This window comes from Rhizobium sp. SRI_017, assembly GCF_057586295.1.
Map to the genome: position 1 here is coordinate 674982 of NZ_JBYCZP010000001.1, position 108518 is coordinate 783499.

122 protein-coding genes (2 of these 122 cut by a window edge) are annotated in these 108518 nt (G+C 62.6%); 58 read left to right on the forward strand and 64 right to left on the reverse strand.

Translation table 11 applies throughout. The features are described from left to right. From lepA to AC2YI2_RS03340, 6 genes are all read left to right on the forward strand, one after another. Window positions 1-1638, forward strand: partial view of a translation elongation factor 4 gene (lepA, locus tag AC2YI2_RS03315; RefSeq protein WP_487384990.1) — the 3' portion only. Its footprint begins 183 nt before the window's first position; only the last 1638 of its 1821 coding nucleotides appear in the window; its start codon lies beyond the left edge, outside the window; its stop codon occupies window positions 1636-1638. 163 nt (window positions 1639-1801) lie between these two features. Further along, a complete protein-coding gene (locus tag AC2YI2_RS03320; RefSeq protein ID WP_487384991.1) occupies window positions 1802-2296 on the forward strand; it encodes a hypothetical protein in 495 nt (164 codons plus the stop codon). Window positions 2297-2487: 191 nt separating this feature from the next. Next, window positions 2488-3666, forward strand: coding sequence for a GGDEF domain-containing protein (locus tag AC2YI2_RS03325; RefSeq protein WP_487384992.1), 1179 nt, complete (start codon window positions 2488-2490; stop codon window positions 3664-3666). A gap of 97 nt (window positions 3667-3763) precedes the next feature. Beyond that, window positions 3764-4141 carry a YegP family protein gene (locus AC2YI2_RS03330; RefSeq protein ID WP_487384993.1) on the forward strand — a complete coding sequence of 126 codons (378 nt, stop codon included), beginning with the start codon at window positions 3764-3766 and terminating at the stop codon, window positions 4139-4141. A 108-nt stretch (window positions 4142-4249) separates the two neighbouring features. Continuing rightward, complete coding sequence (locus tag AC2YI2_RS03335; protein ID WP_487384994.1) at window positions 4250-4627, forward strand: hypothetical protein; 378 nt, start codon at window positions 4250-4252, stop codon at window positions 4625-4627. 82 nt (window positions 4628-4709) lie between these two features. After that, complete coding sequence (locus AC2YI2_RS03340) at window positions 4710-5084, forward strand: hypothetical protein (RefSeq protein WP_487384995.1); 375 nt, start codon at window positions 4710-4712, stop codon at window positions 5082-5084. A gap of 53 nt (window positions 5085-5137) precedes the next feature. On the opposite strand, the gene AC2YI2_RS03345 is transcribed toward AC2YI2_RS03340, so the two are convergent. Then, window positions 5138-6337 (reverse strand): multidrug effflux MFS transporter, encoded by a 1200-nt coding sequence (locus tag AC2YI2_RS03345; protein WP_487384996.1) that lies wholly within the window; start codon window positions 6335-6337, stop codon window positions 5138-5140. A 237-nt stretch (window positions 6338-6574) separates the two neighbouring features. Between AC2YI2_RS03345 and AC2YI2_RS03350 the strand changes: the two genes are divergently transcribed. Next, a complete protein-coding gene (locus tag AC2YI2_RS03350) occupies window positions 6575-7234 on the forward strand; it encodes a TetR/AcrR family transcriptional regulator (RefSeq protein WP_487384997.1) in 660 nt (219 codons plus the stop codon). Here AC2YI2_RS03350 and AC2YI2_RS03355 read toward each other — a convergent pair. Next, entirely contained in the window at window positions 7226-7714 is a 489-nt protein-coding gene (locus tag AC2YI2_RS03355) for a GFA family protein (protein ID WP_487384998.1), read from the reverse strand. The two genes, AC2YI2_RS03350 and AC2YI2_RS03355, sit on opposite strands and share 9 nt — an antisense overlap. A gap of 167 nt (window positions 7715-7881) precedes the next feature. On the opposite strand from AC2YI2_RS03355, the gene ubiE reads away from it, so the two are divergent. Genes ubiE through AC2YI2_RS03370 form a run of 3 tightly spaced genes read left to right on the forward strand, consistent with a single transcriptional unit; the run spans window position 7882 to window position 10672 of the window. Further along, window positions 7882-8658 carry a bifunctional demethylmenaquinone methyltransferase/2-methoxy-6-polyprenyl-1,4-benzoquinol methylase UbiE gene (ubiE, locus tag AC2YI2_RS03360; protein ID WP_487384999.1) on the forward strand — a complete coding sequence of 259 codons (777 nt, stop codon included), beginning with the start codon at window positions 7882-7884 and terminating at the stop codon, window positions 8656-8658. A 1-nt stretch (window position 8659) separates the two neighbouring features. Continuing rightward, complete coding sequence (gene ubiB, locus AC2YI2_RS03365; protein WP_487385000.1) at window positions 8660-10240, forward strand: 2-polyprenylphenol 6-hydroxylase; 1581 nt, start codon at window positions 8660-8662, stop codon at window positions 10238-10240. A 48-nt stretch (window positions 10241-10288) separates the two neighbouring features. Continuing rightward, on the forward strand, window positions 10289-10672 hold the full coding sequence (locus tag AC2YI2_RS03370; RefSeq protein ID WP_487385001.1) for a DoxX family protein: 384 nt from the start codon (window positions 10289-10291) through the stop codon (window positions 10670-10672). Between the two features lie 4 nt (window positions 10673-10676). On the opposite strand, the gene pcaQ is transcribed toward AC2YI2_RS03370, so the two are convergent. Next, the gene (gene pcaQ / locus AC2YI2_RS03375; RefSeq protein WP_487385285.1) at window positions 10677-11603 is read right to left on the reverse strand and encodes a pca operon transcription factor PcaQ; all 927 of its coding nucleotides are present in this window, start codon (window positions 11601-11603) and stop codon (window positions 10677-10679) included. 89 nt (window positions 11604-11692) lie between these two features. Here pcaQ and pcaD point away from each other — a divergent pair, with 89 nt between their 5' ends. Genes pcaD through AC2YI2_RS03405 form a run of 6 tightly spaced genes read left to right on the forward strand, consistent with a single transcriptional unit; the run spans window position 11693 to window position 16602 of the window. After that, entirely contained in the window at window positions 11693-12481 is a 789-nt protein-coding gene (gene pcaD, locus AC2YI2_RS03380) for a 3-oxoadipate enol-lactonase (RefSeq protein ID WP_487385002.1), read from the forward strand. A 9-nt stretch (window positions 12482-12490) separates the two neighbouring features. Continuing rightward, complete coding sequence (pcaC, locus tag AC2YI2_RS03385; RefSeq protein ID WP_487385003.1) at window positions 12491-12883, forward strand: 4-carboxymuconolactone decarboxylase; 393 nt, start codon at window positions 12491-12493, stop codon at window positions 12881-12883. Between the two features lie 29 nt (window positions 12884-12912). Next, window positions 12913-13653 carry a protocatechuate 3,4-dioxygenase subunit beta gene (gene pcaH / locus AC2YI2_RS03390; RefSeq protein ID WP_487385004.1) on the forward strand — a complete coding sequence of 247 codons (741 nt, stop codon included), beginning with the start codon at window positions 12913-12915 and terminating at the stop codon, window positions 13651-13653. Between the two features lies 1 nt (window position 13654). Further along, window positions 13655-14278: a protocatechuate 3,4-dioxygenase subunit alpha gene (gene pcaG, locus AC2YI2_RS03395; protein ID WP_487385005.1), complete on the forward strand. Its 624-nt coding sequence runs from the start codon at window positions 13655-13657 to the stop codon at window positions 14276-14278. 37 nt (window positions 14279-14315) lie between these two features. Next, a complete protein-coding gene (gene pcaF / locus AC2YI2_RS03400) occupies window positions 14316-15521 on the forward strand; it encodes a 3-oxoadipyl-CoA thiolase (RefSeq protein ID WP_487385006.1) in 1206 nt (401 codons plus the stop codon). Between the two features lie 28 nt (window positions 15522-15549). Continuing rightward, window positions 15550-16602, forward strand: coding sequence for a 3-carboxy-cis,cis-muconate cycloisomerase (locus AC2YI2_RS03405; protein ID WP_487385007.1), 1053 nt, complete (start codon window positions 15550-15552; stop codon window positions 16600-16602). Here AC2YI2_RS03405 and AC2YI2_RS03410 read toward each other — a convergent pair. From AC2YI2_RS03410 to AC2YI2_RS03430, 5 genes are all read right to left on the reverse strand, one after another. Beyond that, window positions 16596-18275, reverse strand: coding sequence for a glycoside hydrolase family 3 protein (locus AC2YI2_RS03410; protein WP_487385008.1), 1680 nt, complete (start codon window positions 18273-18275; stop codon window positions 16596-16598). The two genes, AC2YI2_RS03405 and AC2YI2_RS03410, sit on opposite strands and share 7 nt — an antisense overlap. Before the next feature lie 282 nt (window positions 18276-18557). Next, window positions 18558-19637, reverse strand: coding sequence for a DUF1513 domain-containing protein (locus tag AC2YI2_RS03415; protein WP_487385009.1), 1080 nt, complete (start codon window positions 19635-19637; stop codon window positions 18558-18560). A gap of 1 nt (window position 19638) precedes the next feature. Then, window positions 19639-20718, reverse strand: a complete 1080-nt coding sequence (locus tag AC2YI2_RS03420) for an imelysin family protein (RefSeq protein WP_487385010.1) — start codon at window positions 20716-20718, stop codon at window positions 19639-19641. After that, entirely contained in the window at window positions 20718-22211 is a 1494-nt protein-coding gene (locus tag AC2YI2_RS03425; protein WP_487385011.1) for a di-heme oxidoreductase family protein, read from the reverse strand. Before AC2YI2_RS03425 ends, AC2YI2_RS03420 begins: the two co-directional genes overlap by 1 nt. A 43-nt stretch (window positions 22212-22254) precedes the next feature. After that, entirely contained in the window at window positions 22255-23520 is a 1266-nt protein-coding gene (locus AC2YI2_RS03430; RefSeq protein WP_487385286.1) for an imelysin family protein, read from the reverse strand. A 250-nt stretch (window positions 23521-23770) separates the two neighbouring features. Here AC2YI2_RS03430 and AC2YI2_RS03435 point away from each other — a divergent pair, with 250 nt between their 5' ends. Then, entirely contained in the window at window positions 23771-24298 is a 528-nt protein-coding gene (locus AC2YI2_RS03435) for an HPP family protein (RefSeq protein ID WP_487385012.1), read from the forward strand. Between the two features lie 6 nt (window positions 24299-24304). Here the strand turns inward: AC2YI2_RS03435 and AC2YI2_RS03440 are convergent, their stop codons facing one another. The 5 genes from AC2YI2_RS03440 to AC2YI2_RS03460 all read right to left on the reverse strand — a co-directional run bounded on the left by AC2YI2_RS03440 (window position 24305) and on the right by AC2YI2_RS03460 (window position 29036). Next, window positions 24305-25594, reverse strand: coding sequence for an RsmB/NOP family class I SAM-dependent RNA methyltransferase (locus AC2YI2_RS03440; protein WP_487385013.1), 1290 nt, complete (start codon window positions 25592-25594; stop codon window positions 24305-24307). 75 nt (window positions 25595-25669) lie between these two features. Next, the gene (locus AC2YI2_RS03445; RefSeq protein WP_487385014.1) at window positions 25670-26017 is read right to left on the reverse strand and encodes a septal ring lytic transglycosylase RlpA family protein; all 348 of its coding nucleotides are present in this window, start codon (window positions 26015-26017) and stop codon (window positions 25670-25672) included. 340 nt (window positions 26018-26357) lie between these two features. Next, entirely contained in the window at window positions 26358-27230 is an 873-nt protein-coding gene (locus AC2YI2_RS03450; protein ID WP_487385015.1) for an SDR family oxidoreductase, read from the reverse strand. Continuing rightward, a complete protein-coding gene (gene queG, locus AC2YI2_RS03455; RefSeq protein WP_487385016.1) occupies window positions 27227-28363 on the reverse strand; it encodes a tRNA epoxyqueuosine(34) reductase QueG in 1137 nt (378 codons plus the stop codon). Before queG ends, AC2YI2_RS03450 begins: the two co-directional genes overlap by 4 nt. Then, entirely contained in the window at window positions 28344-29036 is a 693-nt protein-coding gene (locus AC2YI2_RS03460) for a glutathione S-transferase family protein (protein ID WP_487385017.1), read from the reverse strand. The genes queG and AC2YI2_RS03460 overlap by 20 nt, the downstream gene beginning before the upstream one ends. A gap of 176 nt (window positions 29037-29212) precedes the next feature. On the opposite strand from AC2YI2_RS03460, the gene AC2YI2_RS03465 reads away from it, so the two are divergent. Continuing rightward, complete coding sequence (locus tag AC2YI2_RS03465; RefSeq protein WP_487385018.1) at window positions 29213-30016, forward strand: undecaprenyl-diphosphate phosphatase; 804 nt, start codon at window positions 29213-29215, stop codon at window positions 30014-30016. Between the two features lie 69 nt (window positions 30017-30085). Here AC2YI2_RS03465 and AC2YI2_RS03470 read toward each other — a convergent pair whose 3' ends face one another. The 5 genes from AC2YI2_RS03470 to AC2YI2_RS03490 form a co-directional block, all read right to left on the reverse strand. Next, entirely contained in the window at window positions 30086-30235 is a 150-nt protein-coding gene (locus tag AC2YI2_RS03470; RefSeq protein ID WP_487385019.1) for a hypothetical protein, read from the reverse strand. Between the two features lie 188 nt (window positions 30236-30423). Continuing rightward, a complete protein-coding gene (locus tag AC2YI2_RS03475) occupies window positions 30424-31401 on the reverse strand; it encodes a complex I NDUFA9 subunit family protein (RefSeq protein WP_487385020.1) in 978 nt (325 codons plus the stop codon). A 76-nt stretch (window positions 31402-31477) separates the two neighbouring features. Beyond that, window positions 31478-31765, reverse strand: a complete 288-nt coding sequence (locus AC2YI2_RS03480) for a DUF1330 domain-containing protein (protein WP_487385021.1) — start codon at window positions 31763-31765, stop codon at window positions 31478-31480. A 50-nt stretch (window positions 31766-31815) separates the two neighbouring features. Beyond that, a complete protein-coding gene (gene pyrF / locus AC2YI2_RS03485; RefSeq protein ID WP_487385022.1) occupies window positions 31816-32508 on the reverse strand; it encodes an orotidine-5'-phosphate decarboxylase in 693 nt (230 codons plus the stop codon). A gap of 93 nt (window positions 32509-32601) precedes the next feature. Continuing rightward, entirely contained in the window at window positions 32602-33057 is a 456-nt protein-coding gene (locus AC2YI2_RS03490; protein ID WP_487385023.1) for a carboxymuconolactone decarboxylase family protein, read from the reverse strand. A gap of 122 nt (window positions 33058-33179) precedes the next feature. Here AC2YI2_RS03490 and AC2YI2_RS03495 point away from each other — a divergent pair, with 122 nt between their 5' ends. Continuing rightward, window positions 33180-34070: a sigma-70 family RNA polymerase sigma factor gene (locus tag AC2YI2_RS03495; RefSeq protein WP_487385024.1), complete on the forward strand. Its 891-nt coding sequence runs from the start codon at window positions 33180-33182 to the stop codon at window positions 34068-34070. Between the two features lie 50 nt (window positions 34071-34120). Here AC2YI2_RS03495 and AC2YI2_RS03500 read toward each other — a convergent pair whose 3' ends face one another. From AC2YI2_RS03500 to dnaN, 3 genes are all read right to left on the reverse strand, one after another. Then, window positions 34121-34714, reverse strand: a complete 594-nt coding sequence (locus AC2YI2_RS03500; RefSeq protein WP_487385025.1) for a histidine phosphatase family protein — start codon at window positions 34712-34714, stop codon at window positions 34121-34123. Between the two features lie 7 nt (window positions 34715-34721). Next, on the reverse strand, window positions 34722-35315 hold the full coding sequence (pmtA, locus tag AC2YI2_RS03505) for a phospholipid N-methyltransferase PmtA (RefSeq protein ID WP_487385026.1): 594 nt from the start codon (window positions 35313-35315) through the stop codon (window positions 34722-34724). A 144-nt stretch (window positions 35316-35459) separates the two neighbouring features. After that, window positions 35460-36578: a DNA polymerase III subunit beta gene (gene dnaN / locus AC2YI2_RS03510; protein ID WP_487385027.1), complete on the reverse strand. Its 1119-nt coding sequence runs from the start codon at window positions 36576-36578 to the stop codon at window positions 35460-35462. Between the two features lie 142 nt (window positions 36579-36720). On the opposite strand from dnaN, the gene rsmI reads away from it, so the two are divergent. From rsmI to AC2YI2_RS03555, 9 genes are all read left to right on the forward strand, one after another. Next, entirely contained in the window at window positions 36721-37665 is a 945-nt protein-coding gene (rsmI, locus tag AC2YI2_RS03515; protein ID WP_487385028.1) for a 16S rRNA (cytidine(1402)-2'-O)-methyltransferase, read from the forward strand. 4 nt (window positions 37666-37669) lie between these two features. Continuing rightward, complete coding sequence (locus tag AC2YI2_RS03520) at window positions 37670-38050, forward strand: YraN family protein (RefSeq protein ID WP_487385029.1); 381 nt, start codon at window positions 37670-37672, stop codon at window positions 38048-38050. 138 nt (window positions 38051-38188) lie between these two features. After that, entirely contained in the window at window positions 38189-39487 is a 1299-nt protein-coding gene (locus AC2YI2_RS03525) for an extracellular solute-binding protein (protein WP_487385030.1), read from the forward strand. Window positions 39488-39723: 236 nt separating this feature from the next. Continuing rightward, the gene (locus tag AC2YI2_RS03530; RefSeq protein WP_487385031.1) at window positions 39724-40605 is read left to right on the forward strand and encodes an ABC transporter permease subunit; all 882 of its coding nucleotides are present in this window, start codon (window positions 39724-39726) and stop codon (window positions 40603-40605) included. Window positions 40606-40617: 12 nt separating this feature from the next. After that, complete coding sequence (gene ugpE, locus AC2YI2_RS03535) at window positions 40618-41460, forward strand: sn-glycerol-3-phosphate ABC transporter permease UgpE (RefSeq protein WP_487385032.1); 843 nt, start codon at window positions 40618-40620, stop codon at window positions 41458-41460. 11 nt (window positions 41461-41471) lie between these two features. Then, window positions 41472-42536 carry a sn-glycerol-3-phosphate import ATP-binding protein UgpC gene (locus tag AC2YI2_RS03540; protein ID WP_487385033.1) on the forward strand — a complete coding sequence of 355 codons (1065 nt, stop codon included), beginning with the start codon at window positions 41472-41474 and terminating at the stop codon, window positions 42534-42536. Next, the gene (locus AC2YI2_RS03545; protein ID WP_487385034.1) at window positions 42533-43531 is read left to right on the forward strand and encodes an endonuclease/exonuclease/phosphatase family protein; all 999 of its coding nucleotides are present in this window, start codon (window positions 42533-42535) and stop codon (window positions 43529-43531) included. Before AC2YI2_RS03540 ends, AC2YI2_RS03545 begins: the two co-directional genes overlap by 4 nt. A 69-nt stretch (window positions 43532-43600) precedes the next feature. Beyond that, window positions 43601-44548, forward strand: a complete 948-nt coding sequence (gene gshB, locus AC2YI2_RS03550; RefSeq protein ID WP_487385035.1) for a glutathione synthase — start codon at window positions 43601-43603, stop codon at window positions 44546-44548. A gap of 204 nt (window positions 44549-44752) precedes the next feature. Further along, the gene (locus AC2YI2_RS03555) at window positions 44753-46285 is read left to right on the forward strand and encodes a YifB family Mg chelatase-like AAA ATPase (protein WP_487385036.1); all 1533 of its coding nucleotides are present in this window, start codon (window positions 44753-44755) and stop codon (window positions 46283-46285) included. Between the two features lie 29 nt (window positions 46286-46314). On the opposite strand, the gene AC2YI2_RS03560 is transcribed toward AC2YI2_RS03555, so the two are convergent. From AC2YI2_RS03560 to AC2YI2_RS03585, 6 genes are all read right to left on the reverse strand, one after another. Continuing rightward, a complete protein-coding gene (locus tag AC2YI2_RS03560; protein WP_487385037.1) occupies window positions 46315-46641 on the reverse strand; it encodes a hypothetical protein in 327 nt (108 codons plus the stop codon). A 90-nt stretch (window positions 46642-46731) separates the two neighbouring features. Next, window positions 46732-47700, reverse strand: coding sequence for a cysteine synthase A (cysK, locus tag AC2YI2_RS03565; RefSeq protein WP_487385038.1), 969 nt, complete (start codon window positions 47698-47700; stop codon window positions 46732-46734). A 138-nt stretch (window positions 47701-47838) separates the two neighbouring features. Then, window positions 47839-48456, reverse strand: coding sequence for a LysE family translocator (locus tag AC2YI2_RS03570; protein ID WP_487385039.1), 618 nt, complete (start codon window positions 48454-48456; stop codon window positions 47839-47841). Window positions 48457-48581: 125 nt separating this feature from the next. Continuing rightward, window positions 48582-49463 carry a GNAT family N-acetyltransferase gene (locus AC2YI2_RS03575; protein ID WP_487385040.1) on the reverse strand — a complete coding sequence of 294 codons (882 nt, stop codon included), beginning with the start codon at window positions 49461-49463 and terminating at the stop codon, window positions 48582-48584. 1 nt (window position 49464) lies between these two features. After that, on the reverse strand, window positions 49465-49767 hold the full coding sequence (locus tag AC2YI2_RS03580) for an NIPSNAP family protein (RefSeq protein WP_487385041.1): 303 nt from the start codon (window positions 49765-49767) through the stop codon (window positions 49465-49467). A gap of 12 nt (window positions 49768-49779) precedes the next feature. Then, entirely contained in the window at window positions 49780-50679 is a 900-nt protein-coding gene (locus tag AC2YI2_RS03585) for a DMT family transporter (protein ID WP_487385042.1), read from the reverse strand. Between the two features lie 113 nt (window positions 50680-50792). Here AC2YI2_RS03585 and AC2YI2_RS03590 point away from each other — a divergent pair, with 113 nt between their 5' ends. Continuing rightward, window positions 50793-51245 (forward strand): Lrp/AsnC family transcriptional regulator, encoded by a 453-nt coding sequence (locus tag AC2YI2_RS03590; protein ID WP_487385287.1) that lies wholly within the window; start codon window positions 50793-50795, stop codon window positions 51243-51245. Here AC2YI2_RS03590 and AC2YI2_RS03595 read toward each other — a convergent pair. The 6 genes from AC2YI2_RS03595 to AC2YI2_RS03620 are packed head-to-tail and all read right to left on the reverse strand — an operon-like array spanning window position 51235 to window position 54519. Then, on the reverse strand, window positions 51235-51501 hold the full coding sequence (locus AC2YI2_RS03595; protein WP_487385043.1) for a hypothetical protein: 267 nt from the start codon (window positions 51499-51501) through the stop codon (window positions 51235-51237). The genes AC2YI2_RS03590 and AC2YI2_RS03595 overlap by 11 nt on opposite strands. Before the next feature lie 11 nt (window positions 51502-51512). Next, window positions 51513-52211: a hypothetical protein gene (locus AC2YI2_RS03600; RefSeq protein WP_487385044.1), complete on the reverse strand. Its 699-nt coding sequence runs from the start codon at window positions 52209-52211 to the stop codon at window positions 51513-51515. Between the two features lie 19 nt (window positions 52212-52230). Then, window positions 52231-53625, reverse strand: coding sequence for an APC family permease (locus tag AC2YI2_RS03605; protein WP_487385045.1), 1395 nt, complete (start codon window positions 53623-53625; stop codon window positions 52231-52233). 10 nt (window positions 53626-53635) lie between these two features. Further along, on the reverse strand, window positions 53636-53803 hold the full coding sequence (locus tag AC2YI2_RS03610; protein ID WP_487385046.1) for a hypothetical protein: 168 nt from the start codon (window positions 53801-53803) through the stop codon (window positions 53636-53638). A 10-nt stretch (window positions 53804-53813) separates the two neighbouring features. Beyond that, window positions 53814-54194: a hypothetical protein gene (locus tag AC2YI2_RS03615; RefSeq protein WP_487385047.1), complete on the reverse strand. Its 381-nt coding sequence runs from the start codon at window positions 54192-54194 to the stop codon at window positions 53814-53816. 13 nt (window positions 54195-54207) lie between these two features. Then, window positions 54208-54519, reverse strand: a complete 312-nt coding sequence (locus tag AC2YI2_RS03620; protein ID WP_487385048.1) for a hypothetical protein — start codon at window positions 54517-54519, stop codon at window positions 54208-54210. Window positions 54520-54894: 375 nt separating this feature from the next. Here AC2YI2_RS03620 and AC2YI2_RS03625 point away from each other — a divergent pair, with 375 nt between their 5' ends. Further along, window positions 54895-56715 (forward strand): methyl-accepting chemotaxis protein, encoded by a 1821-nt coding sequence (locus tag AC2YI2_RS03625; RefSeq protein ID WP_487385049.1) that lies wholly within the window; start codon window positions 54895-54897, stop codon window positions 56713-56715. A gap of 27 nt (window positions 56716-56742) precedes the next feature. Here the strand turns inward: AC2YI2_RS03625 and dut are convergent, their stop codons facing one another. Beyond that, a complete protein-coding gene (gene dut, locus AC2YI2_RS03630; protein ID WP_487385050.1) occupies window positions 56743-57216 on the reverse strand; it encodes a dUTP diphosphatase in 474 nt (157 codons plus the stop codon). Between the two features lie 90 nt (window positions 57217-57306). On the opposite strand from dut, the gene AC2YI2_RS03635 reads away from it, so the two are divergent. The 3 genes from AC2YI2_RS03635 to AC2YI2_RS03645 all read left to right on the forward strand — a co-directional run bounded on the left by AC2YI2_RS03635 (window position 57307) and on the right by AC2YI2_RS03645 (window position 60291). After that, window positions 57307-58890: a peptide chain release factor 3 gene (locus AC2YI2_RS03635; RefSeq protein WP_487385051.1), complete on the forward strand. Its 1584-nt coding sequence runs from the start codon at window positions 57307-57309 to the stop codon at window positions 58888-58890. A gap of 250 nt (window positions 58891-59140) precedes the next feature. Beyond that, complete coding sequence (locus AC2YI2_RS03640; protein WP_487385052.1) at window positions 59141-59626, forward strand: MarR family winged helix-turn-helix transcriptional regulator; 486 nt, start codon at window positions 59141-59143, stop codon at window positions 59624-59626. Then, entirely contained in the window at window positions 59623-60291 is a 669-nt protein-coding gene (locus AC2YI2_RS03645) for a cysteine hydrolase family protein (RefSeq protein WP_487385053.1), read from the forward strand. Before AC2YI2_RS03640 ends, AC2YI2_RS03645 begins: the two co-directional genes overlap by 4 nt. A 1160-nt stretch (window positions 60292-61451) precedes the next feature. Here the strand turns inward: AC2YI2_RS03645 and AC2YI2_RS03650 are convergent. From AC2YI2_RS03650 to AC2YI2_RS03660, 3 genes are all read right to left on the reverse strand, one after another. Next, a complete protein-coding gene (locus AC2YI2_RS03650; protein WP_487385054.1) occupies window positions 61452-62036 on the reverse strand; it encodes an IMPACT family protein in 585 nt (194 codons plus the stop codon). 93 nt (window positions 62037-62129) lie between these two features. Then, window positions 62130-63065 carry a threonine/serine dehydratase gene (locus tag AC2YI2_RS03655; protein WP_487385055.1) on the reverse strand — a complete coding sequence of 312 codons (936 nt, stop codon included), beginning with the start codon at window positions 63063-63065 and terminating at the stop codon, window positions 62130-62132. Between the two features lie 54 nt (window positions 63066-63119). After that, complete coding sequence (locus tag AC2YI2_RS03660) at window positions 63120-64004, reverse strand: LysR substrate-binding domain-containing protein (protein WP_487385056.1); 885 nt, start codon at window positions 64002-64004, stop codon at window positions 63120-63122. A 114-nt stretch (window positions 64005-64118) separates the two neighbouring features. On the opposite strand from AC2YI2_RS03660, the gene AC2YI2_RS03665 reads away from it, so the two are divergent. Then, window positions 64119-64826, forward strand: a complete 708-nt coding sequence (locus AC2YI2_RS03665) for a glutathione S-transferase family protein (protein WP_487385057.1) — start codon at window positions 64119-64121, stop codon at window positions 64824-64826. A 54-nt stretch (window positions 64827-64880) separates the two neighbouring features. Here AC2YI2_RS03665 and AC2YI2_RS03670 read toward each other — a convergent pair whose 3' ends face one another. Beyond that, window positions 64881-65306 carry a rhodanese-like domain-containing protein gene (locus tag AC2YI2_RS03670; protein ID WP_487385058.1) on the reverse strand — a complete coding sequence of 142 codons (426 nt, stop codon included), beginning with the start codon at window positions 65304-65306 and terminating at the stop codon, window positions 64881-64883. Between the two features lie 90 nt (window positions 65307-65396). Between AC2YI2_RS03670 and ftrA the strand changes: the two genes are divergently transcribed. Next, window positions 65397-66395, forward strand: coding sequence for a transcriptional regulator FtrA (gene ftrA, locus AC2YI2_RS03675; RefSeq protein WP_487385059.1), 999 nt, complete (start codon window positions 65397-65399; stop codon window positions 66393-66395). Window positions 66396-66401: 6 nt separating this feature from the next. On the opposite strand, the gene AC2YI2_RS03680 is transcribed toward ftrA, so the two are convergent. The 3 genes from AC2YI2_RS03680 to AC2YI2_RS03690 all read right to left on the reverse strand — a co-directional run bounded on the left by AC2YI2_RS03680 (window position 66402) and on the right by AC2YI2_RS03690 (window position 67850). Continuing rightward, window positions 66402-66761, reverse strand: coding sequence for a VOC family protein (locus AC2YI2_RS03680; protein ID WP_487385060.1), 360 nt, complete (start codon window positions 66759-66761; stop codon window positions 66402-66404). A 66-nt stretch (window positions 66762-66827) separates the two neighbouring features. Next, window positions 66828-67232 carry a GFA family protein gene (locus tag AC2YI2_RS03685; protein ID WP_487385061.1) on the reverse strand — a complete coding sequence of 135 codons (405 nt, stop codon included), beginning with the start codon at window positions 67230-67232 and terminating at the stop codon, window positions 66828-66830. 12 nt (window positions 67233-67244) lie between these two features. Continuing rightward, on the reverse strand, window positions 67245-67850 hold the full coding sequence (locus AC2YI2_RS03690) for a glutathione S-transferase family protein (RefSeq protein WP_487385062.1): 606 nt from the start codon (window positions 67848-67850) through the stop codon (window positions 67245-67247). Between the two features lie 137 nt (window positions 67851-67987). On the opposite strand from AC2YI2_RS03690, the gene AC2YI2_RS03695 reads away from it, so the two are divergent. Then, complete coding sequence (locus AC2YI2_RS03695; RefSeq protein WP_487385063.1) at window positions 67988-68329, forward strand: ArsR/SmtB family transcription factor; 342 nt, start codon at window positions 67988-67990, stop codon at window positions 68327-68329. A 41-nt stretch (window positions 68330-68370) separates the two neighbouring features. Then, window positions 68371-68832: an SRPBCC domain-containing protein gene (locus AC2YI2_RS03700; protein ID WP_487385064.1), complete on the forward strand. Its 462-nt coding sequence runs from the start codon at window positions 68371-68373 to the stop codon at window positions 68830-68832. A gap of 47 nt (window positions 68833-68879) precedes the next feature. Here the strand turns inward: AC2YI2_RS03700 and AC2YI2_RS03705 are convergent, their stop codons facing one another. Both AC2YI2_RS03705 and AC2YI2_RS03710 read right to left on the reverse strand, forming a co-directional pair. Continuing rightward, on the reverse strand, window positions 68880-69257 hold the full coding sequence (locus AC2YI2_RS03705; protein ID WP_487385065.1) for a hypothetical protein: 378 nt from the start codon (window positions 69255-69257) through the stop codon (window positions 68880-68882). A 268-nt stretch (window positions 69258-69525) separates the two neighbouring features. Next, window positions 69526-70437: a pirin family protein gene (locus AC2YI2_RS03710; protein ID WP_487385066.1), complete on the reverse strand. Its 912-nt coding sequence runs from the start codon at window positions 70435-70437 to the stop codon at window positions 69526-69528. Window positions 70438-70622: 185 nt separating this feature from the next. On the opposite strand from AC2YI2_RS03710, the gene AC2YI2_RS03715 reads away from it, so the two are divergent. Beyond that, window positions 70623-71441 carry a class II glutamine amidotransferase gene (locus AC2YI2_RS03715; RefSeq protein ID WP_487385067.1) on the forward strand — a complete coding sequence of 273 codons (819 nt, stop codon included), beginning with the start codon at window positions 70623-70625 and terminating at the stop codon, window positions 71439-71441. Between the two features lie 7 nt (window positions 71442-71448). Here AC2YI2_RS03715 and AC2YI2_RS03720 read toward each other — a convergent pair whose 3' ends face one another. Then, complete coding sequence (locus AC2YI2_RS03720; protein ID WP_487385068.1) at window positions 71449-72054, reverse strand: nucleotidyltransferase domain-containing protein; 606 nt, start codon at window positions 72052-72054, stop codon at window positions 71449-71451. 4 nt (window positions 72055-72058) lie between these two features. Then, window positions 72059-73270 (reverse strand): bifunctional phosphopantothenoylcysteine decarboxylase/phosphopantothenate--cysteine ligase CoaBC, encoded by a 1212-nt coding sequence (gene coaBC / locus AC2YI2_RS03725; protein WP_487385069.1) that lies wholly within the window; start codon window positions 73268-73270, stop codon window positions 72059-72061. Window positions 73271-73445: 175 nt separating this feature from the next. Here coaBC and AC2YI2_RS03730 point away from each other — a divergent pair, with 175 nt between their 5' ends. Together AC2YI2_RS03730 and AC2YI2_RS03735 are read left to right on the forward strand one after the other, a co-directional pair. Further along, the gene (locus tag AC2YI2_RS03730; protein WP_487385288.1) at window positions 73446-74684 is read left to right on the forward strand and encodes an aminopeptidase; all 1239 of its coding nucleotides are present in this window, start codon (window positions 73446-73448) and stop codon (window positions 74682-74684) included. Window positions 74685-74686: 2 nt separating this feature from the next. Beyond that, window positions 74687-75478: a pyrroline-5-carboxylate reductase family protein gene (locus AC2YI2_RS03735; protein ID WP_487385289.1), complete on the forward strand. Its 792-nt coding sequence runs from the start codon at window positions 74687-74689 to the stop codon at window positions 75476-75478. On the opposite strand, the gene AC2YI2_RS03740 is transcribed toward AC2YI2_RS03735, so the two are convergent. Further along, complete coding sequence (locus tag AC2YI2_RS03740) at window positions 75475-76356, reverse strand: DMT family transporter (RefSeq protein WP_487385070.1); 882 nt, start codon at window positions 76354-76356, stop codon at window positions 75475-75477. The two genes, AC2YI2_RS03735 and AC2YI2_RS03740, sit on opposite strands and share 4 nt — an antisense overlap. 88 nt (window positions 76357-76444) lie before the next feature. Between AC2YI2_RS03740 and AC2YI2_RS03745 the strand changes: the two genes are divergently transcribed. Further along, on the forward strand, window positions 76445-76927 hold the full coding sequence (locus tag AC2YI2_RS03745) for a MarR family winged helix-turn-helix transcriptional regulator (RefSeq protein WP_487385071.1): 483 nt from the start codon (window positions 76445-76447) through the stop codon (window positions 76925-76927). Window position 76928: 1 nt separating this feature from the next. Here AC2YI2_RS03745 and AC2YI2_RS03750 read toward each other — a convergent pair whose 3' ends face one another. Genes AC2YI2_RS03750 through xseA form a run of 3 tightly spaced genes read right to left on the reverse strand, consistent with a single transcriptional unit; the run spans window position 76929 to window position 79904 of the window. After that, the gene (locus tag AC2YI2_RS03750; RefSeq protein WP_487385072.1) at window positions 76929-77519 is read right to left on the reverse strand and encodes an NAD(P)H-dependent oxidoreductase; all 591 of its coding nucleotides are present in this window, start codon (window positions 77517-77519) and stop codon (window positions 76929-76931) included. Continuing rightward, on the reverse strand, window positions 77520-78302 hold the full coding sequence (locus AC2YI2_RS03755) for a hypothetical protein (RefSeq protein WP_487385073.1): 783 nt from the start codon (window positions 78300-78302) through the stop codon (window positions 77520-77522). Between the two features lie 9 nt (window positions 78303-78311). Next, the gene (gene xseA / locus AC2YI2_RS03760; RefSeq protein ID WP_487385074.1) at window positions 78312-79904 is read right to left on the reverse strand and encodes an exodeoxyribonuclease VII large subunit; all 1593 of its coding nucleotides are present in this window, start codon (window positions 79902-79904) and stop codon (window positions 78312-78314) included. A 113-nt stretch (window positions 79905-80017) separates the two neighbouring features. Here xseA and AC2YI2_RS03765 point away from each other — a divergent pair, with 113 nt between their 5' ends. From AC2YI2_RS03765 to AC2YI2_RS03785, 5 genes are all read left to right on the forward strand, one after another. Then, window positions 80018-80353: a PilZ domain-containing protein gene (locus AC2YI2_RS03765; RefSeq protein WP_487385075.1), complete on the forward strand. Its 336-nt coding sequence runs from the start codon at window positions 80018-80020 to the stop codon at window positions 80351-80353. An 86-nt stretch (window positions 80354-80439) separates the two neighbouring features. After that, window positions 80440-81660, forward strand: coding sequence for an alpha/beta fold hydrolase (locus AC2YI2_RS03770; protein ID WP_487385076.1), 1221 nt, complete (start codon window positions 80440-80442; stop codon window positions 81658-81660). Continuing rightward, window positions 81657-83033 carry a cytochrome P450 gene (locus AC2YI2_RS03775; RefSeq protein ID WP_487385077.1) on the forward strand — a complete coding sequence of 459 codons (1377 nt, stop codon included), beginning with the start codon at window positions 81657-81659 and terminating at the stop codon, window positions 83031-83033. Before AC2YI2_RS03770 ends, AC2YI2_RS03775 begins: the two co-directional genes overlap by 4 nt. A 78-nt stretch (window positions 83034-83111) precedes the next feature. Next, complete coding sequence (locus tag AC2YI2_RS03780) at window positions 83112-83375, forward strand: spike base protein, RCAP_Rcc01079 family (protein WP_487385078.1); 264 nt, start codon at window positions 83112-83114, stop codon at window positions 83373-83375. After that, window positions 83375-84757: a phage head spike fiber domain-containing protein gene (locus AC2YI2_RS03785; RefSeq protein ID WP_487385079.1), complete on the forward strand. Its 1383-nt coding sequence runs from the start codon at window positions 83375-83377 to the stop codon at window positions 84755-84757. The genes AC2YI2_RS03780 and AC2YI2_RS03785 overlap by 1 nt, the downstream gene beginning before the upstream one ends. Window positions 84758-84799: 42 nt before the next feature. Here the strand turns inward: AC2YI2_RS03785 and AC2YI2_RS03790 are convergent, their stop codons facing one another. Beyond that, window positions 84800-86671, reverse strand: a complete 1872-nt coding sequence (locus AC2YI2_RS03790; RefSeq protein ID WP_487385080.1) for a hypothetical protein — start codon at window positions 86669-86671, stop codon at window positions 84800-84802. Window positions 86672-86811: 140 nt separating this feature from the next. On the opposite strand from AC2YI2_RS03790, the gene AC2YI2_RS03795 reads away from it, so the two are divergent. The 3 genes from AC2YI2_RS03795 to AC2YI2_RS03805 are packed head-to-tail and all read left to right on the forward strand — an operon-like array spanning window position 86812 to window position 88890. Then, window positions 86812-87813 (forward strand): glycosyltransferase, encoded by a 1002-nt coding sequence (locus AC2YI2_RS03795; RefSeq protein WP_487385081.1) that lies wholly within the window; start codon window positions 86812-86814, stop codon window positions 87811-87813. An 18-nt stretch (window positions 87814-87831) separates the two neighbouring features. Continuing rightward, entirely contained in the window at window positions 87832-88524 is a 693-nt protein-coding gene (locus AC2YI2_RS03800; protein WP_487385082.1) for a class I SAM-dependent methyltransferase, read from the forward strand. 6 nt (window positions 88525-88530) lie between these two features. Beyond that, complete coding sequence (locus AC2YI2_RS03805) at window positions 88531-88890, forward strand: DMT family transporter (RefSeq protein ID WP_487385083.1); 360 nt, start codon at window positions 88531-88533, stop codon at window positions 88888-88890. A 4-nt stretch (window positions 88891-88894) separates the two neighbouring features. Here AC2YI2_RS03805 and AC2YI2_RS03810 read toward each other — a convergent pair whose 3' ends face one another. Continuing rightward, the gene (locus AC2YI2_RS03810; protein ID WP_487385084.1) at window positions 88895-89671 is read right to left on the reverse strand and encodes a helix-turn-helix domain-containing protein; all 777 of its coding nucleotides are present in this window, start codon (window positions 89669-89671) and stop codon (window positions 88895-88897) included. A gap of 126 nt (window positions 89672-89797) precedes the next feature. Between AC2YI2_RS03810 and AC2YI2_RS03815 the strand changes: the two genes are divergently transcribed. After that, window positions 89798-90208: a hypothetical protein gene (locus AC2YI2_RS03815; protein ID WP_487385085.1), complete on the forward strand. Its 411-nt coding sequence runs from the start codon at window positions 89798-89800 to the stop codon at window positions 90206-90208. A gap of 204 nt (window positions 90209-90412) precedes the next feature. Here the strand turns inward: AC2YI2_RS03815 and AC2YI2_RS03820 are convergent, their stop codons facing one another. From AC2YI2_RS03820 to AC2YI2_RS03835, 4 genes are all read right to left on the reverse strand, one after another. Continuing rightward, entirely contained in the window at window positions 90413-91399 is a 987-nt protein-coding gene (locus tag AC2YI2_RS03820) for a Gfo/Idh/MocA family protein (RefSeq protein ID WP_487385086.1), read from the reverse strand. Window positions 91400-91482: 83 nt separating this feature from the next. Continuing rightward, window positions 91483-92247 (reverse strand): DUF899 domain-containing protein, encoded by a 765-nt coding sequence (locus AC2YI2_RS03825; RefSeq protein WP_487385087.1) that lies wholly within the window; start codon window positions 92245-92247, stop codon window positions 91483-91485. A gap of 11 nt (window positions 92248-92258) precedes the next feature. After that, a complete protein-coding gene (locus AC2YI2_RS03830; RefSeq protein ID WP_487385088.1) occupies window positions 92259-92690 on the reverse strand; it encodes an SRPBCC family protein in 432 nt (143 codons plus the stop codon). Then, window positions 92687-93022 (reverse strand): ArsR/SmtB family transcription factor, encoded by a 336-nt coding sequence (locus AC2YI2_RS03835; protein ID WP_487385089.1) that lies wholly within the window; start codon window positions 93020-93022, stop codon window positions 92687-92689. Before AC2YI2_RS03835 ends, AC2YI2_RS03830 begins: the two co-directional genes overlap by 4 nt. Before the next feature lie 115 nt (window positions 93023-93137). Here AC2YI2_RS03835 and AC2YI2_RS03840 point away from each other — a divergent pair, with 115 nt between their 5' ends. The 5 genes from AC2YI2_RS03840 to relB all read left to right on the forward strand — a co-directional run bounded on the left by AC2YI2_RS03840 (window position 93138) and on the right by relB (window position 96516). Continuing rightward, a complete protein-coding gene (locus tag AC2YI2_RS03840) occupies window positions 93138-93590 on the forward strand; it encodes an N-acetyltransferase family protein (protein ID WP_487385090.1) in 453 nt (150 codons plus the stop codon). Window positions 93591-93773: 183 nt separating this feature from the next. Beyond that, the gene (locus AC2YI2_RS03845; protein ID WP_487385091.1) at window positions 93774-94289 is read left to right on the forward strand and encodes a thermonuclease family protein; all 516 of its coding nucleotides are present in this window, start codon (window positions 93774-93776) and stop codon (window positions 94287-94289) included. Between the two features lie 115 nt (window positions 94290-94404). After that, complete coding sequence (locus AC2YI2_RS03850) at window positions 94405-95397, forward strand: aldo/keto reductase (protein ID WP_487385092.1); 993 nt, start codon at window positions 94405-94407, stop codon at window positions 95395-95397. Window positions 95398-95621: 224 nt separating this feature from the next. Continuing rightward, on the forward strand, window positions 95622-96251 hold the full coding sequence (locus AC2YI2_RS03855) for a 3'-5' exonuclease (protein WP_487385093.1): 630 nt from the start codon (window positions 95622-95624) through the stop codon (window positions 96249-96251). 46 nt (window positions 96252-96297) lie between these two features. Continuing rightward, the gene (gene relB / locus AC2YI2_RS03860) at window positions 96298-96516 is read left to right on the forward strand and encodes a type II toxin-antitoxin system RelB family antitoxin (RefSeq protein WP_487385094.1); all 219 of its coding nucleotides are present in this window, start codon (window positions 96298-96300) and stop codon (window positions 96514-96516) included. 230 nt (window positions 96517-96746) lie between these two features. On the opposite strand, the gene pheT is transcribed toward relB, so the two are convergent. From pheT to AC2YI2_RS03890, 6 genes are all read right to left on the reverse strand, one after another. Continuing rightward, on the reverse strand, window positions 96747-99176 hold the full coding sequence (pheT, locus tag AC2YI2_RS03865; protein WP_487385095.1) for a phenylalanine--tRNA ligase subunit beta: 2430 nt from the start codon (window positions 99174-99176) through the stop codon (window positions 96747-96749). A 43-nt stretch (window positions 99177-99219) separates the two neighbouring features. Further along, a complete protein-coding gene (locus AC2YI2_RS03870; protein ID WP_487385096.1) occupies window positions 99220-99849 on the reverse strand; it encodes a 3'-5' exoribonuclease domain-containing protein in 630 nt (209 codons plus the stop codon). Continuing rightward, window positions 99846-100928 (reverse strand): phenylalanine--tRNA ligase subunit alpha, encoded by a 1083-nt coding sequence (gene pheS / locus AC2YI2_RS03875; protein ID WP_487385097.1) that lies wholly within the window; start codon window positions 100926-100928, stop codon window positions 99846-99848. Before pheS ends, AC2YI2_RS03870 begins: the two co-directional genes overlap by 4 nt. Before the next feature lie 115 nt (window positions 100929-101043). Then, window positions 101044-101448 carry a 50S ribosomal protein L20 gene (rplT, locus tag AC2YI2_RS03880; protein WP_487385098.1) on the reverse strand — a complete coding sequence of 135 codons (405 nt, stop codon included), beginning with the start codon at window positions 101446-101448 and terminating at the stop codon, window positions 101044-101046. A 34-nt stretch (window positions 101449-101482) separates the two neighbouring features. After that, entirely contained in the window at window positions 101483-101686 is a 204-nt protein-coding gene (gene rpmI / locus AC2YI2_RS03885; RefSeq protein WP_487385099.1) for a 50S ribosomal protein L35, read from the reverse strand. Window positions 101687-101968: 282 nt separating this feature from the next. Next, complete coding sequence (locus AC2YI2_RS03890; RefSeq protein ID WP_487385100.1) at window positions 101969-102913, reverse strand: lysylphosphatidylglycerol synthase domain-containing protein; 945 nt, start codon at window positions 102911-102913, stop codon at window positions 101969-101971. An 88-nt stretch (window positions 102914-103001) separates the two neighbouring features. On the opposite strand from AC2YI2_RS03890, the gene AC2YI2_RS03895 reads away from it, so the two are divergent. Further along, window positions 103002-104003 carry a glycosyltransferase family 2 protein gene (locus AC2YI2_RS03895; protein ID WP_487385101.1) on the forward strand — a complete coding sequence of 334 codons (1002 nt, stop codon included), beginning with the start codon at window positions 103002-103004 and terminating at the stop codon, window positions 104001-104003. A gap of 1 nt (window position 104004) precedes the next feature. Then, the gene (locus AC2YI2_RS03900; protein ID WP_487385102.1) at window positions 104005-105510 is read left to right on the forward strand and encodes a glycosyltransferase family 39 protein; all 1506 of its coding nucleotides are present in this window, start codon (window positions 104005-104007) and stop codon (window positions 105508-105510) included. Window position 105511: 1 nt separating this feature from the next. Here the strand turns inward: AC2YI2_RS03900 and AC2YI2_RS03905 are convergent, their stop codons facing one another. From AC2YI2_RS03905 to AC2YI2_RS03915, 3 genes are read right to left on the reverse strand one after another with little or no spacing between them, the layout of a single operon-like run. Then, window positions 105512-106861 carry a sensor histidine kinase gene (locus AC2YI2_RS03905; RefSeq protein ID WP_487385103.1) on the reverse strand — a complete coding sequence of 450 codons (1350 nt, stop codon included), beginning with the start codon at window positions 106859-106861 and terminating at the stop codon, window positions 105512-105514. After that, a complete protein-coding gene (locus AC2YI2_RS03910) occupies window positions 106858-107523 on the reverse strand; it encodes a response regulator transcription factor (protein ID WP_487385104.1) in 666 nt (221 codons plus the stop codon). Before AC2YI2_RS03910 ends, AC2YI2_RS03905 begins: the two co-directional genes overlap by 4 nt. A gap of 1 nt (window position 107524) precedes the next feature. Then, entirely contained in the window at window positions 107525-107998 is a 474-nt protein-coding gene (locus tag AC2YI2_RS03915) for a PepSY domain-containing protein (RefSeq protein WP_487385105.1), read from the reverse strand. A 71-nt stretch (window positions 107999-108069) separates the two neighbouring features. On the opposite strand from AC2YI2_RS03915, the gene AC2YI2_RS03920 reads away from it, so the two are divergent. Next, window positions 108070-108518, forward strand: the 5' portion of a protein-coding gene (locus AC2YI2_RS03920) for a hypothetical protein (RefSeq protein WP_487385106.1). Its footprint extends 67 nt past the window's final position; 449 of the gene's 516 nt are visible here — the first part of the coding sequence; it begins with the start codon at window positions 108070-108072; the stop codon falls past the right edge of the window.

Genomic DNA, 108518 nt, shown 5'->3' on the forward strand with positions numbered 1-108518 from the left:
ATCAAGGCGCAGACCGTGCGCCTGCACTATGTCGCCAACAATGGCGAGACCTATGTGCTGAACCTGATGGATACGCCCGGCCATGTCGACTTCGCCTACGAGGTCAGCCGTTCGCTGGCCGCCTGCGAGGGTTCCCTGCTGGTGGTCGATGCCTCGCAGGGCGTCGAGGCCCAGACGCTGGCCAATGTCTATCAGGCACTCGACGCCAACCACGAGATCGTGCCCGTCCTCAACAAGATCGACCTGCCGGCGGCCGAGCCCGAGCGGATCAAGCAACAGATCGAGGATGTGATCGGTCTCGACGCTTCCAACGCCGTGATGATCTCAGCCAAGACTGGCATCGGCATACCCGATGTGCTCGAAGCCATCGTCCATCGCCTGCCGCCGCCCAAGCATGGCGACGAGAATGCGCCGCTCAAGGCCATGCTGGTCGACAGCTGGTACGATACATATCTCGGCGTCATGGTTCTGGTGCGCGTGATCGATGGCGTGATGAAGAAGGGGCAGATCATTCGCATGATGGGCACCGACGCCAAATATGGCATCGAGCGCATCGGCGTGCTGACCCCCAAGATGGTTGCTGTCGAGGAGCTCGGTCCCGGCGAAGTCGGCTTCATCACCGCCTCGATCAAGGAAGTGGCCGATACCCGAGTCGGCGACACGATCACCGACGACCGCAAGCCGACCGCGCAAGCACTGCCAGGCTTCAAGCCCGCCCAGCCGGTGGTCTTCTGCGGCCTGTTCCCCGTCGATGCCGCCGATTTCGAGGACCTGCGCGCCGCGATGGGCAAGCTCCGGCTCAACGATGCGTCCTTCTCGTTCGAAATGGAAAGCTCCGCCGCGCTCGGCTTCGGCTTCCGCTGCGGCTTCCTCGGTCTGCTGCATCTCGAAATCATCCAGGAGCGGCTGGAGCGCGAGTTCAATCTCGACCTGATCGCGACGGCACCGAGCGTCGTCTACAAGCTCTCGATGACCGATGGCACCGAGCGCGAGCTGCACAACCCGGCCGACATGCCCGATGTCGTCAAGATCAAGGAAATCCAGGAGCCCTGGATTCGCGCCACGATCATGACGCCGGACGACTATCTCGGTTCGGTGCTGAAACTCTGCCAGGATCGCCGCGGCATCCAGATCGAACTCACCTATGCCGGCAGCCGCGCGATGGTGACCTATGATCTGCCGCTCAACGAAGTCGTCTTCGACTTCTACGACCGCCTGAAGTCGATCTCCAAGGGCTACGCCTCCTTCGACTATCACCTGACCGACTACCAGGAAGGCAATCTCGTCAAGATGTCGATCCTGGTGAACGGCGAGCCGGTCGACGCGCTGTCGATGCTGGTCCACCGCTCGGCGGCGGAAAAGCGCGGCCGCGACATGTGCGAGAAGCTCAAGGATCTGATCCCGCGCCACATGTTCAAGATCCCGATCCAGGCGGCAATCGGCGGCAACGTCATCGCTCGCGAGACGATCTCCGCCATGCGCAAGGACGTGACGGCCAAGTGCTACGGCGGCGACGCCACCCGCAAGCGCAAGCTGCTCGACAAGCAGAAGGAAGGCAAGAAGCGCATGCGCCAGTTCGGCAAGGTCGACATTCCGCAGGAAGCGTTCATCGCGGCGCTCAGGATGAGCGACGAGTAGTCGCGCTTATTCGACCGGCGGAAGACGCCGGTCGCTCATTGGTGCCCCGGATGGAAATTCTCCAGGCTCCCGGATAGTTTGCAGATACCCCCTTTTGCACCGCCCGATTTGTTGTATCGTCTCGCTTGACGATTGACAATTTTGGCCAGAAGGGGTGTCGCCGATGTATGTCTATGCACTCACAATTTTCCACACACTGATCAGCCTGGTCGCCATCGTGGCCGGCATTCCTGTTGTCTATGGCTTTCTCAAGAACGAGACCTCACGCTGGACGACGACCTATATCGTCACCACAGGTCTCACGCTGGTCACCAGTTTCATGTTTCCCTACAATGGCTTCACGCCGGCAATTGGCGTCGGCATCCTCTGTATTCTCATCTTCCTGCCGACGCTTTATGCGAAATATCGTGCCGGGCTCACAGGCATCTGGCGCCTCGTCTATGTCGTCGGATCGACCGCCCTTCTCTACTTCAACTGTTTCGTGCTGATCGTGCAGTCCTTCCTGAAGGTGCCTCCGTTGCACACGCTGGCGCCAACCGGCAGCGAGCCACCGTTTGCGATCGCGCAGGGCATTCTGCTGGTGGTCGCCATCGCGGTCGGCTTCCTGGCCGTCCGGCGGTTCGGCACGGGCGGGCCGGCGCTGAAGATTGTGCGGTGAATCGTTTCCTCGCCGAGCGGCAAATGCGAGCTTCCTGAAAGAGCAGAAGGCCGCCGGTACCCTCCGGCGACCTTTTTCGTTCGCGTATTTGTCACCGTGCACAAAGCAAGATTCCCTTAGGCAAATCACTCTCAACTTGCTATCGAGAGATTGCATGCTGCAACCGAGGGGTCGGTTGGTCGGGGAAGGCGATGGACGCCGTTACATTGGACGATGTCGATCGTCAGCTTCAGCGTGGCGCGGTTTTCCGATTTCGGGCCGGCATCGAGACACTGTTTGTCGATGAATATGCCCGGAGCCGGGCGCGAATGGTGCCGCTCTGGGCGCTTATCGGGCTGGCCATGTATCTCTTCCAGCTCAATGACGACTACAATCTGACGCCCGACATGTTCCGCGAGCACCTGGTCGCGCGGCTTGCCGTCTTCACGCCCGGCTGCCTGATCGGCCTCTGGCTGGTCATGCGCAAGGCCTCGGCGATCCGGTATGATCTGCTCACGCTGTGGGTTGGCGTCGTGGGTTCGCTGCTGCCGATGGCGATTGCCAGTCAGACGTCGAGCGGGCGTCTCTTCGCCTATCAGAACGGCAATGTCGCGGCCTTGATGTTCTTCGTCATCGTGCTCCGGCCGCGATTTCCCGTCGCACTGACCGGGTTGGTGCTGATGACGCTGATCCATGCCGTGACCATGGCAGTATCAGGCGCCTTCGACGAACTCACCTATACCAGCATCATGTCCTTCGTGCTGACGGCGGCGGTCTTCATGGCGGCCGGTGCCTATTTCCTCGAACATGTTGACCGGAAGAACTTCCTGCACCGGCTGCGCGGCACCTTACTCCATGCGCAACTGCTCGAAAAGTCGGAGCATGACGAACTGACCGGCCTGCTCAACCGGCATTCGCTGGCCCGCATCCGCGAGAACCTCTGGAACGGCGGCAGCCGGATGCGCACCGTGGCGGCGGTCCTGCTCGACGTCGATCACTTCAAGCTCTTCAACGACGTGCACGGCCATATCGAAGGCGACGGCTGCCTTCGCGCCGTCGCGAAATGCATTTCGGAGCAGGTGGGACAGACAGCCTACGTCTTCCGATTTGGCGGCGAGGAATTCCTCATTCTCGCCAAGGATGCGGAGGCGTTGGGCGCTCTCGCCTTGGCGGAACGAGTCCGTTCGGCGATCGAGGCGCTGGACATCCGCCATCGCGGATTGCCGGACGGCCGTGTCACCGTCAGCATCGGCCTCGCGATCGGGCGCCCCTCCCAGCAAACGCTGGAGGAGCTGCTGAGCCAGGCGGACACTGCGCTTTACGAAGCCAAGCATATGGGTCGCAATACCGTCGCCATGTCGCCGGAAACCGCCGAGGCGCATGTTGCCTGAAGTGGCCGGACGCCTGCTTGCGAAGCACGGCCTGCTGTACTACTCCTGTGTCGGGACAAACCATTCAACAGGTTGACCTTTCGAGGAGGGACGAGGAATGCACAAGTTCAAGATCGTGGGTGCCGCGAACGACCAGTTCCGGGTCCAGTTCGTCTACAATGCCGAAGTCATGGTGTGGTCCGAGAACTACGCCTCGAAGGCCAGTGCCAAGAACTGCATCGAATCGATCAAGAAGAACGCGCCCGGTGCAGCCGTCGTCGACCTCACCAAGGAAGAGACCGGCAAGGGCTACCGCTTCGAGATCGCAGAGGCCAAGAACGGCGAAACCTTTGTCCGCTTCGTCGCCGCCAATGGCGAACCGATGGTGATCTCCGAGACCTACAAGTCGAAATCCTCGGCCAAGAACTGCATCGAGTCGGTGAAGAAGAACGCACCCGATGCCGAAACTGTCGACGAGACAATCAAGAACGCCTGATCCGCGCAAATCTCCTCCGAATCCGGCAGCAGGCGCGAATATTGTTGGCGTGCCTGCCGTCTAGCCCGCGACGCAGATTGCATTGACGGACGGATTTGGGCGCGAGACATGGCCAGCAGACATTCGCAATACATCACCGGCAAACCGATCTCGCGGAAGGGCCGCTGGATCCTAACCGGCTGCCTGATGCTCGCGGCCGTCGTGCTCGGTTTTGCGGCCAGCGTTGCGCTCTATCAGACCAATCGCGAAATCCTGCGTGAGTCGCGCGTTATCGGCTACATCCTCTGCGGTGAAGGCCAGCGTATTGATGACGTGCCCGCCGGCAATCGCTCCCGGCGGATGATCTGCCGCGATGCCGCTGGCGTCGAGGTCAGCGCACGCAACAACTTCATCGCCGTCAACATGGCGCTGCCCTTCATCGTCCTGTTCGCCATCCCCGGCCTGATGCTGGCCTGGATGGTCGACTGGCGCGAATCGCGGCGCTGAAGGCGAAAAAGCCTGCATTGCTGAACGAATAGAACTGCCATCCCGATCGTTGGGTCTGCAAAGTGGCGACCCGGAACCTGACATGATCGGTGAATACTTGGATGACATTATCGGAGAGCCGGGCTCGTTGACGAGGCAGTTGTTCGAAACGGGCTATGTGCTGCTTCGGTCTGCGATCATTGGCATCACCCTCAGCATACTCATATGTCAGATTTTTGCCCCCCAGATTCGTCAGTCGGACTGGCTCGGCTCGATCTTCTGCGGGAAGGGCCAGCACCTCGATCTCAGCGGAGAGACCAGAAAGTCACGACGGATCATCTGCCGTGATCGGCATGGCGCAGCGGTCAATCAGAGCAAACAGTTGACGGGCGCGGTGGCGTTGCCCTTCATCATTGTCCTGTCCGGCCTTGGCATCGCGGCCGTGTGGTTTCCAGGATCCCGCCGGAAAACGCCGTAACGAAAAGGCCCGCGCATCCCGTGCGCGGGCTCTCGACAGCGGTCAACTCCTACCTATTCTGCGGCGCTCATCGCTGCCCGGCGGCCGATCGTCGCCTGGGTCAGCACGAAGGCGAGAGCCGCCGCCACCGCGATGCCGATGACCATCGGAGTAGGCGTGCCGTCGAACACCAGGCTGACCAGAACCATCGCTGCGCCCGAGATCACGAAATGCAGCGTGCCCATCAGCGACGACGCCGTGCCGGCGATCTCGCCATGGTCTTCCAAAGCCAGCACCGCCGAGGTCGGGATGACGAGGCCAAGGAAGCCGTAGCCGACGAAGAGGAAGGCGGCCAGGGTGTAGAGCCCGCCCATGCCGGAATTCATCGCCAGCGCCATGGCCACCATGGTGATCGCAAAGCCGGTGACTGCAAGCCGCATGACCCGCTTCAGACCGAAGCGCGCGCCGAGCAGACCGGTGAATTGCGAGACCGTGAAGAAGGACACGGCGTTGATCGAAAACGCGATCGAATATTGCGACGGCGTCAGGCCGTAATGCTCGATCAGCACGAAGGGCGAGTTCGCGAGAAAGATCATGAAGCTGGTGATGCCCAGGCCGCCGATGAAGGTCAGCGTCAGGAAGTTCTTGTCACGCAGCAGGAGCCCATAGGCGCTGAGCGCTGCGCCAACGCTGCTCTCGCGGCGAAGATGTTCCGGGCGCGTCTCTTCGAGTTGGGTCGAGAGGAGCAACAGCCCGACAAAGGCTGCCGACATCACGGCCCAGAACACGCCGCGCCAGCCATAGAATTCGATGACCGCGCTACCCGTGAGCGGGGCCAGGATCGGCGAGATCGAGAAGACCAGCATGAGAAGCGACATCAGCCGCGCCGCCTGGACGCCGGTATGCATGTCGCGGACGACCGCCCGCGGAATGACCATGCCGGCCGCACCGCCGATGCCCTGCAGGAACCGGAAGGCGATCAGCGTTTCGATATCGGGCGCGAGCGCGCAGCCGATCGAGGCGAAAGCGAAGATGGTGATGCCGAGATAAAGCGGGATCTTGCGGCCCCACATGTCGGACAGCGGGCCGTAGATGAGCTGGGCCAGCGCGAAGGAGATGAAGAAGGCGAGCAGGCTGAGCTGCGTGACACTGGTGGACGAACCCAGATCCCTGCCAATTTCCGGCAGGGCGGGCAGATACATATCGATGGCGAACGGGCCGATGGCCGATAGAAGACCGAGCACGATCGCCGGCCTGTAAAAGGAAGCCGTCATGATGCCGAACTTTCGGATGAGGCAGCACTCACCTGAAGCGGCGCCGCCGGATTGATCAATGAAACGGATCCGGGCGGTCTTGGGAGGATGTCGCGCGGAACGAATAGCATGTCCACTAAATTGGACACAGATGTAAAATTAGACACTCTTGTCTAAATCGTCAAGTCGCATTACCTTCCCCATATGAAAAAAAATTTGGGCTTGGCGACTCAATCTGGACACTTGACCGAACCACCTTTGGCACGCGGACAAGCGGCCAAGCGTGACCTGATCATAGGTGCAGCGGCGGACGCGATCTGCCGATATGGCTTCAGCGGCGCCTGCATCGATGACATCGCTGAACGCGCCCAGGTCTCTCGACAGACGGTCTACAACCACTATCGCGACCGGAATGCTCTGTTCAGCGCGGTCATAGAAGAAGTGATGGCGCGGGCCAATGGTGCGGTCTTCGACCTGCTCGGCAGCTTCCCCGAGACCGGCGAGAATCTCGAAGCCGAACTCATCGACTTTCTCGTGCTTCTCAGCCGCAATTGCGTGCTCAACAAGGACGGTCGATTCCTGCGCAAGCTGGTGCAGACCGAGGGCGCTTCGCATCCCGAGCTCTTCGAGTCCTGGCGCAGGCATGGCCCCCTTAAGCTGGTTAGCGCACTCGGTGCCTGCCTTGCCAAGCTGGCCGCCAAAGGCGTGCTCGAGATCGACGATTTCGACGTTGCGGCCCGGCAGCTTCTGGCGCTCGGCCATGCCGATATCCAGATGCAGGTGCTGCTCGGCGAGATGCCCTCAAACGCCGACCTCGAAAGCGCGGCGCGCAACGCGACGCGGACCTTCCTGCGCGCCTATGCGCCGTCGAAGGCCGCCATACGACCGCCTGCAGAGCGGGCGCTTGCCTCAGCCTGAGGCAGCGGCCTTGTCTTTTGCAGCCTTGTAGCGCGACTGGCTTTCGGCCGGCCACTCTTTCCTGACGTCATAGTATTCCTCGAAAGCTTTGGCGCCATCGGGCAATACGACCCATGGCAGCTTCGAACGCGTATAGATGTGGACATCCGGCACGAAGGCGCCGGGCTCGTCGAGCGTTACCAGCCGCAGGAATCGCAGCCATGTCCTGCCGCCATAGTCGCTCCACAGGGCGGACTGGCAGGACGGGCAGCGATAGATGTCGTGCGGATAGCCGCTCTCGGTCGCCATGCGGATCGGCTGAGGCTCGCCCTGCAGGACCTCCACACGGTCGGCCTCGATCAGGCCGTTGACCGCGAACGCGCCGCCCGTCTGCTTCTGGCAGTCACGGCAGTGGCAGCAATGGATGAACATCGGCATACCATGCATCCGAAATCGCACCGCACCGCAGAAGCATTGCCCTGATCGGATCTCGTCGCTCATCGTTGCCCTCCTGGTCTGCAGCGAACATCCAGCGAGAAACACGACCGGTCAACCGGAAACCATAAAGCCAACAAGCCCGACCCGCGACCATTTCGCCGGCAATCGGATATGGCATCGCACAAACGCATCGGCTATGGTCCGGCCGAATTTGAGCCGGGAGTTTGGCTATGACGAGCGCGCGCACAAGTGCCGATGGCGGCATGGAAACATCCTACGGATTCCAGAATGTTGGAGCCGGGGAAAAGCAGAGCCGCGTCAATGATGTGTTCCACAAGGTCGCCAAGCGCTACGACATCATGAACGACTTGATGTCGGCCGGGCTTCACCGTGTCTGGAAGAGCGCGATGATCGCGGCGCTCAATCCGCGCAAGGATCCATCGTGGCGGCTGCTCGACGTGGCCGGCGGCACGGGTGATATCGCCTTCCGCGCAGTCGAGGCCTCCAATCGCCTCGGCCAGGCCGTTGTGCTCGACATCAATGGCTCGATGCTCGCGGTTGGCGCCGACCGCGCGGAAAAGAACGGTCTTGCCGGCAATGTCACCTTCGTCGAGGCCAATGCCGAGGAACTGCCCTTCGAAAACAATAGCTTCGACGCCTATACGGTCGCATTCGGCATTCGCAACGTGCCGCGCATCGATGTGGCGCTCTCGGAAGCCTATCGCGTGCTGAAGCGCGGCGGCCGATTGTTGGTGCTAGAATTCTCGGAAGTCGAGCTGCCGCTGCTCGACCGGGTCTATGACGCCTGGTCCTTCAATGCGATCCCTGTCATTGGCAAGGCGGTCACCGGCGACGGCGAGCCCTATCAGTATCTCGTCGAGTCGATCCGCAAATTCCCCAACCAGTCCGACTTCGCCGAAATGATCCGCCGCGCCGGTTTCTCGCGGGTGACCTGGACCAATTACTCGGGCGGCATCGCAGCGCTTCATTCCGGCTGGAAGCTCTGATTTGAGTACGATCGGAGCCTATTTTCGACTGATCAATCTCGGCTGGGTGCTCGCGCGCGAAGGCGTGATCTCGGCGCTGCCGTCGGAGGGACTTCCATTCCCAGCCCGCTTCGGCCAGTCCGTCGCCGGCCTGTTTGCGCGCCGGCGTGCGCTCCATTCTGCGCAATCGGACAACCTCGCTCGCGCCGTCGAGCGGCTCGGCCCATCCTATGTGAAGATCGGCCAGTTCCTGGCGACGCGGCCCGATGTGGTCGGCGATGTCTTCGCCCGCGATCTCGCGCAGCTTCAGGACCGGATGCCGACCTTTCCACATTCGCTGGCCGTCGCCCAGATCGAGGCTTCGCTCGGCCGACCGGTGGATAGCCTGTTCAAGACTTTCGGCGAGCCGATCGCAGCGGCCTCCATCGCCCAGGTCCATCCTGCCGAGATCGAAGTCGAGGGGGTGACCCGCAAGGTTGCTGTCAAGGTCATCCGCCCAGGCGTCCGCGAACGATTCGCCAGGGATCTCGAGACCAATTACGCGCTGGCTCGTTTGCAGGAGCGCTTCTATCCCCCGGCCCGACGCCTGCGGCCTGTCGAGATAACGAAGATGCTCGAGCAAACAACAAAGGTCGAGATGGACCTTCGGCTCGAAGCTGCCGCGCTCTCCGAACTCGGCGAGAATTCCGCCGACGATCCCGGCTTCCGCGTGCCCAAGGTCGACTGGGAGCGTACCGGCCGCGATGTCGTGACCATGGAATGGGTCGACGGCATCAAGATGTCCGATGTCGCGGGCCTGAAGGCTGCCGGCTTCGACCTCAACCATCTCGCTGAAATGCTGATGCAGTCCTTCCTGCGGCACACGCTGCGCGACGGTTTCTTCCATGCCGACATGCATCAGGGCAATCTCTTCGTCGACCCGCAAGGCACCGTCGTCGCGGTCGACATGGGGATTGTCGGGCGCCTCGGCCGCAAGGAGCGACGGTTTCTCGCCGAGATTCTCTTCGGCTTCATCACCCGCGACTACCAGCGGGTGGCGGATGTGCATTTCGAGGCCGGCTACGTGCCAGCCCATCACGACCATGCTTCCTTCGCCCAGGCGATCCGGGCGATCGGCGAGCCGATCCATGGCCAGCCGGCCGACACGATCTCGATGGCGAAGCTGCTGACGCTGCTCTTCGAAGTCACCGAACTCTTCGACATGGAGACCCGGCCGGAGCTGCTCATGCTGCAGAAGACCATGGTCGTGGTCGAAGGCGTGGCGCGCTCGCTCAATCCCAAGTTCAACATGTGGAAGGCATCGGAGCCCGTCGTCGGCAAATGGATCCGCGACAATTTGGGACCGAAGCGCATCGCGAACGATCTCAAGGACGGTCTCAAGGCTGCGATGCGCTTGGCCGAAGCAGCACCTGTCATCGCCGAGAAAGCAGAGAACCTCGCCCAGAACTTGACCGACATGAGCGAAAAGGGACTACGCTTCGATCCCGAGACCGCCGAGGCGATTGGCCGGTCGGAAGCGCGTCATTCCAGATCTGGGCGCATTGCCCTCTGGATCATTGCCGCAGCCCTGGTCTATATCGCGTGGAAGCTGTCCGCCTTCTGAATTCGGCGCGACGGCAGAAGAAAGAGCGAAAGGGTTTAGGGGGAAGCCATGTCCAGTATCGCCATGCTCATCGGCCGCGTCCTGCTGTCTGTCATCTTCATCCAGGCTGGCATTTCCAAGCTGATGGATGTCTCCGGCACGATCGATTATTTCGAAGCCATCGGCCTGCCGCTGGCCTCGCTGGTGATCTGGCCTGTCATCGTGATCGAGATTGTCGGCGGTGTGCTCGTCCTCACCGGTTTCTACACCCGTATCGCCGCTTCGGTGCTCGCTGTCTTCACCATCGTCGCAGCCTTCACCGGGCATTCGAACTGGGCCAATGTCATGGAGTTCCAGGCCTTCATGAAGGACATCGCCATATCCGGCGGCCTCATCTATGTCGCCGCAGCCGGCGCAGGGATCATTTCGCTCGACACACGTCGCGGGGTCTGAGGCATCAAAGACCGAGATTGGCGGTCGCCACGCGGTCACGGATCGTCGCCATCATGATCGATAGTGCCAGGCCCGGCGCCTCGCCAGCGCGAGTCGTCAGCCCGACGGCGCCACGCGTTTCCGTCGTATCAATATCGAGCGTCGCGAGCCTTCCCGCCTGGATTTCCGACAAGACGACGCCGCGCGAGATCAGCCAGATCGCATCGTACCGTTCGACGAAAGCGCGGCCGAAACTGTCCGAAACTGTCTCGACGACATTGGAGAGCTCACCGATGCCATTGGTCAGCAACAGCCGGTCGACGAAGGGGCGGATCACCGAGCCGGGCGGTGGTGTCAGCACCGTGTAATTGGCGATCTCACTGAGCGAGAAATTGCGGCGCTGAATCAGCGGATGGCCGGGGCGGACGACGAACATCACCTCTTCGACGTAGAGCGGCTCGAAATGCAGGCCCGTCATCCGCTCGGGTGCCGCAAGACGGCCGACGACGAGATCCAGTTCCCCGATGCGAAGCGCATCGAGCAGCCAGCGATTCTCGCCGGTGACGATGGTCACACGGCTGCCGGTGCCGGCTTTGAGAAACTCCGCCACCGCTTCCGGCATGAGACTCGCAGACGCCGTCGGCAGCGCACCGATCCTGAGCGGCGGACCCATCGAGCGCTTCGCCTGCGCAATCGAATCCACGCCGCGCTGGACTGCGGCGATGCTCTCGCCGGCATGTTTCAGAAAAACCTCGCCAAATGGGCTGATCCTGATGCCGCGGCCTTCCTTTTCGAACAGCGTCGCGCCAAGATAGTCCTCAAGCTCCCGGATCGTCCGGGTCACCGCCGGCTGGGTGATGGTGAGCACGTCTGCTGCCTTGCCGACGCTTTTCTGGCGAGCGACTTCGATGAAGGTCTGGAGATGACGGAACTTGATCCTGCTATCCATGATTCATAATAGTAAGGTTATGCTTTCAGCCGAAAATATCATTATACCGAACATTATTCATCCGATATTTCTCTAGCCAACGGGAGGTTGCCATGGCTTTCGCCAATATCAACGGCACGGTTCTGCACCACGAGTTCCTGACCGAGGATGACGACGCGCCTGTGGTCGTCTTCATCAATTCGCTCGGCACCGATTTCCGCATCTGGCTGCCATTGATCGACGAGCTGACCGCAAACTGGTCGATCCTGCTCTATGACAAACGCGGCCACGGGCTCTCCGACCGCGGCAAGACGCCCTATACGATCGAAGAGCACGCCGACGACCTGATCGGCCTCTGCCGCCATGTCGGCATCAAGAAGGCGGTATTTGTGGGGTTGTCCGTCGGCGGCCTGATCGTGCAGGCGCTCTATGCCAGGAAGCCGGAACTGGTGCGCAAGATCGTGCTCTCCAACACCGCCCACAAGATCGGCACAGCGGAGATGTGGGCGACGCGCATCGCAGCGGTCGAGAAGGACGGTATCGAGGCGCTGGCCGATGGCGTGCTCGAACGCTGGTTCACGCCTGATTTCCGCGCGCGCCGCAAGACCGACCTCGCCGGATACCGCAACATGCTGGTCCGGCAGGATGCCATCGGCTATGCCGCGACCTGTGGCGCGATCCGGGACGCAGATTTCACCGAGACTGTCTCCGGCATCAAGGTGCCGGTTCTCTGCATCGGCGGCGACAAGGATGGTGCCACCCCGCCTGATCTGATCAAGACCACTGCCAGCATGATTCCCGGCGCCCGCATCGAGATCATCGACTCCTGCGGCCACATTCCCTGCGTCGAACAGCCGGAAGAGCTGGCCGAACTTCTGACCAACTTCGTCCACGGCAATTGAGGGCCATCGATGGCATCCAGATCCGCATCCGATCGCTACCATCAAGGCATGGCCACGCGGCGCGCGGTGCTGGGCGATCGCCATGTCGATAATGCCGAGAGGAATAAGACTGCGTTCGACGATCCTTTCCAGGACCTGATCACGGAAGCCGCCTGGGGCCATGTCTGGTCGCGGCCGGAATGGAGCAAGCGGGAGCGCTCGATGGTAACCATCGCGCTGCTCGCCGCCCTCGGCCATGACGAAGAGGTCGCCATGCATGTCCGCGCCACGGCCAATACCGGTGCGACGCCCGAGGACCTGCGCGAAGCCATGCTGCATGTGGCGATCTATGCGGGCGTGCCGGCCGCCAACCATGCGATCAAGATCATCAAGAACACGCTCGCCGACATGAACAAGGCTTGAGGAGGCCCCATTTTGCAGGAGGACAAGACGTGAAGAACACCCCGCCCGAGACCGGCGCCTTCTTCGCCAGGGACCGCGAATGGCATCCAGCGGCCTATGTGCCGATCTACAAGACTTCCGTTGCGCGCTCGCCGCAGCGGGCGCTACTCTCCTTCGACAGCACCAAGACCGAGATCACCGGCCCGGCCTTCGGCCATAACATGCTGGGCCAGCTCGATAACGACCTGATCCTCAACTATGCCAGGCCGGGCGAGATGGCGATCGGCCAGCGCATTCTCGTCCATGGCCGGGTGTTGGACGAGCGCGGCAAGGGTGTCGGCAACACGCTGGTCGAGTTCTGGCAGGCCAATGCCGGCGGGCGCTATCGCCACAAGAAAGAGGGCTATATGGCACCCCTCGACCCGAATTTCGGCGGCGTCGGCCGGACGATAACAGATGATGACGGCTTCTACTGGTTCAAGACCATCAAGCCCGGCCCCTATCCCTGGCCGAACGGCCCGAATGACTGGCGCCCGGCGCATATCCATTTCTCGGTGTTCGGCAGCGGCTTCGGCCAGCGGCTGATCACCCAGATGTATTTCGAAGGTGATCCGCTGATTCCGCTCTGTCCAATCGTGCGGACGATTTCCGACAAGGCTGCGATCGACCAGCTGATCGCGCCGCTCGACATGAATGCGACGATCCCGATGGACATGCGCGCCTACAAGTTCGACATCGTGCTGCGCGGCCGCCGTTCGACGCTGTTCGAAAACCGGATGGAGGGAAACTGAGATGGCACAATCGCTTCCCTATCTCAAGGAAACACCGTCCCAGACCGCCGGCCCCTATGTGCATATCGGCTGCACGCCGAATTTCGCCGAGATAACAGGCGTGTTCGAGAAGGATCTCGGCTCGGGTCCGCTGGTCAACGACAAAACGCGCGGCGAGCGCATCACCATCCGCGGCCGGGTGATCGACGGCACCGGCACGCCGCTGCGCGACGCCATGGTCGAGATCTGGCAAGCCGATACCGACGGCCTCTACAACAGCCCCGCCGAGACGCGCGGTGAAGCCGATCTCAATTTCGCCGGCTGGGGACGCTGCCCCTGCGACATGGTGACGGGCGAATTCGTCTTCCATACGGTCAAGCCCGGGCGCGTACCCTTCCGCGAGAACGATCCGCGGCCGATGGCGCCGCATGTGCTGTTCTGGATCGTCGCCCGCGGCATCAATATCGGCCTGCAGACGCGGATGTATTTTTCCGACGAGGACGCTGCCAATGCCGAGGATCCCATGCTATCGCGCATCGAGCACCGCATTCGCATCCCCACCCTCATCGGCAAGCGCGACGGCGATACGGTGACCTTCGACATCCATCTCCAGGGCGAGAAGGAAACGATCTTCTTCGATATGTAGGCAGTGCGTACGCATCTGCATCAAAGGAATTACTCCCATGGCTGACGCCTTCATCTGCGCCTATCTGCGCACCCCGATCGGTCGCTTCGGCGGCTCGCTGGCCACCGTCCGCACGGATGATCTCGGCGCCATCCCGCTCAAGGCGCTGATGGCGGCCAACAGCTCCGTGGATTTCGAGGCCGTGGACGAAGTGATCTTCGGCTGCGCCAACCAGGCCGGCGAGGACAACCGCAATGTCGCCCGCATGTCGGCGCTCCTGGCCGGCCTGCCGGTCGGCGTGCCCGGCACGACGATGAACCGGCTCTGTGGCTCGGGCATGGATGCCGTCATCACTGCGGCGCGTGCAATCAAGGCCGGCGAAGCGGAACTGCTTATTGCCGGTGGCGTCGAGAGCATGAGTCGCGCGCCCTTCGTCATGCCGAAGGCCGACACCGCCTTCTCGCGCCATGCCGAGATCCATGACACGACCATCGGCTGGCGCTTCATCAACCCGCTCATGAAGAAGCAGTATGGCGTCGACTCGATGCCGGAGACCGGCGACAATGTCGCGATCGACTATCATGTTGCCCGCGAGGACCAGGACGCCTTTGCCGTCCGCTCGCAGGCCAAGGCCGCGGCGGCACAGGCCAATGGGCGGCTCGCCAAGGAAATCACGGCGGTTACTATACCCCAGCGCAAGGGCGACCCAATCGTGGTCGACAAGGACGAGCATCCCCGCGCCACCAGCATCGAGGCGCTTGCCAAGCTCAATGTGATCAACAGAATCGAAGGCGCGACCGTCACAGCCGGCAATGCCTCGGGCGTCAATGACGGCGCAGCCGCCCTGATCATCGCCTCGGAAGCGGCAGCGAAGAAGCATGGCCTGACGCCGATCGCCCGTATCCTCGGCGGCGCCACCGCTGGTGTTCCGCCACGCATCATGGGCATCGGCCCGGCGCCGGCGACGCAGAAGCTGCTCGACCGCCTGGGCCTCAAGCAGGAACAACTCGACGTCATCGAACTCAACGAAGCCTTTGCCAGCCAGGGTCTTGCCACGCTGCGCCTCCTCGGCATTGCCGACGACGATAGCAGAGTGAACCGCAATGGCGGCGCCATCGCGCTCGGCCATCCGCTCGGCATGTCCGGTGCGCGCATTGCCGGCACGGCGGCGCTGGAGCTTCGCGAGACCGGCGGGCGCTATGCGGTGGCCACCATGTGCATCGGCGTCGGCCAGGGTATTGCCGTCGCCCTCGAGCGCGTGTGATAGTCGCACTATCTTTGCGGCGGAGCCCATGGCCGGTTTTCTCGATCGTCTGATTGCTGATCCCGATCTCGACGCCTTTCTGGGCGCCGGGGCCGATCTCAAGGCAATGCTGCAGGTCGAAGTCGCACTGGCGCGCGCCTGCGGCGAATGCGGCCTCATTCCTGCCGACTCCGCCCAGGTCATCGAACTTGCCGCTGCCGATTTCCGGCCGGATATCGACCAGCTCGCGAAGGATACGCTGCGTGATGGCATCGTTGTCGCCGGGCTGGTCAAGCAGCTTCGCGCCCATGTCGGCGAGCCGCATGGCCAGCACGTCCATTTCGGCGCGACCAGCCAGGACATTATCGACACTGCGCTGGCCATACGCCTGGGCGCGGTTCTCGGCCTCTTCGACGCCAGGCTCACGATGCTGGCCGGCACTTTGCGGGAACTCGAAGCCCGGTTCGGCGCCAATCGCCTAATGGGCCGTACGCGGATGCAGGCGGCAATGTCGATCACCGCGGGCGACCGGCTCGCCGTCTGGCGCGGCCTCGTCGAACGCGCGCATGTGTCCCTTGCACCGGCGCGCGCCGCCAACGGGGTCCTCTCGCTTGCCGGGCCGGCCGGGACCTCGGACAAGTTCGGGGACAGGGTCGACACTGTTCGCGCGCTCATGGCCGGGCAGTTGCAACTGACCGTTCCGGATTACGTACCCCATGCCGCGCGCGACCGCATCGCCGCGCTCGGCAGCTGGCTCTCACAAGTCACCGGCGCACTCGGCAAGATCGGCCAGGACGTGGCGCTGATGGCGCAGAACGAGATCGGCGAGGTCGCGCTCTCGGGCGCCGGCGGCTCGTCGGCCATGGCCCACAAGCAGAATCCTGTGCTGGCCGAGGTCCTAGTCACGCTTGCCCGCTACAATGCCGTGCAGGTCTCGGGCCTGCATCAGGCGCTAGTCCACGAGCAGGAGCGCTCCGGCGCCGCCTGGACGCTCGAATGGATGATCCTGCCACAGATGCTGAACGCGACCGGCACGGCGCTGCTCCACGCCCAATCCATGCTGGACGCGGTCGAACGCATCGGCCAGCCGGCCGATCAGTAGCGCGCGTCTTCGAGCCCGCAGAATGGATCCACGGGGTTCGTACCAGCGAAGGGCTTGCGGCCCAGCATGCAGTCCACCACCGCCGCCTGCACGCTGTCCATGGTTGAATAGGCGTTGATGTAGGCCGGCACACGCGGCGCGTCGTAGAGATGATAGGGGTGTCCGAAGGAGACCATCACCGCCGGAAGGTTCGTCCACGGCCGGTACATCGCCTTGAACAGCCCACCACCGCCCATCTTGTGCCAGTCGACGAAGCACCGACCGCGGACAAGCAGCGACTCGTCGCCCAGCGCATAGAGCACCAGATCGAAATCATCGGGGTTGGGGACGATGTCCGGCCGGTCGACCGTGACCTCGAAGCCTTCCTTCCGCAGGAGTTCAGGCAGCACGAATTGCAGCGGCCGCGGGATCAACGGATGATTGATGCCGCCATCGACGAAGAGGATGCGTTTCGTCTGGGCCGGATCGAGCGGGAAGATGCCGTCGACATCCTTCACCAGCGTCGGCGAACGGGCGATGTAGTCCTTCGATGTCGCGACGCTGTCGGGATGGGCCAGCACGCGGCGCGCCTCCTCGGCATCGGACAGCACGTCCGATGGCTGGAAGAGCTTGAGATAGGCCTTGAGCGCCAGGATTCGCAGCACCGATTCCTCGAGCCGCTCCTCGCTGATCCGTCCTGCCTCGATGGCGGCCTTGACCGCCGCCATGTCATCCTCCGGCGCATCGCTGAACAGGATCATGTCGCAGCCATTGGCGATGATATCAGGCATGGTGTCGATATGGTGACCCCAGGCCGACAGCCCGCCCATCGGCGTGGCGTCCGAGACGATGATGCCGTTGAAGCCGAGCTCGCCGCGCAACAGGTCGATGTTCAAGAGCTTGGACACCGACGCCGGCCGGAACGCTTCGAGCCCGGCATCCGGCATCTTGGATCGGACATAGGCCGGCAGCGCGATATGTGCGCTCATGACCGACACGACGCCTTCCGATATCAGCTTCTTGTAGAGCCGGCCGAAGGTCGCCATCCATTCGTCCATCGAGAGCGGATTGGTGGTGGTCACCAGATGCTGGTCGCGGTCATCATAGCCTTCGCCGGGCCAATGCTTGGCCGTGGCGGCAATGCCGTTCTGCTGCAGGCCGCGGACATGGGCGACCGCATGGCGTTCGATCCTGTCGACATCGGAACCATAGGAGCGCGTCCCGACGATCGGCGAACGGAAAGCCGCGTTGATGTCGATGACGGGCGTGAAGGACCAGCGCACGCCCATGGCCCGTCCCTCGCGCGCTAGGATCTCGGACGACTTCTCCGTCGCCTCGACATCGTCGACGGCGGCGAGGCCGAGCTGGCCGAGCACCGGCGTACCGAAGGCGAAGGAATGACGGCTACCTTCGAGGTCGGCACTGATGACCGGCGCGACCTTGCTCTTGGCGACGAGGTTGGCGATCGTGCGCCGCTCGAATTCCAGATCCGGCGTGAAGAAGCGCGTGACGCCGCCAGGCCGGAGAGAGGCGATCCGGTCGAATTCTGCCTCGTTGGTCCCCATCATGATCAGCGTGAAAAGCTGGCCGACCTTGTCGTCGAGGTCGAGCGAGGCATAGGTCTCGCGCACCCATGACATCGCGGCATCGTCGAGGTTGAATGGCGGCTGGCGAAGCTGGTCGTAGATGGTCATTGGGTTCTCCTCGAATGTATGAAACGGGGCAAGACAGAGCTGCACGCGCCGACCTCCGCTTCTCCCCTTGGGGAGAAGGTGGCCCGCAGGGCCGGATGAGGGGTTGCGCGAAGCGCCGGGATCGCCGCTGGGAACCCCTCATCGCCTCGCTTGCGCTCGGCACTTCTCCCCAAGGGGAGAAGCGGGAGACCGCTGCGACCGCCGCGTCTCAATCCGCTTCGTCGTTTGTCGACAGGAGCAATCCCATGCCGCCACCGCCAGAGTCAACCGCTGGGCAGCGTTTCACCCGAGCCGTGTAATATGGTTATCCCAGGCGATCTCCGACTTGGCCGCGCCGAACTCACCATGCTCCGTCGAGCGAAGGAAGCCCGGCTGCTCGACGGCCAGCCCGCAGACACCAGCGATCTTTTCCTCATAGGCAAGCTTGCCTGTCTCGACATCGAAAGCCGCCCATTGGCCGCCCTTGGGCGAGGAGATCGCCACCAGCCCCGTGGCGCGGTTGACGGCGACCGAGCCGACATAATTGTCGAAACCGACCAGCAGCGGTTCGGGCATCTCCAGGAACCTGACTTCCTCGCCGCGTCGAAAACTGCCGAGCAGCTGCGGATGGCGGTTGCGGGCGCCCTCGAACTGGCAGCCGAACCAGACACGGCCATGCGCGTCGATATCCATGTGGCGGGTCGAGAGCTGCCTGATATCGTCGGGCATGGCGTGCTTCTCGACCATGCGCCCATCCTTGAGGTCGACGATGACCAGCGACGGTTCCATGTGGTCGATATTGAGCTTGGCGCGACCGGAATCGGGATGCTGTTTGATGCCGCCATTGGCGATGGCGAGATAGCGGCCGCCTTCCATCAGCTGAAGATCATGTGTGTCCATGCCATGCGCCGGGAACTCGCCGACCTTCGCATAGCCAAATCGCACATCGTAGAGGCCGATCATGCCGGCATAGTTGTCGAAGTCGTTCTCGGCGATATAGAGCAGCCTGCCATCGGGCGAGAAAACGCCGTGGCCGAAGAAGTGCCGGTCCTCGGCGGACTCGACCAGCTTCACGGGCTTGCCCGTCACCCGGTCGAAGACCAGCGCAAAGGTGCCCGGCCGGCGGGCGAAGGCCGCGGCATGGGTCGAGTTCGGGTCGTGGGTAACGTCATGGCCGCGATCGGGCAGCGACATGCGGCTGATCTCGGCGCCATTCTCCGCCAGCAGCGCCACGCCATAGGTCTCTGCCTCAGTCATGTAGGCTGCGGCGAAGATGGCATCGCTCCTCGCCAGAGCCTCGGCTCCGCGCGGGGCGAGGGCTGCGGCAAATCCGAGACCCGCTGCCTTGAGGAAACTGCGCCGGTCGATCGGAGCCGTGATCATCTCAGTCGCCATCCGCGAAGGAGAAGCCGGCGCCGAGGCCGATGGCGCCACCGACATCGCTGTCGATTCGGGTCATCGCGTCCTTGAGATTGAAGGTGATGAAGTCGAGCTTGCCGAGATATTTGGAGTCCGCCAGACGCTCCGCCGTCGGCTGGTCGAGCTTGCCGAGTGCCGACGACGCATTCTCGAGGTCGAAGCTCGCCGATTCCGCGAGCGAATGAACGTCGGGATCGAGCAGCGAGGTAATGTCCGTCACCACCCAGAATTTCGCGAGACCATCGACATTGGCGTTGAGCGCCTTCATCGTCAGGCCCGAGCGCCAGTAGACCGCGAGCTTCGGCGAGACCTTCAGGCCCTTGCCCTTATAGAAATGGGCGATGCGCTGGTCGCGCACCATTTCGAGCCCGTGGACGGCGATGCCGATCAGCGCGGCGACGGCTTCCTTGTCGTCGCGATAGACCGGATTGTCGACGCCCGGAACCTTCCAGTCGCGCGAAACGCCGTCAGGCGCATCCCAGGCGGATTGTAGTTCGGCAGCGATGCTCTCGACATTCTTCGCGACTGCCAGGCCGTAGCGGCAGCGGAAGCCGTTCTTCTCGCTGACGATCGCTTCCGGATAGGCGCCGAAGAACAGAAATTCGAAGGCGCCGAGGCCCTGGATGGCGACGCTGCGGGTCTTGAGCGCCGGGGCATCCGTCACATGCTCGTCGGGTTTGGCGAGCAGCGCCTGGACTTGCCTGAGGCCGGTCGACTTGCGGTCGGGGTAGAAGAGGATGCGCTCAAGGCGGTTCTGCTCCATCACGGGTCCGAGCCGCAGGAACTCGATCTTGCCCCAGCTCTCGACCGTATCGGCGAAGCGCGCCTGCACCGCCTTTAGACCGTCATCCGACCTCGCGGCACAGAAGGTCCCGGTCGTCTTCGCCAGTGCCGAAGCCTTGGCATGGAAATCGGCATAAGCGGGCCGGATATAGCCGTCGACGGCATTGGCCATGACATCAGATGCCTGGGCCTTGTCGAAGGCAGCGGCGGGTCCGCCGACCAGCAACGAAGCGAGAATCGTGAGGCCGAGTATCAATCGCATCAGAGCGACTCCAGGAACTTGATCAGGTTTTCGCGATCGGCCCGCGTCATGGTCGCGTAATTGTCCCGGGCCTTTTCGGCCTCGCCACCATGCCAGAGGATGGCTTCCTCCAGCGTCCGGGCCCGGCCGTCGTGCAGGTAGAACGCCTTTTTCGTCACGGTGCTGGTCAGCCCAATACCCCAGAGCGGTGGCGTTCGCCACTCCCTTCCTGTCGCAGCCCCCACCAACTGGCCGTCGGCGAGGCCAGCGCCCATGTCATGCAGCAGGAAGTCGGAATAGGGCCAGATCAGCTGGGCGCGGAATTCATTCGCGGCGTCGTTGGCGGTGACGAATTTCGGCCTGTGACAGGAGATGCAGCCGGCTTCGTAAAACAGCTTCTTGCCGGCGAGCACATCGGGAAAACCCGACTTGCGCCGGGCCGGCACGGCAAGATGCCGGGAATAATGCGTCACCAGTTCGAGGATCGGATCGGGCGCCTCGGTTCTGCCGAGCGTCGTCTGCTCGCCGGTCGCGAGCTTGAGACAGTCCGCTTGCGCCGCGGTGCAATCCCCATGCGGCTTGTCGACGAGAGGCGTCGAAATGCCGAGATCGCCGGCAAAGGCATGCGCCGTTTGGTCGCGGATATCTGCATTCTCCGCCTTCCAGCCGAAAAGGCCGAGACGGCTCTTCCCCGCCATGTCTCTGACGATCTGCAGCCTGCCCGATATGCCGTCCTTGTCGGCATCGTCAGGATCGGCCAATGCGCGGATCTGGTCTTCCGGTATCGCCTCGATCAGGCCAAGGCCGATCATCTGCGGCGCGACGCGTGGCGAGAACGTCGTGCGTCTGTCGAGCGCACCATAGCGCAGGTCCGCGACGTCATAGGTCGGCTTGCGGAGCGTGACGATCAACCCGTCGGGAAAAGTGAAGGGAAGCGCCGAATAGGAGATGTTCACCTGCGCCTCGGCGAGCAGGCCGGGAATGGCCCTGTCCTGCAACTGGCTGCCATAGACCGGATCGGGGAAGTTCCGGACAAAGCCGTCAGCAACCGCCGCCTTTTCGGCATCGGTATCGGCAGCACGGGCGAGCCTCAGAAACAGCGTGCCCCTATCCTTGCCGTCGGGCGGCATGCCGCGGCCATCGTCCTTGTGGCACTGCTCGCAGGAGCGCGCATTGTAGAACGGCCCAAGCCCGTCCGACGCCCGCGTCGAGGACGGCGCGGCTACCCAGAGCTTGCGGAAAAGCGCGTTGCCGAGCCGGAAATCCATATGCCGCTCATGCGGCAGGTTGGTGGAAAAGTGCGAGAAGGCGAGCCGATCCGGCTCCTCGATCGAGGTCGTCGCCCCGGCCTGAAGCGCCTCTGACGGTTCGGCCTTCGAGAAATCCGCCGTCGGCTCGACAAGGGCCGCTATCTCGGCCGGTGTCTTCGCCGCCTGAGGGGTGACCGCCCAGGCGGCGAGAGTGCCCGCCGACAGCAAAGCAAGCAGCGGCAAGGCTATCCAGTGTCGTTTCATCGCCGTCCGGCGGGCCGGCTGAAACCGACCCCTCCGCCTGTTGTTATTTTCCTACGGCGCTAGGATTGTCGAGGCTGTCGGAACCTTCAAGCTCAATCTTGCCGAGGTTGAGTGCAGCAATGGCACGCTCGATCGATTTGGTCTGGCCGACGAGGCCGTCGATGGCAGCCTGCACCACCGCATTGCCCTCGGCATTGCCGTCGCCGATCATCTGATCGTAGGCCTCGACCGTCTCGCCGCGCTTGGCCATTACGTTCATCGCCGCGATGGTCGTGTCGAGCTTGCCCGTCAGTTCCTTGTCGACAGCCGCATCCTTCTCCGCCACCAACGCTTGGAGCGACGGACCTTCCATCTTGGTCCCGTCGACGCGGGTGTATTTGCCAGTATAGACGCCCTGGATGCCGATCGCGTCGTTGAGATGCGAGTTGAAGGTGTTGTCGGAGAAGCAATCGTGCTCCTCTTCCGGGTCGTGCAGCAGCAGGCCGAGCTTCATGCGCTCGCCGGCCAGTTCGCCATAGGAAAGCGAGCCCATGCCGGTCAGCATGGCCGAGAGGCCCTTGGCAGGATCGGCGGTCACGGCCTTGGCGGCATCGCCCTCCGGCGCCCATTGCTTGACCATGTATTCAAGGTCGGTCACCAGCAGCGACGAGGCGGCCTTGAGATAGGCGGCGCGGCGGTCGCAATTGCCATTGGTGCAATTCTTGAGATCGTAATCGGTGTAGGACCGCTTGCCGGCGCCCGGGCCGGTACCGTTCAAGTCCTGACCCCAGAGCAGGAATTCGATGGCATGATAGCCGGTCGCGACGTTGGACTCGGTCTCGCCCGCTTCCTGCAGCGTGCTTTCGAGCAGTTCCGGCGTGATCTTGCTCGCATCGACCTCCTTGCCGCCGATGGCGAATTTTGGATTGGCGATGACGTTGAGCACATATTGCTCATTTTCGTCGCTCTCGGTGCCATAAGCCTTGTCGACATAGTCGATCAGGCCCTCGTCGAGCGGCCAGGCATTCACCTTGCCTTCCCAATCATCGACGATCGAGTTGCCGAAACGGTAGGCTTCGGTCTGCTGGTAGGGAACGCGCGCCTTGATCCAGGCGTCCTTGGCAGCCTTCTGGGTCGCCACGGAGGGCGCCGCCAGGAAGGCATCGATCGCCGCATCAAGCGCCTTGGCCGTGGTCAGTGCGTCTTCGTATTTCGCGTGGCCCAGTTCGGCATAGTGCTTGACGACTGCAGCGGGGTCGGTTGCGGCATGGGCCATGCTTGCGACCAGCGAAATGCCGCCGGCCAGCATGATCGCTGCGGCGTTGATCATGGTTCTCGGCATAATGTCTCCCTCGGCTTTTCAATTGCTGAGGCGTCATCGCGCAAATGAATACTGGTGTCAAATTGTATAGTTTATAAGGATTCCAAGCTGCTTCCCCGCCCCTCCATCACCGCCGACTAATACGTCTGTATGGCGTCACGCAATTTTGTCCTACGCCGGGCATCAAGATTGAAAAATGAGCATCTTGCAGAACAAAAAATGTGCGATATGAGTAAATTATCGGCAATGGCGGACATTCATGCAGCGTCACATCCATCATTTCACCCATCGGCACGTGATCCATTACCTTCACAGGCACGAGCCGAAGGGGCACACGCTTGCGCATCTCAAGTCGGGAATTGGCGCGGTTCTGGCAATTTCGCTTGTCGGCTTGATGGCAGTGCTGACCAGCCTGCCGATGCTGATCGCACCCTTTGGCGCCACGGCGGTGCTGCTGTTCGGCCAGCCGAAGAGCCCGCTGGCGCAGCCGGCCAACATCGTCGGCGGCTATTTGATCGCTGCCATCGTTTCGTCGGCGGCGCTATGGCTGTTTCCTGGTTCGTGGGCCGCAGCGGCTGCGGCTGTCGGCATTTCGATCGCCGCTATGGCGATGCTCCGCGTCACGCATCCGCCGGCCGGTGCCATCCCGCTCGTCGCCTTTGCCTCGCATTTCGACCTGCCGGTTCTGACCGCCGTGGTGCTGGCTGGCAGCGTGCTGATGATCGCCATCGGCGTGCTGCATCACCGCATTCCGCCGCAACAGCAATATCCGCTCAGGGCGCCGTGAAGGCTTTTAGCCCTTCCGCTTCAGCATCGCAAAGAAGAAGCCGTCCGTGTCGGTCGACGCCGGTGATAAGGTAACCGTCACGCCATCCTTCGAGACCGGCTGCACACCGGATGCGCCGAAAAGCGATTGCCAGCCATCGAGCGCGGAGACGAGCTCGAACTCGTCATTGCCAGCGACGAACTGCCGCGCCTGGTCCTGGTTCTCCTGGGGTAGCACCGAGCAGGTGACGTAACAGAGCATGCCGCCAGGACGGACATAGCGCGCGGCAGACGACAGCACCTGCCGCTGCTGCTCGATCCTCTCGCCGAGATTCTTCGGGGTCAGCCGCCACTTCGTATCCGGCCGCCGGCGCCAGGTGCCGGTACCGGTGCAGGGCGCGTCGACCAGAACCCGATCGCATTTGCCGAGGAGATGGGCGATGTCCTTCTCCCGCTCATGAACCTGCACATTGCGCGTTCCGGCACGGCGAAGGCGCTCGATGATCGGCGCCAGCCGCTTGCGGTCGGCATCGAAGGCGTGGATCTGACCCTTGTTGTGCATCGTTGCGGAAAGCGCCAGCGTCTTGCCGCCGCCACCGGCGCAATAGTCGAGGATCTGCTCGCTATCCCCGGCCATGACCAGATCGGCGACGATCTGCGAGCCTTCGTCCTGCACCTCGAACCAACCCTTGGCGAAAGAGAGCTCGGCCGTAACGTTCGGCAGCCGCGACGGCCCCTCCCCCGGCGCTATTCGCACGCCCTGTCGGGCAATGCGGGATGGCACCGCATGGTCTTCCTCCAGAGCGTCCACGACCTTGTCGCGGCTGGTGCGCAGCGTGTTGGTGCGTAGATCGAGCGAAGGCCGCTCGGCGAGCGCCTGGGCCTCGACCAGCCACTGATCGCCGAAATTCTCCTGGAGCAGCGGCACGACCCATTCGGGGATGTCACCCTTCACATGGTCGGGCGCATCATCGAGATTGCGGCTGCGGAAAGCACCAAGTAGCGCGGCCGGTAGCGGCTCGGGCGCGAATTTGTCGCCGTCGAGGTCCGCAGCCAGTTGTTCGGGAGAGATCCGCCACTGTCTGTATATCACGGCATGGGCGAGAGCGGCGGGACCTGCATCGTCCATCAGCCAGGCATGCGACAGCTTCTTGCGGAGAGCGTCATAGACGATATTGCCGACCGCGGCCCGGTCGCCCGATCCCGCGAAGCGGCGGGAAAGGCCCCAGTCCTTGAGCGCGTCGGCCACGGGCCGACGACGGTTCTCTATGTCGGCGAGGACTTCGATGGCCCCCGCCAGGCGGCCGCCCAAACGCATGTTCTTCTCCGAAATTATCTCCGGGTCGTAACCGCGATTGCAGTGAAGGGCAAGCGTTTGGAAGGCGAGTAAGCCTCAGCGGCTCACGATCTCGTAGCAGACCTTGGTGTGGCCGGAGCGGATCATGCCGATCTGGTTGGCGGCTGCCTTGGAGAGATCAAGGACACGGCCGCGAATGAAAGGACCCCGATCATTGATGCGGACAATCACGCTCTTGCCGTTGCGGCTGTTGGTGACCCTGAGTTTGGTGCCGAAGCGAAGGGAGCGATGCGCGGCGGTGAGCCGGGACGGATTCATGCGCTCGCCGGATGCGGTCTTGGAGTGAAGGGCGTACCAGGAGGCGCCGCCGCAACCATTTTTAGCAGATGCAGAGCCGGCTGCGATGGCCGAGCTCATAACGACAGTGGCAGCGACGACTGCCATGCGGATTTTTTTTGCCAATGTGGAACCTTTTCCGTCCGTTTCATTCTGTGAGACGGGCATTCATAGGTCAAAAATGGCAAAAAAGTGCCTAAATTGATCACGCAATATTAATGTCTGAAACATTTACGGAACGATTCAGATCAAACATGCGTAATTGCTAACGCAACTACTGGTTATTTATCCCCTGAAAACAGGCATTAAGCAGAGACGGATCGGGCGTATGTGGTATTCGAGTCACATTCACAAAAAACGCGAGAAAAAGTGCCGCTAACCATCAGTTAATCGATCGAATCCGCAAATTTCGCGCTTGGCCGAACTGCGGGCCGAGCGATTCCCAAGATCAAAATGCTCGCCAGGCCTGATCGTTCCACAGTTGCTGCAGGGAAATCCGGTAGTCCGGATAGAGATATTCGAAACCGATTTCACGCGACCGGGCATTGGAGACGCGCTTGCTCTCACCATAAAAGGATCGTGCCATGGGGCTCAGTTCGGCCGTCTCGAAGGGGATATCAGGCGGCACCGGCACGCCCATCAGCCGCGCGGCATATTCCACCACATCCTGTGCCGGCGCCGGCTCGGCATCGGTCACATTATAGACGCCACCCTTGCCCGCCTCGATCAGGAAGGCGGTGAAGCGGCCGATATCCTCGACCCGGATGCGATTGAAGATCTGGCCTTCCTTGATCAGCCGCCGGGCCGTGCCATTGTCGAGATTGACGAAGGCGTTGCGGCCGGGACCATAGATGCCGGACAGCCGGAACACGGCGACCGGGATGCCGAGCGCCGCACCCGCATCCAGCCACTGCTGCTCGGCGATCACGCGCTCGCGGGACCGGTCGGATACCGGCTCGAGACTCGCACTCTCATCGACCCAGTTGCCGTCGCGATTGCCATAGACGCCGATCGTCGAGAGATAACCAGCCCATTTCAGGTTTGGCGCCAGGGCGCGCAAATCCTTGAAGCGGTTGAGGAAGCGATCGCCGTCCTCATCCGGCGAGATTGACTGCAGGATATGCGTCGCCCCGTTCAGCGCCTCGGCGAGCGCAGGCGAAATCGTATCGCCATCGAAAGCGATCGGCGTGGCGCCCGTCTTCTCGATCCCGGCAAAATTCTTTTCCGAGCGCGTCGTGCCGTAGACTGTTTCGAAAGTCGGAGCGCAAACGCGTGCAATTGCCTTGCCCGAAAAGCCGGCGCCGAGGATCAGAAGCTTCATCGCATGGTCTCCGCTCGATCGAATTCCCTAAGGACGGAATCATCCGTCTCTTCGGACAGTATCTGGCGCGCATTTTCAAGCCGTCCGAGACGCGACAATGCCCACACCGCCATTGCCCTGACATCGGCCGATGGGTCGGCAAGCAATCGGCGACACTGGTCGGCCAGATTCGCATCGCCGGAATTGCCCGCGGCAATCAGACAGTTGCGGACGAAACGATCGCGGCCGATGCGCTTGACGGGCGACCCGGAGAAAAAGGCGCGGAAGGCGGTGTCATCGAGCGCGAGAAAGTCCGCCAGCGGCGGCTCCGTGAGGTCGGTGCGCGGCTGGAGCTTCATCTCGCGCGCGGCGCTCGCGAACTTGTTCCACGGACAGGCGGCGAGACAGTCGTCGCAGCCATAGATGCGATTGCCCATCAGCGCGCGAAACTCTTCCGGGATCGATCCTTTGTGCTCGATGGTGAGATAGGAGATGCAGCGCCGCGCATCGATCTGGTAGGGCGCGGGAAAGGCATTGGTCGGGCAGGCGTCGAGGCAGGCGCGGCACGAACCGCAATGATCGACCTCGGCGTCGTCGGCCACCAGTTCGGCATCGGTAAAGATCGAGCCGAGAAACAGCCAGGAGCCGAATTCGCGGCTGACGAGATTGGTGTGCTTGCCCTGCCAGCCCAGCCCAGCCTTGGCCGCGAGCGGCTTCTCCATGACCGGCGCAGTGTCGACAAAGACTTTCACCTCGGCGCCGCTGCGCGCGGCGAACTTACCCGCCATCTCCTTGAGCTTGCCCTTGATGACGTCGTGATAGTCGCGATTGCGGGCATAGACCGAAATGTTGCCTGTATCGGTCTTGTCGAGGAGCACCCGCGGATCGTGCTCCGGACCATAGTTCATGCCGAGCATGATAACGGACTTGGCCTCAGCCCAGAGCGTCGTCGGCGCAGCGCGGCGCTCGCGCGTCTCTTCCATCCAGGCCATCGTGCCGTGATGGCCCGCGGCGACATAGGCCGCGAGATCCTCGCCGAGCCGCTCGTCGGTTTCGGTTCCGGTCACTCGACAGACATCGAAACCGGCCTGCCGGGCTACGTCCTTGATATAGGCAGTGAGCTTTGCCGGATCCCTAGAAGTCGAGGTCGGCATAGTGGGATACCGGGGTGACGCCGCGCACCCGGTCGTTGAGCAGTGCGCGGAAGCTGGGGCGCGACTTGATCCGCTGGTACCATTCCTTCACCTGCGGCCATTCGTTCCAATCGATCTCGCCGAGATAGTCGAGGACGGAGATGGCCGCAGCACCTGCAAGGTCGGCGTAGGACAACCGCTCACTGGCGAGCCATGTCCGGGAGCCCGCGAGCCAGGCGAGGTAGCGCATATGCTGGCGAATATTGCCGCGTGCGATCCGCAACATCTTCGAATCCGGTGCGCCGCCACCCTGTTCCGGCGCCATCTGCAGCTTGAAGACGCGTTCGCGGGTTAGCGGCTTGGTGACGTCCTGCTCGGTCTTGTTGAGAAACCATTCGGTCAGCCGGCGAATTTCGGCGCGCTGGAAAGGATCTTCGGCCAGGAGCCGGCGGTCGCGCTTCAGGACGCCTGATGTCTCGTCCATGAATTCCGAGATGATGGTCGCGCCGCACAGCGTGCGCATATTGTCGTCGACATAAACAGGAAGCGTGCCCGCCGGGTTGAGCGCGATGAAGTCCTTGCGCTTCTCCCAGAGCTGCTCCTCGACCAGCTCCGCCTGGAAGCCATATTCGGCAAAGATCAGCCGCACGAAGCGCGACGCGGTGGACATCGGATGGTAGTAGAGGACGGGCATGGTGGATCCGTGGTGCGTCAATTTGGATTCAATGGCGTCTGGCCAGACGAACTGTCAAGCCTGTATAGACCTTTTCGGCATTGGGCTGGCCGGACGAAGCAGGACCGGCAGCCGAAAGCCCGTCACAAGTTATCTCTTCTAAAACCCTGCATCATTCTTAATCCCACGAGGTTTTCATGAGCGAGCCGAACATTTTCAGCGCCCTCATCCTGGGCCTGATCGAAGGGCTGACCGAATTCATCCCGGTATCGTCGACTGCGCATGTCCAGCTCGCGAGCCACTTCCTGAAATTCGAGTCGCCGAGCAATGCTTTTACCATTCTTGTGCAGCTTGGCGCGATCCTCGCGATCTTGCTCGTCTACTTCAAGCGGCTGCTCGACGTGGCTCTGACATTGCACTCGAGCGAACGATCGCGCTGGTTCGTGATGTCGATCCTTGTCGCCTTCCTGCCGGCCGTCGTCGTCGGCGTCTTCGCGGAGAGCTACATCAACGCGCTGCTCGAGCGGCCGGTCATCATGTGCTACGTGCTGATCATCGGCGGCGTCGTCCTGCTTGTCGTCGACAGGCTCCGGCTGAAGCCGCGTTATTTCGACGCCATGGCCTATCCGCTGCCGCTGGCGCTCAAGATCGGCATCTGCCAGTGCGTGGCGATGATTCCCGGCACCTCTCGCTCCGGCGCAACCATCGTGGGCGCTCTGCTGATGGGGGCCGACAAGCGGTCCGCTGCCGAATTCTCCTTCTTCCTCGCCATGCCCACCATGGTCGGCGCCTTCGTCTACAAGCTCTACAAGGTACGCAACGATCTCACCATCGACGACACCACGGCGATCGTTGTCGGCTTTCTCGCCGCCTTCGTCTCGGGCCTCTTCGTGGTCCGTTCGCTGCTCGCCTTCGTCTCGCGCCGCGGCTATGCGCCCTTCGCATGGTGGCGAATCGCCGTCGGCGCGCTTGGTCTGGTCGGGCTCTATTACATGCCCTGACGGGCTGGCCCCGGAATAGCAAAGGGCCGCTCCGGGAGCGGCCCTTTTCATTTCGCCATCAGCGAAAAATCAGTTCTTATCTGGCGTCTCACAAGGGTTCACGCCATAGGCCGAAGAGCACGATGCCTGGTTGGCCGCGACGCTGCGCGGAGAAACGAAGGAACCGGCCAGAATGACAAGTGCCGCAGACGCAAAAAACAGTGCGATCGATTTGCCCATATTTATCCCCTGGAGTGACCAAAAGCCGAGCCAGATGCCTATCACCGAGGCATCGTTCTTGACCGGCTTCTAATCAGTGAACTCGGGACAATCAATAAATCACGCATGCTGAATACGCCGTTAACAGGGATAGAGATTCTGCATGCGTCTTTTGTGCAACTTTAGGACCGGAGGCTTGAGCGGGCCCGTCAGACAGTACCCGACTGGGTGAACTGGCCCTCGGGGCGATAGCGCACGAGATAGCTCGGCAGGATCGCTTCGGCGAGTGTCGGCTTGATGCCCAGGCCTTCCAGCGTCCGGCCTTCTCTTTTCGCTGCGTCGGAGACGACATTGTCGACTTTCAGCAGCGTCACCTGATCAGCGGTGATCATCGGCGTGACGAAGGGGATCAGCGAATTGATCGTGCCGAGGATCGAGGCGACGAAGAAGGGAATCGGCACCAGCGACTTCTCGCGACAGGTGATGCGCAGGATATCACCGAGGATATCGCGGAAGCTCTTTGCCTCGGCGCCGCCGAGCTCATAGATCTTGCCGCCTTCGACGGTGCCATCCACGGAACGCGCCACAGCTTCGGCAACGTCGTCGACGAAGACGGGCTGGAACCTGGTGTTGCCGCCGCCGACCAGCGGCAGGGCCGGTGCGATCCGCGCCATCTCGGCGAACTTGTTGTAGAAGCCGTCTTCCGGGCCGAACATGACAGACGGACGGTAGATCACCGCATCGGGTAGCAGCGAGAGAATGGCCTTCTCGGCCTTTGCCTTGGTCTGTGCGTAGGACGAGGCCGAATCGATATCGGCACCAAGCGCAGAGATATGGGTGAGCTTTACACCGGCATTGCGACAGGCTTCCGCGATGGCGCGGGCGCCAAAATCCTGAACCGCATCGAAGGTGTTGCGGCCGGTCTCATGCAGGATGCCGACGCAATTGATCACATGGTCGGAGCCGCGAACGGCGGCATCGACGGAACTGCGATAGCGCAGATTGGCCTGGACGAAAGCGATCTGGCCGACATTGCCGAGCGGCTGGAGATGGAAGGCGAGGTCAGGCCGACGGACCGCGACCCGGATGCGATAACCGCGCTTGGCGAGAACCCGGACGATATGCCGGCCGAGAAAGCCGGACCCTCCGAACACGGTCACGAGCTTGGGCATGTTCGACAGCGTCATCGGGGTCTCCTGGATCGCGGTATTGGCAGGCTGTTGAAAGCATGCTGTAGCGCAATCGACCACGGAAATGAAGCGGTCAAATACCTTCCACGATCACCATTTCGGCGTCTGCGACTTCCTGCCGTATCGCCGCGGCGATCTGGTATTCCGGCGAATGGTAGCAATCATGCGCCGCTTCGAGCGACGGAAACTCGATCACCACATTGCGCGCGCGCACTTGGCCCTCGAGCCGCTCATAGCGACCTCCACGGGCGAGGAACACAGCGCCATATTTCTCGAAGGCCGGCTTGGCCGCAGTGACGTAGTCCTTGTAGCGCTCGGGATTGCGAACATCGACGCGGGCAATCCAGTATCCCTTGGCCATGGAAATCCTCCTGACAGCTCTGAATTTGCAGAGAAATTTTCTAGGGAAATCTAGGTCGCGGCCTCGATTTCGGCAAGTATCGACCGCGCGGCTTCCTTCGGGTCCGGCGCCTTGACGATCGGCCGTCCCACAACGAGATGGGTTGCGCCAGCGCGGATCGCGTCGGCTGGCGTCATGACCCGTTTCTGGTCACCGGGATCGCTGCCCGTCGGCCGGATGCCCGGAGTGACCACGGCGAGATCGGGACCGACAACGCGGCGCACGGCGGCGGCTTCCTCGGCCGAGCAGACGATGCCACCCATACCGGCGCGGCGTGCCTGTTCGGCCCGGCGAAGGACCAGCGTATGAGGGTCATATTCGTAGCCGGCGTCGATCAGGTCGGATTCATCCATCGAAGTCAGGACCGTCACGCCGAGCAGGCAGAGATTCGAACCTTTTGCCGCCTCGACCGCGGCGCGCATGGCCTTGGGATAGGCGTGCAGCGTGAGCATGGTCATGCCCATCTTGGCGACATTTTCGACGCCCGACGCCACCGTGTTGTCGATGTCGAGCAGTTTCATGTCGAGGAAGATCTTCTTGCCCTCGCGCGCCAGATCCTTGGCGAATTCCAGGCCGCCGGCGAAGACAAGCTGATAGCCGATCTTGTAGTAGTCGACCGACGATCCGAGCTTCTTCACGATGGCTTCCGCCTCGCCGATATTCGGCACGTCGAGGCCGACGATGAGATGGTCTCTCGCTGCCATGAACACGTCCTCTACCTGCAAATGATGCGCGGACCAGTGGCATGGCCACCACCGGTCCGCAAGGCAAAAGACGAGCAAATCACTGGAAAATGATTATTTCCAGGGCGCGCCCGCCATCATCCGGGCAGCGGCATTGAGCCGGTTCCACACATTGATCTGGGCGATGGAAAGGATCAGCGCCGCAAGCGCCTTCTCGTCATAGTGCTTCGCGGCTTCGGCCCAGACGGCGTCCGACACCGGATCGCCCTTGTCGGCGATGCGGGTCAGTTCCTCCGTCAGCGCCAGCGCCGCGCGCTCGGCATCGGTGAAGTAGGGCGTGTCACGCCAGGCGGCGACTGAGAAGATGCGATCGTCGCTCTCGCCTTCCTTCTTCAGTTCCTGCGCATGCATGCCGACGCAGACGCTGCAGGCGTTGATCTGGCTTGCACGGAGATGCACCAGCTTGCGGGTTGTGATCGGCAGCAGTTCGGCGGTCGACTTGTCAAGCGCATAGAGCGCCTTGAGCGCGTCGGGCAGGACGAGTGCGGGGTTGTTCATTCTTGCCGGCATGGTATTTCTCCTTGAAATCAAAGGTTTGGCATTGACGACTTCTCTGGGGCAGTCGGATCTGTCACACCGGCTGCATCCCGTTCGTCATCCATCTGACGCAACCGGATTGGGGAATGTGACCGATGAGCGAAGATAATTTTCAGGCCGAGCAATTCCTGGCCGAGCAATTCAGGGCAAACCGCGCTCACCTCAGGCGCGTCGCCTATCGCATGCTGGGCTCCACGAGCGAGGCGGAAGACGCGGTGCAGGAGGCCTGGCTCCGGCTCTCGCGTGCGGCGGCGTCCGACGTCCGCAACCTCGGCGGCTGGCTGACCACCGTCGTCTCACGCATCTGCCTCGACATGCTGCGCACCCGCAAGCAGCGACGCGAGGATCCGCTCGGCCCAGGTGTTGCTGAGCCTTCGGTCAGCCAATCCGACCCTGGCGGCTTCGAGCATGAGGCGATGCTGGCCGATTCCGTCGGCCTTGCCATGCTCGTCGTCCTGCAGCAGCTGACCCCGGCGGAGCGCATCGCCTTCGTACTGCATGACATGTTCGACCTGCCCTTCGACGAGATCGCGCCGATCGTAGACCGCACGCCGGACGCTGCGCGCCAACTCGCCAGCCGCGCCCGCCGCCGCGTTCAAGGCAAGCCAAGCCCGGATGAGGCCCAGCTTGCCAGCAACCGCTCGATCGTCAGCGCTTTCCTGACAGCCTCACGCACGGGTGACCTGAGCGGCCTGCTCGCCGTGCTCGACCCGAATGTGGTAATGCGCGCAGACACCGCCGCCATCCGCCTCGGCGCCATCCCGCCGACGACGCGCGGCGCAGATGCCGTGGCGCAAGCCTTCGCCGGCCGCGCCCGCAGCGCCCAGGTCGGTCTCATCGACGGCGCCATCGGCGTCATCATCGCGCCAGAAGGCAATCTCCGGCTGGTGCTTGAGGTCACGATCCGCGACGGCAAGATTGTCGAGATCGGCTCAGTGGCAGACAGGGATACGCTGGCGGAGATGGATTTGACTGTGCTGCAATAAGGACGCTTCAGGTTCTGTGAAGACCCCCTCCCCCACAAGGGGCGGGGTGTTCAGAAGCGGGGCGTCTGCCACTCTTCCATCGGCACCCATCCCGACAACGGCCTGAGATCCCCCAGCCCGAACGCATGCACATTCCCACCGCCATTCGGCGGCTGGTCATGGCCGCGGGCGATCGGCAGGCCGGCGAGGTGGCAGCGGAGCAGCGTGCCGACGCCGCCATGGCCGATGAAGGCGATGGGCTGAGACGGATCGCGATTGGCCAGCACGCCCTTCACGACCGAGACGATTCGTGTTTGCGCGTCGATCGCCCGCTCCCAGCCGTGGAAGCTTTCCTCGGGATGGGCGAAGAACCAGTCGGCGGCTTTCTCGAATTCCGGGGGCGGCAGGAAACCGGTGGCGGAGCGGTCGTTCTCGTGGGCGTCTTCGGCTATCTCGACCTTCACCCCGGCCGCGGTGGCAAGGATCTCAGCGAGTTCAATTGCCTTGGTCTCGTCGCTGGAGACAATCTGCTTGATATGCTTCACCCAAGGCTGGGCCGCGGCCATCTCGGCGCGTGCGCGGCCGACATCGCTTAGCCCCCATTTGGGGACCGGTACGTCGGGATCGATCCTGACCTGTGGATGCGTGATGTAGAGGCCGAACACGCCAGGCCTAGTGCGTCTTGCGGTAATGCCAGATCTGCGCCGGCGGGATGTTGCGCACAACGAAGTCGAAATGCTTGATCGTGTAGCTGTCAGGCCGCGCCGCGATCGGAGAGACCGGGCCATAGGAGAACTGCACGATCGGCCGCCCCACCGGTACGAGCTTCAGCAGGTCCTCGATCAGCTTGACGCGCTGATGCATCGGAAAGTTGAGCAGCGGGATGCCCGAGATCACGCAATCGAACTGCTTGCCGCGATAGTCCCGGAGCGTCTCGGCGAGCGAAAACGCGTCACCGTTGATGAAGTTGACGCCCGCATACTTGCCGCGCAGGTGGCGGACGAATTCGCTCGAATATTCGACGGAAACCAGATCCTCCGGCTTCACACCCTTTTCCAGAATTGCCTTGGTGATAACGCCGGTGCCCGGCCCCAGTTCGAGAACGGGCAGGCCCGAACCCGTGTCGATAATGCTCGCCATCCGCGCCGCCATGCGAGCAGAGGTCGGCATGATGGCGCCGACAGTCTTGGGGGTGGAAATCATGCCCTTGATGAAGCGGATTTCGTCGTCGAACTTCTCGGCCAGGCGGCTTCGAATGCGCTGCATGTTCCGGCTTCCCCTTATGTTCTTTGACCTACCAAAACAGTCAAAAAACGGTAAAAGCAAGACACTTATTCGATTAACAACGTAAAGTTTTGTCTTGGTTAACCCTGGGATCAGGAATTCAACAGATCCTGGTCCGAAGATCCGTCAGACGCGCATCGGCATCAGGACGTAGAGCGCATCGGCACTCGACGAATCGAGGATGATGGTCGGCGAACCGGGGTCGGCAAGTTTGAAGACCGCATCGTCGCCAGTAAGCTGACCGGTGATGTCGAGCAGGTAGCGGGCGTTGAAGCCGATTTCGAGCGGATCGCCTTCATAGGAGACGGCAAGCTCTTCCGTCGCGCTGCCCGAATCCGGGTTGTTGACGGTCAGCACCATCTGTCCGTCGGTGAGTGCGATCTTCACCGCGCGGCCGCGTTCGGAGGAGATGGTCGAGACGCGGTCGACGGCACTGGCGAAGGTCGAGACGTCGACGCGCATTTCCTTGTCGTTGTTGGCCGGAATCACGCGCTGGTAGTCCGGGAAGGTACCGTCGATCAGTTTCGAGGTCAGCACGATATCGCCGAAGGAGAGGCGGATCTTGGCGTCGGAGACTTCGAAGCGGACTTCGGCTTCAGGGTTTTCGATCAGCTTCTGGATTTCGCCGACCGTCTTGCGCGGGATGATGATGCCCGGCATGCCCTCGGAGCCCGACGGCGCCTCGATCTCGGAGCGCGCAAGGCGGTGGCCGTCGGTGGCGACGGCGCGCAGCTTGAGCTGGCCATCGGCCTCGACGGTGTGGAAATAGATGCCGTTGAGATAGTAGCGGGTTTCCTCGGTCGAGATCGCGAACTGGGTGCGCTCGATCAACATCTTGAGGTCGGCGGCCTTGATCTTGAAGGAATGGCTGAATGTGCCGGCGGTGAGATCGGGGAAATCGCCTTCCGGCAGGCATTGCAGCGAGAATTTCGAGCGGCCGGAATTCACCGTCATCGCCGTGCCTTCGGGATTGACGGCGAGCGACACTTCCGACCCGTCCGACAGCTTGCGGACGATTTCGTAGAGCAGATGCGCGGGCACCGTGGTCGCGCCGGCCTTCTCGATCATCGAGGATGCGCTCTCGGTGATTTCGAGGTCCAGGTCCGTCGCCTTGAACTGCACACTTGCACCCTCGGCCCGGAGAAGAACGTTGGACAGGATCGGGATCGTGTTGCGGCGCTCCACAACGCGATGGACGTGACCGAGGGTCTTGAGGAGATTGGAACGCTCGAGAGTGATACGCATGATGCCTGCCGTGTTGTGATCTTGCCGGAGTAACCGGAGTCCCGCCCTGATTGGACAGGCAAAATGGCAGAACTGCGCCGAACTTTGCAAGTGGGTTCGGCCAATTGCCGCCATTAATTCATAGTTGCGCTCACTTTCCCCAATGCGCATAAACAGCCGGAACGGCCGAGCGGAGCATGCATTGACCAAAGAAGACGACAATACGCGGTCGGGCCGGGGGAACTACCGGATCAAGACGCTGGAGATCGAGGCGCGCCCGCTGGAGCCTGCGCTCTATCTCGTGGCGACGCCGATCGGCAATCTCGGGGACATCACGCTCAGGGCTCTTGAGACGCTCGCCGCGGCGGACGTGGTTGCCGCCGAGGATACGCGGGTGACACGGGTGTTGCTCGACCGCTTTGCGATATCAGCCCGGCCCTATGCCTATCATGAATACAATGCCGATGAGGTGGGGCCTAAGCTGGTGGCGGCGCTCGCTCAGGGCAAGTCAGTGGCCCTGGTGTCGGATGCCGGCACGCCCTTGGTCTCCGACCCCGGCTACCGGCTGGTCAAGGAAGTGCTCGCCGCGGGCCTGAAGGTCGTGCCGATCCCCGGGCCGTCGTCCGTCGTCACTGCGCTCTCGGCTTCCGGCCTGCCCAATGAAAGCTTCCTCTTCGCGGGCTTCCTGCCACAGAAGGAAAAGGCGCGGCGCGACCGGCTCGAGGAGGTCAGGGACGTGCCGGGAACGCTGATCTTCTTCGAATCGCCGCATCGGCTGCCCTCCAGCCTTGCCGACATGCTGGTGGTGCTCGGTGACCGCGATGCCTCCGTCTGCCGGGAGTTGACCAAGACCTTCGAGGAGTTCCGGCGCGGCACACTCAGCGAACTCGCCGCCCATTATGCAGAAAATGACAATGTGAAGGGCGAGATTGTCATCTGCGTCGGCCCGCCCTCGGCAAAAGAGGCGCCGGCGGGGCAGGATCTCGACGATATCCTGAGGTCGCTGGTGCGCGACATGCCAACGGCCAAGGCCGCGGCAGAGGCGGCCCGCCAGACCGGCCTGCCGCGCAAGGATCTCTACCAGCGGCTTCTGGAACTGAAGGACTGACCGGATGGCCGCGCGCGATGCCGACCAGCGCAGGAAGGCTCAACGCATCAAGGCGCTGCGGCGCGGCAGTTTCTCGGAGTATCTCGCGGCGTTTTCACTGATGCTGCGCGGCTACCGCATCCTCGCGATGCGCTACCGGGTCAAATCAGGCGAGATCGACATCATCGCGCGCAAGGGCGACCTTGTCAGTTTCGTCGAGGTCAAGGCGCGCGCCACCGCCGCCGACTCGGTTTTTGCCGTTAACGGATTGACACAATCGCGCATCAAGAATGCCTCGCTCTACTGGCTCCAGACGCAGAAGGACGCCAGCCAGCTGTGTTATTCCTATGACATCATCGCGGTCCGCCCCTGGCGTTGGCCCAAACATTTCAGGGATGCGTTCTGAAAAATCGCCAGCCGCGCCGTGAACAGCGGGCACTGTCAAGAAGCTGCAATCAAACCGTTACGTTCCCGTCATGGAGCATCGCTAGGGACGACCCCGAAACCAAGGCCATCAGGCCTCAAAGGTGGGAAGGGAAGAACCATGATCCGGAAACTCTCGTTTGCCGCATTGGCACTCGCATTTTCGACGACCACGTCTTACGCCGCAACCAATATCACCTGGTGGCATGGCATGGGTGGCCGCAATCAGGAAGTCATCAACGAAGTGTCGCAGAAGTTCAATGCAGCGCAGACCGCGTGCGTTCTGAACCCCGTCTCCAAGGGTACCTATGAAGAAGCGCTGGCTGCCGGCATCGCCGCCTTCCGTTCCGGCGAACAGCCGAACATCCTGCAGGTCTTCGACGCCGGTGCTGCCACGATCATCAACGCCAAGGGTGCCGTGATCCCTGCCGAAGACCTGATCACCCAGGCCGGCTACACGTTCGACCGCGATGCCTTCATCGACGGCGTTCGCCACTTCTACGCCGACTCATCAGGCAAGTTCGTCGGCATGCCGTTCAACTCCTCGGCACCGATCATGTATATCAACACCGACGCGCTCAAGAAGGCCGGCGTCGAAGCTCCGAAGACCTGGGAAGAATTCGAGACAATCGCCCCCAAGCTCAAGGATGCCGGTTTCGTTCCACTCGTCCAGGCGCAGCTGACCTGGCAGTTCACCGAGAACTTCTTCTCGCGCAACAACATCCAGTTCGCCTCGAACAACAATGGTTACAACTCGATCGTCGACACCAAGATCCACATGACCGACCCGAACCTCATCATGATGTTCGACAAGCTCAAGAGCTGGTCCGATCAGGGCTACTTCGCCTATTACGGCGCCGGCTGGTCCGACAACCAGAAGCCCTTCGAAGAAAACAAGGTTGCCCTCTGGATCGGTTCGTCGGGTTCCTTCGGCGGCCTGAAGAAGACGGCACAGATGCCCTTCTCCGCGACCTTCCTGCCCTATTGGGGTTCGATCAAGGGCGCCGGCACCTCGTCCTTCATCGGCGGTGCGGCTCTGTTCGCGATGTCCGGCAAGTCCGACGCCGAAAACAAGTGCGTCGCCGACTTCTTCCAGTTCCTGACCTCGCCTGAAGTCCAGAAGTTCTACCACCAGGCCACGGGCTACGTCGCCATCACCAAGGCGGCCTACGAACTGGCCAAGAAGGAAGGCTTCTACGAGAAGGAGCCGGTCGCCGAAGTCGGCATCAAGCAGCTCCTGCTGCCGTCGGGTGAATGGTCCAAGGGCTACCGCATGGGCTTCTACCCACAGATCCGCGCCGTGATGGAACGCGAATACGGCAAGATCTTCGCCGGTGAAACCACCGTCAAGGATGCCATGCAGGCCATCGAGACCGAAGCCAACGAACTTCTCGCCCGCTTCGCCAAAACGGCGGGTTGATAGCAGATAGATCTGGCTGGCCCGGCTTCTCAACGGAAGCCGGGCCAATCGCATGGAAAAGACCCCTCCCCATCCCTCCCCACAAGGGGGAGGGCTAACCCGTGGCACCTCCCCTGACCTCCAGCAACGTTGCGAATCGCAGAACGCATTTGGTTAGGGGCCGACGGCACGGCAGATTAGCCCTCCCCCTTGTGGGGAGGGATGGGGAGGGGTAGCTCAACTCGAAAGCCCATCCCATGAAGCGCGTGCAGTTCTCGTCGCCGACGCTGCCCTATCTGTTCCTGGCGCCGCAGCTCGCCGTGATCTTCATTTTCTTCTACTGGCCGTCCGTCCAGGCCGTGCAGTCCTCCTTCTTTATCGAGGACCCATTCGGTTTCGGCTCGACCTTCGTCGGCCTGCAGAACTATTCCGACACGATCTTCTCATCGCAATATCTGCCGATCGCCGAATTCACGGCTGTCTTCACCGCCCTCGTCACCGTCTTCGCACTCTCGATCGGCCTCCTGCTGGCCGTCAAGGCCGATGCCGTCATCCGCGGCGCGTCGACTTACAAGACATTGCTGATCTCGGTCTATGCTATCGCGCCACCGGTCGCGGGCCTGATCGGTATGATGTTCTTCGACCAGCATATCGGCCCCTTCGTCCACACCGCCGCCCTCTTCGGCTGGGACATGAAGGTCGGCCTCAACTATTTCGACACGGCCTTCGCGATGGTCTTCGTGTCGGTGTGGAAGCAGATCCCGTATAATTTCATCTTCTTCCTCTCCGGCCTCCAAGGCATACCGGTCTCGGTGCGCGAGGCGGCGCTGATCGACTGCCGCAATGGACTCAAGCGCTTCTGGACCGTGATCCTGCCGCTGCTCGCGCCAACCGCCTTCTTCCTGCTTGTCATCAACGTCACCTATTCGCTGTTCGACACCTTCGCGGTGATCGACGTGATCGTGAAGGACAAGGCGGCCAACAACCCGATCACACTGGTCTACAAGGTCTATCTCGACGGCTTCCGCGGCAATGACGTCGGCGGGTCATCCGCTCAATCGGTGATCCTGATGATCGTCGTCTTTGTGCTGACGGTGCTGCAATTCCGCTTCATCGAGCGGCGCGTCCACTACAATTGAGAGGCTGAGAGCATGTACAAGACCAAGCCTCTCGACCACCTGATCCTCATCCTCGGCTGCCTTCTGATGGTGACGCCCGTCGTCGTCGCTTTCATGACCTCGACCCATGAAGCCGCCGAAATCCATTCCAAGGGTCTGATGCTCTCCTGGGGCAATCATTTCGAGGAGACCTATACCAAGACCCTGACCCAGAAGGGCGGCTTCACTGGCGAGGTGACCGGCCTCAGGATGCTGATGAATTCCTTCATCCTCGGCATAGGCTTCGCCGTGGGCAAGATCGTGCTCTCGATGCTCGCCGCCTATGCGATCGTCTATTTCCGCTTCCGCTTCGCCACCTCCTCTTTCTGGATCATCTTCACGACGCTGCTGCTGCCGCTCGAAGTGCGCATCGTGCCGTCCTACCAGGTGATGTCGAACCTGCATCTGCTCAACAGCTATACCGGCCTGATCGTGCCGCTGCTCGCGTCGGCCACCGGCACCTTCTATTTCCGCCAGTTCTTCATGTCGGTGCCCGACGAGCTGCTTGAAGCCGCCCGCATCGATGGCGCAGGTCCGTTCCGCTTCTTCGTCGATATCCTGATCCCGATCTCGCGGACCATGATGGCGGCGATCTTCATCATCATGTTCGTCTATGGCTGGAACCAGTATCTCTGGCCGATGCTGATGACCACGGACGAGAGCTTCTACACGCTCATGCGCGGCATCAAGTCGATCCTGCAGGTCTGGATCGGCTCGCAGATCCCCGATTACAACGAGGCCTTCGCGCTTGCCGTGCTCGCCATGCTGCCGCCGGTGCTGCTCGTCGTGGTGTTCCAGCGCTGGTTCATCAAGGGCCTCACCGAGAGCGACAAGTAAAGGACACCGCCATGGCACGCATCGAAATCAACCAGGTCTCCAAGGTCTACTCCAATGGCATGACCGCCGTCAGCAACGTCGATATCGACGTCGCCGATGGCGAGTTCATCGTGCTGGTGGGACCGTCGGGCTGCGGCAAGTCCACGCTGCTGCGCATGGTCGCCGGCCTCGAGGACATCTCCAAGGGCGAGGTCAAGATCGGTGAAAGGGTCGTCAACAAGACCGACCCGGCCGATCGCGACATCGCCATGGTGTTCCAGAACTACGCGCTCTATCCGCATATGAGCGTCTACGACAATCTCGCCTATGGTCTCAAAAATCGCGGCACGCCGAAGCCGGAGATTGCCGCCCGCGTGGCGGAAGCGGCCAGGATGCTGGAGCTCGAACCCTATCTCGAGCGCAAGCCGCGTGCGCTCTCTGGCGGCCAGCGCCAACGCGTCGCCATGGGCCGCGCGATTGTCCGCAAGCCGGCCGCCTTCCTGTTCGATGAGCCGCTTTCCAATCTCGACGCCAAGCTCCGCGTCTCGATGCGCGGCGAGATCCGCAAGCTGCAGCGCCGGCTCGGCACGACGTCGATCTATGTCACCCATGACCAGCTCGAAGCCATGACGCTGGCCGACCGGCTGGTGGTGCTGAATGCCGGCCAGATCGAGCAGATCGGCAGCCCGCTCGACATCTACCACAAGCCCGCTTCGATCTTCGTCGCCGGCTTCATCGGCTCGCCAGCGATGAACCTGCTCAAGGCAACCCGCGTCGGCAGCAACTGGCAGATCGGCGGCCAGGTGCTGCCAGGCGCCCATGCACCCACGCGCGGCGACACGCTGACGATCGGCCTGCGCGCCGAGGATCTGACTATTGCTTCGTCAAGCAATGACGGCCTGACCATGAAGCTCGACTATATCGAGGAGCTTGGCGCCCAGCGCCTGCTGCACGGCGCCGTCGATGGCCAGGCCCTGGTCGTCGCCACGGCGGCGGAAGATGCCTTCGCCGACGATATCCGCGTCGCATTCGACCCAAGCGACCTGCATTACTTTGATGCCACATCTGGCAAACGCCTTGAAAGCAACATCCTATGATCACGCTCACGACCGATCGCCTCGAAGCCGTGCCGCAGGACGTCTTCCGTGACTTCGCCGGCTCTGGTCGCTCCCGCGACCTGCATGAGAACCTGCTCCATTCGCTGCCGACGATGAATGCCTTGGAAGTCGCCGGCGCGCCGTCCGCTTCTGGCCCGCTAGCCTTCCCGTTCGCGGTCGCCGCCTGGAACCTCGAGCGCTGCCTCTTTCCGAAAGACAGCGCCACCCATATCGCCGCCACCAGCGCCCAGGTCGTCCTCGTTTCCGAAATGGACGACGGCATGGCCCGCACCGCCCAACGCAACACCACCGAAGACGTCGCTCGAGAACTTTCGATGCAATACGCCTATGGCGTCGAATTCATTGAACTCGGCCTAGGCTCCGACACCGAACGTGAATTCTGCAAGGACGAGCGCAACGCGCGTGGCCTGCATGGCAACGGCCTGATGTCGGCCACCCCGCTCGGCCGGCCCTTCCTTGTCCGCCTCTGGGGCGAGCGCATCTGGCTCAATCACGACCCCAACCAGTTGCGCATCGGCGAACGCTGCGCCGTCGGTGCGGTGATCGAAACCGAAGCCGGCCCCTTCGTCGCCGTTTCCGTCCATCTCGAAAGTGCTACCACCGCAGCCTATCGGGAGCGGCAGATGAAAGAGCTCATTGACCGCTTCGAAACCGCTTTTCCCGACCATCCTATCCTCATCGGCGGCGACCTCAATACCGGCAATCATGCGGAGGGCGATTTCGAAGCCGAGGGCCTCTTTCCAATGAGCGCCGCCCGTGGCTTCGCCCGCCATGGCGGCCCGATCGAGCAGATGACGACACGGCCGAGCCTGATCACCCGCTGGCCACATCGCGCGATGAAGCTCGACTGGTTCCTGAGCCGCGGACTGGACATTTCGCGCTCTGCCATCGTCTCATCCCTCGACGCGAATGGCCGGCCGCTCTCGGATCACGACCTGATCACCTGCCGGGTGGACGGGTTTTCCCCGGCCTGACGGGCTTGCCATGCCCATGGGGCCGTCTTACATCACTGGCGATATTTCGGGGCTTGTAAGGGGCAGAAAATGGCCAAGATCAAGAACGTCGCCGTCCAGATGGACCACGTGTCCACCATCAACATCAACGGCGATTCGACCTTCGCCATGAGCCTCGAGGCGCAGGCCCGGGGCTACAAGCTGTTCCACTACACACCCAACCAGCTCTCGATGCGCGATGGCAAGATCATGGCCACCGTCGAGCCGATGGAACTGCGCGACGTGAAGGGCGACCATTTCACGCTCGGCGAGGCCGAAAAGGTCGATCTATCGACCATGGACGTGGTGCTGCTCCGCCAGGACCCGCCCTTCGACATGGCCTATATCACCGCCACCCATCTGCTCGAACGCATCCACCCCAAGACGCTTGTGGTCAACGACCCGGCCTGGGTGCGCAATTCACCAGAGAAGATCTTCGTTACCGAATTCGCCGACCTGATGCCGAAGACGCTGATCAGCCGCGACCCCAAGGAAATCGCCGCCTTCCGCGCCGAGATGGGCGATATAATCCTCAAGCCGCTCTACGGCAATGGCGGCGCCGGCGTGTTCCACTCCACCCGCGACGACCGCAACTATTCCTCGCTGATGGAAATGTTCGCGCAGATGTTCCGCGAGCCCTTCATCGCCCAGCAATATCTCCCCGACGTCCGCAAGGGCGACAAGCGCATCCTGCTGGTCGACGGCGAGCCGGTCGGCGCGATCAACCGCGTGCCGGCGGAAAACGACGCCCGCTCCAACATGCATGCCGGCGGCCGGCCGGAACATACCGAACTCACCACCCGCGAGCGCGAAATCTGCGCCAGGATCGGCCCCGCCTTGCGTGAAAGGGGCTTCATCTTCGTCGGCATCGACGTGATCGGCGACTACATGACCGAAATCAACGTCACCTCCCCCACGGGCATCCGCGAAGTGAAGCGCTTCAGCGGCACCGATGTGGCGTCCCTGATGTGGGATGCCATCGAGCGCAAGCGCGCCTGACCGCTCCCGGCGCAATGCAACGGCGCGCCTGGTTGAACAAGTGTGTTCTCCTCGCACAACCGCATGCAACTTAATTGCACCCTGAGCGGGTTTTCGTTCGTAAATTGTTCTTGTTTTATTCCATATTCCATGCTTGATTGCAATCACTGACCGCTAAATGCGTGTATGCTCGCCATGAGAGCGGGTGATTGAGGGGCGTGGGCGATGGTGGCGAGAGTTGCGACGGTTGCATTCCAGGGGATCGAGGGGGCGCCTGTTGATGTGCAGGTCATGGTCGGTCCCGGCAAGCTTAACATGTATGTCGTCGGCCTGCCCGACAAGGCCGTGGCCGAGAGCCGCGAGCGGGTGCAGGCGGCGCTGCACGCCTCCGGCCTTACGCTGCCGCCAAAGAAGGTCACTGTCAATCTCGCGCCCGCAGACCTGCCCAAGGAGGGCAGTCACTACGATCTCCCGATCGCGCTCGCGCTGATGGCCGTTCTCGGGGCCATTCCCGGCGACGCATTGGCCGATTATGTCGTGATCGGCGAACTCAACCTAGACGGCACGATCGCGCCGGTCGCCGGTGCCCTGCCGGCTGCGATCAGCGCCAACGCCATGGGCAAGGGCCTGATCTGCCCTTATGACAGCGGCTCGGAAGCCGCATGGGCCGGTTCTGGTATCGATATCCTCGCCCCACGCAGCCTTATCGCACTTGCCAACCATTTTCGCGGCACGCAGGTGCTGAGCCGGCCGGAACCTGCTATCCGGGCCGTTCCCGCCAATCTCCCCGATCTCGCCGACATCAAGGGCCAGGAAAGCGCCAAGCGGGCGCTGGAAGTGGCCGCAGCCGGGGGCCACAATCTCTTGATGATCGGCCCGCCCGGTTCCGGCAAGTCGATGCTCGCCCAGCGTCTTCCTTCGATCCTCCCGCCGCTTTCGGCGGCCGAATTGCTCGAAGTCTCGATGATCCATTCGATCGCCGGGCAGCTGCCGGGCGGCAAGCTTTCCGACCGCCGGCCTTTCCGCGCGCCGCATCATTCCGCTACGATGGCAGCACTGGTCGGCGGCGGTTTGCGCGCCCGGCCCGGCGAGGCCTCGCTCGCGCATAATGGGGTGCTCTTTCTCGACGAACTGCCGGAATTCCATCCCGCGACGCTCGATGCACTTCGCCAGCCGCTCGAAACCGCCGAATGCGTCATCGCCCGCGCCAATCATCACGTCAGCTATCCCGCCAGTATCCAGCTCGTCGCAGCAATGAATCCCTGCAAATGCGGCATGGCCGGCGAGCCCGGTCATCTCTGCGCCCGCGGCCCGCGCTGCGTCAGCGACTATCAGGCGCGGCTCTCCGGTCCGCTGCTCGACCGGATCGATATCAGGATCGACGTGCCGTCGGTCAGCGCCGGCGATTTGATGAGGCCGGTGGCGGCCGATACCAGCGAAACAATCGCCCGACGCGTGGCGAGGGCACGGCAGCTGCAGCGCGACCGCTTCATCGCACTCGGCACGCCCGGCGTCGGCTGCAACGCCCGCTGCTCGACGGCACTGATCGAGACGGTCGCTGAACCCGATGCCGCGGGCCTGCAATTGCTCCGCGATGCCGCCGACAAGATGAAGTTCTCGGCCCGCGGCTATCACCGCATCCTGAAGGTCGCGCGCACCTTGGCCGATCTTGACGAGAGCCCGCGCGTCGGCCGTATCCATCTCGCCGAGGCCATATCCTATCGTATGGCGGGGGAGCGATTGCAGAGCGCGGCCTGAGGGTCGGCTATGTCCCGGGTTCCGGTGGCTCAGTACTTGTTCGCAAAGGCCGAAATCGCATCGCAAAAGCGGCTCTTGGCTTCCGGCTCGGCGTCGTCATCCGGCCAGAGACCGAGCAGCATCTCGATATCCGCCTTCATCGCATCATAGGCATCATTTGCCTCGATCTCGGTCGCAGCAAAGGCTGTGTGGACCATGACGTCATAGATGCCGCAAGTGATCGCGAATGGCGGATGGCCGCATTCTTCGAGCGTGATGCGAGCGCCGGTTTCGTGCTCCTCGTCGCGGAGAACGACCCCACCCTCGGAGCCCATCGTGCCTGATGTCGAGCCGTTTTCGCAAGGAGTCCAGATCATCCGCATCTCCTCCGCGACTCATGATCGAGAGTGCCGGACATGAAAAGGGCCGGAAAGCCGGCCCTTTTGTGTCGTGGCGGATGCGTAGGCTCAGTTCCCCAATCCCTCGAACAGCGCGGTCGACAGATAGCGCTCTGCAAAAGAGGGGATGATCACGACGATGTTCTTGCCGGCATTCTCCGGGCGCAGTCCGACCTTGATGGCCGCCGTCAACGCCGCACCCGAGGAGATGCCGACCGGCACGCCTTCGAGTCTGGCGACGAGGCGGGCATTCTGGAAGGCCTCGTCATTGGTGACGGTGACGACTTCGTCATAGACTGACTTGTCGAGAATGGCGGGGGCGAAGCCGGCGCCGATGCCCTGGATCTTGTGCGGACCGGGATTGCCGCCCGACAGGATCGGCGAGTCGGCGGGTTCGACGGCGATGACCTGAATGCTGGGCTTCTTCGCCTTCAACACCTGGCCTGCTCCAGTGATCGTACCGCCCGTACCGATACCGGAAACGAAGATATCGACAGTGCCATCGGTGTCGTTCCAGATTTCCTCGGCGGTGGTCTTGCGATGGATTTCCGGGTTGGCCGGGTTTTCGAACTGCTGCGGGATGATCGCGTCGGGAATGGTCGCAGCCAGTTCCTCGGCCTTGGCGATCGCCCCCTTCATGCCCTTGGCGCCCTCGGTCAGCACCAGTTCGGCGCCGAGCAGCGCCAGCATCTTGCGGCGTTCGATCGACATGGTCTCGGGCATGGTGAGGATCAGCTTGTAGCCCTTGGCGGCCGCTGCGAAGGCGAGCGCGATACCGGTATTGCCCGAGGTCGGCTCGACCAGCGTGGATTTTCCGGGCGAGATCTTGCCCTGGGCTTCAAGCGACTCGATCATCGCGACACCGATACGGTCCTTGACGGAGGCGATCGGATTGAAAAATTCGAGCTTGGCAAGGAGGTTGGCCGTGACGCCCTTTTCCTTCGCCAGCTTGTCGAGCCGGACGATCGGGGTGTCGCCAATGGTTTCGGTGATCGAATTGTAGACCCGGCCGCGGCCCGGCTTGCGTGCGTCTGCCATGATGCTCTCCCTTGCTTCTATTCCGTTGGCAGAGAAACTAGGAGGGAAAGCCGCGTCTTTCCAGACAGATTCCATCCGAACGGGCAATATTTCTGGAATAACCACCCGCTTTCGGGGCGCTGCCGAAAATATTTTCTACTAATTCGATCGAATAGCAATATAGCTCGCGGTGCCGGCCAGGAAAGTCGCCGAAGCGCGGTTGAGCCGCTTGAGTGCCGCCGGATGGCGGAGCAAATCGCGCGCCTTGGCGGCCAGCGCGATATAGGGGATCGTGACGACAAGCAGCACGCCCATGCTGACCGCGAGCAGGATGACATAGTCGGCAAAGGTAACCTTGGTGATGTCGACGATCGTCGGCACCAGCGCGAGATAGAACAGCATCGCCTTGGGATTGCCGAGCGTGACGAACAGCCCCGACATCATCGCCTGAAAGACGCTCGCACGGTTCGCCACCTTGATGTCAGTCCGGACGATGCCCGAGGTCCAGATCTTGTAGGCCATCCAGGCGAGATAGGCAGCACCTGCATATTTGATGACGAGGAAGACGAAACCGAAGGTCTGCGCCACGACCGAGAGGCCGAGGACCACGGCGGTCAGGAAGACGAGATCGCCGAGCGAGATGCCCACCGCCATGGCAAGGCTCTCGGAAAAGGTGGTGCCGAGAGCACGGGCGACCAGCGCCGTGATGCCCGGTCCCGGGATCAGGGCGACGACGAAAAGGGCAAGCGCATAGGTGGCGATGGTGGAGAGGGTCATGCGGGGCGATCCTTTGGCCGCCCTTCATAGACCTGCCTCGCCAGACTGTCAATTGTCGCGGCAATCTATCGCACATTCCGTAATACTAACGGAAAATATCAATATTATACGTTCTTATGACGAAATCAAAAATCCATCATCGGCGCCAGCATGAAGGCCTGACTCGGCACCGGATTGGTCTTTGCTGCTAGGACCATCAGATCGCAACTGCCCCGATAGGGCACGGCCTCTCCCGTCCAGCCGAGCCGATCCGGCGGAAACAGAACCTCCACGAATCGGGCGTCCGACCCCATCGCTCCGACAATCGCCGGCAGCCCCGGCGCCCGCTCCGCAACGATATCGAGCAATTGCAGCGTATCGCCCTCCACCTTCCAGGCAACGACGGCGTCGGGCGCAGCGAGATGGGAAAGCCGGATATCCCGATCGAAGCAGGCATTGAGCAGAAAGGTCTTGGACGCCCGGCGCACGGCGAACCGCTCTGACACATCGCAGCGGTTCTCGAGCATCGCCGAGATCAGGCCGAGATCGTCGTCATCGTCGAGCGAAAGCAACCGCGCATCCGCGCTGCCGTCAGGCGTGGGAGCGGCCCCCCGAAACAAGTGCTGCGGCACCACCTCGAAGCCATAGGGTCGATAGAGGTCCGGCTTGTCGGTCAGCAGCAGGTGGGCCTCAAACCCTTCCGCCTCAGCCCAGTCATAGGCGCGCTGCATCAGGTCGCGATAGAGACCCCGGCCGCGATAGTCCGGCCGCACGGCGCCGGACTGGTACCCGACGGCGCGGACATGCCGACCATCGACGACCAGCGGCATGGAGAAGGCGCTGAAATTGGCGACGCATCGCCCGTCGGCATCGAAAAAGCCTGATGGCATGGCCGTCAGATCGGGGCCGCCGAACCGGTCGAGCAGGCCAATATCGATCTCGAAAGTATCTTGCAGCAACCCGGCCAGCGCCAGGAAGGATGCACGGTCCGCGAAATATCCGCTGCGGAGCTCCAGCTCGTCAGCCATCTCAAAAAACCGGCCGCATGAAGCTCCGATCGTAACGCAGGATGCAGCGCGTCTCTTCGGCGTAGGCGAGTGCCGCCTGGCATTCGGGATCGACGGCCAGCTTCTTGCGATAGTCCTCGTAGGTCGCGAGCGACGGAAAGCTGAACAGCGCGAGCGCTATGTCGCTCGCGCCCTCATGCGGCAGGAAATAGCCGTGATGCGTGCCGCCCATGCGTGTCACCAGCGGGATCCAGAGCTTTGCATAGTGTTCGAATTCCTTGAGCTTGTAGGGATCGATGACATAGTGGAGATAGCAGGTGATCACGACAGTCCCTCCTCACAAACTCGGCGATTTCAGCGTTGCCCGCCACAGTTTCAGTCCGAAATTCATGCCCGCCACGGCGGCGAAGATCAAGGCCATGCCTGTTATTTGCGAGGGCTGGAGCAGGTGGCCGAAGGCCAGCCTGTCAACCACGATCGAAGCGACCGGATAGATGAAGGACAGCGCGCCGGTGAGATGTGTCGGCAGCCGCTGGATCGCGCCATAGAGCAGGATATACATCAGCCCGGTATGGACGAAGCCCATCGTGGCCAGCAGCGACCAAGCCTGGGCGTCCTGCGGCAGCATCTGGAAATTGGCGAAAGGCGCCAGCATCACCACGCCGGTTACCACATGGATCAGCGCCACGAGATGCGGCGGCACGCCCTTGAGCCATTTGGCGGCGAAGGCGGCGAGCGCATAGAAGAAGGCGGCGCCGAGCGCCAGGACCACACCTATCGCATAATCGCTGCCCGCAATAGTGCCATCCGGCTTGGCCTGCACGATCAGCAGCATGCCGGCAAAAGCAAGCGCCAGCCAGGCGAGTTTCTCCACCGTGATCTTCTCGCCTAGAAACAGCGCGCCGAGGCCGAGCAGCATGAAGGGCTGGGTGTTGTAAACGGTGGTCGCGATCGAGATCGAGGACTTGGGATAGGCGGCGAACAGCAGCAGCCAGTTGGAAACGATGGCAATGCCGCCCAGAACCGCGATTCCGAGTTGCCGGCGGGTGATAATGCCGGGCTTGAGATAACCGAGTGCTGCACAGATCGCGAGAAGCGCTACCATGCCGAAGACGCAGCGCCAGAACACGACGTTTTCCACCGGCTGGCCGGAGACCAGCACGAACCAGCCGATCGTGCCCGAGATCAGCATTGCTGCCGTCATTTCGATTGTGCCGCGCCTGATATCCGTCGCCATGGTCCTGCTCCTGGTTCGTTGGCCAAATAATATTGCGCAAGAGCACGCTGCAATATAGGATCAGAGAGGCAAAATCACTTTCTGGCCTAATTATTCGAAGTCGGATGACAGAAATGCCTAATGACGCGCTCGACACCATCGACCAGCGCATTCTTGAAGCGCTGAGCCGCAATGCCCGCATGCCGCTCAAGGAACTGGCGGAGGCCGCCGGCCTCTCCTCGCCGAGCGCCGCCGAACGGGTTCGGCGGCTGGAGGAGCGCGGCGTGATCTCGGCCTTCACCGTCGATCTCGACCTGCCCGCCCTCGGCTATCCGCTACAGGCCATCGTCCGTGTGCGCCCCCTGCCCGGCCAACTCCACATCGTCGAGCGGCTGATCCAGGAGACCTCGGAATTCATCGAATGCGACAAGGTCACGGGGGACGATTGCTTCATCGGCCGGCTCGTGGTGCGGTCGATGAGCGAGCTCGACGGCATACTCGACAAGATCGCCGAACGCGCCGAGACCAACACGTCGATGATCAAGGCCTCGCCGATCAAGCGCCGGCTGCCGCCCTTCAGGACGTGAGCCTGACGCCTGCAGCACGGATACGCGCGCGGCGATAGGCATCGGGAATCGAGAGCGCCCAGACGAAGAGCCCGCCGGCATGGCGCCCGATGAAGGAAATGTCCGGCGTGGTCGTGGCATAGGTCAGCGCACCGAACAGCAGCACGAAGAAGGCGAAGGCCAGGCCGCGACGCGGCTCGCCGACCGCCACATGGCCTGCCCCCGGCAGGATGATCGCCAGCGCCAGAACGAGATAGGGATTGAGCGGTCTCGTCATCAATGCACTCTCTACGCTGCCTCTGTCGCCCCCACCTGTGCGGGCTCCGGCATGGACAGTACTGCCGCCAGCGCATCGGCCATCGCAATCGCCTTGCGGATGTCTTCGCCCGGAACGGCTGTTGTGGCGAAGCGGGATTGGCGGAGGAAGAGATGCGCCGCCCGTTCGCCCTGGGCCGCCTGCAGCATGATGCGGACGCCATTCGGACTGATCACCGCTTCCTTGACGATGGGATCGGCGAACAGGGCGCCGAAGTGCCGAAGCACTTGATCGACCTGCCAGGGCGTGGCGCTGCCGTCACCGCGCATCAGCATCGACGTGCCCGTCTGCGGCGGCTCCATCCATTGCGGCATTTCATGCACAAGCGAGTAATATTCGCCGCCGGTCGGGCGGGCCAGCGCGCCGATCCGCGGCCGGTCCGGCGCGGCATCATAGAGCGTCAGCCGCAGCCAGAGCTGCGGCAGCCGCCTTGTGATCATGGTGTCGGCAACGAGTTCGACCTTCACGCGCCGGCCATCGGCAATCCGTCCTCTGACGACAGGATATTGGTCAGGGCCAATCGTGCATTCGGCTTCAGCGAGCAACGCCCCGGCTTCGTCGAGCAGGCCATGGCGCGCCACCATGGCTTGCCCGTGATCCTTGATCGCCCTCGCAACGAGCCACGCGCAGAGTACTGGGGAAAGTATCAGCAAGGCGAAGCTCGTGGTCATGCCGGCGATACCTCCGTCATCAATATCCCTGCGGCTTTGGCCAGGGCATGGTGAACTGGTCGCCGCGACGCACGTAGCGATAACGCCGGAAGTGGAACCAGAGCGACGCGACGACATAGAAGGCGACCATGGCGATGAGCTGCGTGCCGTAGCCGAGGAACACCGCGAAGTAGGCCGTCGCGCACAGGATCAGCAGCACGATCGTCGGCAGCGGGTGCAGCGGGTGAACATAGCCGCGCTTGATCGAGCCGAGCGGCCACTTGTTGCGGAACATCACCATGTTGAAGGTCATGAAGGTGTAGCCGAGCAGCCCGGACAGGATCGAGAAGGTCACGACTTGGTCGAGCGGCGCGCCGAGCGCGAAGATCAGCGCGATCGGCACGAGGAAGACGATCGAGCGATAGGGCGTGCGATAGGTGGGATGCACCGCACCGAACCAGATCGGCAGGTAGCGGTCGCGGCCCATGGAAAACCAGGCGCGCGAGGCGTCGTTGATGCAGCCGTTTGCCGAGGCCAGCGTCGAGAAGATCGTGCCGATGAACAGCAACACCATCAATCCGCCGCTGCCGGTGACCCGGGCGGCATCGAACAACGGCGTGCCGGCCTGGCCGAGATATTCCCAGGGGATCAGGCCCGAGCAGACATACCAGGTCATGGTCGCGGCAATCAGCAGAGTCATGATGCCGGCCATGGTGCCGTAGGGCAGCGAGCGGGACGGCGAGCGCACCTCCTCCGCCGCCTGGCAGGTACCTTCGATGCCGAGATAGTACCAGAGGCCGAAATGCACCGAGGCGATGATGCCCATCCAGCCATAGGGCAGCGGGTCGGTCGTGACGGCCGAGAAATCGAGCGGCACGGTCGATGCGCCCATCTGCACCACGACGAAGAGGATCACGATCGCGAGGAATGCAATGCCCGTGATGACGAGATTGAAGTTCAGCGTCGCCAATACCCCGCGATAGTTCAGCCATGCCAGGAACATGATGGCGAGGATGATGAAGGGCTGCTGGTTGAGGCCGGAATGGCCCTGCATGCCGGCCACCGTATCGAGCAGGAAGCCGATGGTGATCGCATTGCCCGCTTCCAGCATCGTGTAGGCCATGACGAGGAACAGGCCGACATTGAAGGCCATCAGCGGCCCGACGATATGCTTGGCCTGGGCATATTGCCCGCCGGCCGCCGCGACCGTTGAGGTTACTTCCGAGTCGATCATCGCAACGCAGGTATAGAGCAGCCCCGCCACCCAGCAGGCGACGAGGCCGGCGATCATGCCGCCTTTGCCGATCGAGAAGTTCCAGCCCATATATTCGCCGACCAGAACGATACCGACGCCGAGCGCCCAGATATGGGCGGGGCCGAGCACGCGCAGCAACTGCAGGCGTTCGGGCTGCGATGCGGAATTTGCTTCTGCCATTTGAGCCCCCTCAGATCACGTGACGTTCGGCCTCTGCCTCGATCTCGCCTTCGCGGGATGAAGTCAGCAGGTCGTTGTCATAGGTCGTATCCACCTTCACCAGGTCGTAAAGCATCAGCGCGCCGAAGAGGAATGAAAGCGCCCAGGCGACATATTCGAGGATTGTCCAGGTATCCATTTGGGCGCCCCTATTTCTTGGAACCGAAACGTTCATCGATCACTTCGCGGTATTCCTTGTCGGAAAGCCGGACGACCAGAACGAAATAGCCGATGACCAGCACGATCATCGTAATCAACGCCGCCCAGCTGAACGAATAGTCGAAACGGGCGGTGATGATGTCGTTGGCCGCCGCGGGATCGGTAATCCCGAGGGCCGCCCATTGCGCTTGTTCGGTAGCGTTCTGGCCGAGCGCTTCCCAGGTCGGGTTGGCGATCGGCGCCGGCGTCTTCGCCGCGCCGGCAAGGCCGAGATAGAGGGGCACATAGAGCGCGCCGACCGTCAGCAACAGCAGCGTGATGACGTCGACGATCTGTCCCGCGAGACTTTGTTTGGGCGGTTGGTAGGCCATGATGTCTCCTCCCTCAACGACGACGCGCGCGCATCTCGTCGAGATGCTTCAGGTCGAGCCCGTAAATGAAGTGCTTGTCGTCGGCATAGTGGCGCAGCATCGCGACCACGGCGGCGGTGTTGAAGATCAGCACCAGCCCGCAGAAGATGGCGAGGATCGCGCGAATGGCCGGCACCGAGATGAAGGGCCAGATGGTGAACAATGCGAAAAGCATGGTGCACCAGAGAACGACGACGAAAATAATAAGTCCGAGACGGTCGCGTGCATGCATCCTGTCGATGCGGTCTGACAAAGCCGCATCGACACCGTGTTCAACCGGTGTCATGTCTCCTCCCACGCCCCTGGGGGCTGTCCAGTATTTGCCTCCCAGGCAAAATACTTTCTCGAAAGGAATAGGCCGCGATGGCAGCGCTGTCAACAATCCTATGCGTTGAAATGTCGCAACATGCACAGATTTGGTGCAGGCTGCGCATTTGTTGGGCAGCCTGGAAGGAGCCGATCTCATCGAATGCTGGTAGGTGATGCGACGATTGCTTCATCACCCGCCCCGTGATGCGCTGAAGGGGAGCCGTCGGGCGACCGGGAACGCCCCATCATATTCACTTGTCCTTAAATATTAATCGTTATGCTTAAGGCGGACTTAACGAAGTCTCGGGACTGGAAAGACCATCTCGTCGGGAATCAATTCTGGAGCTCCACCATGCGTCGGCCGCGCGTTCAGACTTCCTTGATCGCCGTAAACTTGCTGTTTTCTCTCATATTTCTCTCGTTCTCGATGTATGCCTTGAACAGCATGCGCGCGATCAATCACGACACGCAACAGATCGCGGAAAACTGGCTCCCAAGCGTATCCGTCGTTCGTCGGACACAGTTCGAACTTGAGAAAATGAAGTCAGCCTACGCGGACCACATCATGGCGATCAGCGACGAAGCCATTGCCGGCGCGGAAAAGCAGATCATAGAGCAGCGGACAGCGCTTCAAGTCGCCATTGTCGCCTATAGGCCGCTCATTTCCTCTCCGCGCGAAGCAGACCTGTTGAAGGAAATCGAGAGCCAGGCCGAGGCCTATCATCAAGCCGCCGAGCCCATGCTGGAAAAATCCAGGAATAACGACAACGAGGTTGCCAAGACGATCTTTCACACGACCATGCAGCAAGTGCTGGACAGTGCCGAAAAGTCCGTTGCGGAATTGCTCCTCATCAATGTGAATGGAGCGGCGAAATCCTTCGAGGATAGCCAGTCCAGCTACGCCTTCATCCTGCTGGTGACATGGATTCTGATCGCTGTCGTGGCAGCCGTCAGCGCCTGTGCAACCTATTTTGTGATTGTCGGCATCTCCCGTCCGATCAAGGCGATCACCAACTCTATGACCGGGCTGGCAGACGGCGATACCGCGACACAGATACCGCATGCATCTCGCACCGACGAGATTGGCGCAATGGCCGGCGCGGTAGAGGTTTTCCGGCAGACGGCGATTGCCAAGATCGCCGCCGACGAGGAGATGGAGGCGAGCCGCGCCCAGAGGGAAACAGAACGCCTGCGACGCGAGCGGATAGACCATGCGCAAGCCGAAGCGATGGCGCAGGCGACAAGCAGCCTCGCAACGAGCCTGAAGCGGCTGGCAGACGGCGACCTGACATCCGTGATCAACCAGCCCTTCGCCGAGGACTTCGAGCCCCTGCGCCGGGATTTCAACGGTGCGGTCGCCCAGTTGGGCCAAACCTTCGCACGCCTCGCCGGCTCGGCGGGCGTCATCGACGGCGGCTCCGGAGAGATCGCAACCAGCGCGAACGATCTGGCAAGACGTACCGAGCAGCAGGCCGCGGCGCTTGAACAAACTGCAGCGGCGCTTGACGAAATCACAGCCAACGTCACATCCTCTTCGAAACGCGCCAGCGAAGCCCGCAACGTGGCCGCCGACGCCCGCGCCAACGCAACCAAGTCGGAAGCGATTGTCGCCGAAGCTGTGAACGCAATGAGCAGGATCGAACAGTCCTCCCACCAGATTTCCAGCATCATCGGCGTTATCGACGAGATCGCATTTCAGACCAATCTGCTAGCGCTGAACGCAGGCGTGGAAGCAGCCCGCGCCGGCGAAGCCGGCAAGGGATTTGCCGTCGTCGCCCAGGAAGTCCGGGAACTGGCACAGCGTTCGGCGCAAGCGGCAAAGGAAATCAAGGCTCTGATCCAGGCCTCGAGCGGCGAGGTGGCCACCGGTGTCGATCTGGTCTCCAAGACCGGCGAGGCACTCAAGGTGATCGGCAATCTGATTATCACCATCAACCAGCATGTCGATGCCATTGCGCTGTCCTCGAGTGAACAGTCGCTTGGTCTGCAGGAGGTCAATACGGCCGTCAACAACCTCGACCAGACCACGCAGCAGAATGCGGCCATGGTCGAAGAGGCCAGCGCCGCATCCGCGTCGCTCGCCAATGAAAGCGGAAATCTGCGCCAGATGGTCAGTCAGTTCAAATTCAATGGCTTGACGAACGAGGCTTCTGCCCTTCGCCGGAGCGCCTAGCCCCCGGAAGGACCGGACGACGCATTCTCACTGCAGCCCGGTCGATCCAAACCCGCCTGCGCCGCGGTCGGTCATGCCAGCCAGCGCCCGCTCCTCGACCACGGCCTGCACGACCGGCGCCACGACGAGCTGGGCGATGCGCATGCCGCGCTCGACCACGAAACGCTCGTCGCCATGGTTGATCAGCAGCACCTGCACCTCGCCGCGATAGTCGCTGTCGATGGTGCCCGGCGTGTTGAGGCAGGTGATGCCATTCTTGAGTGCGAGGCCCGAGCGCGGCCGCACCTGCACCTCGTAACCCGGCGGGATTTCGAAGATGAAGCCGGTGGGGACCAGCGCCCGCTTGCCGGGACGGATGCTGATCGCCTGGCCCTCCGGCACGGCAGCGCGGATATCCATGCCGGCGGAACCGGGCGTTTCATAAGCGGGTAGGGCCAGGCCTTCGCCATGCGGCAGGCGGACGAGGCCAATGAGGGGGTGGGGAGAAACGGGACTGGTCATGGCGGCTTTCTCGCAAGGCTGCCGATCCGGGTCAATTGCATTTGGCGGCCCAAATCGCTAGAGAACCCGCAACCAACAGGATTTTCATCGATGACGGACGAACTGGCCGAGGCGATCTCTCGCCGCCGCACCTTTGCTATTATCGCGCATCCGGACGCCGGCAAGACGACACTGACCGAAAAGCTCTTGCTGTTCGGCGGCGCCATCCAGCTCGCCGGCGAGGTCAAGGCCAAGAAGGACCGCATCCAGACCCGCTCGGACTGGATGAAGATCGAGCGCGAACGCGGCATCTCGGTCGTCACCTCGGTGATGACCTTCGAATATGGCGGCAATGTCTTCAACATTCTCGACACGCCCGGCCACGAGGACTTCGCCGACGACACCTATCGCACGCTGACCGCCGTCGATGCCGCCGTCATGGTCATCGACGCCGCCAAGGGCATCGAACCGCGGACGCTGAAGCTGTTCGAGGTCTGCCGGCTGCGCAACATCCCGATCATCACCTTCATCAACAAGATGGACCGCGAAAGCCGCGATCCCTTCGAGATCCTCGACGAGGTCGAGGAGAAGCTGGCGCTCGACACGGCGCCGCTGACCTGGCCGATCGGCCGCTCCAAGACGTTTTGTGGCAGCTATCACCTGGCCACCAACGAAGTGCGCGGCTCGGACACCGAGGAACACACCAAGAAGGTCAACGGCCCGGAAGCGGTGGCGAGCCGCCTGCCGCAGAACGAGCAGGAAGCCTTCATCGACGAGGTCAGTCTGGCCGCCGAGGCCTGCAAGCCCTTCGACCATGACGCTTTCCTCGAAGGCCACATGACGCCGGTCTTCTGGGGCTCGGCGCTGCGCAATTTCGGCGTCCGCGACCTGATCAACGCACTCGGCGACATTGCGCCGCCGCCGCGCGACCAGGTGGCCGATACCAGGACCGTGCATTCCAGCGAGAACAAGATGACGGCCTTCGTCTTCAAGATCCAGGCCAATATGGACCCCAACCATCGCGACCGCATCGCCTTTGCCCGCGTCTGCTCGGGCAAGCTCGAACGCGGCATGAAGGCGCGGCTGGCCCGCACCGGCAAGCAGCTCGGCCTCACGGCGCCGCAATTCTTCTTCGCCTCGCAGCGCCAGCTCGCCGACACGGCCTATGCCGGCGACGTGGTCGGTATTCCCAATCACGGCACGCTCAGGATCGGCGACACGCTGACCGAGGGCGAGCAACTCGTCTTCCAAGGGGTGCCGAACTTCGCGCCGGAAATCCTGCGCCGCGTCCGCCTGGAAGATGCGATGAAGGCGAAGAAGCTCAAGGAAGCGCTGCAGCAGATGGCCGAGGAAGGCGTCGTCCAGCTTTTCCTGCCGGAAGACGGCTCGCCTGCCATCGTCGGCGTCGTCGGCGCACTGCAGCTCGACGTGCTCAAGGAGCGCCTGTCGTCGGAATATACGCTGCCGGTCAGCTTCGAGCAGTCGCGCTTCTCGGTCTGCCGCTGGATCTCGGCCGATAATCCTGTCGATCTCGACAAGTTCGTCACCGCGAGGCGCGGCGACATCGCCCGCGACCTCGACGGCGACCCGGTCTTCCTGGCGCAGGACAGTTTTTCGCTGCGCTACGAAGCCGAACGCTATCCTGTTATCAAGATGGTGGCGATCAAGGAGTATCACGTCGCCAAGGCTGCGTGAGCCACCGGCATAGCCGGGCAAATCGATGAAATTAGTTTGAGCTTAGCAGGCCTGAGCGCGGGCCGCGCGAAGGCGGAAACCTGCTCCACCCGCCTGTTCGCGCAGGCGGGTTTTTTATGTCATCGCTGAACTGACTGCCGCCGTCTCGAGAGGACGGCCGACCGAACGCGCCAACTGCAGCAAAAGTCGCATTTGCGGGACTTTTGTCAACTCAGTTGACATTCTGTCCGAAATCCTTTCTCATCGTGCCATGAGCAAGGATGAAACCGAGCGAGAGGGACGCTTCTTCGCGGCCGTGCAGCTTACCCGCCCTCTGTTGCGCCACATTACCGGCGCGGTCGAGGAGGGTTTGAGCCGGTGGAACATCAGCGTCGGCCAACGCGCCATATTGGAGGCGCTGCTGTTCCATCCGGATTGCAGCCTGCCTGAGCTCACCGCAGTTCTGGTGTTGAAGCGTCAGTTCATTCATCGCGTGCTTCAGGAGGTAATCACGAGCGGCATGGTCGCAAGCTCCCCCAGCGCGAGCAGGCGTGGTGCAAGGATCTACCGGCTGAGCCCACGCGGCGAAGAAGCGATCCGTGCCATCCGGGCCGAGGAGCTCGACAAGCTCCGGGTCTTTCTCGCAGGTCACCCGGAAACTGACATCGATGCATTCATCCGTGTGCAAGCTGCACTCGATCGATATTTCCACGGACTCGCGAAAGGCGAGCATCTCGAAGGTGAGGAAGCGCCATGACAGTTCTTCTGTGGTTTGCCGTCCTGCTGGCCGTTGCACTGGTCGGCTACACGATTCTTGGCATCTACCTGCTCCTCACGCCAACCCGGGGCAGGCGTATCGACCGCGCTTCACGTCCGAATGAAGCGCTTCTCGTGATCGACCTGCAAAGCGATTTCACCCGCAAGACCGGGAAGAATGGCTACCAGGACGCGCAAGTGGATAGGACTCTCGATTTCGTGAACGGGCTCGCGGCGGCGGCGCATGCAAGCGGGGTCCCGGTCGTATCCATCCGCCAGGTCGTCACGGCGCCGCTAGCGGCCTTCATCGGCCGTATCCTCGCCGGCCCGGGCGGCATTGTCGGCAGTCCTGGAATAGGTCTCGACCCAAGGCTCGACCTGAAGGCGGACCACGACTTCACCAAGCATCGCGGAGATGCATTCTCAAGTCCCGAACTGGAGCGCTGGCTGGACAGCAACCGCATCGGAAAGCTGCAGATCGTCGGCCTCGATGGATGCTACTGCGTTCGATTGACCAGCTTGGGGGCGCTCAACCGCGGCTATGACGTGGAGATCGTCGAAAATGGCGTCCTGGCTGCCGACGCCAACCGCTGGGCCGAATGCAAGCAGCAACTCGCGAAACAAGGAGCGGCGGTCGTGGCGGGCAAATCAATGGTGTTGATTTGATCGCAGCAGGCCCGAGCGCGATATGGGCAAGGCTCTGGTTCATCGCGGTCCCCTCTGGTTCGGAGCGGGAGTGTAGCGGGGCGGAGGAGCTATCAAAACCCCTCACCAACTTCGGCCAGGCGATCGGCTGACGCCTCTCGCGGCCTTCGTTCGCAAACTCACCCTCTCCCGCAAGGGGAGAGGTAAACCCGCAGCGCTCTCACTGCCTCAAGCAAGGACGGCGATCGTGGCACCCTACCTCTCCCCTTGTGGGAGAGGATACGAAGGCCGCACGAAGCGTTAGCTGAGTGCTTGGCCGAAGTTGGTGAGGGGTGAAACCACGTCCAAAAAGAAATCAAACATTCCCAAACAAATACAATCCACTAAACCCATTTTTCCACACCCCAAAAACCTGTGAGACAATCCTTACGTCCCGCATCGGCTACAACGCATGGCGATGCGTCGAGGCGGGGCCGGTGTTGCTGGTGTGGGGAGACGACGCAAAGCCCCATGTCAGGGCCTGTGCAGAAAATGGTCCTCCTCAGGCCTGAAAAAGGGCCTGGCGTGCCTGTGAGGCATAGGAGGCATTCGAATGTCAGCCGGGGGTGATGGACCGGCACTTCCGGACTGCCAGCGATGGAGGACGGAGGAACATCGTGGGCGTGGAGGCCAAGGTTGCATCGGCTTCCGCCACCCCGGGGCATTCGGTGACGCAGAGGGACCGGAGTTGCGCGGGAAAAACCACCGAACGGGGCACGGAAACGGGCCTTATCGGCTGCCGCGAGGCAGTCATTACTAACGTGGCACGGTTGCGTGCCCCGGCCGATATCCTTTGCGAAAGCGGCGGGATCGGGAGACGTGCATGGTCAAGCCACGGGGCGGAAAGGCTCGCGTGAACGTGGAGGTGTGTCTTGGATATGGAGACCAATTCAAAAGCGTTGGAGCGCGCTCGCCCCCCTCTGCCCTGCCGGGCGTCTCCCCCACAGGTGGGGAGAATGGATGCGGCGCGCTTGCCACTCCCTCTCGAGCATCGGCTGCTCAGCACTCAACTTTCAATTTTGGCTAGGCGGTGCCACTTGCCACTCTCCCCACCCGTGGGGGAGATGCCCGTCAGGGCAGAGGGGGGCGAGCTTGCACCGACGCCACATACGGCACGATCGTCCGGCCTCACAGCCCCCCCTTCAATCCACCCGCACCACACTCCGCCCGCTCGTCAGATCACGCACCAGCCGCGACACGGCCTCGACCGCCGTCTCCGGAATGCGCACCACCAGATCCGCCCCTGTGGCGACGAAGCATTCCTCCAGCACGTGCACATCCCCAAACGCCCCAAGCTTGGCCTTCACCAGCGCAAGATCGGAAAACTCCAGATGAAACCGCCCCTCGACCGACGGCTTCATCTCGACGAGCTCGGCAGCCCTCAGGCAGGCAGCCGCCGTCCCGCCATAGGCGCGCACCAACCCGCCGCTTCCAAGGAGAACACCGCCGAACCAGCGTGTCACGATCACCACCGCCTTATCCACCGACTGGCCGTCGATCGCGGCGAGGATCGGCTTGCCCGCCGTGCCGCTCGGCTCGCCGGCGTCGGAGAAGCGATAGGCGGCGCCGAGCCGCCAGGCCCAGCAATTGTGGTTGGCATCGGCATGGCCGTGCGCTGCAATGGCGGCCCTCGCGTCCTCCTCGTTCGCGATCGGGACGGCGATGCCGAGGAACCGGCTCTTCTTGATGATCTGTTCGGCGGTTGCCGGCTGGACGAGTTCAAACATCGCCGACGACTAGCGCAGGTTGGAGACGGAAGAAAGCCGGCTGCCGCCGCGGGCCATACCGGGCGGACCGCAGAGGGCATTGGAGATTTCGGCTCAGCCGAAATCCACCGCCGTGGTGTTCGAGCCGCAGACCAGAACGGAAACGCGCTCGCCGGCGGCGGGCACATAGCGGCCGGAGAGGATGGCCGCCATGGCGGCGGCGCCACCCGGTTCGGTCACCACCCGGACGCTGTCCCACAGCGCCTTCTGCGCCTGGCGGATGGCATCGTCGGTCACCAGCACCGACTGGCCGACATGGTCGCGGGCAATCGGGAACATCAATTGGCCGACCTGCCAGGGTGCCAGCGAATCCGCCGCAATGCCGCCGGCCGGCGCATCGACGGGATGGCCGGCGGAGAGCGCCATGTTGAGCGTCGGCGCCTCCTCGGGCTCGACGGCAACGATCTTCACCCGCCCGTCATACCAGGCCGCGATGCCGCCGATCAGCCCGCCGCCGCCGACGGCGACGAGCAGCGTATCGATAGCGGGCAGGTCGTCTTCGATCTCCTTGCCGAGCGTGCCCTGGCCGACAAGCGTCTCCGGCTGGTTGAAGGCATGGATCTGCATCGCGCCGCTCTTTTCAGCAAAGGCCTCGCTCGCCGCCAGTGCATCGGCGTAGCGGTCGCCGCCGATCACCAGATCGGCGCCAAAGCTCCTGATGCGATCGGTCTTGGCCTTGGCGCTGATCGAGGGCACGAAGATCGTCGCCTTGATACCGAGCTTCATCGCCGCGTAGGCGACCGCTGCGCCGTGATTGCCGCCCGAGGCCGCCACCACGCCGGCGGCCGGAACATCACGGCTCAGGAGATTGTTGAAGGCACCGCGCGCCTTGAAAGAGCCGGAATGCTGCAGGCACTCGAGCTTGAGATCGATCTCGCCACCAACGAGGCCGAAATCGGCGAGCGACACGGTCATGACGGGCGTATGGCGGACATGCGGACGGATGCGTTCTGCGGCCGCGGCGATGCGTTCGGGCGTGATCTCGGACATTTCTGGGTCACCATTCGGAAGGGAAAGAACACATCGCGCGGTTGGCGGGCAAAATCAAGCGCCGGCATGTTCGATCAGGAAGTCGACCACCGCGCGGACCGAAGGCAACTGGCCGCGCCGGTGCGGGATCAGAATGCTCGTGGTGATCTGTCCCGCGGTCCAGTCCGGCAGCACGCGTTTCAACATGCCTTCCGCGTGTGCCGGCAGATAGACCGAGGTCGGCAGGACGGTGATGCCGATGCCTGCGGCGGCGGCCTTGAGCAGCACGAAAGGCTCGTCGGCCGCCATGACGGGATTGACGGTCACATCCTTGGGAGTTCCGTCTGCGCTCCGCAGCCGCCACGTCGTATCGGTCGGATTGGAGGTGATCGCGCGATGGTCGGACAGGTCCTCGGGGCGCTCGGGCGTACCGTGCTTTTCGAGATAGGCCGGCGCTGCCACGACATGGAAATCATGGATAGCCATTCGCCGCTGCACCAGCGCCGAATCCGGCAATGGCTGCTGGTGGCTGCGGATGGCGATGTCGAAGCCCTCCTGCACGATATCGACGAAACGGTCGGTGACATGGAGGGAGAGCAATATTTTGGGATAGCGCTCAGAGAGCGCATCGAGCAGCGGCGCGAGCGTGAATTGCGCGGTCGGAACGGAGGTCGTCAGCCGCACCGTGCCGCTCGGCTCGCCGAGGCGGGTGCGGACGATGTTCTCGGCATTCTCCGCTTCGATCACACTGGCACGGGCATGCTCGAAGAAGTCGCGGCCGAGCTCGGTCAGCGAGAAACTGCGCGACGTGCGGTGGATCAGCCGTGCGCCAAGTCCCGCTTCGAGCTCGCCGACTCGCTTGCTGACCGTCGACTTCGGCACCCCGAGCCGGCGGGCGGCGGCGGCGAAGCTGCCGTTTTCGACAGCCTGGACGAAGAACTGGAGGTCGTTGAGGTTCATGCGGCAATGTCCATGATTGTGGACTTTAAGATAGAGAATGGCCGTCTACCCGGCCATCGTACGCAATGTCATATCGATGGGGTCACCGACAATCAATATGGAAAGGTTAGATCGATGCCTCTCACTCTCTTCTACGGCGTGCCGGAAGGCTGCTCCTTCGGCTCCATCGTGGCGCTGGAATGGTCCGGCGCGAAATACAATCTCTGCCGGGTGCAGATGCCCGAGGTGGTTTCCAGCGCGGACTTCAAGCGCATCAACCCCGTCGGCGAGACGCCGACCTTGATGCTACCTGATGGACGGATGTTGAGCGAAAGCATGGCGATTCTCGGCCATATCGCGACGAAGACAATCAACAAGGGTCTGGGCTTCGAGCCCGGCTCGCCCCAAGACGACCGACTGAAGCAGATGCTGGCGTTCCTCAATACCGGCTTCTTCAGCGGTTTCGGCGCGCTCTGGTATGCTTTCGAACACGACCTGACGGATGAGGCGAAGGCCGCACTGCGCGACTATGGCATCGCCAAGGTCGAACGAGCGCATGCCGACCTCGAGACCCTGCTCGGCGGCAAGGAATGGCTGATCGGCGACAAGCGTAGCCTGGCCGATGCCTATTTCATGGGGATCGCCCGCTGGAACGATTTCCACAAGGTGGTCGACCGCCGCCGGTACCCGGCGCTCAACAGCCTCTACCAGCGCATGCTGGAGGATCCGGCGGTTCGCTTCGCGCATGCCATCGAGCATGAGGAGCCGGCGGTGAGCGCCGGCGGTTTCCAGGGCCATGTGAGCCTCGATGAAGTGCTCGGCGAGATGAGCAAGGCTGCATGACAGACGGGGCCGGCGGTGATCCGCCGGCCCTTGCCGATACCAGATGCCGAGCGATCAGGCAGCCTCTGCCAACATGCCCGGCGCGGCGCCGGTGGCGAAAGCCAAGCCTTCATCCGCCCAGCCCGTGATGCCGCCGATCATGACCTTGGACCGCAGTCCGAGGCGGGCGAGCTTGAGCGCCGCCTGGTCGGCGCCGTTGCAATGCGGTCCGGCGCAATAGACGACGAAGATCGTGCTCTCGGGCCATTCGGCCATGCGCTGCGCCGTCATCTCGCGATGCGGCAGGTGGATGGCACCGGGCACATGGCGCTTCTCGTAGGCAGCGGTCGAGCCGACGACATGCAGCAGGACGAAATCCTGCTGGCCATGAGACAGGGCATGGGCCACGTCGGAGCAGTCGGTTTCGAACGCGAGCTTGGCGCTGTAATGGTTGACGATATCCATGGGGGCGGCGGCGGGGTAGTCGGTCACATAGCTCATGTCGATCTCCATCAGTTTGTCGATGACGTGACGATACGCGCGCCACGAAATCCGTTGCAGATGGCAAGATGGACATATAGCATCAAGATCATGCCAAGCGTCAAAGACCTGCCGAAACTCGCCAATGATCGCGTCGTGGTGCTCGCCTATGACGGCCTCTGCACCTTCGAATTCGGCGTGGCGGTGGAGGTGTTCGGCCTCTACCGACCGGAGATGGGCGATAACTGGTACAAGTTCGCGGTCGCAGCCATCGACGATGGCGAGATGCGGGCCATGGGTGGGCTGCGCTTCCAGACCGATGGCGGGCTGGAACTGGTGGCGCGCGCCGGCACGATCGTCGTGCCGGGCTGGCGCGGTGCGGATACGCCGGTACCGGATGCGCTGAGCGAGGCGCTTCGCACGGCCTATGCCAAGGGCGCTCGCGTGCTGTCGATCTGCTCAGGCGTGTTCGTGCTCGCGGCGGCCGGGCTACTTGATGGGCGCAAGGCGACGACACATTGGCGCTACACGGAGAAACTCAGGGCGCGGTATGCCCATGTCGAGGTCGTGCCCGACGTGCTCTATGTCGATCAGGGCAATGTGCTGACCTCGGCCGGCAGCGCCGCCGGCATCGATCTCTGCCTGCATCTCATCCGCCGCGATTTCGGCACTCGCGCCGCCAATTCCGTGGCGCGCCGGCTGGTGGTGCCGCCGCATCGCGATGGCGGGCAGGCGCAGTTCATCGAGCGCAGCGTGCCGGAGCCGCATGAAAGCGCGCGGCTCGGTCCGATCTTCGACCGGATGCGCAGCGACATCACCTCGGAATTCACCATCGAGACGCTTGCGCGGGCGGCGGGCATGAGCCCGCGCACCTTCCTGCGCCGCTTCCAGGCGGCGACCGGAACCACGCCGGCCAAATGGCTGCTGACCGAACGGCTGACGCGGGCCAAGGATCTGCTGGAAAGCAGCAACCATCCGGTCGATGCCGTCGCCGAGCTGTGCGGCTTCGGCTCACCGGCGATCCTGCGGCACCACTTCCGCCAGCAGATGGCGACGACGCCCAAGGCCTATCGCGCCATGTTCGGCGCGCAGGCGATGGCCAGCGCCTGAGGCCGATCAGGGGAGATGGCAGACGGCTTCGAGATTGTTGCCGTCGGGATCGAACACGAAAGCCGCGTAATAGTTTTCATGATACTGCGGGCGATGTCCGGGCGGACCATTGTCCTTGGCGCCATTCGCCATCGCTGCGGCGTAGAAGGCATCGACCTCGGCATGGCTGGCTGCGCTGATGGCGAGGTGCACGGAAGACGCGCCCTTGCCCTCGCCGATCCAGAGCGGCAATTCGCCCTCCTTGCCGAAGCCGGCCGCGACGCCGAAGTCTTTCTGTTTGGAATAGCCGAGTGGGGCGAGCACTGCCTCATAGAAAGCGAACATTTCCTTGAGACGCGTAGTGCTGAGGCCGATGTGGTCGAGCATGGTTTCCTCCTTGTTTCGGTTTCGTCAGACTAGACCTGCCGGTGCCAATTGATGGCAGCGGTGCGCTTATTCCTGCTCCACGCCCGGCAGCCCACTGATGTCGTTGATCCAGGGCAGCGCCGAGCGGCACCAGATTTGCCGCGACGGTTTGAGCTCCCGACGCTGGTTGATGGTACCGACGCGAATGCCGGTGGTGGCGGCATCATCGCCGTCGCCTGAGGTGAAGAGCGGCGAGCCGCATTCCGGGCAGAATGACTGGAACCGTGGCCGGCCGTTGTCGCCGTATTTCGTATAGACCTTGGGCGGACTGGCGGTGAGGCGGAGATTTGCCGTCGACGTGATGGCCGTCACACGATAGGCGCTGCCCGTGAGCCGCTGGCAATCCGTGCAATGGCAGATGGAGATCTTGCCCGGGTCGATCTCCGCCTCGTATTTCACATGGCCACAATGGCATTGGCCGTCGATATGCATGGCGCTCTCCGTTCAGACATGCGCAGCATGGATCGGCGCGATCAAGGGTCTCTCCTTCACCTTGGTCATCAGCGCATGGACCTTGGGGAAACGCCCGGCGAGCCATTCCTGATCCGTCCAGGTCGCCATGCACCAGATATAGATGTCGAGCATGGTCAGGTGCTCGCCGAAGAAATACGGCCCCCGGATCGCGTCTTCGAGGATCGCATAGTGGCGGTCGAGATAGGCCAGCGCCCTCTCGACGACGGATGCGGGATTGTCGGCGTAGCGCTCGGGATAGAAGTGGCGCAGCTCGCCTTCATAAACATTGACCGCCATGAAGATCAGCCAGCGGTCGTGCTGGGCGCGGGCCGATGTTCCCGGCGCCGGCGCCAGCCCGGATTGCGGATGGGCATCGGCGAGGTGGAGCAGCATGGCCGAGCCCTCCGTCATCACCGAGCCGTCGGGCAATTGCAGCGCCGGAACCTGCTGGCGCGGATTGATCGCGCGGTATTCCTCGGTGAGATGGGCCTTCTGTTTGGTGCTGGTGCTGACCACTTCATAGCTGGCGCCGGCCTCCGCAAGCGCAGCCTCGACAGCGGCGCTACCGGACCCCAATGACCCATATAATCTATACATTTCTGTCTCCCCTGTTGGCGGCACACTCTAGCCAAACATTCTGCGCTGGGAAGGCCTGAGAACGACGCGCGGAGCGGCATTCAATAAATACTTAAGTCAATGCTTGACTATTTTGCGGCGACGCAATACTAAAGTACATGCTTAAGCATTCTGCCATTGATGCCGTCCTGAAGGCTCTCGCGGAACCCACCCGCAGGGACATTATGGAACGGCTCGCACACGCTCCCGCATCGGTCAGCGACCTTGCGGCGCCTTATGCAATGTCGCTCGCCGCGATCGTCCAGCATCTCCAGGTGCTGGAGGAATGCGGATTGATCAGGAGCGAGAAGATCGGGCGGGTGCGCACCTGCCGGATCGAACCGGGTGGCCTCGACGGCCTCTCGCGCTGGATCGCAAACACGCGAACCACGACGGAAAAACGCCTCGACCGGCTGGGCAACCTGCTTGCCGAGATGGGCGACGACGAACCCGACAAATAGCCGCGCCAAGCGTGGCCATCCAATCCCGAAAGGACGATCCAATGACTGACAAGCTCGTTCACAGCGCCTTCACGGTCGAACGCCACTATCCTGCGCCAGTCGAGAAAGTTTTCTCCTGCTTTGCCGACACCGAGAAACTACGCCGCTGGCTGATCGAGGGCGAAGGTTGGACGATCGATGGTTTCATCAATGATTTCAGCGTGTTGGGCTTCCAGCGATCGCTCTTCCGCTGGCAGGGTGGCCCGCAGATCAGCAATGACGGCATCTATCATGAGATCGTCGAGAACGAACGCCTCATCACCTCTTATTCGATGGCGATGGAAGGCAAGATCTTCTCGGTGTCGCTGCTCACCCAAACCTTCGAGCAGAAGGATGGCGGCACGCTGCTGACGCTGACCGAACAGGGCACCTATATGGGCGACGAAAATGCGGTGAAGGGCCGCGAGGAAGGTTTCCGGGAGTTGCTCGGCAAGCTTGGCGAAGAGATCGCCCGCAACGGCTGATACATGCCGACCAAGGGCAATTCCGCCGGAGAGCTGCTGGAATTGCTCTAACGCTTGGCGTGCTGAAGCACCCAGACTGCGTAAAGCTGCAGGCAGCCGAGCGCGAAAGGCGCGAGCGTCTTGCCGAGATCGCCCTCATAGATGCCAACCCACATGTCGGCGAACTGGATGATCCCGGCGAGGAAACCAAGCACAGTCAGCATGCGCCCGAAGCGCATGAAGATCGAGACGAGCACGAAGACGGCGAGCGGAATGCTGCGCGCCGCCGAATAGATCGCAAAGGTGAAAGCAGCATCATTGGCGACAGAGCCGACAGGCAGCATCATCAGCGGGTTCACAAGCCCGACCACGGCGATGCTGGCGAGTACGAGAGCGTTGAACCCGGTCACGAGCGACGCGAAGCGCAACGCGTTCCTGAACTGCATCGATGTCACCCCTCACTTCTCATTCGCAAGCGCGAATGGACAGGAAAATGTTGGCCGATGCAAGGGCGGGGATGAGACGGTGGGTCGGAGGGTCATCAGACGTCACGGGCGGGGCAAAGTCCCCTCCCCAACCCTCCCCACAAGGGGGAGGGCTTAGACTGCCTTGCCCTCCGCGGATACGGCAGCCGGCTGATTGGGGTAGACACGTCGCCCCAAGTTAGCCCTCCCCCTTGTGAGGAGGGATGGGGAGGGGTCTTCGGGAGGTCGCCTAATGCGCGGCCTGAATAAACGTCCCGTTCTGCAGGTCCTGCATGGCTTGCATCAGTTCCTGGCGCGTGTTCATCACGATCGGGCCGTGCCAGGCCACCGGCTCCTCGATCGGCTTGCCGGAGACGAGCAGGAAGCGGATGCCCTCCTCGCCCGCCTGCACCGTAACCTCATCGCCGGTGTCGAAGACGACGAGCGTGCGATTGCCAGAGAGATCGCGGATGTTGAGTTCCTCACCATTGACCTCCTTCTCGACCCTGACGCCAACAGGCGTCGAGGCATCGCGGAAGGTGCCGGAGCCGGCGAAGATATAGGCGAAGGCCTTGCGGTAGGTGTCGACCTTGAAGGTCTTGCGCTTGCCCGGCGGCACGGAGATGTCGAGATAGACGGGCTCGGCGGCGATCCCGTCGACCGGACCGGACTTGCCCCAGAAATCGCCGGTGATGATGCGCGCGGCGGTGCCGTCGTCATCGACCACGACCGGGATGTCGGCTGCCTTGACGTCCTGGTAGCGCGGTGCGGTCATCTTCAGCGACGAGGGCAGGTTGGCCCAGAGTTGGAAGCCGTGCATGCGGCCGGCGAAATCACCCTTCGGCATTTCCTGGTGCATGATCCCGCTCCCGGCCGTCATCCACTGGACGTCGCCGGCGCCAAGTAGGCCGCGATTGCCGAGACTGTCGCCATGCTCAACCGTGCCAGCCAGCACATAGGTGATGGTCTCGATGCCGCGATGCGGATGCCAGGGGAAGCCGCGGCTGTATTCGGCCGGATTGTCGTTGCGGAAATCGTCCATCATCAGGAAGGGATCGGTCAGCGAGGGATCGCCGAAACCGAAGACGCGATGGAGATGGACGCCGGCGCCCTCACGGGTCGGCTGGGCCTTGGACTCATATTTGACGGGGCGGATGGACATGATGCTTTCCTCCGAGGGCTTGAACTTGTCCTCGAATATAGATCGACTTGCGTCAACGGAAAGAGCGTACAAAGAGAACAACCAATATCGAAATTGTGAACAATGCTACGCCACCCTCCGTTAAGTCTTCCTTTACCATAAGAGGAGGAAGATGGCGGTTCATTCTGTCGCGTTAGGATCCGTTCATGTGCCGCTGGGCCGCCTATTGCGGGGAACCGCTGTTTCTCGAGGACATCGTCTCCTCGCCGGCGCATTCGCTGATTGCGCAGTCGCATTCGGCCACCGAAGCGCGCACTGCCACCAATGGCGACGGCTTCGGCATCGCCTGGTATGGCGAGCGCGAAACGCCCGGGCTTTATCGCGACGTCCTGCCGGCATGGTCGGATTGCAACCTCAAGAGCATCGCCCGCCAGATCCGTTCGCCGCTCTTCCTCGCCCATGTCCGCGCGGCGACCTCTGGCGGCACAAGGCGTGACAATTGCCATCCCTTCATCCACGGCCGCTGGTCCTTCATGCACAATGGCCAGATCGAGAATTTCGAACGCCTGCGCCGGCCGCTCGAAAACATGCTGCCGGATGAACTCTATGCCAGCCGCCTCGGTACGACGGATTCGGAACTGATCTTCCTGCTCGCGCTGCATTTCGGCCTCGAACAGGCGCCGCTCTTCGCCATGAGAGAGGCGATCTCCTTCATCGAGCGGCTTTCGATTCATTTCGGCCTCGGCGCCGACGTGCGTTTCACCGCCGCCTTTTCGGATGGCCAGCGCCTCTACGCCATCCGCTATGCGACCAACGAAGTGGCGCCGACGCTCTATGCCAGCCCGATGGGCACGGGCGGCTACTGTCTCGTCTCCGAGCCGCTCGATCATAACAGATCGAACTGGATGAGCATTCCGGAGCAGAGCGCGGTGGTGCTGGGGCCGGATGGGCTCGAGGTCTCGGTGTTCGAGACCGGCACGGTTATTCCGATGACATCAGAGAAGGTGCTGATGGCGGCGATGTGAGACCCGTCTAGAGTCTTTCGATCCAGATATGACCCGGATGCAGCTTGGCGAGGCTGGTCTTCAGCCACAGTCTTTCTGACGCCTCCAACTCCGGCAGAGCCGTATCGAAGTCAGCCTTATCCTTGGGGCGGAGATGCTTTGCCTTGAGAAGCAGGATCGCCGCTGGACCAAGGCAGGGCACGCCCTCGGCCGACCGCATGATCATCTCGGTGCGTGGTCGGGTGATCGTGAGATCGCGCTTGCAGGCCCACGTCTCCGGCGTGCCGGGCTCGATCATCATGTCGACGCGCCAGCATTTCGCACCGATATCCCAGCACCAGATCTGGAAGATTGAAGGGTCGAGCCCTGCGCCTTCGGGCAGGAATCTGAAGATTCCTGCGTGGACCGTGTAGAATTCCATGCCGACGAGTGCTCGACGAAAGTGATCGAAATCCTCCCGCAGCACAGTGAATTCGAGGTCGTGATGGTCGCGGGTCAGTCGCCCATGCCATAAGTCCAACGCCCAGCCGCCGACGACGCACCATGGCCGATTCACCTTGGCGAGCCGGGTCGCCAGCGCGGCGGGATGCCAGGCGTCCCATGCTTCCTGGTCGGGGATTACGTGCCCGGACACGGTGTCAGCCGCCTGCGAGCTTGCTGGCGATCACCGCGACGAGCTTCTCGGCGACGTCGTCCTTTGACATTTCCGGCCAGCGCTCGACACCGTCGCGGCTGATCAGCGCCACCGTGTTGCGCTTGCCCCCCATGATGCCGGTCTCGGGCGAAACGTCGTTGGCGACGATCATGTCGGCACCCTTGCGGTCGAGCTTGGCGCGGGCGTTGGTCTCGACGTCGTTGGTCTCGGCGGCAAAGCCGATCACCAGCTTGGGGCGCTTGTCGTGGTGGCCGACCGTCTTGAGGATATCCGGGTTCTCGGTGAGCGGCAGCGACGGCACGGAGCCGTCGGCGGACTTCTTGATCTTCTCGCCCGAAGCGGTGGAGACGCGCCAGTCGGCGACGGCGGCGACCATGACGGCGATATCAGCCGGCAACGCGGCGAGTACCGCGTCGCGCATTTCCTCGGCGCGCTCGACGCGAATGACCTTGACCCCCGCGGGGTCGGCAAGCGTGACCGGGCCGGAGACCAGCGTTACATCCGCGCCGGCCTTGGCAAGCGCCGCCGCAATGGCATGGCCCTGCGTGCCGGACGAGCGGTTGGCGATGTAGCGGACAGGGTCGATCGGTTCATGGGTCGGGCCGGAGGTGACGATGGCCCGCTTGCCAGAAAGAAGCTTCGGCGCGGTGTCGAGCAGCTTTTCAACCTCGGCGGCGATCTCCAGCGGCTCGGCCATGCGGCCGATACCGGCCTCGCCGCCTTCCGCCATCTCGCCGCGCATCGGGCCGATGAAATTCACGCCGTCGATCAGGAGCTGCGAGGCATTGCGGCTGACGGCGGGGTTCGACCACATTTTCGGGTTCATCGCCGGCGCCATCAGCACGGGGCGCTCGGTGGCAAGCAGGATGGTCGAAGCGAGGTCGTTGGCGAGTCCACCAGCCATCTTGCCCATAAGATCGGCGGTGGCGGGCGCGACGAGGACGAGATCGCAATCGCGGGCAAGCCTGATATGGCCGACATCGACTTCGTCCTCGCGGGAGAAGAGGTCGGTATGGACCTTGTGGGCGGCGAGCGCGCCGACAGCGAGTTCGGTCACGAATTCTTCTGCGGCCTTGGTCATGACCGGGATCACCACGGCACCACGTTCCCGCAGCCGGCGGATGAGGTCCAGGCTCTTATAGGCGGCGATGCCACCCGCGATGATCAGGAGAATCCGCTTGTCCTTCAATGTCATACTGGGCCACGTCCTGTTTCCGCCTCATTCCGACAAATAGTGGACGCGAGGACTTGGCGCAATGCGCGGGCAATTCGCATGCGCCTTCACAAATGCCGTCAAATCGGAGAAGACAGGTCCGACAACAAAGGGAATGGTGACGTCCATGGATATGAAGGAAAACCAGAGCGCCTCGATGCCATCAGGCGCTATCGACATGGAGAAGCTAGAAAAGCTCGCCGAAGTGGCGGTCAAGGTCGGGCTCGACCTGCAGAAGGGCCAGGAGCTGGTGATGACGGCACCGCTTGCCGCCATGCCGCTCGTCCGGCTGATCACCAAGCACGCCTATCTCGCCGGCGGCGGCCTCGTCACCACCTTCTACAGCGATGAAGTGACGACGCTGTCACGCTTCCAGCATGCCGAGGATTCGACCTTCGACCGCGCAGCAAGCTGGCTCTACAAGGGCATGGCCGAGGCCTTTGCGAACGGTTCCGCGCGTCTTGCCATTTCCGGCGACAACCCGATGCTGCTCTCGAGCCAGGATCCGGACAAGGTCGCCCGCGCCAATCGTGCCATGTCGACCGCTTACAAGCCGGCGCTGGAGAAGATCTCCAATTTCGAGATCAACTGGAACATCGTCTCCTACCCCAATCCATCCTGGGCCAGGCAGATGTTCCCCGAGCTCGACGAGGCCTCGGCAATCCGCAAGCTGGCCGATGCTATCTTCGCCGCCTCGCGCGTCGATATCGCCGATCCGGTCTCGGCGTGGCGATCGCACAATGCCAAGCTGCATGAGCGGAGCACCTGGCTCAACGGACAGAATTTTGCCTCGCTGCATTTCCGTGGTCCAGGCACTGATCTCACGGTCGGCCTCGCCGATGACCATGAATGGCATGGCGGTGCTTCTGTCGCGAAGAACGGCGTGACCTGCAATCCGAATATCCCGACCGAGGAAGTTTTCACGACTCCGCATGCCCGACGCGTCGAGGGCTATGCCTCCTCCACCAAGCCGCTGTCGCACCAGGGTACATTGATCGACAACATCCATGTCCGCTTCGAAGGCGGCCGGACCGTCGAGGCCAAGGCGTCGAAGGGCGAAGAGGTGCTCAAGAAGGTGCTGCAGACGGACGAGGGTGCCGCGCGTCTTGGCGAAGTGGCGCTGGTGCCGCATTCCTCGCCGATCTCGGCTTCGGGCCTGTTGTTCTACAACACGCTGTTCGACGAGAATGCGGCCTGCCATATCGCGCTCGGCCAGTGCTATTCGAAGTGCTTCATCGATGGCGCCAATCTCAGCCAGGACGAGATCGCGGCCAAGGGCGGCAATTCGAGCCTGATCCATATCGACTGGATGATCGGCTCCGGCGGCGTCGATATCGACGGCATCAAGCAGGACGGCAGCCGCGTGCCGGTGATGCGCAAGGGTGAATGGGCTTGACGATGCCCCCCAGCCGGACTTTGGGTGTGATCGGCGGCGCCGGCTGGCTTGCCGGTGCGCTGCTTCGGCCAGCGCTTGCCAAGGGCGCGGTGCGGGCCGAGGAGGTGATCCTCTCGTCACGCCGGCCGCAGGTATCGGGTTTCGAGGCCTGGCCCAATATCCGCACGACAACGGACAATGCGGAACTTGCTCGGCAGTCGGATATCGTGATCCTTTCGGTTCGTCCGGAGGATTTGGCGGGCGTCGACGCCGATCTCTCCGGCAAGCTGGTGATCTCGGTGATGGCCCGCATGCCGATGGCAGAAATCCGCAAGCGTTTCGGTTGCGACCGGATGGTGCGCACCATGCCGAATGCCAGCGCCGAACAGGCGCAGTCCTTCACGCCCTGGTATGCCTCGACCGAGGTGACCCCTGAGGACAAGGCCTTTGTGTCTGACTTCTTCGGCGGCTCGGGGATCGCCCGCGAGGTGCCAAACGAACCTAGCATCGACTATTTCACCGGCCTCACCGGCTCGGGTTTCGCCTTCCCGGCATTGATGGCGCGGGCGATGATCGAGCATGCGATCGAGAATGGCGTTGCGCCTGACCTGGCCGATGTCGCCGTTCGCCAGCTTATGCTGGGCGCAGGCACCTATGTGTCGGAGTCGAAGGAGAGTGCGGCCGAGATCGTCAAGACCTTCGTCGACTATGGCGGCACCACCGCGGCGGGGCTGACGGCTATGATCGATCGCGGTTCCGATGCGGTGGTCAAGGCCGGGCTCGATGCAGCCTGGCAGCGGGCTCTCGGAAACTAGGCCTTCGCGGCAACGAGTGCCGGCTCGGGCTTCCGCGTCTGCGCCATCTGGCTCACCCAGACGCTGGCAAGGACGACCGCCATGCCCGCCATCTGCAGGGCAGAGAGTTGCTGGTCGAGCAAGACCCAGCCGAGGATGACGGCCATCAGCGGGCTGAGGAAACCGAGCGACGAAACGGCAGAGGATTCGAGCCGCGAGATGCCGCGGAACCAGACGATATAGGCAAAAGCGCCGCCGACCAGGCCAAGCCATGCGAAGCCGAGCCAGTTGTTGAGCGTCAGCGACGGCAGAGCAGGTTCGAAGACCAGCGCGATCGGCACCAGCAGGATGCCGCCGGCCGTGAGCTGCCAGGCCGTGACAGTGAGCGGCGAGACCGGCGGCTGCCAGTGGCGGCTGAGCACGGTACCGAAAGCCATGGAAACCGCACCGATCAGGCCTGCCACAATGCCTATCATATCGAGTTTGGCATGGGGCGTCAGCACGAGGAGTGCCACGCCCGAAATGCCGGCCAGCCCGCCGACGATCGAGAGCAGGCGGATCGGATTGCCCATGAAGAAGCGTGCCAGCACGATCACCAGAAGCGGCTGGATCGCGCCCACCGTGGCCGCGACGCCGCCGGGCAGCCGATAGGCCGAGACGAAGAGCATGGTCTGGAAGATGGTGAAGTTGAAGGCACCGAGCAGCGCCGACTTCCACCACCATTCGCCTCTCGGCAGATGGCGGACGATCAGGAGAAGCAGCAATCCGGCTGGAAGGGCGCGAAGGGCGGAAGCCGTGATCGGATAGCCTGATGGCAGAAGCTCGGTCGTCACGACATAGGTGCTGCCCCAGATGAGCGGCGCGAGCGCGGTGATGAGAAGATCTGAGATCCGTGCCATAATTTTATCTTGATATCAAATTACTTGACATCAAGATAATTGATCAGATTTATCTTGACGTCAAGTGAAATCCGGAGAAAGTGGCGACATGGATGCCGTTGACAAGATTCTCGCCCAGTGGAGCCGAGAACGACCCGACCTCGATGTCGGGCCGATGGGTCTGCTGGGCCGCCTGGCCCGACTGCGCAGCCATCTGGCGCGTGAGATCGACGCGGAATTCGGTAAGCATGGCCTCAATGCGTCGAGCTTCGACGTGCTCGCCACGCTCCGCCGCTCCGGTCCGCCCTATCGGCTGTCGCCGAGCGAACTCATGGAAACCATGATGATCACCTCAGGCACGATGACCAATCGAATCGACCAGCTTGAAAAGGCCGGCATGGTAGAGCGGCTCGACAATCCCGAGGACCGCCGTGGGGTGATCATCGCGCTGACCGACAAGGGCTTCGAGACGGTAGAGAAGGCCGTGACCGGCCATGTCGCCAACCAGCATCGGCTGGTCGCCGCGCTGAGCGAGGATGAGCGGAAGCAGTTCGGCGCGCTGCTCGCAAAGTTCCTCGTGGCTTACGAATAGGTCAGAGCGCGCTGACCTGGCTGCGAACTTTCTCCAGGAAATGCTCGCGCTTCGCCTGAGTCGTGTCGTCCATATTGTGCAGGCAGGTCATGCGGAAATCGACCCGCTTGCCGCAAAAGGCCGCGATACCGCGCTTGAGGATGCGCCGCACGGGATCACCCATATAGAATTTCACCACCCACCAGGGCGAGCCGGTGGTGCTGAAGGCCCAGAAATACCGGAGCTTCTCCAGTTTCGGCACGAGCTTGATGCCATCGGCGTCATAGTCGAAGGCGATGCCGGGCGCGAAGACGCGGTCGATGAAGCCCTTGAGGATTGCCGGCAGGTTGAACCACCATTGCGGAAAGACGAAGATCAGCGCTTCGGCGGCTTTCAAGCGCTCGACATAGGGCGCGACATTAGAGAGATCATAAGTGCCGGTCATATAGCTCGCGCGCTCGACTTCGCTCAATCGCGGGTCGAAATTCTCGGCATAGAGGTCGAGCAGATCGACCTCATGACCTTTGGCTTCGAGCGCGGAGACGACTGTGCGCGACACCGAGGCGGCGAAACTCTCTTTCAGCGGATGAGCCAGAACCACGAGGACGCGCATTTATGAGCTCACCAAAATCTTCCTATGAAGCTCTTTTATAAATTGACTGCCAACGGCGTATATGGAACCGCCTCCAGCGCGAACTATGATACCGTCAAGAACCGCCTCCATATTTTCAGTTTCACCGACTATGGAAAACACGGCGCCCCCGCTGAATCCATCCAGATTTACTTCATGCTCCTTGTATTCATAGCGACGATAATAAGAATTCGCACTTCGGAATCCAGCGTCGGATCTACACGTTAAGGTGGCAGTCTTGAAATTGAATATCTCGCCATCGTAATCAATAACTTCGCGGTCAGTCGGATGGCCGATCGCAACACAGACGCCCGAGGATGGACGCTCGTCGTCCCGCATTTCGAAGAAGCACGCTTTCTCCTCGGATAGTCGGCTCCAGCGGTGCGACACCTGGAAAAGTAACAGATCATGGTACTCTTCGTCAGGGTTGCTGGTTTCGAAATAGCACCTGTCGACTGTAATGTTTCGCAAAGTACCGAGAGGACTGCAAAACATCACGTTGTCTAACTTTACGCTTTCCGGTGTTGCTCCGCGCGGGATATCCAGTTCATGCCGAGTCGTAACGACGTAATAGTTGTCTCCCGCTGCAACCAGCGTACATGAACCACTTCGACCGAAGGGCCAGCCAATCGCTCCGTCTGCCGCCCTTGTTCCCAGCGCAACTAATCGGACCGACCGCGCTAATACGCTTTCGGCGCTCGCAGGCTTGAAAATCAGTCGGCCTATCTTAATTCCATTGATCAAGGGAAGGTCGCGGATGAACATATTGACACCCTAAAACAAGCTCCCCTGCCCCGCCCCGCCGCCCGGGGCAGGCTTGGATGCGGCGCGTTTCTTAGCCGGCGAAGGAGATGGTTCCCCACCTTCCGAGCCGGCGATGGCGTCGACGGAACCGTCGTGGAATTCGATCGAGAGATGATCGCCCGGCGCCACCATCGCCGCCGAGGACAGGACCTTGTCCCCCTCGCCGCGGATCACGGCGTAGCCGCGTTTGAGCACATTCTTGTAAGATAGCGATTGCAGGATGCGGTTATGCGACGACAAAGCCTGCCCACGCCGTGCGATGAGATTGTCGATGGCGCCGTCGCCACGCTGCGCCACGTTTCTCAACCGGTCGCGCTGGCGCTCGGACTGGGCGTGAAGCCGTGACGGGAAGCCCGCCAATACAGCATCGGCGCGGCTGATCCGGGCCTTGATACGATCGAAGAGGCGCTCGATGATCCGCTCGCCACGCGTCATGCGCTCGGCCAGCCGCTGGCGCCGCTCGGCGATGCGGGTCGAGAGGATGTCCGGCCTCAGATTCGCCGAGACGCGCTCGAAGGCGCGGCGTTTGTTGACGGTGGTCATTTCGAGGCCGCGCCCCAGGCGGGTCGAGGCTTCATCGAAACGCCGGCGCGGCAGAGCGAGCACCTGGTCGATCGAGGGCAGAGCACGGGCGAGGTCGCGGATCTCGCGGCGGCGGGTATCCATCTGGCGCGTCATCGCGCGGCTGAGACGGGCGGCGAGATTGGCGACCTGGGCCTCGAGGTCGGCCTTGACGGGCACGGCCATTTCGGCGGCACCGGTCGGTGTCGGCGCTCGCTGGTCCGAAGCATAGTCGATCAGCGTCCAGTCGGTCTCGTGGCCGACGGCGGAGATGAGCGGAATTTCAGAACCAGCAGCGGCGCGGACGACGATTTCGTCGTTGAAGCACCAGAGATCCTCCAGGCTGCCGCCGCCGCGGGCGACGATGAGCACGTCCGGCCGGGCGATCGGACCGCCGGGTTCGAGCTCGTTGAAGCCCTTGATGGCATTGGCGATTTCCGGACCCGCGCCCTCCCCTTGTACCCGCACCGGCCAGACGATGACATGCAGCGGAAAGCGATCGGAGATGCGGTGCAGGATGTCGCGGATGACGGCGCCGGTCGGCGAGGTGACGACGCCGATCACCATGGGCATATGCGGCAGGAGCTGCTTGCGGGAAGCGTCGAACAGGCCTTCGGACTGTAGCTTGCGCTTGCGCTCTTCGAGCAGCGCCATCAGCGCCCCGACGCCCGCGGGCTCAAGGCTCTCGATGACGATCTGGTATTTCGACGAACCGGGGAAGGTGGTGATCTTGCCGACGGCAATGACCTCCATGCCCTCCTCGGGCCGGGTCTTGAGCTTCGAAAAGCTGCCCTTCCAGATCACGGCTTCAAGCCGGGCGCGGTCGTCCTTCAGCGCGAAATAAGCGTGGCCAGACGAATGCGGCCCGCGATAGCCCGATATCTCACCGCGCACGCGCACCTGGTCGAAGGCGCCCTCGATGGTGCGCTTGATCGAGCCTGAGAGCTCGGTGACGGTGTATTCGACGAGATTGGTGGCCGAATCATTCTCGAAAAAGGTCATGGGGACGATATTGGAGGGTCAGGAGAGTTTTGAACAGCAGGCGCGCTAACCCGCGTTAATCGCATCTTAATTTTTTGACCGGCTTATTTGCGCGATATCTCAATGAGGGTTTCATGATGAACGCCCAGCCTGACTTCATGTTGCATGACGATCTCCGGCAGCACGCACGCCGGCAGGTCCGACTGGAAGCCACGGTATCCTGCATGAAAAGCGGTTTGCGCGGCTACGTCTCCCAGCCCGGCATCGTACTCAATCTCTCGGAAGGCGGATGCATGGTGTCCTGCTCGAATGCAGACGAACTCACCAATGACGTCCATATCCAGATCTCGGGTGTGCCGGCAAAGATCGCCTGCACCGTCGTGGGTAGGACGTCCGTGCGACTTAACCTGCAATTCACGGAAATGCTGCCAACCCAGATCGTCGACCGGCTCTCCACCCGCAGGTTCTGAGCCTCTCCTTGTCGTGGACGTAAGAAGGCTCTAAGAACGGCCTTCGCCGGCATGCGCGCCGCGGACATGTCCACATCAGGGTTGAAATGCAGGAAACCGAGAAGCAACCGTTCCGCCGGCAGGTGTTCTTCATCAGCGGCTTCGATCCGCGCGGCGCGCTCTTCCTGCACAAGAACTGCGTTACCGAGACCGACAAGTGGAGCGAGACCAGCGGACACACGGTCAAGACCGGGCCGCGCAAGAATATCGGCAAGCTGGTACGCCGCTGGATCATCGACGCCGACCTGCCCGACGGGCGCGCCGAGACCAGTTTCGACTTCCTGCAATGGGACGACATCATCCGCCAGCATTGGGACAAGCGGAACTGGCTGGTCTATCTGCAGTCGATCGCCGGGCTGTGGCGTCTCTTCCTCGATGGCGTCTATACGCGTACCATTCGCGAATCCTGGCCGATCGCCATCGTCATGTCCGCACCGGCGGTCACCGCCATCATGCATGGGCTCGGCGTGCTGCTGCCGCTGATCGGCCTGCTCGGCCTATGGCTGTTTCCCGGCATTATCGGGAAGATCATTGCCGTGGCCCTGATCGCGCTCGGCGGCTGGTCCTATTGGTGGATATCAAAGAACATGGACCGCTACCGCCCGGAATGGAACGGACGGATCGGGCTCTTTGCCAACAAGATGGTGATCTCTCGGGAGAACGTGCCTGATCTAGACCAGCGGCTCGATCAGATGGCGGACCATATCATTGCCTCGGTCGAGGAGGGCAAGCCCGACGAGGCGGTTATCATCGGCCACAGTTTCGGTACCACGCTTGCGACGATCGTCGCCTCACGTGTGCTGGCGAAGCGTCCGGATTGGGGGCAGAAGGGTTCGCCGCTCGCGCTGGTGACGCTCGGGCAGACCCAGGGCCTGATGGCGCTGCGCAAGAGGCATGGCTGGTATCATGACGAACTGACGCGTTACGCCAGTTTCCCCGATTTCACCTGGCTCGACTTCTCCTCGCCGCCAGACGGTGCCTGCTTCGCGCTGATGAATGTGCTGGACTTCCTGCCGAACCGGCCGAAGCACATGCCGAAGATGCTGAACGCCCAGTTCCACAAGATCCACACCGAAGAGCATATGAATGAGGCGCGCTACCATCGCATGCTGATGCACTTCTTCTACCTGCATGCCAACGGCCATCCGCAGATCGGCACCGATCTCTACGATTTCGTGCTGCTGATTGCGGGAAATCAAAGAGCCGCCGACCGGTACCATGCTAGGCAATCCGGCAAGCCCTATTTCAAGAAGGAAAAGCGCGCATGAGCCGCATCATCGGCCCCATGCCTGACATCAGGAAGACCAGGCCCTCGCCGCTGACCCGCATCATCAAGGGGCGGCATTCGTCGCTCGATGTGCTGTTCGAGCGCAGCTATTCGATGAAGATGGGCGAATTCGCCGGCGTGCGCCGGCGGTTCTACTTCCTCACGCAGCCCGAGATCGTCAACCGCATCCTGAACGAAGACGTCGCCCGGTATCCCAAGAGCGATCTGATGGGAACCATCCTGTACCAGATCCTCGGTGACGGTGTCTTCGTTTCCAACGGCGAAGTGTGGAAACGCCAGCGCCGGATGATGAATCCGGCCTTTGAATTCGCCCGCATTTCCGAAGTCTTTCCGCTGATGATGCAGGCGGCGGAAGCGATGAAGGCGCGGCTCGACAAGGTGGCCGACGGCCGCGAGGTCGCAGTTGATTTCGAGATGACGCATGTCACTGCGGACATCATCTTCCGCACGATCTTCTCCGAGCCGATCCCACCGGAGGATGCGGAATCGATCTTCGACGCATTCAACCATTACCAGGAACTCGCCTATATCCACGGCGTCTGGAACATGGCCGGCCTGCCGCAGGCGCTGTCGATTCCGCGGCTACGCGCGATCAAGCATGCCCGCAATATTCGCGGACCGCTCGCGCGCATGGTGCGCAAGCGCTTCGAATTGCTGGAAACCAATCCGGAGAAGAAGCCACAGGACATCCTGCAATCCCTGATCGACGCACGCGACAATGACGGCTCCAAATTCACCGAGAAGGAATTGATCGACCAGATCGCCGTGATGTTCCTGGCCGGCCACGAGACGTCGGCAAGCGCGCTCTCCTGGGCACTCTATCTTGTCGCCCAGGATCGCGACGTGCAGGAGCGCATGCATGCGGAGACCCAGCGGGCGTTTCTCGAGGACGGCAATTTCAGGCCGGCCCAGTTCAAGCATCTCAAGCTGACGCGGGATGTCTTCCGCGAGACCTTGCGCCTCTACCCTCCGGTTTCCTTCGTGCCACGCGACATCACCGTGCCGGAGACGATGCGCGGCAAGAATCTCAAGAAGGGATCTGCCATCTTCATTTCGCTATGGCTGATGCAACGGCATCGCGAGATCTGGAAGAATCCGGATATGTTCGATCCCGATCGTTTCTCACGCGAGGACGAGAAGGAGGCGATCAGATCCGCCTACATGCCGTTCAGCCAGGGTCCGCGCGTCTGCCTGGGCGCGTCCTTCGCGTTGCAGGAGGCGGCGATCATCCTGTCCATGATCGCTCACCACTATGAGATCACGCCGGTCGAAGGCCATGTGCCGAAGCCCGTGGCGCGGCTGACGCTGCGCTCGGAAAACGGCATCCGGCTCCGGCTTCGCAAGCGCTCCTGAAAAAATCGACATGCGTTTCATCCCCGCCCTCCCGGGCGGTGGGATAATGCGCGTGTTGTTTTTACCAGGAGCACTTTCATGCCTGACAGATTTCAGTATTCCACACCCTCTCTCTCCGGTCCCGCCACGCACGCTTTTGCGGTAACCCCGAACGATTCCACCGATCTCGGTGAGACCACGCGGGCCCTCTATGTCGGCGCGGCGGGATCCGTCGCGGCCGTCATGGCCTCAGGCGCTTCGGTCTCGTTCGGCGCCGTCGCATCCGGAACGGTGCTGCCCGTTCGCGTCGCCAGGGTGCTCGCAACCGGCACGACGGCATCGGCCATTCTGGGGCTCGTCTGATGCTGGGGACGGCACTCGACCTCACCTCGGCGCGGGCGGCGGCCTGGTGGCAGGCGCCCGCCTATCTCGCTGCTGACAAGGCCGGCAGCGGCATCTGGCCGCCCGGCTTCGCCGCTTCGTTCCGGAACGGGCAATATGCCGCCACCACAGTCGCACCGGATTCGATAGGATCGGCTGATATCGCTGACCTGACGCGACTCTCGCCGACGAGTTTCGCTGACATGTTCGACTATTCCCGCGCCAGTAGCGCGGGCTGCATCGGCGCGGATGGCACGCTTTCGACAGCGGCTGCCGACACGCCGCGCTTCGACTACGGCAATGGCCGGCGTCAGTTGTTGCTGGAGGGACCGTCGACCAACACGATCCGCAACAATACGATGCTCGGCGCCGCGGCAGGCATAATCGGTTCGGGCGGCGCGCTGCCGACCAACTGGACCTCGGGTGGCACCGGCCTGACCCGGACCGTCATCGGTATCGGCACTTACAAGGGCGTGGACTATGTCGACATCCGCTTCCACGGCACGATCGCCGATGGCAACGGCGCCATGCTGAGCTGCGAGGGAACGCAGGAAATCGCGGCGCTGACGGCCGAACGCTGGTCGATGTCGACTTGGCTCGCCCTCGTCGGCGGAAGCCTCAGCAGCGCTACCGGCTTGCGTCTCACCTTCCGGGAAGGCACATCGGCGGGCGGCTTTGTCCTGCAGACGATCGGAGCAGACATCAAATCGCTGATCGGAAGCGGATTGAAGCGTTTCGGCTTTTCCGCCCCGCTCGCCGGCGGCGCGACCACTGCTTTCGTCCAGCCGAGGATATCGGTGGCCGCGACGACCAGCACCGTGCTCGATTTCACGCTCCGGGTCGGCCTGCCGCAATGCGAGAGGCAGGGGCAATCCACCTCCGCCATCCGAACCAGCGGTACTGCCGTGACCCGCGCGGCGGACGAGTGCCGCCTCAGCGCGGCGGGTGCGGCTCTTCTGGGCCGGGCAGCATCGGGCCTGGCAATAAGGGGATCGGGGGTCTGGGGCAGCAGCGGTGCGCTTCTCGGTGCCGCCGCCGGTACGCGTCTTCTGGCGCTCAATTCCGGCCAGACGGCGCTTGGCATCGGGCACGCCTCGCCGCTCGTCATCGCCGGCAGCCTGACGGCACCGCTTCTGGATTTCGGGATTGCCGGCGGCTGGGATGCGACGGGGCGGGCCGGCGCTTATGGCGGCGGTGTGGCGCAGCAGGATGCGTCGGTGATCGACGCCGATCTTTCCTCCGCGCGGCTCGGCCGGAACGACGGCACGGCCGCCTTTGCGGCGGGATGGTATGACGAGCTTGCGATCTACCCGTTCCAGCCGTCCGGCGCGGCGCTCTCGGCGCTTTCAGCAGCGCCGACGTGAACGATCTCGGCGGCTCCGGTTCATCGGGGTCGCCGGATTGCCTCAGCGTTGGATCATTTCAAAAATCCGAAGGCCGGACACTTCTTCCATCGGGAGTTCTTCGAGAAAGCCGGGGACCTCGTTTTTCGACAGCGCGGCGTAGAGGCCTGAGGGGTATTCCTTGGCGATGCGTTCCGCCATCGGGTCGTCGTCGCAGAGCAGGACGTAGCGAACGTTCTGCTCCGCGAGTTTGGTGAATGCCATGTCGGGCTTGGCCATACCGATCTCGATGGAAGCGACCATGCCGCGCTGGTTGCGGTGGTAATTGGCGCCGAGCACCGAATGCGGCGTATAGCGCAGCAGCGCCGGACCTTCGTTGAAGCTCGTCAGCACGCGGCCCGCCGGCAGGGTGGCGAGGCGCGCACCGCTCTCGGCGGTCACGCAGACCAGCGCGGCGCTCTCGTTTTTCGTGTCGTTCGCTGTGTTCGTCGTGGCGCCAGCCAGTGCGTTCATCGGATCCGCGGCGAGGACGCCGACGACGGTCCAGACCGACGGGACGCTGAACAGCGCAGACAGCACGAAGGCCGTCACCGCCCGCATGTCATTGCGCCGCCCGAGATACAGACTGCGCAGATCGGCAACGAGGGCGGAGAGCGGGATGAAGGCCAGGAAGTTCGCAAACAGCATGCCGCGTACCTGGACGGCCGAGACCGCCCAGCTCGTTGCGATCAGGCCGAGCAGCACGGCATGCGGAATGACCTGCTCGCCGCGCAGGATGCGCATCACGCATACTGCCAAGCCGATAATGCCGACGGCGTAGAAGGTGCCGATGTTGGTGGGGTCCGCATCCATGACCGCCATGATCGATTGCGCTTCGCCGATCGAACTGAGCCAGTAGGTCTTGAGCAGCGGATCGAGGCTGTTGAGCGGGTTTTGCAGGCATTCCGGAGCGATCGCAACAGCGAGCAGCAGGACCACGACCCCTGTGGTGGCGAGCGAGGCCAGGCGGGCGGTGAGCGTCCGTCCAGTCAGTGCAAGGGCCGAGCCCGCGAGCATGGCACCGCCAGCGGAAGCAAGCACCAGGTAGCCGAGCGAGAGGGTGTCGCAGGTGACACTGGCCCAAAGCCGCGCCGGCGTCGTCGCGAAGAAAAGGATGCCAGTGGCGAGCGCGAAAGCGACGCCGAAGCCGATTGCCGCGCGGCGGTAGCGTTCGCCATTGAGCGCCCAGAGGAGCGCAACGCTCATTGCCGCGACCGCCACATGCGGCGTGGTCTCGGCGCCAATAGCGAGCGCGAATGCGCCAGCAACGGCTGCCGCTGCAAAATTCGAGGCCCGCGCCAGCGGATCGAGCAGCATGGCCGCGATGAAGGTGACAAGGATGAGCTGGACATTGTGGTGATCGATGGCGCCCGGGCGGAAGCGGACGATGGCGACCAGGAAGACGAGCGAGAGGATGAGGCCGATCACCATGCCGCTTTTGCCGCCGAGGCGGTAGCTGGCGAGCGAGGCGGCGGCGAGAAGCGGCAGGATGAGCAGCAAGGGCCATGTCACGACCGCAGCCGCCTCGGCCTGCTGAGGCCCGAGAAAGAGCCCGTAGAGATTTATCAGCTGGGCGATCGGCCAGTCGATGAGCCGCGACCAGTGCATCAGCGTGCCGCCATCCGGGCCGAGCCGGCGCTGGTCGAGATCGAACCAGCTCTGGCCGGCCAGATAGTCGCGCACCTCAACGAGACGCATCGTATCGTCGGGATCCACGCCGACATAATCGGTCGCGTTCACGAACCAGAGCACGAGCTGCACGATCACGGCAGCAAGGCTCACCAGCAGGACGATCGTCAGCAACTGCCTCGGCAGGAGGCTGTCGCCTGGCTCCACACGCCGCCAGCTTACCAGTGTCCGGCTCGAAACCGGCCGGGCGGCCGCAGTTTGGTTCATGATTCAAGCCCGCAAGCGCAATTATCCCTCAGCGCTGCAACCTAAGCTTAACCTTCTCAAGAAATAGTAAAGCCGAGGAGACTGCGCCGTGTCCCCCGATCCTGGCGCGCGAACGCGAGAGAGCGAGCGAGACCCCGCCGATGACCCACGACTACGAGATTGCGGTGCTCATTCCCTGCTACAACGAGTCGCTGACCATCGGCGACGTGGTGCTGGGTTTCCGGCGAGCGCTGCCGACGGCGCGGATCTATGTCTACGACAACAATTCCCGCGACGACACCGCGATGCGCGCAGCGCTGGCCGGCGCGACCGTGTTCCGTGAAAAGCGCCAGGGCAAGGGCAATGTCGTGCGCCGCATGTTCGGCGACATCGAGGCCGATATCTACCTGATGGCCGACGGTGACGGCACCTATTCGCCAGAGGACGCCGAGAACCTGGTCAACACGCTGCTCACCGAGCGGGCCGATATGGTTGTCGGCACTCGCCGCGACGTGACCGTCGATGCCGGCCGCAAGGGCCACGCCTTCGGCAACAAGATCTTCAACCGGCTCTACCGCTCGATCTTCGGCAAGGACTTCACCGACATCTTCTCCGGCTACCGCGCCTTTTCTCGGCGTTTCGTGAAGAGCTTCCCGGCGATATCCGATGGTTTCGAGATCGAGACGGAGATGTCCGTCCATGCCTCACGGTTGAAGATGCCGGTCTGCGAGCTCGAACTGGACTACGGCCGACGGCCGGATGGATCGCATTCCAAGCTCTCCACATTCGGCGATGGGCGCAAGATCCTCTGGATGTTCGCCATGCTGATGAAGGAGACGCGGCCCTTTGCATTCTATCTCATGTTCGCCGCCGCACTCTTCGCCGGTGGGGTCACGCTATCGCTGCCGGTCCTCTACGAATTCTTCTCCACCGGCCTGGTGACGCGTATGCCGACCTGGATCCTGGCCGTCACGATGGTCGGCATGTCCTTCGGCATGTTCATGGCCGGCCTCATCCTGGATTCGCTGGCGCGCACGCGCGTCGAGCAGCTCCGTATCCACTATCTTGGCCAGCCGGGCATCGTCCGGACACCGATGCCGTCCATGCCCATGGCCGCGACGCGCAAGAGTGGCAACAATCCGATCAAGACCAAGGCCGCCTGAGGCCATCGAGGACTGAACATGAACCGGGAAACGACCAACCGCATTCGCTTCGTCATCGAGGACATCCTTCCGGCCGCATTGCGGGATTCGCAGCTCTTCCGTCGCGCCGCAAAAATGGCCTGGGGCGACCACATCGATCATCTCGCACGCTTCCGCGAACGCGCGCCGTTCCTGACGAGCGAAGAGTATGCCGACCTCTACCGCAAGCATCCGCGCGTGCATGAGGGTACCGACAATTCCGAAGCCTGCATTCGCGAGATCATCAAGTTCGTGGCCGGCGACAGCGTGGCCGATGTCGGCTGCGGCACCGGCGCGCTGCTGTCGCGTATCAAGGCAGCCCGCAAACTCGACCGCATGACTGGCGTCGATTTCGTCATCGACGATGCCTCGCGTCTCGACGGCATCGAATATGTCGCGGCCAAGGTGGAGGAACTGCCCTTTGCCGACGGCGAATTCGACACCGTGATCTGCACCCATGTGATCGAGCACGTGCTCGAATATCACAAGGCGATCGCCGAGCTTCGCCGGGTCGCCAAGAAGAAGCTGATCATCGTCGTGCCGCGCGAGCGGGAATCACGCTACGCCTTCAACCCGCATTTCAACTTCTTCCCCTATACCCACTCCTTCCTGCGAGCGATGCATCCGGTGCCGGCATCCTATGTCTGCGTCGATATCGGCCGCGACATCTTCTATGCGGAAGACCGGTCCTAGTCCGCCATGTTCAACTTCCCACTCCCGATCTGGATCGGCCTGCTCGGGACGCCATTCCTGATCGCGTCCGGCCAGGTGCTGTTCAAACTGACCAGCGCCACCACCGGCGGGCTCGACGCGCGAGGGCTGACGGGTCTGTTGTTCAATCCGATCTTCATCGTCGCGATCGCACTTTACGCGATCGGCACGATCATCTGGATCTTCGTGCTGAAGCAGGTACCCCTGACGATCGCCTACTCGTTCATGGGCCTGACATTCTGCTTCGTGCCGCTGCTCGCCCAGTATTTCCTCGGCGAAGCCCTGACGCTGCGCTACCTGCTCGGTGTGATCCTGATCATCGGCGGCATGATCGCGATCAACAGCTGAGGCGTCAGCTTCCTTCGAAATGGACCTTGGTGGCTTCGTCGGCCGGAAAGAAGGACTCGATGAGCACGCCTTGCGCCAGCGCATCCTGTACCGAGCCAAAGGTGGTGAGCGTGGTGATGAAGCTCAGCGTCTTGCCACCAAGCTTCATCGATATCGGCAGGATGGGAAGACGCGCGCTTTCCGGGTGTTCCTCCAGGGCCTCCTGCACCTCGGGCAAGGCAGCCAGTCGCTCTATCCGCCGCGAGAGTGGTGACCGCGGCCCCTGCAGCCAGGCTTCGCCACGGATGCGGTGGACGAGATCGGCTGCCGTCACGCGCCAGTTGGTGATGATGTCGCGAAGCGGCGACGGGCTGAGATAGGCATCGAGGAAATTGATACCGGGCTTCACCTCGATCCCGGCCAGACCGGCAAGCACAGCGAAGGGGCGATTGGCCGCGAGAACGTTGTATTCGTGGTCGAAGACGACGCCGGGATAGGGATCGTGCCGGTCAAGGATGAGGCGGATCGCTTGTGCGATCGCAGGTGGCAATTTGTCGAGCGCCTGGGCAGGATTGGTGCCGAAGCGCGGGCGGAAACCGGCGGCCGAAAACATCATTCCCTGATCGCGCGCGGGGATATCGAGCACGGCCGAGAGCCTGAGGATCATCCCCTCCGTTGGCCGCGAGCGGCCGGTTTCGAGGAACGAGACGTGGCGCGAGGAAATGCCGGCCTCCGTTGCCAGATCGAGCTGGCTCATCCGCCGGTGCCCGCGCCATTCCTTCAATTGTTCGCCGAACTGCATGGGATTCTCCGATATGCCTGCCCGGATAAGAGAGCATCGGCAGCCGCAAATCCATTACCTCTGAGGTAATTGGTTTCCTTCCCTCCAACGGCAATGATCGGAGCGTCAACACGAAAGGAACACACCATGTTCGATCTCATCAAGCGCAATCTTCTGAAATACACCCTTCTCGTCGACGGCATCGTCTCTGTCGTCGCCGGCGCTGCCTTCCTCGGCTTTTCCGGCCTCGTGGCAGAATTGATCGGGCCGGCCTTAACCGGCAGCATCATCATGGGGCTCGGCGCCTTTCTCTTCGTGTGGGGGCTGTTTCATCTGGCCATGAGCAGCCAGCCCACCGCGTCGGCCGGCGGGGTTCGGGTTGCGATCATCGGCGACGCGCTCTGGGTGCTGGGCAGCATCGCGGTGCTGGCTGTCGACTGGAGCGGGCTGACCGCCATCGGCGCGACGTTCATTGCGGTGCTGGCCGTCGCGGTGGCTGACATCATGCTGCTGAAGATGAAGGGGCTGAGCGATCAGCAGAGGATGGCGATTGCCTGAGGCATCACGGTCTTGGCTAAGACCCCTCCCCGTCCCTCCGCACAAGGGGGAGGGCTAAGTTGGGGCAGCGCCCCTGCCCCTCGATCGACACCAGGCAGCTGCCGCAACCGACCGGCCTTCCGCAACACGTTGCGGTCAATGGACGAGGGCGCGGCAGATTAAGCCCTCCCCCTTGTGGGAGTTTGGGAGGGGTCTTTCGAACCCTCACACGTCTTCCCAGCCCGCCTTCTCCGAAGCCCGGTACACCGCGTCGATGAATTTCTGGTTGTTCTTCGAACTCTCCAGCGTCACCACCTCTTCCTTCTCGCCGCGTGCGGCGCGGGTGAAGGCTTCGGCCTCGAGCTTGTACTGGCGGCAATCCTGGAAACGGAAATGCTGGGACTGCGAGTGGTTCTGGTTGGTGAGTTCGAGTTCCTCGGCGCCATAACGGTTGGCGTTGAAGGGCGACTTGACCTCGATGTAGCCCTTCTCACCGTGGAAGACCATGACCTGGCGCGCGGCGAGCTGGGTGGAGATGTAGAAGGACAGTTCGAAATCGCCGAAATCGGCGCGGACCGAGGAATAGATGTCGGTGCCGAATTCCTTGTCACGGTCGGTCGTGGCCTGGACGCGCAGCGGTTCCTTGCCCGTGACGAAACGGGTGGAGATCGTCGGATAGACGCCGATATCGGGCAGGCCGCCGCCGCCGAGCGACGGGATGTTGCGCATGTTGCCCGGGTCGCGGTTGTAGTAGGTGAAGGCGCCCTGGACGTGCTTCAGCGTGCCGATCGCACCCTCCTGGATCAGCGAACGGACCTTCCGCCAGACCGGGGAATAGGTGACCATGTAGGCCTCGGTCACCAGCACCTTGTTGCGGTCGCGGGCGGCGATGAGGGAATCGATCTCGTCGGCATGAAGCGCGATCGGCTTTTCGCAGAGCACATGCTTGCCAGCATCGGCCGCCTTTATCGTCCATTCGACATGCTGCGAGGTCGGCAGCGGGATGTAGACCGCGTCGATCTTGTCCGACGCCAGCATCTCCTCATAGGAGCCGAAGGCATGCGGCACCGAAAAGCGATCGGCCATGGCGCGCGCCTTGGAGAAATCGCGGCTGGCGATGGCGGAGACGACGCAGTTGTCCGCATCCTGGATGGCCGGCACGACCAGCTCCTCGCCGATCCGTGCCGTCGAAATGATACCGAAGCGTAACATCGTTTCCTCCCGATCTTGGTTTCGGCGGCACAGTATTGGCTCGCCGGAACCAAGGCAATCAGGAAAAGACGAACGTACCTCCATCAGCCGCCGCAGCAGGCGGCGCCGGCTCGCAGGACATGCTCGTATCTGTCGTGGTGACGGACCCAGGCCATGATGTGCGGCTCGTTGTCCTCGTCGCGGCCCTTCGGCACCATGTCGAGGAAATTGTAGGTGTTCATCACATCGTCGAGGCCGCGGCCATAGGTCGAGTAGGTGTGATAGATCGCACCCGAAATATCCTTGAAGAAGACGCTCGCGCCATGCAACTCCTCGATCGGAGGCGCTTCGCTGCCGAAATTGTAGATCGGTTCGCCCGCCTCGACTTCCTCGGACGTGAAGCTGACGCCGAAATCGAAATTGAAATCGGAGCCATTGGACGACAGCCAGGGAAACTTCCAGCCCATGCGGGACTTGAAGGCGGCGATCTCCGGGAAAGCAGCGCGGGACACCGCGACGAGGGTGACATCGCGGGCGGCGAGATGCGGCAGCGTGCCGTCGAAATGGTCGGCGACATAGGAGCAGCTCTTGCAACCCTCCTGCCAGCCAGGCGCGAGCATGAAATGATAGACAAAGAGCTGGCTGCGCCCCGCAAACAGATCGGATAGGGACTGGCGTCCGTCAGGGCCTTCGAAGACGTAGTCCTTGTCTACTTTCACCCAGGGCAGCGCGCGGCGTTCAGCAGCCAGCGTGTCGCCCAGGCGGGTCAATTCCTTCTCGCGCTTGAGCAGCGCCTTGCGGCTCGCGAGCCAGGCCTCGCGCGATACCACGGCATGTCCGTCGGCGGTATTTCTGACGATCTGGTTCATGACATTCCTCCTTACTGAAAAATGCGTTCAAGCTGGTTGATCGCGCTCGTCCAGCCACCCTGGTGGCTGCGGCGCTCGTCTTCGGATGGCAGGCCGGCATGGGTCATGACGAAGAGCGTGTCGTTACCCGCAGGCGTGAGCTCGATGGTGATCTCGGTCTCGATACCGGCCATGGCTTCGGTCTCCCATGTCCAGGAGAAGGCGAGCTTCCGCGGTGGGTCGATTGCGCGATAAGTGCCGCGGGCAGGATAGGTGCGGCCATCCGCCTCCAGCATGACCAGCCTGAATTCGCCACCGGGCACCGGATCATTCTCGATCGAAGCGACCGTCAGGCTCTCCGGGCACATCCAGCGACGGATCAGGTCGGGATTGACGAGCGCATCGAAAACCTTCTCCGGCGAAGCCTTCATCACGCGGCGCATCACGATCGGCGGATGGGTCATTTGCTGTCCTCTTTGTCGGGTTCTTCAACGAGCTTGGCGAGCGCGTCGATACGACCTTCCCAGAAGGCGATGTAGCGGCCGATCCATTCATTGGCGGCAACCAATGGCTCGCGCTTGAATTCGCAGCGCCGCCACTGCGCTTTGCGGTGGCGCACGATCAGGCCCGCATCCTCCAGAACGTCGATATGGCGCGACACGGTCGGCAGCGAGAGAGCGAAGGGCTCGGCCAGTTCGCCGACGGAAGCATCCCCCTCGGAGAGGCGCGCCAGGATTGCCCGGCGGGTCGGGTCGGCCAGGGCGGAAAAGACGGCACTGAGGTGATCAGTCTGCATGGTTGCTGTCCGGGTCATCATTATTTGTGTATTTAGCTAATTACGCAAATAATGTCAAGCCACTTTGCCGGATCGCGGAATTCGGCTAGAGGCCGAGCAGGCAGGGAGGACAACAATGACGCTGGACATCAGGGACGCACGGGCATCGGATGAGGCGGAATGGCGGAGACTCTGGGCCGGCTATCTCAGCTTCTATGCGGTCGATCTCGCGCCCGAGGTGACGGCCGGCACCTGGCGGCGGATCATGGATCCGGGTTCGCCCGTGGGGATGCGCGTCGCTGAACGCAACGGCAAGCTCGAGGGCTTCGCCATCCACCTCTCGCATCCCTCGACCTGGGTGCTGTCGGAGGATTGCTATCTCGAAGATCTCTATGTCGACGAAGCGACCCGCGGCGGCGGTGTCGGCAGGGCGCTGCTCGACGACCTGATCGCGCTGGCCGAGCGCAGGGGCTGGTCGCGGCTCTACTGGCACACCGACGAGAACAATGCCCGGGCGCGACGTCTCTATGACAGCTACGTCAAGACCGACGGCCATGTGCGCTATAGGATGAAGTTGCCGCGCCGCTGATCGGGACTTAAGATTCGGTTAAGGCAGGGCGCCTAGGCTCACGATGTGAGCAAGGCCGCCAGATCCAGCACCAGACGCAGAAAGCCGAATGCGGGGAGCCCTCCCCGCCGGAAGATCGGCCGCGACCTGTTCGCGGCGCTGGTAGTGGGGTTGGGCGTCCTGCTGAGTCTTGCATGGACGGGCGTGGATACATCCGCCGCCCGTGATCTGCTGACGACCGCCTCGACCACGATGCGGGAACTTGCCTCCAACCTCTCCGCGCAGACATCGGACGACAGGCTCCCCGTCTCCTCGATCGGCGACAAGACGCGGATCAAGCAAAGTGATGCTCGCCGCTATCCGGTCTGCTCCGGCGGGGCGGCGCGCGACAACTGCGTCGTCGACGGCGATACGTTCACCATGGATGGAACCACGATTCGTATCATGGACATTGACGCGCCGGAGACGCATCCGCCGCGCTGTGCCTACGAAGCCGATCTCGGCGATCGGGCGACACGGCGGCTGTCGCAGCTGTTGAGCGCCCGCGCCTTTCAGTTGGTACGGGCCGATCGCGATATCGACAAATATGGCCGTCAGCTTCGCGTGGTGATCCGCGACGGGCGCTCGATCGGCAAGATTCTGGTCGGCGAAGGCCTGGCAAGGACATGGACCGGCAAGCGCCGTCCGTGGTGCGACGGCAATCACAGCGTAGCCGGCTGATCGGAGCACCAGCCTTGCAACGCCGTACCGGCGGCTCTATTTCTTGGACACTCTTCCTTTCTCCGACCGGTGCCCTACCGCGTCGACATTCCGCCGCTCTCGAAAGGACTCTTCCATGAAGACGCGCAAACTCGGACGTGAACTCGAGGTGTCCGCCATCGGCCTCGGCTGCATGGGCTTCAGCCATGGCTATGGCGGCGCCGAGGAGAAGGATGCCATCGACGCGATGCATCGCGCCGTCGATATCGGCATCTCCTTCTTCGACACCGCCGAGGCCTATGGTCCGCTGATCAATGAGGTGCTGGTCGGCAAGGCACTCAAGCCGCATCGCGACAAGGTGGTGATCGCCACCAAATTCGGCTTTCGCTACGAGACCTATGGCGGTGTGACAAAGCAGGTCGACGGTACCAACAGCCGGCCCGACAACGTCAGGGCCGTCGCCGAGGCCGCGCTAAAGCGGCTCGGCACCGATGTCATCGACCTCTATTACCAGCATCGTGTCGACCCAGACGTGCCGATCGAGGAGACCGTCGGCGCGATGGCGGATCTGGTGCAGGCGGGCAAGATCCGCGCCCTGGGACTTTCCGAAGCCTCGCCTGCCACCATACGCCGGGCACATGCCGAGCACCCGATCACCGCGGTGCAAAGCGAATATTCGCTGTGGACCCGCGATCCCGAAAACGGCGTTCTCGAAACCTGCCATGAACTTGGCATCGGCTTCGTGCCCTTCAGCCCGCTCGGAAGGGGCATGTTGACGGGCACGCTGAAGCAGGAGGATCTGGCCAAAGGCGACTTCCGCCTCGGTCTGCCACGCTTCCAGGGCGAGAATTTCGATCGCAACGCGGCACTTGTCGGCAAGCTCACCGACCTCGCCAGCGACAAGGACGTCACGGCAGCACAGCTCGCGCTCGCCTGGGTGCTGCACCAGGGCGATTTCATCGTGCCGATCCCGGGCGCGCGCAATATCCGCAACATCGAGGACAATGTCGCCGCGACCGAAATCACGCTCACCGACGCCGAAGCGGCTGAACTCGGCCAGCTGATCTCGCCCGACATCGCCGCCGGTGCGCGCTATACCGACGCGATGATGAAGATGACCAACCTTTGAGGTTAGTGCCCGAAGCACCCCCTCACCCAGCCTCCGCTTCGCTCGGCCGACCTCTCCCCGCCGGGGAGAGGAGTTCCGAAGCGTCGCAGCAGCCTCCCCTCTTCTCCCCAGCGGGGAGAAGGTGGCCCGAAGGGTCGGATGAGGGGGATAAACTCCCGCTCTCCCTTGCCAATCAGCTCGTCCAGTTCTACCCCGGAACGGGGGCAGCAAGGCGGATCACAAACGTGGCAGGAAAATCACCGAGGCATCTTCTCTTCGTCGATGTCGAAACGACGGGTCTCACCTATGACGACCGGGTGATCACGCTCGGCGCCGTCGAGCTGGACCTGGAGGCGTTGCAGGATGGCGCGGACTGCACCAATACCGGCCACCTGATCTTCAATCCCGGCCGCCCCAGCAATCCCTTCGCCGCCGCCGTGCATGGCTATGACGACTGGACGCTGCGGTTCCAGCCGGATTTCTCCGCCCATGCCGAGGAGATGATCGCGCCCTTCGAGCGCGCCGACAGCGTCATCGCTCATAACGCATCCTTCGACGAGCGCTTCCTGCGCGGCGAATTCTCGCTCTGCGGCCACACGCTGGGCCCCGCGCGCTTCGACTGCTCGATGCGGCGCTACAAGACCAAATACGGCCGCCCCGGCGGGCTCGACAAGGTGCTCGCCCATATGGGCCATCGCGGCCGCGGAAAGCTGCACGGCGCGCTGGAAGATGCCTGGCTCTGCATGCAGGTGTGGCTGTGGTTGCATGGGATGCCGCAGCCTGAGGCGCGGGAGGATTTGCTGCATCCGCCGAGCAACTGGGTGGAGCCGGAGCTGAAGCCGCTGCGGAATGCGCGGAAGGTGATGGGGTTGTAGCTGCGGTTATCGCTCGCTGTGCTGATTTGAGTCACGAGGATTGGATATGGCAACCATCAGCATTCGCATTGGTGACGATCTCAAACGACACCTGAACCAAGTCGCCGAGATGACAGGCTTGAGCCCGAGTGCGATTGTTCGGGACGCCATTTCTGACAAACTCGAAGAACTGGCAGATTTTCACATCGTGAAAATGCGGATGGCCAAGCCTTCCAAAACAATTTCGAATGATGATGTTTGGAAGGACATCGGCATTGAGAATTGAGGCTGGGGTATTACCCCCCTCTGTCCGGCAGGACATCTCCCCCTCAAGGGGGGAGATCCGATGGAGCGGTCGTTCGGCTCCCTTTACCGTCGAATGCTCAGGATGCGAGGTCGGTTTGTGGCGAAGTCCGCGCATCTCGCCGATTTCCCCCCTTGAGGGGGAGATGTCCGGCAAGACAGGGGGGGTACGGCCAAGGAACACAAAGCTTAACCATCGGCCCTGTTTAGCGATTAACCCCTGAGCACCCCGCCCGTGGACTTCTCCACATTGGCGATAATCCGCTTGGTCAGAGCGTCGAAATCCTCGTCCGTCAGCGTCCTCTCCGCCGGCTGGATGGCGACTTCGATGGCGATGGACTTCTTGTCTTCGCCGAGCGAGGCGCCTTCGAAGACGTCGAAGACATTCACGGCCGTGATCAGCTTGCGATCGGCACTGCTGGCGGCCTTGACGATCGAGCCGGCATCCACCTTGCGGTCGACGACGAAGGCAAAGTCGCGCTTGACGGCCTGGAAGGGCGAGAGTTCCAGCACCGGCTTGGTGCGGGTCGCCTTCTTCTTCGGCTCGGGCAGCTTGTCGATGACGAGTTCGAAGCCGCAGAGCGCGCCGGAGACGTCCAGCGCTTCCAGCGTCTTCGGATGGAATTCGCCGAAATGGCCGATGACCAGTCTCGGGCCCATCTTGATCGTGCCGGAACGGCCGGGATGGTACCAGGCAGGGCCACCCTGCTCGATCTGCAGGTTGGAGACCGGGAAGCCGCAGGCCTCGAGCACGGCGAGCGCGTCGGCCTTGGCGTCGTAGACATCGACTTGTCTGCCGCCGCCCTGCTCCTTGTTGGACCAGAGCCGGCCCTGGCCATTGAGCGTCGCGGTGCCGCGGCGGACACCGCCGGCGATGCGGCGCTGGCCGTCTGCCGTGTCGTCCTCGTATGTGCCGGAGACTTCGAACAGCGCAACGTCACCATAGCCCTTGGCGGCATTGCGTTGGGCGGCTGCGAGCAGACCCGGCAGCAGCGAGGGCCGCATGTCGGACATGTCAGAGGCGATCGGGTTTTCGAGCTTCAGCGCCGGCGAACCGCCGCCGAAGAGCACGGCGTGCTCCGTCGGGATGAAGGACCAGGTGACCGCTTCCAGCATGCCGCGCGCGGCAAGCGCCCGCTTGGCGAGCCGCGAGCGGATCTGCAGCGTGGTCAGGATCTTGGTGTTGACGTCGCCGAGGCGCGGCAGGGCCTGCGCCTTGATCTCGTTGATGCCGTGGATGCGCATGACTTCCTCGACCAGATCGGCCTTGCCGTCCACATCGGGCCGCCACGACGGGACGTAGGCCGTCACAGTGTTGCCTGTGCCTTCGATCTTGAAGCCGAGACGGGTGAGGATCGAGACCGACTCCTCCTTGGCGATGTCGAGGCCGGTCAGGCGCTTGACCTCTGAGAAGGGGAAAGTCACGGCCTTGGGCGTGTAGCCTTCATAACCGACGACATCGAGCTTTGCCGGCGTGCCGCCGCAGAGTTCGAGCACCAGTTCCGTTGCGCGTTCAAGGCCGGGGACCATATATTCCGGATCGACGCCGCGCTCGAAGCGGTAGCGCGCATCGGTGATGATGCCGTGCTCGCGGCCGGTGCGGGCGACATTGAGCGGGTTCCACAGTGCGGACTCGATGAGCACATCAGTCGTGTTCTCGTCGCAGCCGGAATGCTCGCCGCCCATGATGCCGCCGATCGACTCGACGCCGTTGTCATCGGCGATCACGACATTGGCAGGGTTCAGCTTGTATTCACGGGTGTCGAGCGCCAGCACCGTCTCGCCATCCCTGGCGCGGCGGACCACGAGGATGCCCTTCACCTTGGCGGCGTCGAAGACGTGCAGCGGCCGGCCCTGGTCGAAGGTCAGGTAGTTGGTGACGTCGACGAGCGCATTGATCGGTCGGAGGCCAATGGCGCGCAGGCGCTTCTGCATCCAGGCGGGGCTCGGGCCGTTCCTGACGCCGCGCACGAGGCGGAGCGCGAAACCCGGGCAGAGCGCCTTGTCGTCGCCGGCGAAGTCGAGCGTCACCTTGACCGGCGTCTCGCCTTCGATCTTGAAAGCAGGCGCGGGACGGGTCTTGAGCGTGCCCATGCCTGACGCGGCGAGATCGCGGGCGATGCCGTAGATCGAGGTGCAGTCCGGCCGGTTCGGCGTCAGGTTGATCTCGATGACCGGATCGTCGATGCCGTAATATTTGGCAAAGGACGTGCCGACGGGCGCATCCTCGGGCAGGTCGATGATGCCGTCATGGCTGTCGGAGATTTCGAGTTCCTTCTCCGAGCACATCATGCCGCGGCTCTCGACGCCACGGATATTGCCGATGCCGAGCGTCACATCGATGCCGGGTACATAAACGCCCGGAGCCGCGAAAGCGCCGACAAGCCCGGCCCGCGCATTGGGCGCGCCGCAGACGACCTGCACGGGGGCGCCCGAGCCGATATCGACCGAGAGAACCTTGAGCTTGTCGGCCTGCGGATGCTTTTCCGCCGTCAATACCTTGGCGATGATGAACGGGGCAAAACCCTTCCTGTCATCGACGCTTTCGACTTCGAGGCCGATCAGCGTCAGGCGCTCGCAGATCGCGTCGAGCGAGGCGTCGGTGTCGAGGTGATCCTTGAGCCAGGAAAGCGTGAATTTCATTGCGCAGTTTCCTTCATAATGTGTCCTGTGCCCGCTCCGGTTCCTACCGTGCCTGGGCCGTCGAAATTTCCGGCAGCGCTGGTTGCCGCTGCCTCGCCATGTCGAGAAGCCGGGCAAGCAGTGACGCATAACCTCGCGCATCATCGATGGCGCGATGGGTATGCGGGTGGTTACCCAGCCATTCCGGCGGTATCACGCTGCCTGCCGTCTGCGGGCCGGTCTGGCCGAGAACGCCAGACATGTAGGCGCCGATATCGAGCGGGCTGGCATTGAATATGCAGCGGCCCCAATAGGCGACGTCGAGAATGAACGTATCGGCGAAGGTCCGCAGATAGACGTCCATCCAGTCACCGTCGAACACCACTGGCCGCGCCGCGAAAGCGCGAAGCCCCGGGAAACCCTGGACCCAATCGGCATAGCGCCGCATGACCGCGGAGGGCTCTTCCGGATCGGCGGTGGCCGCAGCATAGGCGTCGCGCTGCGTCGCCCACCACGTCATTGTCCGCTCATCGACAGTCCGGTCGAGGCGCGGCAGCAGGGTGGCCTCGAATTCTCCGCAAATCTCGCCGTCCTCGCGCAGGACCACACTGGCGAAGCTCAGCATGGAATGGCGAGCCGGATCGGGACCGTTGGTCTCGATGTCGGTGACGAAGTAGTGCGCAACCGAGGTCATGCGCTCAAACCGCCGAACAGCGTCGGCATGTCGAGCGGGCGGAAGCCGTAATGGTTCATCCAGCGGACATCGGCGTTGAAGAAGTCGCGGAGATCCGGCATGCCGTATTTCAGCATGGCGATGCGGTCCAGCCCCATGCCCCAGGCGAAGCCCTGGTAGACATCGGGGTCGAGCCCGCCGGCCCGCAGCACATTCGGGTGGACCATGCCGCAGCCGAGGATTTCCATCCAGTCGGTGCCTTCGCCGAACTTTATGACGTCGCCGGAACGGTCGCACTGGATATCGACCTCGACCGACGGCTCGGTGAAGGGGAAGAAGGACGGGCGGAAGCGCATGTTGACCGAGGGCACTTCGAAGAACGCCTTGCAGAATTCCTCCAGCACCCAGCGCATGTTGGCGACATTGGCCGTCTTGTCGATCACCAGGCCTTCGACCTGGTGGAACATCGGCGAATGGGTCGCGTCCGAATCCTGGCGATAGGTCTTGCCGGGTATGATGATGCGGATAGGCGGCTGCTGGGCCTCCATGGTGCGGATCTGCACCGGCGACGTATGGGTGCGCAGGACCTTGCGCTCGCCATTGGCGTCGGGCGGCAGGAAAAAGGTGTCGTGCATCTCGCGCGCCGGATGGCCGACCGGGAAATTCAGGGCGGTGAAATTGTAGTAATCGGTCTCGATATCGGGACCTTCCGCGATCGAGAAGCCCATGTCGCCGAAGATCGCCGTGATCTCGTCGATGATCTGGGTGATCGGGTGGATACGGCCGCGCTCGGCCGGCGAAGAGCGGACCGGCAGCGTGACATCGACGGTCTCGCGGGCGAGACGCGCGTTGATCGCTTCGTCCTTCAGCGCCGACTTCCGTGATGCAATGGCGTCGGTCACTTCGGTCTTGAGCTGATTGATCGCCGCGCCGCGCGTCTGGCGCTCTTCCGGGCTCATGGCGCCGAGCGTCTTCAGAAGCTCCGAGATCGAGCCCTTCTTGCCGAGCGCATTGACGCGAACGGCCTCGATTGCCGCCTCGTCGGAAGCGGATGCGATTTCCGCCGTGATGGATGATTTCAACTGGTCGAGGTCGGACATGGATCGCTCGTGAATTTGCGAGGAGACTTCAGGAAGGACAGGACAAGAAAAAACCCGCGCTAGCCCTGCCAGCGCGGGTTTCCCAATAATGAAATAGAACTTGGGAAGCGCTGGCTTACTTGACCGCGCTTTCAAACTCGTTGGTGGTGCCGGCGTCCTTGAGGTAATCAAGTGCCTTCTTGGAGGCGGCGACGAGCAATCCGAAGGCTTCCGGCTGGCTGATTGCCATTTCCGACATCACCTTGCGGTCGACTTCGATGCCGGCCTTGGTCAGGCCGTCGATGAAGCGGCCATAGGTCAGGCCGTGCTCGCGGACAGCGGCATTGATGCGCTGAATCCAGAGCCCGCGGAAACTCCGCTTCTTGACCTTGCGGTCGCGCGTTGCGTACTGCATCGAACGATCGACGGCAGCCTTCGCGGTGCGGATGGTGTTCTTGCGACGGCCGTAAAAGCCCTTGGCGGCCTTCAGAACCTTCTTATGCTTGGCGCTGGACGTGACGCCTCTTTTCACACGTGACATGTCATGATCTCCTTAAACAGAAAAGCGCTGGGTCTCAGAGACCGTTGGGCAAATAATTCTTGATCACCTTGCGGCCATCGGGTTCAGCCAGAACCATGGTGCCGCGGGCGTTGCGAATGAACTTGTTGCTGCGCTTGATCATGCCGTGACGCTTGCCGGCAGCTGCCGACAGAACCTTGCCAGTCGCGGTGATCTTGAACCGCTTCTTGGCAGCAGACTTCGTCTTCATCTTGGGCATTTTGCTACTCCATTGTTCTGGTTTTTATAGAAACGGACGGATGAAGCCCATTTCAAGCATAAAGAACGGCCACGGCATGCCCTGCCGGACCGTTCGGACGGGCGGTGTATAACCGCGAGCGGGAAAAAGCGCAACGGGGTGGTGGGAGATTCTTTGAGCGTTGGGGATCGCCCCTCATCCGGCTGCGTCCTGCGGACCCTTCTCCCCGCGTGCGGGGAGAAGGGAGACGTGGCACCGTCAGCACCTCTAGCGTCCCCTCTCCCCGTCCTTACGGGGAGAGGGTCAGGGTGAGGGGCGAGTTCTGGACGAAAGCATCAATGAGAGCCCGGTCCCTACCAGCGCCGAGACGACGATCAACAAATGCGCGTTGATACTCGCCTTGGCCAGCACGTCCAGTGTGGCCGCATCCCTCGCCGATCCGAATGCCGCCGCGCCTGCCGTGATCCCCGCCGGATAAGTTCCAACACCTGCCGGTGCATGGACTGGCAGCACGGAAGACAGTTCCCCACCCAGCGCGCCGCCGAACATGGCCGTGATCGGCAGCACGCCCATCAGGCCCAGCACCCAGGCGAGGACCAGCACCTTGACGCCCCAGTTGAGCACTGTGAGCAGCCAGGCGCGGATGAAGGCTGAGATATTGGCAGGGAGGCCGTCATCGATCTCGTCGGCGATGCGCGCCAGCCTGCCGGACAGCCGGCCACGAACGGCCTGCATCAATGGCCGCTTGAATGGAAAGAGCAGGAGCGGCAACAGCAGGAAGAGTGCCCAAAGTATCCCGGCCAGATAGGGGCGCGACGAACCTGCGACGAGCCCGAGCCCCGCCGCGGCCAACAGCGCGTGGAGATCCAGCAGTCGGAGCACCAGCAGCGCTGCCGTGCCATGGGCGAGCGGCACGCCGAATTCGGAGCGCATCAGGATGGGAAAGCTTGTCTCGCCGGCGCGGAAAGGCAGCATGATGTTGAGCAGGTTATGCACCTGCGTGACGCGAAACAGCCGCAGGAACTGCCCACCTGTCTCGCGTGGGAAATAGTCCTGCATCCGGTGGGTGCGGATGACATAAGTGCAGACCAGCAGCACCAGCGCCAGCAGGATCGTCGGCAGCCCAACGACCTGCCAGCCGGCGAGGATCGTGCTCCAGCCCCAGATCCATTCGATGAAGGCGGCATAGAGCGCGACCACCGCCACCGTCAGCAGCGTGATCCTGTTGTGCCACAGCAGTCTTCCCATGGAACCCGTGACTTCTCGCCCGATTGCCTTGCCCCGGCGCCTGCTATAACAGATGGCCCAACCAAAACCAGCCATTGCGGAGCCTGTCTTGCTACAGCGCCAGTCGCCGGTCGAGACCACTTTCGACCTTGAAACCCCGATCGAACTCTCCGTCCTCGTGCCCGTGCATAACGAGGAGGAGAACGTGACGCTGATGGTCGAGCGGATCGCCGATGCGCTCAAGACCTACGACAAGCGGTGGGAACTGATCCTGATCGACGACGGCTCCACCGATGCGACGCTGTCCCGCGCCCGCAAGCTGCTCGGCACGCCGGGTTTCGAACTTCGCATCATCGAATTCCAGCGCAATTTCGGCCAGGCGGCGGGCCTGCAGGCCGGCTTCGACGCCGCTCGCGGACGGCTGATCGCGACGCTCGACGGCGATCTGCAGAACGACCCCTTCGACATCCCGCGGATGATCGAGGCGCTGGAAGAGCGCGATCTCGACATGCTCTGCGGCTGGCGCAAGTCGCGGCAGGATGGCCTCTGGCTTCGTCTCATCCCGTCCTGGACAGCCAACCGGCTGATCCGCAGCATCACCGGCGTGCATATCCACGACTATGGCTGCGGCCTAAAGCTCTACCGCGCCGAGATCGTCAAGCAGGTCCGCATCATGGGCGGCATGCACCGCTTCATCCCGGCCTGGATCGCGAGCGTCGTGCCCTCGACGCGGATCGGCGAGATGGTGGTCAATCACCATGCCCGCCAGTTTGGGACGTCGAAATACGGCCTGTCGCGCACGTTTCGCGTCATCCTTGATCTTTTGGCCGTTCTGTTCTTCATGCGCTTCCGCGCCCGCCCCGGCCACTTCTTCGGCATGATCGGCCTTGCCTTCGGCGGCATCAGTGCGCTGATGTTCCTCTGGCTGTTGATCGTGAAATTCGGCTTCGGCGAGGACATCGGTACGAGGCCGCTGCTGACGGTTGCCATGATGCTGTTCCTCGGCTCGGTGCAGATGATCACGACAGGCATCCTCGCCGAGATGATGGCGCGGTCGGACAACGCCCGGCTCGGCTACTCCATCCGCAAGATCCACGAGACGGACGACTGACGTGCTCGCAAGGCTCATGCGCGACGGCGGGGTGCTCTATTTCCTGCTCGCGATCTATTTCGCGGTCAATGCCGCCTTGCGAATTGCCCTGCAGGGCTCGCTCGAAATGGAAGAGAGCCGGCTGTTCTTCCTCGCGCAATGGCTCGCGCCCGGCTATGGCGGCCAGGCGCCGCTAGCGGTCTGGATGCAGCATGGCGTGACGCGACTGGTCGGCGCGAATTTGTTGGCCGTGGTCGTTCTGGAGAACCTTCTGCTGTTCCTCGCCTATGCCTTCGTCGGCTGGGCGGCCTTTCAGGTGATGCGCAACCGGGCGCTGGCGATCATCGCGGTGCTCGGCATGTTGCTGCTGCCGCAAGTCGCCTATGAATTGCAGCGTGACGGCGGGGCTTCAACCGCCGTGCTGATGGCGACGGCGTTCTTCATCGCCACGCTCTTTGCGATGCTCTATCGGGGATCGTTCTTCGGCCATCTGCTCGCGGGCCTCGGCATCGGCGTTGGCCTCCTCGCGAGCTACGATTTTGTCCTGTTGCTCGTCGCGGCGCTTGTTGTGATCCTGCTTGAGCCAGCGTTCCGGGCGCGGCTCACGAACTGGCGGATCATTGTGACCATCATCGTTGCCGGCGCCGTGTTCGCGCTGCATGCAATGTGGTTGCGTGATAATCTTGCACTGGTCGTCGCGCAGAGTGTTGCGCGAATTCCGCATCATGCGGGTGCCGATCAAACTTCGCAGGTCATCGAGGGTCTGTTCTCGCTGATTGCCGCTCTTGTCGGATTCTTCTTGCCGACTGTGATCGTCTTCTGGCTGGCCTTCGGCCGGCGCTTTCCCGAGTCCTGGCAGGCGTCGAGCCCATGGACGCGGCTCGTCAGCCGCATCTCCGTGCTGGTTATGCTTGTACTGATCGCCCTCGTCGTCTTCGGCGGCGCGTCTGCCATCCATGATCGCTGGCTGGTGCCGGTCTTCTTCATGGTGCCGCTCTATTTCAGCCTGAAACTCGACGCGCTGAACCAGACCATCGGCAATGCGCCGAAACGCTTCGGCGCGATCGTGCTCCTGGTGATGATTGCCGTGCCGCTGGCGATTGCGGCACGCGTGCCTGCGGCGCACTGGACGGGCCGGCATACGGCGCTGAACGTGCCATATCGGGAAGCAATCGCGGCAATCCTGGCCTCTGGCCAGCACCCACCATCCCTCATTTTCGCCGAGGATGTCGAACTGGCCGGCAACCTGTACCTTGGCGCGAAAGGGATTGCCGTCGTAGCGCCGGGCCATTCCCATTTCGAAAAAGGGTATGCTTTCGACGAGACCCATCCGCTGCTGATCGTCTGGCATGCCGGATCCGACGGACAGACGCCAATGCCCGAGCCGCTCGCCCACCTGCTCGCCTTCCAGGTCGTAGCCGGCGCCACCAAGCCGTCCGCGGCGTTTGTGAGCTTACCCTACCGCTTCGGCGCGGAAGGCCAGACGTTTCGGGTTGGCTATGCCTGGGTCTATCCGCGAGCGCCTTGACCTAAGCCGGCACTTTCGCGCGGCGAACACTTTTCACCGGAAAGCGCAGGGCGACTTCCAGGCCGCCGGTGGTCGCTTTGCCCAGCGTCAACGTTGCCCCATAGGCCTCCGCGATATCCGCCGTTATCGCCAAGCCCAGGCCCGAGCCGCCACTCGCGCTCTTGCCGTGAATGCCGCGTTGCAAGGCAGCGGCTTGGTCAGCCAGCGGAATACCGGGACCGTCGTCGGAGATCGTGGCGACGACGTCATCGCCCTGGCGTTCGACGTTTACCGCTATTTCACTGCGAGCCCACTTCGACGCATTGTCGAGAATGTTTCCAAGCGCCTCCGCGAGATCCGCGGGGTCCGCCTCGACCCGCACATCGCCCCGGATGTCGAGGCTCCAGTCGAGCGGCGCGTCGCGGGCCGGCTTCAGCACCTGGATCAATTTGCCGGCGAGCTCACCGACATCGGCGCTCAGCATGCGCTCGACACCAAGGCGCGCGGCCTGAAGCTGCCGGTCGGCGCGCTGGCGGATGAGGTCCACCTGCCGGAGCGTCATTTCCGCAGAGGCCGGCTCCATGCAAGAGGCAAGCTGCGAGATGACCGTCAATGGCGTCTTCAATCCATGCGCCAGATCCGACGCCCGGCTGCGCGCCCGCTCGATCGCCTCATCGCGCTCCTGCAACAGCAGATCGATCTCGCGTACCAGCGGTCGGACTTCCGCCGGTCCCTCGTCCGTCATGCGGGTAAGGGCGCCGCTGCGGATATCGGTCACCTTCTGGCGGAGCCGGTTGAGCGGGGCAAGGCCAACAACGGACTGCGCCGTCGCCGCCACCGCGAGCAGGCCCGCCGTGACCAGCAACATCCGCAGGAGTTCGCTGTGGAACCCCGTCAGCGCGGCCTCCAGCTCGGCCTTCGGAAAGGCTGTGTAGATGCAGAAGCTTCGCCCGCCCTTGTTCTCTCCCAGCACGGAGTCCTGCGAGAGCACGAGCATGGTCTGCCCATCGGGGCCGGCAGCCTCGAGAAAGGGGGGATGGGCGGAGGGCTTCATCATGCCTTCGGATATTGTGGTGTCCCAGAGCGATCTTGATCGCTCGAGAATCACGGCATTCTCCTCCAGAGCCCAATAACGTCCCCCTGCGGGAAGATGAAGCCGCGGATCGGAAGGTGTCGCGGTCAGTGCAAGCTTGCCGTCCTTCACTGTCGTCGACGCGGCGAGACTGTCCGACAGCACAGTCATCTCGGTCAGGTACTGGTTGACGACATAGTTGGTGAAGAGCCGGCTTAGCGCGACCCAGACAACGGCCAGTGACAATCCGATCGCGACGAGGGCACCCAGAGCGAGGCGAAGGCGAAGCGAGCGGATCATTGCCGGTCGTCCAGGAGGAGATATCCGAATCCACGCCGATTCTGGATGGAATCCGGCGACGTCTTCCTGCGGATGCGGGCGACCATTGCCTCGATCGCGTTCTTGGCGGAGTCATCATCCCTGCCCTGTACATGGGACGCGAGCTCTATAGCCGGCACGACCGAACCCTTATGCGTCGCGAGATAGGCAATCAGCCGATATTCCATCGGGCTGGTGTCGACCGGCTGGCTGTCGAAGCTGACCCGTTTCGAGGCTTCGTCGAGCTGAAAACGACCGGCGACGATCGTCTGGGCGGGTCGGAATTGCGCGCGGCGGAGCAGCGCCCTCAGGCGCGCCAGCAGTTCCTCGGAACGAAAGGGCTTGGGAAGGTAGTCGTCGGCACCGGCGTCGAAGCCGTCCACCCGCTCCATCCACGAGCCCCGGGCGGTGAGGACCAGCACCGGCGTCTGCAATCCGGCCTGGCGCCAGCGCTTCAGGATCGAGAGACCATCCATGCCGGGCAGGCCGAGGTCGAGGATGATGGCGGCATAGTCCGTGGTCTCGCCACGCTCCCAGATCTCGGGCCCGTGCGTGGCGACATCGATCAGGAAGCCGGCAGCCTCGAGCTGACCGGAGACAAGGCTGGCGATGGCGGGGTCGTCTTCGGCGAGCAGAATCCGCATCTCAGAAACCCAGCAAGCCGATAATCCGGCCGGTGCGGGCATCGAGCCGGACGGTCTGGATGACGCCATCAGTCCGTCGGACCTTGACGCGATACTGCGGTCGGCCGGCACGCGCGAGAAGATCGATGTCGATCACCCGGCCGCGCACCTTCTCGGCGACAATGCGCAAAGCGGTCTTGAGCGGGATGACGCGCCCGAGCTCGCGCTCCCTGAGCGCCTGGTCCTGCGACCACTCGTCATCCTCGCGTTTCTTTCCCTTGTCGCCCCCGTGGTCATCGCCGCCCTCATCATGGCCACTTTCGTCCCCACCACCATCATCGTCGCCACCCGAACCGCTATCGTCGCCGCCGCCGTCGTCATGTCCTCCATCATCCCGGCCGCCGTCTCCGCCATCCTTTGTCCACGCGATCTCGGACCGCGCGGACAGGGTCGCGCCGGCGAGGAGAGCGAGGAACATGCGGCGAGTGAAGACCAACTCAAATGCCTTTCAATATCTGCCCGGATCATGGTCCCGGGTCCGTCCGGCGTCAATCGCGACACCCTGACATGCAGACGCCCGCCATCTCGAAACGAGAATGGCGGGCGCGGCGCCGGCTGCCGTGCGGCGGGCGGGCCGGCGTCGGGGCTCAGTCCTGCTCAGGTGTGATTGGGACCGTGATGATCGCGGCCGCCGTGCTGGTCGCGGCCCTTGTGACGGCCGTGGCGATCACGCTGGCCGTGATTGTCGCCGTCGTCATCGTCATCGTCGTCATCGTCATCGTCGCTATCGTCGTCAGCGCTGCCGTCGTCGTCATCCTCGCTGTCATCTCCGCCGGAATGATTGCCGTCATCATCGGGGCCGTCATCGGCACCGTCGCGAGCAAGGGCGGAGCCGATGGTCTCGAGCCTGCCGCCGAACGCGGCCGGGACGAGTGGTGCCGCGAAGAGACCGGCGAGTGCGGCTCCCGAGAACAGGAGCGAACGCCGGGTGGTGCTGATGTCGGTGTCCTTGGTGG

Bases quoted from the DNA above. Each gene is read 5' to 3' on its own strand.
- AC2YI2_RS03320 (WP_487384991.1), top strand. From the start codon at position 1,802: ATGTATGTCTATGCACTCACAATTTTCCACACACTGATCAGCCTGGTC.
- AC2YI2_RS03325 (WP_487384992.1), top strand. From the start codon at position 2,488: ATGGACGCCGTTACATTGGACGATGTCGATCGTCAGCTTCAGCGTGGC.
- AC2YI2_RS03330 (WP_487384993.1), top strand. From the start codon at position 3,764: ATGCACAAGTTCAAGATCGTGGGTGCCGCGAACGACCAGTTCCGGGTC.
- AC2YI2_RS03335 (WP_487384994.1), top strand. From the start codon at position 4,250: ATGGCCAGCAGACATTCGCAATACATCACCGGCAAACCGATCTCGCGG.
- AC2YI2_RS03340 (WP_487384995.1), top strand. From the start codon at position 4,710: ATGATCGGTGAATACTTGGATGACATTATCGGAGAGCCGGGCTCGTTG.
- AC2YI2_RS03345 (WP_487384996.1), bottom strand. From the start codon at position 6,337: ATGACGGCTTCCTTTTACAGGCCGGCGATCGTGCTCGGTCTTCTATCG.
- AC2YI2_RS03355 (WP_487384998.1), bottom strand. From the start codon at position 7,714: ATGAGCGACGAGATCCGATCAGGGCAATGCTTCTGCGGTGCGGTGCGA.
- ubiE (WP_487384999.1), top strand. From the start codon at position 7,882: ATGACGAGCGCGCGCACAAGTGCCGATGGCGGCATGGAAACATCCTAC.
- AC2YI2_RS03370 (WP_487385001.1), top strand. From the start codon at position 10,289: ATGTCCAGTATCGCCATGCTCATCGGCCGCGTCCTGCTGTCTGTCATC.
- pcaD (WP_487385002.1), top strand. From the start codon at position 11,693: ATGGCTTTCGCCAATATCAACGGCACGGTTCTGCACCACGAGTTCCTG.
- pcaC (WP_487385003.1), top strand. From the start codon at position 12,491: ATGGCATCCAGATCCGCATCCGATCGCTACCATCAAGGCATGGCCACG.
- pcaG (WP_487385005.1), top strand. From the start codon at position 13,655: ATGGCACAATCGCTTCCCTATCTCAAGGAAACACCGTCCCAGACCGCC.
- pcaF (WP_487385006.1), top strand. From the start codon at position 14,316: ATGGCTGACGCCTTCATCTGCGCCTATCTGCGCACCCCGATCGGTCGC.
- AC2YI2_RS03405 (WP_487385007.1), top strand. From the start codon at position 15,550: ATGGCCGGTTTTCTCGATCGTCTGATTGCTGATCCCGATCTCGACGCC.
- AC2YI2_RS03410 (WP_487385008.1), bottom strand. From the start codon at position 18,275: ATGACCATCTACGACCAGCTTCGCCAGCCGCCATTCAACCTCGACGAT.
- AC2YI2_RS03415 (WP_487385009.1), bottom strand. From the start codon at position 19,637: ATGATCACGGCTCCGATCGACCGGCGCAGTTTCCTCAAGGCAGCGGGT.
- AC2YI2_RS03420 (WP_487385010.1), bottom strand. From the start codon at position 20,718: ATGCGATTGATACTCGGCCTCACGATTCTCGCTTCGTTGCTGGTCGGC.
- AC2YI2_RS03425 (WP_487385011.1), bottom strand. From the start codon at position 22,211: ATGAAACGACACTGGATAGCCTTGCCGCTGCTTGCTTTGCTGTCGGCG.
- AC2YI2_RS03430 (WP_487385286.1), bottom strand. From the start codon at position 23,520: ATGATCAACGCCGCAGCGATCATGCTGGCCGGCGGCATTTCGCTGGTC.
- AC2YI2_RS03435 (WP_487385012.1), top strand. From the start codon at position 23,771: ATGCAGCGTCACATCCATCATTTCACCCATCGGCACGTGATCCATTAC.
- AC2YI2_RS03440 (WP_487385013.1), bottom strand. From the start codon at position 25,594: ATGCGTTTGGGCGGCCGCCTGGCGGGGGCCATCGAAGTCCTCGCCGAC.
- AC2YI2_RS03445 (WP_487385014.1), bottom strand. From the start codon at position 26,017: ATGGCAGTCGTCGCTGCCACTGTCGTTATGAGCTCGGCCATCGCAGCC.
- AC2YI2_RS03450 (WP_487385015.1), bottom strand. From the start codon at position 27,230: ATGAAGCTTCTGATCCTCGGCGCCGGCTTTTCGGGCAAGGCAATTGCA.
- queG (WP_487385016.1), bottom strand. From the start codon at position 28,363: ATGCCGACCTCGACTTCTAGGGATCCGGCAAAGCTCACTGCCTATATC.
- AC2YI2_RS03460 (WP_487385017.1), bottom strand. From the start codon at position 29,036: ATGCCCGTCCTCTACTACCATCCGATGTCCACCGCGTCGCGCTTCGTG.
- AC2YI2_RS03465 (WP_487385018.1), top strand. From the start codon at position 29,213: ATGAGCGAGCCGAACATTTTCAGCGCCCTCATCCTGGGCCTGATCGAA.
- AC2YI2_RS03470 (WP_487385019.1), bottom strand. From the start codon at position 30,235: ATGGGCAAATCGATCGCACTGTTTTTTGCGTCTGCGGCACTTGTCATT.
- AC2YI2_RS03475 (WP_487385020.1), bottom strand. From the start codon at position 31,401: ATGACGCTGTCGAACATGCCCAAGCTCGTGACCGTGTTCGGAGGGTCC.
- AC2YI2_RS03480 (WP_487385021.1), bottom strand. From the start codon at position 31,765: ATGGCCAAGGGATACTGGATTGCCCGCGTCGATGTTCGCAATCCCGAG.
- pyrF (WP_487385022.1), bottom strand. From the start codon at position 32,508: ATGGCAGCGAGAGACCATCTCATCGTCGGCCTCGACGTGCCGAATATC.
- AC2YI2_RS03490 (WP_487385023.1), bottom strand. From the start codon at position 33,057: ATGCCGGCAAGAATGAACAACCCCGCACTCGTCCTGCCCGACGCGCTC.
- AC2YI2_RS03495 (WP_487385024.1), top strand. From the start codon at position 33,180: ATGAGCGAAGATAATTTTCAGGCCGAGCAATTCCTGGCCGAGCAATTC.
- pmtA (WP_487385026.1), bottom strand. From the start codon at position 35,315: ATGCAGCGCATTCGAAGCCGCCTGGCCGAGAAGTTCGACGACGAAATC.
- dnaN (WP_487385027.1), bottom strand. From the start codon at position 36,578: ATGCGTATCACTCTCGAGCGTTCCAATCTCCTCAAGACCCTCGGTCAC.
- rsmI (WP_487385028.1), top strand. From the start codon at position 36,721: ATGCGCATAAACAGCCGGAACGGCCGAGCGGAGCATGCATTGACCAAA.
- AC2YI2_RS03520 (WP_487385029.1), top strand. From the start codon at position 37,670: ATGGCCGCGCGCGATGCCGACCAGCGCAGGAAGGCTCAACGCATCAAG.
- AC2YI2_RS03525 (WP_487385030.1), top strand. From the start codon at position 38,189: ATGATCCGGAAACTCTCGTTTGCCGCATTGGCACTCGCATTTTCGACG.
- AC2YI2_RS03530 (WP_487385031.1), top strand. From the start codon at position 39,724: ATGAAGCGCGTGCAGTTCTCGTCGCCGACGCTGCCCTATCTGTTCCTG.
- ugpE (WP_487385032.1), top strand. From the start codon at position 40,618: ATGTACAAGACCAAGCCTCTCGACCACCTGATCCTCATCCTCGGCTGC.
- AC2YI2_RS03540 (WP_487385033.1), top strand. From the start codon at position 41,472: ATGGCACGCATCGAAATCAACCAGGTCTCCAAGGTCTACTCCAATGGC.
- AC2YI2_RS03545 (WP_487385034.1), top strand. From the start codon at position 42,533: ATGATCACGCTCACGACCGATCGCCTCGAAGCCGTGCCGCAGGACGTC.
- gshB (WP_487385035.1), top strand. From the start codon at position 43,601: ATGGCCAAGATCAAGAACGTCGCCGTCCAGATGGACCACGTGTCCACC.
- AC2YI2_RS03555 (WP_487385036.1), top strand. From the start codon at position 44,753: ATGGTGGCGAGAGTTGCGACGGTTGCATTCCAGGGGATCGAGGGGGCG.
- AC2YI2_RS03560 (WP_487385037.1), bottom strand. From the start codon at position 46,641: ATGATCTGGACTCCTTGCGAAAACGGCTCGACATCAGGCACGATGGGC.
- cysK (WP_487385038.1), bottom strand. From the start codon at position 47,700: ATGGCAGACGCACGCAAGCCGGGCCGCGGCCGGGTCTACAATTCGATC.
- AC2YI2_RS03570 (WP_487385039.1), bottom strand. From the start codon at position 48,456: ATGACCCTCTCCACCATCGCCACCTATGCGCTTGCCCTTTTCGTCGTC.
- AC2YI2_RS03575 (WP_487385040.1), bottom strand. From the start codon at position 49,463: ATGGCTGACGAGCTGGAGCTCCGCAGCGGATATTTCGCGGACCGTGCA.
- AC2YI2_RS03585 (WP_487385042.1), bottom strand. From the start codon at position 50,679: ATGGCGACGGATATCAGGCGCGGCACAATCGAAATGACGGCAGCAATG.
- AC2YI2_RS03590 (WP_487385287.1), top strand. From the start codon at position 50,793: ATGCCTAATGACGCGCTCGACACCATCGACCAGCGCATTCTTGAAGCG.
- AC2YI2_RS03595 (WP_487385043.1), bottom strand. From the start codon at position 51,501: ATGACGAGACCGCTCAATCCCTATCTCGTTCTGGCGCTGGCGATCATC.
- AC2YI2_RS03600 (WP_487385044.1), bottom strand. From the start codon at position 52,211: ATGACCACGAGCTTCGCCTTGCTGATACTTTCCCCAGTACTCTGCGCG.
- AC2YI2_RS03605 (WP_487385045.1), bottom strand. From the start codon at position 53,625: ATGGCAGAAGCAAATTCCGCATCGCAGCCCGAACGCCTGCAGTTGCTG.
- AC2YI2_RS03610 (WP_487385046.1), bottom strand. From the start codon at position 53,803: ATGGATACCTGGACAATCCTCGAATATGTCGCCTGGGCGCTTTCATTC.
- AC2YI2_RS03615 (WP_487385047.1), bottom strand. From the start codon at position 54,194: ATGGCCTACCAACCGCCCAAACAAAGTCTCGCGGGACAGATCGTCGAC.
- AC2YI2_RS03620 (WP_487385048.1), bottom strand. From the start codon at position 54,519: ATGACACCGGTTGAACACGGTGTCGATGCGGCTTTGTCAGACCGCATC.
- AC2YI2_RS03625 (WP_487385049.1), top strand. From the start codon at position 54,895: ATGCGTCGGCCGCGCGTTCAGACTTCCTTGATCGCCGTAAACTTGCTG.
- dut (WP_487385050.1), bottom strand. From the start codon at position 57,216: ATGACCAGTCCCGTTTCTCCCCACCCCCTCATTGGCCTCGTCCGCCTG.
- AC2YI2_RS03635 (WP_487385051.1), top strand. From the start codon at position 57,307: ATGACGGACGAACTGGCCGAGGCGATCTCTCGCCGCCGCACCTTTGCT.
- AC2YI2_RS03640 (WP_487385052.1), top strand. From the start codon at position 59,141: ATGAGCAAGGATGAAACCGAGCGAGAGGGACGCTTCTTCGCGGCCGTG.
- AC2YI2_RS03645 (WP_487385053.1), top strand. From the start codon at position 59,623: ATGACAGTTCTTCTGTGGTTTGCCGTCCTGCTGGCCGTTGCACTGGTC.
- AC2YI2_RS03650 (WP_487385054.1), bottom strand. From the start codon at position 62,036: ATGTTTGAACTCGTCCAGCCGGCAACCGCCGAACAGATCATCAAGAAG.
- AC2YI2_RS03655 (WP_487385055.1), bottom strand. From the start codon at position 63,065: ATGTCCGAGATCACGCCCGAACGCATCGCCGCGGCCGCAGAACGCATC.
- AC2YI2_RS03660 (WP_487385056.1), bottom strand. From the start codon at position 64,004: ATGAACCTCAACGACCTCCAGTTCTTCGTCCAGGCTGTCGAAAACGGC.
- AC2YI2_RS03665 (WP_487385057.1), top strand. From the start codon at position 64,119: ATGCCTCTCACTCTCTTCTACGGCGTGCCGGAAGGCTGCTCCTTCGGC.
- AC2YI2_RS03670 (WP_487385058.1), bottom strand. From the start codon at position 65,306: ATGAGCTATGTGACCGACTACCCCGCCGCCGCCCCCATGGATATCGTC.
- ftrA (WP_487385059.1), top strand. From the start codon at position 65,397: ATGCCAAGCGTCAAAGACCTGCCGAAACTCGCCAATGATCGCGTCGTG.
- AC2YI2_RS03680 (WP_487385060.1), bottom strand. From the start codon at position 66,761: ATGCTCGACCACATCGGCCTCAGCACTACGCGTCTCAAGGAAATGTTC.
- AC2YI2_RS03685 (WP_487385061.1), bottom strand. From the start codon at position 67,232: ATGCATATCGACGGCCAATGCCATTGTGGCCATGTGAAATACGAGGCG.
- AC2YI2_RS03690 (WP_487385062.1), bottom strand. From the start codon at position 67,850: ATGTATAGATTATATGGGTCATTGGGGTCCGGTAGCGCCGCTGTCGAG.
- AC2YI2_RS03695 (WP_487385063.1), top strand. From the start codon at position 67,988: ATGCTTAAGCATTCTGCCATTGATGCCGTCCTGAAGGCTCTCGCGGAA.
- AC2YI2_RS03700 (WP_487385064.1), top strand. From the start codon at position 68,371: ATGACTGACAAGCTCGTTCACAGCGCCTTCACGGTCGAACGCCACTAT.
- AC2YI2_RS03705 (WP_487385065.1), bottom strand. From the start codon at position 69,257: ATGCAGTTCAGGAACGCGTTGCGCTTCGCGTCGCTCGTGACCGGGTTC.
- AC2YI2_RS03710 (WP_487385066.1), bottom strand. From the start codon at position 70,437: ATGTCCATCCGCCCCGTCAAATATGAGTCCAAGGCCCAGCCGACCCGT.
- AC2YI2_RS03715 (WP_487385067.1), top strand. From the start codon at position 70,623: ATGTGCCGCTGGGCCGCCTATTGCGGGGAACCGCTGTTTCTCGAGGAC.
- coaBC (WP_487385069.1), bottom strand. From the start codon at position 73,270: ATGACATTGAAGGACAAGCGGATTCTCCTGATCATCGCGGGTGGCATC.
- AC2YI2_RS03730 (WP_487385288.1), top strand. From the start codon at position 73,446: ATGCCATCAGGCGCTATCGACATGGAGAAGCTAGAAAAGCTCGCCGAA.
- AC2YI2_RS03735 (WP_487385289.1), top strand. From the start codon at position 74,687: ATGCCCCCCAGCCGGACTTTGGGTGTGATCGGCGGCGCCGGCTGGCTT.
- AC2YI2_RS03740 (WP_487385070.1), bottom strand. From the start codon at position 76,356: ATGGCACGGATCTCAGATCTTCTCATCACCGCGCTCGCGCCGCTCATC.
- AC2YI2_RS03745 (WP_487385071.1), top strand. From the start codon at position 76,445: ATGGATGCCGTTGACAAGATTCTCGCCCAGTGGAGCCGAGAACGACCC.
- AC2YI2_RS03750 (WP_487385072.1), bottom strand. From the start codon at position 77,519: ATGCGCGTCCTCGTGGTTCTGGCTCATCCGCTGAAAGAGAGTTTCGCC.
- AC2YI2_RS03755 (WP_487385073.1), bottom strand. From the start codon at position 78,302: ATGTTCATCCGCGACCTTCCCTTGATCAATGGAATTAAGATAGGCCGA.
- xseA (WP_487385074.1), bottom strand. From the start codon at position 79,904: ATGACCTTTTTCGAGAATGATTCGGCCACCAATCTCGTCGAATACACC.
- AC2YI2_RS03765 (WP_487385075.1), top strand. From the start codon at position 80,018: ATGATGAACGCCCAGCCTGACTTCATGTTGCATGACGATCTCCGGCAG.
- AC2YI2_RS03770 (WP_487385076.1), top strand. From the start codon at position 80,440: ATGCAGGAAACCGAGAAGCAACCGTTCCGCCGGCAGGTGTTCTTCATC.
- AC2YI2_RS03775 (WP_487385077.1), top strand. From the start codon at position 81,657: ATGAGCCGCATCATCGGCCCCATGCCTGACATCAGGAAGACCAGGCCC.
- AC2YI2_RS03780 (WP_487385078.1), top strand. From the start codon at position 83,112: ATGCCTGACAGATTTCAGTATTCCACACCCTCTCTCTCCGGTCCCGCC.
- AC2YI2_RS03785 (WP_487385079.1), top strand. From the start codon at position 83,375: ATGCTGGGGACGGCACTCGACCTCACCTCGGCGCGGGCGGCGGCCTGG.
- AC2YI2_RS03790 (WP_487385080.1), bottom strand. From the start codon at position 86,671: ATGAACCAAACTGCGGCCGCCCGGCCGGTTTCGAGCCGGACACTGGTA.
- AC2YI2_RS03795 (WP_487385081.1), top strand. From the start codon at position 86,812: ATGACCCACGACTACGAGATTGCGGTGCTCATTCCCTGCTACAACGAG.
- AC2YI2_RS03800 (WP_487385082.1), top strand. From the start codon at position 87,832: ATGAACCGGGAAACGACCAACCGCATTCGCTTCGTCATCGAGGACATC.
- AC2YI2_RS03805 (WP_487385083.1), top strand. From the start codon at position 88,531: ATGTTCAACTTCCCACTCCCGATCTGGATCGGCCTGCTCGGGACGCCA.
- AC2YI2_RS03810 (WP_487385084.1), bottom strand. From the start codon at position 89,671: ATGCAGTTCGGCGAACAATTGAAGGAATGGCGCGGGCACCGGCGGATG.
- AC2YI2_RS03815 (WP_487385085.1), top strand. From the start codon at position 89,798: ATGTTCGATCTCATCAAGCGCAATCTTCTGAAATACACCCTTCTCGTC.
- AC2YI2_RS03820 (WP_487385086.1), bottom strand. From the start codon at position 91,399: ATGTTACGCTTCGGTATCATTTCGACGGCACGGATCGGCGAGGAGCTG.
- AC2YI2_RS03825 (WP_487385087.1), bottom strand. From the start codon at position 92,247: ATGAACCAGATCGTCAGAAATACCGCCGACGGACATGCCGTGGTATCG.
- AC2YI2_RS03830 (WP_487385088.1), bottom strand. From the start codon at position 92,690: ATGACCCATCCGCCGATCGTGATGCGCCGCGTGATGAAGGCTTCGCCG.
- AC2YI2_RS03835 (WP_487385089.1), bottom strand. From the start codon at position 93,022: ATGCAGACTGATCACCTCAGTGCCGTCTTTTCCGCCCTGGCCGACCCG.
- AC2YI2_RS03840 (WP_487385090.1), top strand. From the start codon at position 93,138: ATGACGCTGGACATCAGGGACGCACGGGCATCGGATGAGGCGGAATGG.
- AC2YI2_RS03850 (WP_487385092.1), top strand. From the start codon at position 94,405: ATGAAGACGCGCAAACTCGGACGTGAACTCGAGGTGTCCGCCATCGGC.
- relB (WP_487385094.1), top strand. From the start codon at position 96,298: ATGGCAACCATCAGCATTCGCATTGGTGACGATCTCAAACGACACCTG.
- pheT (WP_487385095.1), bottom strand. From the start codon at position 99,176: ATGAAATTCACGCTTTCCTGGCTCAAGGATCACCTCGACACCGACGCC.
- AC2YI2_RS03870 (WP_487385096.1), bottom strand. From the start codon at position 99,849: ATGACCTCGGTTGCGCACTACTTCGTCACCGACATCGAGACCAACGGT.
- pheS (WP_487385097.1), bottom strand. From the start codon at position 100,928: ATGTCCGACCTCGACCAGTTGAAATCATCCATCACGGCGGAAATCGCA.
- rplT (WP_487385098.1), bottom strand. From the start codon at position 101,448: ATGTCACGTGTGAAAAGAGGCGTCACGTCCAGCGCCAAGCATAAGAAG.
- rpmI (WP_487385099.1), bottom strand. From the start codon at position 101,686: ATGCCCAAGATGAAGACGAAGTCTGCTGCCAAGAAGCGGTTCAAGATC.
- AC2YI2_RS03890 (WP_487385100.1), bottom strand. From the start codon at position 102,913: ATGGGAAGACTGCTGTGGCACAACAGGATCACGCTGCTGACGGTGGCG.
- AC2YI2_RS03905 (WP_487385103.1), bottom strand. From the start codon at position 106,861: ATGATCCGCTCGCTTCGCCTTCGCCTCGCTCTGGGTGCCCTCGTCGCG.
- AC2YI2_RS03910 (WP_487385104.1), bottom strand. From the start codon at position 107,523: ATGCGGATTCTGCTCGCCGAAGACGACCCCGCCATCGCCAGCCTTGTC.